We start from the raw sequence: 112,313 nt of genomic DNA, 5'->3' as shown, positions 1-112,313 counted from the left end.
CCCGTCGCCCAACGGGATGTTCAACTCGATCCTCGGCGCTGTCGGACTCGGACCGTTCCTCTGGCTGGACAGCCCGGGCTCGGCGATGCCGTCGATCGTGCTGGAAGCGACTTGGGCCGGTGCCGGTAACGCGGTGATCATCTACCTGGCAGCACTGACCTCTGTGCGCACGGACCTGTACGAGGCGGCCGAGCTGGACGGTGCCGGAGTGGTACGCCGGGTGTGGCACGTCATGCTGCCGCACCTGCGCAGCGTCCTGTTGCTGATGCTGCTCCTGCAGGTGATCGGAACGATGCAACTGTTCACCGAGCCACTGCTCTTCACCGGTGGTGGACCACAGGGGTCGACGATGACGATTCTGCTGCTCATCTACAACTACGCCTTCGTCAACGGTGACTACGGTGCAGCGACTGCGCTGAGCGTCCTGCTGGCGCTGGCTCTCGCCGTCCTGTCGGCGGTCTTCCAGCTGGCCACGCGTGGCTGGAGTACTGCATGAGTGTGCTGTCGGACTCGGACCGCAAGCTGACTCGGATCCGTGTGCCGTTCGTCATCGGCCAGGTGGTCGTCCTGCTCGGACTACTGGTGGCAGGACTCGGACCGCTGCTGTGGTTGCTGAAGGCAGCGATCTCGCCGACGCAGGACAGCATCCGGTCGCCGCTCGCGTGGTTCCCGTCCGGTCAGGTGCAGTGGGGGAATCTCGCCACCGCCTGGCAACAGGGCCACATCGGGTACTACCTCGGCAACACCGCCATGATCGCGGCGGGTACGGCGCTGGCGTCGCTGATCGTCTGTACGACGGCCGGCTACGTGCTGAGCGTGCTGCGGCCGCGCTGGGGCGCACTGCTCTCGGCGGCGATCCTGGCCACGCTCTTCGTACCCCACATCGTCTCGCTTGTACCGCTGTACCTGACCGTGCTGAAAGTACCTGTGGTGCACACCAACCTGACCAACACGTTCTGGGCGGTCTGGCTGCCGCCCGCGGCCAGTGCGTTCAACGTCCTGATCGTGAAGCGGTTCTTCGACGGCATCCCCCGGGAGTACTTCGAAGCCGCCCGGATCGACGGCGCCGGTTCGGTGCGCGTGTTCACCTCGCTGGTGCTCCCGCTGTCCCGGCCGATCCTCGGTGTGGTCGTGCTGCTCAGCATCATCTCTTCCTGGAAGGACTACCTGTGGCCCCTGCTGGTGCTGACCAATCCGGATCTGCAGCCGGTCTCGGTGGCGTTGCCGAAGATCGCCAAGGTGACGGAGCTCAACATCCAGTTGGCAGGCCTGTTCCTGGCGCTGCTGATCCCCGTCCTGCTGTTCCTGGTCTTCCAGCGAGCATTTCTGCGTGGCGTGGGCCTGTCTGGGGGGATCAAGGCGTGAAACGCGTTCTCGTCACCGGGGCGGACGGCTCGATCGGCCGTGCCGCGGTGGACGGCCTGCACGCGGCCGGGTACGACGTCACCGGCCTGTCGCTGCGCTACGACCACAGCAGCACGGCGGACCGCGCATTGGTCGGCGACGCGCGGTCGGCGAGTGATGTGGCCGCGGCGCTCGACGGTGTGGACGCCGTACTGCATCTGGCCGCGATCCCGCATCCCAGCCTGGGTACGCCGGAGGAGGTGTTCGAGAACAACGTCGCCGCGACCTTCAACGTCCTGGCGCAGGCGGGGCAGGCCGGTGTCGGCCGGGTGGTGATCGCGAGCAGCATCAACGCGTTCGGCGTACCGATGAACGTGAACGACGTGGAGCCGGCGTACTACCCGCTCGACGAGGAGGTGGAGGCCGACATCGCCGACGCGTACTCGCTGTCCAAGAGCGTCGACGAGCAGAGCGCCCGGATGGCGTGGCGACGCTGGGGGACCAACGTGATCGCGTTGCGCTTCCCGCTCGTGAAGAGCCGCGAGGAGCTGTTCAGGTTTCGCACGATGGTCGAGCGCGATCCGTCCGGAATGGCCCGGGAGGGCTGGGCGTACCTGGACCTGCGGGACGGCATCCGGGCGGTCGTCGCCGCGCTGGAGTCATCGGCGGCCGGTGCCCATGTGGTCGGCCTGGCGGCGGACGACATCCTCATCGACCGGCCGACCGGCGAGCTGCTGCGCGAGTACGCCCCGAACGTGCCGCTGCGACGGCCGGTGCGGGGGCGTGCGGGCCTGGTCGACACCACGCGAGCCCGGGAGCTGCTCGGGTTCGTGCCGCAGTACTCGATCCACGACGAGGATCAGGTGGTCTTCGCGGTCACGACCTGAGGGGTGACGTAGCGGACGCCGGGCTGCGGATCCGGGTCGAGGAGATGGGCCGCCACCTGCCGGCCGATCTCCTCGAGGCCGACGTCGATCGTGGTGAGGTGCCGGGAGACCCGCTGGTCGTGCATCAGCTGCTCCCAGTTGTCGACGCCGATCAGCGCGACGTCGCCCGGCACGTCCCGGCCGGACGCCCGGACGGCACGCTCGGCCCCGCGGCCGATCGCGTCGCTGCCGCAGAAGATCGCGTCCACGTCCGGCGCCTCGGCCAGCAGCTCGGCGACGGCCTCCTCGCCCCAGTCCTCGCGCCAGCGCCCGAAGCGCACCGGGCTCGCCCACTGCAGTCCGGCCTCCGCCAGGACCTCCTCGGCGCCGGCCGCGCGGCGCTGGGCGGCGTTGTCGTGCGGCTCCGCGGTGATGTGGGCGATCCGCCGGCGGCCCTTCGACAACAGGTGCCGGACGGCGAGCCGGCCGATCTCCTCGTCGTCGGCGGTGATCGTGACGTCGTCCGGGTCCTCGGTGAAGGTGAACGCGTAGATCACCGGGACGTCGAAGCGGCTGGTCAGCGACGGGCTCGGGAACGACGTGCCGGTGCCGATCACGATCACGCCGTCGATCCGGCGGGCCCGCAGCTGCAGGATCGACTCGGTGACGTCGCGGTCGCCGATCCGCGCGTCGTACAGCAGGATGGCCTGCTCCTTGGCGCCGAGCTCGGTCGCGGCGGTGGCCAGCACCACGCGGGTGAACGGGTTCGAGGCGCGATGGGTGAGCACGCCGATCGTCTGGCTGCGGCCGCGGGCGAACGAGCGGGCCAGGGCGTTGTGCCGGAAGCCGAGCCGGTCCGCGGTCGTGCGGACGTGCTCCCGGGTGGCTTCCGAGATCCGGTCGGTGCCGTTCAGCGCCTTGGAGGCCGTCGACAGCGACACCCCGGCCGCGGCGGCGACGTCGGACAGCGTGATCACCTGATCGGCCATGTGCTCATCGTAGTCAGCTCCGAGCCGTTGACACCGGCTGGCCGGAGTATCAGGGTGTGATTTGCGAAACCGCTTTCGCTCCCTTGGGAGGAGAAAACTCCATGACCCGTCGCCGCTCCGGCGCAGTCAGTCTTCTCACGGCCGGCCTGCTCCTCGCCGCCGTACTGCAGTCACCCGCCCGCGCGGCCACGACGGCCGCGCCGACTCTGACGATCACGCCGACCACGGTGGGCAACACGTTCACCATCGGGCAGCAGGTGCAGCTGGGCTTCAGTACCGACGCCACCACCGTCAGCTGGACGGTCCGCGACGCGGGTGGCACCGAAGTGGCCAAGGGCTCCGCGCCGGCCGCCACGCTCAACGGACAGCTCACCCTGCCGATCAGTACGCCCGGCTGGTACCAGACCGACCTGACAGCGGTCGGGGCCGACGGTACGACGACGCTCGGCGGCACGGACTTCGCCGTACTGACGCCGCACGACTTCTCGACCTCCACCGATACCCGGATCGGTGTCGCCGGCGCGCTGGCGTTCGGAGGCGCGGCCAATCCAGGGCTGGACGCCGTACCGCTGATGGCCAACGGCGGGATCTCCACCGACCGCGACGAGGCTTTCTGGTCGGCCGCGGAGACCACCAAGGGAGTCATCCAGTTCCCGCAGCGGTACAAGGACTACAAGGCGGCGCTGGACGCCAACAACATCGACTTCCTGAACATCCTCGACTACGGGAACACGCTGTACTACCCGGACGAGGCACCCGCCACGGACGAGCAGCGCGAAGCCTTCACCCGGTACGCCGTCGCGGCCGTCGACCAGTGGGGGACCGAGCACACGACGTACGAGCTGTGGAACGAGTGGAACCTGCGGGACCCGAACGGCGCTGCCAAGGCCAGCCCGGAGAACTACGTCGCAGTGCTGAAGATGGTGAGCGCGGCGGTGCGGGCGAAGCACCCGGACGTGAAGCTGACCGGTCCGTCGCTGGCGGTCATCAACGACTGGCAGGGCTGGTTCACCAAGTTCGCGGACCTCGGCGGGCTGGACTACGTGGACGCCGTGACCATCCACCCGTACGTGCAGCCGCTCGACCCGGAAGCCTCGGTCACCTACGTCAACACGATCCGCTCCATCATGGCGGCGCACGGCTCGACCAAGCCGATCTACATCAGCGAACAGGGCTGGGCGACCGGCACCAACCCCAGTGCGGTCTCCGAGCCCGCCCAGGCGCGTGACCTGGTGCGCGGCAACCTGCTTGCGTACGGCAACGGTGTGGCGCGCTACAGCTCCTACAACTTCATGGACTCGGGCACCGACCCGTCCAACGTCGAGCACCGGTTCGGCCTGGTGCGCAACCGGCTCGACGCGCGTGGTGCGCTGGTACCCAAGCCGTCGTACGTCGCGACCGCCGTCCTCGCCCGTCAGATCGACGAGCTCCCGTTGATCGGCCAGACCCGTTTCGGCTCCAACGGGTACGACGTGGCGTTCAACGCGGGCGGCGGACAGAGCGTCCACGCCGTCTGGGCCACCACGCCAGGAGTCGTCGCTGCCACGGCACCTGCTGGCTCGACCGTCCAGGTGACCAATCTGTACGGCGTCGAGACGACACTGACAGCGGATGCGGGTGGACACGTGTGGGTGACCGCCGGACCGGACCCGGTCTACCTGAAGGGTGCGATCACCGGACCGATGCTGCCGTCCGGCCGCTTCGCGATGTCGGTCGGCCCGGAGATCGCAGGTGACCCGGCCAGCGGCACGCTGACGTTCACCAACCCGGACTCGGTCACCCACGCGTTCACGGTCTCCGCGGGCGGTACCGAAACCAGCGGCTCGGTCGCGCCGGGCGCCACGGCCACTGCACCGGTGACCTACCCGGCACAGGAGTCCACGGGGCCGCGGACGTACTCGGCCACGGTGACGGTCGACGGCCGTGCGGTCGCGGTCATCTCTGCCACGGGCACGGCCACTCCGCCACTGTCCGTCACGGGCTCACACGTGCTCAACGGCAGCGGGCAGGGCCTGCTCCGCTTCCGTGTCACCAACGCTTCGTCACACGACCTGCCGATCGCTGGGCTGGACTGGGTGTCCGGTACGGCGTCCGGAACGCTGCTGGCCGACACCACGGTGGCCGCTCACGCCACTGTGCAGGCCGACGTCTCGCTCCCCGACGCGTCGACCTGGTCTGCGAACCTCAGGCGCACCGGTCTGGCCGACATCAAGGCCTCCGGCAAGCTCGTACCGGTCGGTGCGCCGACGGTCGCGAAACGCCATACGGTCACGCTGGACGGGGCCATCGACCCAGCGGTGGCCAGGCAGCCCGCCATCGCGCTGGAAGGCACGGGCACGCCGCCGGTGACGGGATGGGGCGGGCCGAGCGACCTGTCCGGGTCGTTGTGGCTCACGCACGACGACCAGAACCTGTACCTGTCCGCCAAGGTCACCGACGACGTGTTCTCCCAGCCGAACCGCGCCGGCAACATCTGGGGCGGAGACGGGATCCAGCTCGGTATGACAGCCGGTGCGCCCGGCGAGGCCACAAGCACCCAGGAGATCGGTGTGGCGCTCACGGACGCCGGTCCGGTGGACACCTGGCGCTGGACGCCGACCTCCCGGACCGGTACGCCGCCCGGGGTCCAGGCCAAGGTCGTGCGGGACGAGGCCGCGCACACCACGACGTACGAGATCGCCGTGCCGTGGAGCACGCTCGGGTTCGCCGCCGAGGACCGGCTGCTGTCGGCCACCGTGGTCCTCAACGAGAACGACGGCACCGGGCGGCGCGGCTGGCTCACCTGGGGCAAGGGCGTCGCCGAGACCAAGAACCCGGCGCTGTTCAACGCCGTCCGGCTGGACCCGGCTGCCGCCCCGTGACCGGCGCCCTGGCCCGGTCCGCCTAGGATCGGGCCAGGGATTCCGGGACCGCGAGGAGTGCGAGTTGAGTCACACCGTGCTGGCCGAACTGGTGGCCAACGTGCTGAAGGTCACCGCCAAGGCCGGGGACACGGTGGGCCCGGACGACACACTGGTCATCCTGGAGTCGATGAAGATGGAGATCCCGGTGCTGGCCGAGGTGGCCGGCACGATCTCCGAGCTGAAGGTCGCCGAGGGCGAGGTCGTCCGCGACGGCGACCCGATCGCTGTGATCGAGGAGACATAGTTCAACCGAAATGACCTCTCAAGCGTCTTGGGTAGTGAGGGCACCGGCCGGGAACTTCCGGCCGGGGCGCCGCGTTGAGCCGACGTACAGCGAACCCACGGAACTCAGGGTCGAACCCGGGTTCTCCCGACGTGCGCAGAGGACGGTGACCGCGGCACCATGGCCTTCACGCTCATTGCCGAGAGGACCCAGGGAGGCGTCGCGGTGAAGCCGTTCGACACGTCGACCATGCCGTCTGGGCGGTCGGTCCCCGCACCCCAGCAGGTGCCGGAGGTACCGGATGCGCTGCCGTCGTGGGACGAGATCGTCCGCACCCACTCGGCGCGCGTCTACCGCCTGGCGTACCGGCTGACCGGTAACAAGCACGACGCCGAGGACCTGACCCAGGAAGTGTTCGTCCGGGTCTTCCGCTCGCTGTCGTCGTACACGCCGGGCACGTTCGAGGGCTGGCTCTACCGCATCACCACGAACCTGTTCCTGGACGGCGCCCGCCGCAAGCAGCGGATCCGGTTCGACGGCCTGCCCGAGGACGCCCACGACCGGCTGCCGGCCAAGGGCGAGGGCCCGGCCGAGAAGCTGGACTCCGACCTGTTCGACCACGACGTCCAGGACGCGCTCGACGCGCTGCCCGAGGACTTCCGCGCCGCCGTCGTGCTGTGCGACATCGAGGGCATGACGTACGACGAGATCGCGGACGTCCTGGACGTGAAGCTCGGCACCGTCCGCAGCCGCATCCACCGCGGCCGGTCGATGCTGCGCAAACACCTCGAGCACCGCGCCCCACGCTCCGGCCAGACCCGGGTCGGCGGCCCGCCCGTCGACGGCGGCCTGTTCGGCGACGGGGGTGACCTCGCATGACGCACCCGCTGGACAAGCTGAGCGCCGTGGTCGACGGCCAGCTCGACCACGACTCCCGTGACAAGGTCCTGAGCCACCTGGTCGGCTGCGACACCTGTCGTGCCGAGGTGGACGCTCAGCGCCGGGTCAAGGCACGGATGGCCGCGCTGGAGTCGCCGGATCCGTCCACCGACCTGATGCAGCGCCTGATGGGTGTCTCGTCGTTCTCGACCGAGCCGCGCGAAGAGGTTCGCCCGGTGCTTACGCCGGTCAGCCTGTTCCCGCAGCGGTCCGCGTTCCCGGCCGGGCGCAGCACCGGCGGCACCCGGCCCGGAACCGCCCGCGGCACCCGGTCCCGCCGCCGCGCCGGCGTCCTCGGTGCGGCCGGCTCGGCCGCCGCGGTCGCCTCCCTGCTCGGTACGGCGTTCGTCGTCGGCGACCCGGCCCGCTCGGAGCAGCCCCCGACGCTGCAGCCCCCGGTTGCGAGCTTCTCGTCCGACCACGCGAGCACCAGCAGCGGTGCGCCGTTCGCGGACCCGGTCGCGCTGCTGAACTCCTACAACGGCGCGGGGTACGCCGGGCTGAATCCGACGCTGCGGCCGGTGGCCCTGACAGGACGCTGACCGGTGAGCCTGTCCCGGCTCGCTGTGCTGGTCAGCACCGCCCTGATCGGCTTCGGCCTGCCCACCTCCGCGGCCGCCGTGCCGGCGCTGACCAAGGCGGACTCGCCGACGGCGGTCAGCTGGCTGCAGCGCGCGGCCGCAGCACCGAACCACGTCTCGTACCACGGCACGCAGATCATCACGTCCTGGGGACCGCAGGGCTCGAGCTCCGCGATGCTGGACGTCGTGCACGCCGCGTCGCAGGGCTCCGAGATCAGTGTGCTCGGCTCGTCCGCTCCGGGCGCCAAGGCGTTCGTGCAGCGCGCCACCACCACGGACGCGGCGGTCGACGGCGGACCGCTGGCGTTGCTGCAGGCGACGTACCAGCTGGTCGACAAGTGCTGCACCGACTTGATCGGTCGCAGCGCCGTGCTCGTCGAGGCGCTGCGGAGTGACCAGACGCTGGCGGCCAAGTTCTGGATCGACAAGGCCTCCGGGCTGCTCCTGCAGCGTCAGCTGTTCAGTGCGGACGGCAAGACGATGGTGCGAGCCACCGTCTTCACCGAGCTGGAGATCGAGAGCTCCGAGTTCCTCGGCCACCTGCCGCCGACGGTGCCCAGCGGCGTCGAGGCGGTCGGCATGGGCAAGGTCGGCCACCTGCGCTCCGAGGGCTGGGTCTGCGCGCCGGAGCTGCCTGCCGCGCTCAAGCTCTATGACGTCCACCAGGACACCACCAACGGCTCCCTGCAGTTCTCGTACTCGGACGGCCTGTTCAACGTCTCGCTGTTCGAGCAGCGCGGCGCACTGGACCCGGCCGCCGTGGAGGGCTTCGGAGCCACCGACAGCCCGGGGGTCTACGTGCGCTACGGCATGCCGTCGTACGTCGTCTGGTCTTCCGGGGGCATCGTCTACACGCTGATCGGCGACCTGCCGCCCGACCAGCTCGGACAGGTCGTCCGATCGTTCCCGCACGAGCGGCCGGTCAAGGTGAGCGCGATCCAGCGGCTGGGCACCGGGCTGGCCAAAATCGCGACCTGGCTGACTCCGATGGGTGCACTTTCGCCGAAGCTGGGATAATCGAAGACGGAACCTCCTCCGGTTACCGCCGGGGGGCTCCACCGACGACCACGACGATGTGAGGCGGGGCACCGTGACCAGCGACGACGCCGAGCCGACAGTTCCGAACCCGGCGACCGCGGATCCCACCGCGGAGCTGCCCGCCGCGCCTGCCGCGAACGGGCCCGCCGAGGCCGCGCCGAGCGCGAACGGGAACGGGCAGTCGGCTGGTCCGCCGCTGACCGCACTGGCCCCGCCGGCGCCCGGCGCGGGCGCGATGCCGCTGCGCACGCCGGGTTCGGACGCGGCCTACCGTCAGACCAACGGTGGCCGCTCAACCACGCAGCGCAGCTTCGGGCGTCCTGAGCCGCAGCAGAGCTTCCGTCCGGTCTACCCGGGGCAGGCCTGGCCGACCGAGCAGCCGCAGTACCGGCCGGCGTACGTGCCGCCGCCACCGGCCGACTGGCACCAGCAGCAGGCCCGTTCGTACGCGTCGGAGCCGCAGAAGGTGAACCGGGTCGTCACGATCGCTGCGCTCGTCGCTCTCGTCATCGGTGTCCTCGCCGGAGCCGGTGCGGCGACGGCCGTGGTCGCTCTGAGCGGCAACAGCACCCCGATCGCGCAGCAGCCCGATCCGCCCGTCGGCACCGGGGCCGACCCCAAGATCCGCACCGGCTCGGTGTCCGCGGTCGCCTCGACCCTGCTGCCGAGCGTCGTGCAGCTGAAGGTCCAGGGCTCGGACAACTCCGACGCCACCGGATCCGGGTTCGTGATCGACAACGTCGGCCACATCCTGACCAACAACCACGTCGTCGCGGCCGCGGCCACCGGCGGCTCGATCCAGGTCGTCACGAACGACAACAAGACCGCGACCGCGCGGCTCGTCGGCCGCTCCCCGGCGTACGACCTGGCGGTCGTCCAGGTAGCCGGCCTGACCGCGCCGTCGGTGAAGTTCGGCCGGTCGGACCAGGCGGTCGTCGGGCAGGACGTGGTCGCGATCGGCTCGCCGCTCGGGCTGGCCGGCACCGTCACGTCCGGCATCATCTCGGCGAAGAACCGCCCGGTGACCACCGGCGACGACACCGGACAGGCCTCGTCGTACATCAGTGCGCTGCAGACCGACGCCGCGATCAACCCGGGCAACTCCGGCGGCCCGCTGGTCGACATGAACGCGCGGGTGATCGGGGTGAACTCCGCGATCGCCACCGTGCGCGGCTCCGAGGAGGGGCAGAGCGGGAGCATCGGGCTCGGGTTCGCGATCCCGATCGACCAGGCCCGGCGGACGGCCCAGCAGCTGATCGCGACCGGCAAGGCGTCGTACCCGGTGATCGGGGCCAGTGTGGACATGACGTTCGAGGGCGGCGGCCGGGTCAGCGCGGTCAGCCCGAGTTCGCCGGCCGCGCGGGCCGGTCTGCGGGTCGGTGACGTGATCACCGCGGTCAACAACGACCCGGTGAACAGCGCCGAGGTGCTGATCGTCGCGATCCGTACCCACCAGCCGGGAGAGGCCGTGCGGCTCGCGTACGAACGCGGCGGACGGTCCCGGACGGTTACGCTCACTCTCGCCCAGCAGATCGGCTGAAGTCCCGTGACCGGAGTCGGGTTACCCTTGTCGGCGTCCGAAGCGATGTACAGAAGTGAGGTGCGGGCATGTTCGGCATCGGGCCACTCGAACTGGTCGTGATCGCGATCGTCGCCGTGCTCGTCTTCGGACCGGATCGGCTGCCGGAGTTCGCGCGGACGGCGGGACGGCTGCTGCGGCAGGTCCGTCAGATGGTCACCAACGCGCAGAACGACCTGCGCAGCGAGCTCGGCCCGGAGTACGCCGACCTCGAGCTGCAGGACCTGAACCCGAAGAACTTCGTCCGCAAGCACCTCCTCGACCCGATCGAGGACGAGGTGAAGTCCGTGAGCACCGACTTCACCGACACCACGCCGCCGCGCCTCCCGGCCGGGGCCAAGCCGCCGTTCGACCCCGAGTCGACCTGACCTACCTGCGCCGGAGCAACACAACGGCTCCGGCGAGCACGGGCAGGAGTGCCAGGACTCCCCACAGTGGCGGGAACGGGTGTACGCCGTACTCGGTGACGAACAGCAGGGTCAGCCCGGCGCCGAGCGTGAGCAGGACCGCGAGCACGGCGACCCCGATCACGACCGGTCGCGGCCTGCGCGCGACGGCGAGCACCGCCAGCCAGATCAGCGCGTTGACGACGGCTACGGCGTACACCACGCCGTAGACCGTCCCGGACGTGATCGTCTTGCCGTACGGCGCATAGACGGACGCGGCGTGGTCGAACAGGCTGCGACCGCCTGACTGATCCACGATCGCGACGACGGCGAGCACCAGCGAGAGCCCGACGGCGAGCAGCGCTGTGCGGCTTTCTGAAAGTGACTGTCTCATGCAAGTGACTGTACGAACGGCGGTTCGTGGTGGTCAAGAGCTTTAGACAGTGACTTGCTGAAGCGTGGGACTGTCTCTTAGGGTCGAGGCATGACCGGTCTACGGGCGCGCTGGCGCGAGAAGGCGCGGCGGACGATCCAGGAGCGTGCGCTCGACCTGTTCGACGAGCGCGGCTTCGGCGCGGTGACGATCGAGGAGATCGCCGCCGCGGCCGAGGTGTCGCCGTCGTCGGTCTACCGCTACTTCGGCACCAAGGAGGGCCTGCTCGTCGCCGACGAGTTCGACACGATGAGCGAGGAGGCACTGGCCGAGCTGTTCGACCCGGGGGACCCGGTCGGCACGATGACCCGGATCGTCCGCGACTACGAGGCGGTCCCGGCCGACGGCGAGCCGGCCCCGTGGCGGCGGATCCGCTACTTCTTCAAAGAGCCGTCGGTGCGGACGGCGTTCTGCGCGTCGCTGGACCGCGCGAGCCAGCGCATCGCCCCGCTGATGGCCGGCGGACGCTTCACCGAGACCCAGGCGCGGGTCGCCGCGAACGCCCTTGTTTTCGGGTACTTCTCGGCGTTGGAGCAGTGGTACCTCGACGGCGGCGTGCGCTCCGTCGCGGAGTACGTCGAGGAAGGTCTGGCGCCGTTGCGCCCGATCTGGTCAGTCGGTGATCAGTAGGTCGTAGGTGACCTTGTCGTCGACGCGGGTGGCGATCTGGAACGCGGCCCGCTCGGTGCCGACGTGCCGGAATCCGGCCTTCTCGGCGGTACGCCGGGCCGCCGCGTTCGTGGCCGCCGTACGGATGAACAGCCGCCGGCCGCCGAAGCCGCCGTCGTCCGCCGCGGCGAAGTACCACCGGGCGACGGCCTGGACCGCCTCGCTCATCACACCGCGGCCCTGCGCCTCGGGGTGCATCCAGAACCCCACCTCGGCATCGCGGACCTCGCCGCGGGTGTGGATGCCGAACAGCGTGAGGTTGCCGAGCCCCTGATCGGTGCCCGCGTCCGCCACGCACCAGTTGAACCGCGTCCCGGCGGACGCCTGCTCGGCCATGTCCTTCAGCCAGAAGCGCGCGTCCTCGACAGTGAAGGGCTGCGGGATGAACGGCAGGAACAGCGCGGTCGCCGCGTTGGTGCGAGCGGTGGCGATCCGTTCGAGTTCGTCGTCACGCCACCTGCGCAACCGCAGCCGTGCCGTCTCCAGCACCGGGTGGAACACCTTGCCGGCTGCTGTCAGCGGCCGGCGGGGGACAGGCCCAACTGGCGCCCGAGGAGACCGCGCGGCTTGCCGCCGAGCGTCTGCGCGATCTTGTCGAGCATCTGCGCGGCAGGGGTGTCCGGGTCCGCGGCCGTGAGCGGCTGACCGAGGTCGCCGCCGGAGCGGAGCCGCTCGTCCAGCGGGATCTCGCCGAGCAGCGGGATCTGGTAGCCGAGACGGGCGGACAGGGTCTCCGCGACCCGCGTACCGCCGCCGGTGCCGAAGATCTCGATGCGGTGCTCGGGACCGCAGTGCGGGCAGGGCAGGTACGACATGTTCTCGACCACGCCGGCCACCCGCTGGTGCACCATCTGCGCCATCGTGCCGGCCCGCTCGGCCACCTCCGCGGCGGCCTCCTGCGGGGTCGTCACGACGATCACCTCGGCGCTGGTGAGCCGCTGACCGACCGAGATCGCGATGTCGCCGGTGCCCGGCGGCAGGTCGAGGAGCAGGACGTCGAGGTCGCCCCAGTACACGTCCGCGAGCATCTGCACCAGCGCGCGGTCCAGGATCGGGCCGCGCCAGGCGACCACCTGGTCGCGCTTCGGCTTCAGCATGCCGATCGAGATCACCTTCACGCCGTGCGCGGGCACCGGCATGATCATGTCGTCGACAGCGGTCGGCCGCTCGTCGGCGACGCCGAACATGGCCGGCACCGAGTGGCCGTAGATGTCCGCGTCGAGCACACCGACCGACAGGCCCTGCCGTGCCATCGCGACCGCCAGGTTCACCGTCACCGACGACTTGCCCACGCCGCCCTTGCCGGACGCGATCGCGAACACCTTGGTCAGCGAGTCGGGCCGGGAGAACGGGATCTCCTTCTCGGCCACGCCGCCGCGCAACTGGGTCTGCAGGGCCGCACGCTGCTCGGCCGACATCACGCCGAGGTCGATCTCGACGCCGGTGACGCCGTCGAGTTTGCGCACCGCGGCGGTGACGTCGCGGCGCAGCGTGTCCTTCATCGGACAGCCGGCGACGGTCAGCAGGATGCGGACCGCGACCACGCCGTCCTCACGCACGACGACGGACTCGACCATGCCCAGATCCGTGATCGGTTTCTTGATCTCCGGGTCCAGCACACCACCGAGCGCCGTGGTCACCTGATCAGCAGTGGGAGCCATGCCCCAAGGCTACGTGCTCGCCCCACTCCACCCGACCGCGGTCCGTGTGATGCTCACTTCACAGCCCTGGCGCCCCGTAGATCGGGAACCAGCGGGAGAGGTCCTGCTCGAAGTTGAGATCCGCGCCCACGACCGACTTGATCTGGAGCTCCTGGGCGTTGTCGCGGCGGTCGGCGCCGACCGGGACGAATGGGTACCAGGAGCCGCGTTTGTAGAGGTAGACGAGGCCTAGCGACTGGCTGCCGTTGGTGAACGCGACGAGCGTGCACAGCAGAGCGTTGCCGAAGCCCGCGTCGACGAGGGAGCTGTTGACCGCGTGCAGGTCGGTGACCAGCGTCTCCAGGTCGTCGGGAGCCGTCTGCCGGACCAGCCAGGTGAAGCCGTACGAGTCCGTCGTACTGGAGAACTTGGCGTTGTCCAGCGCGAGCAGCTTGTCGACCTCCTCGCGCAGCGCGGTGAACCCGCCGCCCTCGGCCGCCTTGAAGCAGACCGACCCGCTGCCCGTCGGACGGTAGCCGGCCGCGGTCTCCAGGGTGATCGCGGCCGACGGAAGCGAGAACAGCTGGTCGAGATTCGGCGGGACGGCTTTGCTCCGCCCGAGCAGAATGTCGAGAAGGCCCATAGGTCGAGGGTAGGTCCCTAAGCTTGCTCGCCCAGCTCGCGGGAGAGGGCGCCGAGGCGGTCGAGGCGGGTCTCGAGCGGCGGGTGCGTCGAGAACAGCGACGAGACGCTCTTGCCGGACAGCGCCGGCGCGAAGAAGAAGGCGTTGAACGCCTGCGCCTGGCGCAGGTCGCGGGACGGGATCCGGGCGATGTCCCCGCTGATCTTCGTCAGCGCCGATGCCAGCGTCGACGGTCTGCCGGTGAGCATCGCCCCGGCCCGGTCCGCGGCCAGTTCGCGGTACCGCGACAGCGCCCGGGTGAGTAGGAACGAGATCGCGTAGACGACGACCGACACCGCGATGATCGTCAGGACGACGAGGGCCGCGTTCTGGTCCCGGTTCCGCCCGAGGCCGCCGTACAGGCCGAAGCGGGTGATGAGGCCCGCCAGGACGCCGAGGAACGACGCGATCGTCATCACCGCGACGTCACGGTGCGCGACGTGCGAGAGCTCGTGCGACAGCACGCCCTCGAGCTCGTCGTCGTCCAGCCGGCGCATGATGCCGGTGGTCACGCAGACCACCGCGTTCTTCGGGTTGCGGCCGGTGGCGAACGCGTTCGGCAGGTCGACGTCGGCGATCGCGACCCGCGGTTTCGGCATGTCGGCGAGCGCGCACAGCCGGTCGATCGCACCGTGCAGCTGCGGCGCCTCCTCGGGCGTCACGATCCGGCCGTGCATCGCGTACAGCGCGACCCGGTCGGAGAACCAGTACTGCGCGAACAGCGCGCCGCCCGCGATCACCACCGCCAGCACCGCGCTCTTGGTCAGCGCGATCAGCAGCCCCACGAAGCCGACGTACAGCAGTCCGAGCAGGAAGGCCGTGATCAGCATCCGGCTGGACAGCCCACGATCAGGAGCGAATCGAGTCTTCATCCCCATGTCCTTCTTCTTCTCACCTGATAGTGAGCGTAGCTCGGGGTCAAACCCGGTCGTCCTCGCGAGTGTCCAGGTCGGCGAGCAGCGAGCGCAGCTCGGAGCGCAGGAAGTCCCGGGTGGCGACCTCGCCGACCGCCATCCGCAGCGACGCCATCTCGCGGGCCAGGAACTCCATGTCTGCCCGGGTCCGGGCGTCCACGTCCCGGTCCCGCTCGTACTGCACCCGGTCGCGGGCCTCCTGCCGGTTCTGCGCGAGCAGGATCAGCGGGGCGGCGTACGACGCCTGCAGGCTGAGCGCCAGCGTGAGGAAGATGAACGGGTACTCGTCGAAGCGCAGGCTCGCCGGGGCGAAGATGTTCCAGCCGACCCAGAACAGGATCGTCGCGGTCATGTAGACCAGGAACTGCCCGGTGCCGAGGAACCGCGCGATCCGCTCGGACAGCCGCCCGAACGCGTCGGCGTCGTACGCCGGCCGCGGGACGAAGGTGCGCCGCCAGTCCCGGGGCACGTCGAGCCGGGTGCTGCCGCGGAACATCCGGCGCTCGTCCATGCTGCGGTCGTCACGGGGCATCGTGGTCCACCTCCTGCGGCTCGGCCCGGTCGGGCTCGTCGGGATGGTCGTGCTCACGCCAGTCCTCGGGCAGCAGGTGGTCGAGGACGTCGTCGACCGTGACCGCGCCGATCAGCCGGCCCTCGTCGTCGAGCACCGGCGCGGCGACCAGGTTGTACGTCGCGAGGTACTTGCTGACCGTGTTCAGGCTGTCGTCGGGCCGCAGCCCGTCCAGGTCGGTGTCCAGGACGGCCGACACCAGCTCCGACGGCGGCTCGCGCAGCAGCCGCTGGATGTGGCCGATCCCGATGAACCGTCCGGTCGGTGTCTCGAGCGGCGGCCGGCAGACGTAGATCATCGCGGCGAGCGCGGGGCTCAGCTCGGCGTTGCGGACCCGGGCGAGCGCATCGGCCACGGTGGCGTCCACGGGCAGGATGACCGGCTCCGACGTCATCAGACCGCCGGCGGTGTGCTCCTCGTAGGTCAGCAGCCGCCGGACGTCCTCGGCCTCGTCCGGCTCCATCAGCGTCAGCAGGCGCTCGGCCGTCTCGGTCGGCAGCTCGGCGATCAGGTCGGCCGCGTCGTCCGGGGACATCTCCTCCAGCACGTCGGCCGCCCGTTCGGTGTCCAGGCCGTCGAGGATCTCGACCTGGATGTCCTCGGGCAGCTCCTCGAGTACGTCGGCCAGCCGCTCGTCGTCCAGCGCGACTGCGATCTCCTTGCGCCGCTTGGGGGACAGGTCGTGCAGCACGCCCGCCAGGTCCGCGGGCCGCATCGACTCGAAGGCGGCCAGGATGTGCGTCGCGCCCTGCCCCTCCTCGATGCGCGTGAACCCGCTGACGTCGCCCCAGTCGAGCACATGGGTCTGCCCGCGGCGCCGGAACCGTTTGGAGCCCTCCCGGACCGCCACCTTGGTCAGCATCCAGTCCCGGGCCCGCCGCTGCTCCATGGCCATGTCGAACACCACCGCGGTGGCGCCGGTGTCGGCGATGGTGACGGTCCGGTCGAGCAGCTCGCCGAGCACGAGCACCTCGGTCGCGCGCTGCTCGAAGCGGCGCATGTTGAGCAGTCCGGTGGTGATCACGTGGCCGACGTCGACCGAGGTGACCCGGGTCATCGGCAGGAAGATCCGGCGCCGGGTGAACACCTCGACGACCAGGCCGAGCACGCGCGGCGGCTGGTCGCCCTGACGCATCATGGCCACCATGTCCCGGACCTTGCCGACCTGGTCCCCGTTGGGGTCGTACACCGGCAGCCCCGCCAGCCGAGCGACGTAGACCCGCGACGGTGATCCGCTCATGTCCGAAGGCTAACCCGCAGAGGCCGGGTCCCGGCTGAGGACGCTTCGTAGACTTTGTTTCTCGGGCAAACAATCGAAGTGGGGGCGGCATGCTGGGATCCACCGGGCTCGGCTCCGATGACGAGGCGACGTACCTGGATCTGATCCGGCGGGGGGCGGCGTCCTTGGTGGACCTGGCCGCACGTATCGGGCGGCCGCTGCAGGAGGTCCAGCGCGCGGTCGACGTACTGCTCAGCGAGGGTTTCGTGCACCGGACGCCGCCGCCGGCCGAGCTGATCGTGCCGGTGCCCCCGGAGCTCGCCGTGGAGCAGCTCATCCTGCGGCAGGAGGAGGAGTTCGACCGGATCCGCAAGGCGGCGTACCGGCTGGCGGCCGAGGCGACCAGGCAGAGCGGCGCGCGGCGGACCGAGGAGCTGATCGAGATCGTCAGCGGCGAGACGGCGGTCGGTCTGGCGTTCGACCGGGTGCAGCGGACCGCGCGGAACGAGATGCGTGAGCTGGTCGCCCCGCCGTACGTCGCCTCGGCGGAGGTGAACAGTACGCAGCTGGCCCGGCAGGGCGCCGGTGTGACCTACCGGGTGGTCTACGACAGCTCGGCGCTGGGCGACGCGGTGCTGGCGGCCAGTGCGGTCAGCCATGTGCGGGCGGGGGAGCAGGCCCGGATCGCGGACGAGCTGCCGACCAAGCTGGCGATCGCGGACCGGGAGCTGGCGTTGCTGCCGCTGGACTGGGCGACACCGGCTCAGGACGCGGCGCTGCTGGTGCATCCGTGCAGCCTCTTGGACGCTTTGGTCGCGCTCTTCGAGACCGTGTGGAATCGGGCCAGTCCGTTGTCGGTGACGGAGTCGGACAAGCTGGAGGCCGAGGAGGCGATGTCGGCCGAGGACCGGCACCTGCTGTCGCTGCTGGTCGCTGGCCTGACCGACGACGCGGCCGGTGCGCGCCTCGGCATCAGTCGCCGCACTGTTGCCCGACGGGTCCAGCAGCTGATGGAGCAGACCCACTCCCGCTCCCGGTTGCAGCTGGGCTGGCATGCACGCGATCGCGGGTGGCTCTAGGTCCCTGGCCGGATTGGTCGTGACCGCTTTGCGCCAGGCAGATCCGTAGCAGCAGGGCTGGGGCGCCGCATGTAATGCGGAGAATCCCCTGAGCTTGGAGTTTCTGTGTCCCTCCCAACGTCCTTCCGCCGTGGGTTGACCGCCCTCGGCGCGGCCGTGCTGGCGCTGACCGCCGTCACGACGCCGCAGGCCGGCGCAGCTCAGCCGGCAGCGCAGCCCGCAACCGGTTCGCACCCGGGCAGTACGCCGCCGCGCACCGTCACGCTGATCACCGGTGACAAGGTCAGTGTGACCACCGTCGCCGGCCGTCCGACCGCGACCGTGCGCAAGCCGAACGGCGGCCCGGCCGGCGCGCACATCATGGCCGTCGGCAACGACCTGTACGTCTACCCGGACGCCGCTCTGCCGTATCTCGCGTCCGGTGTCCTCGACGAGCGCCTCTTCAACGTCACCGAGCTTCTCGCCGACGGGTACGACGACGCGCACAGCGACGGCACGCCGCTGATCGTGTCCTACGCCCCGGGACGCAAGCAGGTCCCGCCGGCAGGTGCGCGCCAGACCCGTGCGCTGACCAGCATCAAGGGCGCCGCCATCACCGCCGACCACGACCAGGCCGCGTCGTTCTGGTCGTCGTTCACCGGCGGGAGCGCGACGGCGCGGACCGGGTTCGCGAAGGTCTGGCTGGACGGCAAGTCCAGGGCGACCCTGTCCGACACGACCGCGCAGATCGGTGCGCCGGAGGTTTGGCAGGACGGCAACACCGGGCAGGGCGTGGACGTCGCCGTCCTCGACACCGGGATCGATGCCGCGCACCCGGACTTCGGCGGGCGGATCGTCGCCTCGCAGAGCTTCGTGCCTGGCAAGGACGTCACCGACCGGAACGGTCACGGGACCCACGTCGCCTCGACGATCGCCGGAACCGGTGCGGCGTCCGGCGGCAAGGAGCAGGGGGTCGCGCCCGGCGCCGGGCTGCACATCGGCAAGGTCCTGGACGATGACGGTGGCGGCCAGGACTCCTGGATCCTCGCCGGCATGGAGTGGGCTGCGCGCGACCAGCACGCCAAGGTGATCAGCATGAGCCTCGGCTCCGGGCCGACCGACGGCACCGACCCGATGAGCCAGGCGGTCAACTCGTTGAGCGCCGAGACCGGTGCCTTGTTCGTGATTGCCGCGGGCAACTCGGGACCGGACCCGTTCAGCGTCTCGGCACCGGGTGCCGCGGACGCGGCTCTGACCGTTGGTGCGGTCGACGGCTCCGACCGGCTGGCCTCGTTCTCCAGCCGCGGTCCGCGCCTCGGCGACAGCGGCCTCAAGCCGGACCTGACCGCGCCGGGCGTCGACGTACTCGCTGCGCGTTCGCAGTACTCGCCGGAAGGTGAGGGGTCGTACGTCGCGATGAGCGGTACGTCGATGGCCACGCCGCACGTTGCCGGCGCGGCTGCGTTGCTGGCGCAGGCTCACCCTGACTGGACCGCGCAGCAGTTGAAGGACGCGCTGGTCAGTACGACCAAGACCACGGTGCAGTACAGCCCGTTCGCTGCAGGCACCGGCCGGCTGGACGTGGCCGCGGCTGTGCGCAGCACGTTGTTCGCGTCCGGCTCTGCCTTCGCCGCGGTGAAGTGGCCGTACCCGGCGAGCGGACTGGTGCAGCGAGACGTCACCTACACCAACAATGGCGCGGAGCCCGTCACGCTGAACCTGTCTCTCAAGAACCAGGGCATCCCCGCCGGTCTGTTCACGCTGACGACTCCGCAGATCACTGTCCCGGCCCACGGAACTGCGACTGCCGGAGTGGTGAGTCACCTCGACATCGCGGCCGATGACGCCGGTTACAGCTCAATGCTCACCGCAACGGATGCGGCCGGAGCAGTACGCGCCCACACCTCGATCGGCGTCAGCAAGCAGAGCCAGCGCGTGAAGTTGTCGCTCCGCGCGCAGGACCCGCACGGCGCGCCGCTGTCCGGCGTCGTCGTACTGAAGGACATCAAGCGGGACGTCGTACCCCAGGTGTTCATGGTGGACGGAAGCCTCGACGTCGACGTCCGCCCGAGCACGTACGCCGGATGGATGTACGCCGACGTCCGCGGCCTGGACGGGTCGCACTCGCTCGGCCGTGCCGTCATCAGCCAGCCCGAGGTCGATGTCGCCCAGGACACGACGGTCACGTTCGACGCGGCCGGCCTGCGCAAGGTCGCGGCGGTCACGCCGTTGCCTAGCGACAACTCCTACGTCCGGCTCGACCAGTACCGCAGCTACGGCGACTTGCATCGCTTTGTCGACACGTATCAGCTGGAGTGGTGGATCTACGACTCTTTGTGGGCCACGCCGAGCCGCAAGGTGACGCAGGGGTCCTACACGTTCGCTACGCGCTGGCGCCAGGTGCAACCCGCTCTGACAGTCGGCTCCTTCAGCAGCATGGTCCAGAGCTGGTCGCCGAAGCTGCCTGAGGGCGTCGGCAACGACCCGGTCGTGTACGTGGGCTCCGACCCGGCGAAGTACAACGTCCGCGGCAAGATCGTCGTTGCCCAACGCAACGATGCCGTACCGCCGACGGCGCAGGCAGCGGCTGCCGCGAAGGGTGGCGCCAAGCTCCTGCTGATCCTGAACGACGGATACGGCCCGCTGGACGCGTGGGCCGATCTCCCGCAGGAGGAAGCGCCGGCACTCCCGGTCGCTTCGCTCGACACCGACCAGGGCCGGCAGTTGCTGGCACACCAACCCAAGCTGCTGAAGCTCGTGTCACACCCGTACCCGGAGTACCTCTACGACCTCGTCCAGCACCATGACGGGGCGGTACCGAAGGACCCCGGCTACCGGCCGACCGCAGGTGATCTGGCGCGGATCGACGAGTCCTTCCGGGACACCAAGCCGGGCGAGGCACTCGACATCCGGTTCGACCTGTCCGCCGACCTGACGTGGGCAGTAGGCGCGGCGTCGACACCAGTGCCTGCGCAGGGTGATCACACTGCCTGGGTCACGGCGTCGCCGCAGGTGAAGTGGCTCAGCATGGCCGCGGTACCGGACCTGTCCCAGCAGGGCTCGTCGTTGTCCTACCGCGCCGGCAGCACGACGAAGGAGACCTGGTTCAGCGGCATCCAGCGCCCACGGCTGCTGAGCGACAGTGCCTTGTCGACGCCGCCGTCACGGGTCGGCGACCTGATGAGCGTCTTCACCCTGCCCGGCTACGCCGACTCAGGTCCGCACCAGGGCATCGTGTACGACGTGGGCGCGCCGGTCACGTCTGCGTTCTACCAGGGCGACACGCTGCTCGGTGAGGGCGCTGACATATTGACGGTCGAAGTCGCCCCGGAGCCGCTGCCGTACCGGCTTGTCGTGGACACCAAGCGCGACCTGCCGAACCGGCCGTACTCGCCGACTACACACACCGAGTGGGCTTTCACGTCCGACGAGGCCGACTACGCGAACCTGGAGACGCTCCCGCTGCTCCAGCTCGACTACTCGATCGCAACAGACCTGTCCGGCCGGGCGAAGCGGCACGCGGACCTGGCGGTGACCGCCTCGCACCTGCCCGGTGCTGTGGACATCGGCAAGGTCAGTGCGGCGACGCTGGAGGTGTCGTACGACGACGGCGCCACCTGGCGAGCTGTCCGGCTGCAGCGGTCGGGGTCGGGCTGGAGCGGGCGCCTGGATGCACCTGCGTCGGCCGAGTACGTGAGCGTGCGGGCGACCGCGCGCGACACGGCGGGCAACAGCGTGAGCCAGACGGTGCAGCGCGCCTTCGGGGTCCGCTAGCTCAGTTTGGGACGGCGCCGCACCGGACGGTGCAACGTCGTCGGTGGCTTGCCGCGGGTCGTGGCTCTGGTCGGTACCGGAGCCTCGGCCCGCGGCGTCGCGTCGTACCGTCCCGCCGACTCGCTGATCTCACCGGTCGGGTCGAGGACAAGAATGTCTGCCTGGCTGCGCCAGCGTTCCAGCTGGGTGTCCAGGTCGGCCGCGTTGAGGCGCTCCGTGCGCAGCACCTGCGCCGCCGCGGTCCACTCCTCGGTCCCGGGTTCGAGCCGTCGCACCGTGGCCTGCCAGCTGGCCAGGCGGTTGGTGGCGGGCTTCGCCGGTACGACGACCTCAACGGAGCCCGCTGTCGCCAGTCCGGGCAGGGGCTGCTCCGCGCCGTCGGCCGAGTCCGCCAGTACGACGTACTGCCCGTCGACCGCTGCGAACCACGCCGGCGCCGGTCGCCGCCCGTCCCACGCCAGCCAGACGAGCCCCGCCTTCTTCATGACGCCGGCGATCTCGCTGACCGCCTCCTCGATGCTCACAGGTCCGAGTGTCCCACGGTGAATCGGGACACACTCGGAAGGGAAGTGAGCCGGGTCACCGGGACAGCGTCGGCCGACGCCGTACGCTGCCGGTGACCGGTGGGTAACCGAGTGGAGGTCGAGCGATGACGGAGCAGGTCTTACGGAGCAGGCGGTCCTGCCTGGCCACGCCGGGGTCGAACCCGCGGTTCCTGACCAAGGCGAAGGGGCTGGACGCCGACCAGGTGTTCCTGGACCTCGAGGACTCGGTCGCTCCGCTCGCCAAGCCGGACGCCCGCAAGAACATCGTCGCCGCGCTGAACGAGGGCGGCTGGGGCACCAAGCTGCGCGTCGTCCGGGTGAACGACTGGACCACCGAGTGGACGTACGCCGACGTGATCGAGGTGGTCGGCGGCGCCGGCGCGAACCTGGACTGCATCATGCTGCCGAAGGTGCAGACCGCCGAGCAGGTGGTCGCGCTCGACCTGCTGCTCACCCAGCTGGAGAAGGTGCACGGGTACGAGCCGGGCCGGATCGGCATCGAGGCGCAGATCGAGAACGCGCTCGGCCTCACCAACGTGAACGCGATCGCGACCGCGTCGCCGCGGGTCGAGACGATCATCTTCGGCCCGGCGGACTTCATGGCGTCGATCAACATGAAGTCGCTGGTGGTCGGCGAGCAGCCGCCCGGGTACGACGTCGGCGACGCGTACCACTACATCCTGATGCAGATCCTGATGGCCGCCCGCGCGCACGGCAAGCAGGCGATCGACGGGCCGTACCTGCAGATCAAGGACGTCGACGGCTTCCGCCGGGTGGCCGGCCGGTCGGCCGCGCTCGGCTTCGACGGCAAGTGGGTCCTGCACCCCGACCAGATCGCCGCCGCGAACGAGGTCTACTCGCCGCGCCAGGACGACTACGACCACGCCGAGAACATCCTCGACGCCTACGACCACTACACCTCGGCCGCCGGCGGCGCCCGCGGCGCGGTGATGCTGGGCGACGAGATGATCGACGAGGCCAGCCGCAAGATGGCCCTCGTCATCTCCGCGAAGGGCCGTGCCGCCGGTCTCACCCGAACCGACATCTGGCACCCGCCGGCCGACTAGACCTGCGCCATGATCGCCAGCAATTGACCGTCGGGGTCGGGGAAGAACGCCATCCATTCCTCGACCCCGTTGTCGTGCTTGTGGATCAGGTGCGGGGCGTTCTCGAACACCACTCCGCGGTCGCGGAGTTCGTCGTACGCCGCGTTGATGTCGTCGACCCGGAAGTACAGGGTCGACGCCTCGCCCTCGCCGACGCTGAGGAACAGCCGCGTTCCGCCGCAGTCGAAGAATGCCAGGTCGCCGAAGGTGTACAGGTGCGGGAGTCGCAGTACGTCGCGGTAGAACTCGACCGCCTTGCCGATGTCGCTGCACGGGCGGGCGATCTGCCCGATCTCGCCAAGCTGCACCATGTCCGGGCCTCCCTGTCTTCGCAACGCGCTGTCGAAGGGCACTCCGCGCCAAGTTCGCAGCTCGGCCCGGCGAGCCAGGCCGAGCTTCTGCAGGGCGTTCGCGACGTGGAACTTGACCGCGTCCACGCTGATCCCGCGGCGCTGCGCGATCTGGCGGTTCGACAGGCCGTGGCGCACCATGTCGACCACCCGCCACTCGGCGGGAGTCAGCACGTCCGGGTGTCTCGGCCGACCGCGGTTGCCCACAACGACAAGCTAGCGCCGCGGGCGCGGAATTACCCTCCCCCTCAGCGGGCCCAGACCTTGTAGATCCGGATCGGCTTGGCCGGCGGGCCGTCCTGGTCGGGGTCGGCGATCCCGGCGGCCACCATCCGGTCGAACGTGGACATGCCGGCGATCACGTGCCCGAGCACCGTGTAGTTGGGCGCGATGTGCGCGAAGGAGTGCACGACGAAGAACTCCGAGCCGTTCGTGCCCGGTCCCTGGTTGCCATAGGCAACGGTGCCGCGCTCGTACGTCTCCTGGCCGGTCACCTCGTCGGGGAACTTGTACCCCGGCCCGCCTTCCTCCTGGCGGTAGATGTCACCGCACTGCAGGACCCCCAGCCGGGCGGAGTTCGTCAGCCGGAAGCACTGGGTCGCGTCGTAGAACCGGCTCTTCACCAGGTGCACGAAGTTGTGGACGCCGCACGGCGCGTTGGCGCGGTCCATCCGGACCACGAACGGTCCGTAGTTCGTCACGAAGTACACGTCGACCGTGCCCTTCGCACGGGCGACCGGGGACGGCACCCGGACCGGCTTGGCGGCCGGGTTCTCCGGGGTCGGGGTGAACTCGCATTTCGCCACCGGACGCGCGCTGGGCGCGGCGGCGGCAGTTGTGGTCGTCAGCGTCGTCGCGACCAGCACGGCCGCGATCAGGGCGGGAATCGATCGCTTCATGCGACACACCGTAATACCTCGATCGCGCTCCGCAGAGCTTTCTGGGGGCTTTCTGAAGCTTTCCGGCCCGGACTCGTACATTGCGGCACTTCCCGCCTAAGGTGATCCGGTCCGCTGCGGAAGGTGTATGTATTGAACGGCAAGGTACTGGCAGGTCGGTACCGGTTGCTGACCCTGCTGGGCAGGGGCGGTGCGGGTGAGGTGTGGCAGGCGGAGGACACGGTCCTCGCCCGCCAGGTGGCGGTGAAACTGCTGCGCAGCCTCGACGGCGATCCGATGGACGCGGTCGAGCGGTTCCGGGCCGAGGCTCAATCAGCCGCTCGATTGACGCATCCGAACGTGGTCGCGACGTACGACGTCGGCACCGAGGGCGACCACGTCTTCCTGGTGATGGAGCTCGTCCAGGGCCCCGACCTCGCCAAGCTGATGCGGACTTCAGGACTCCCGACCGCCGGCCTGGTCGCGAACATCGCCACCCAGGGCGCCCGCGCGCTGGACGCGGCGCACGCGGCCGGGATCGTGCACCGCGACGTGAAGCCCGCCAACCTGCTGCTGGCCCCTGACGGCACGCTCAAGATGACCGACTTCGGCATCGCCAAGCGGGCCGGCAACGAGACGACCGCGCTGGGCGTCCTGCTCGGTACGGCGTCGTACGTGTCGCCGGAGCAGATCCGCGGCGAGCAGGCCACCCCGGCGAGCGACTGGTATGCGTTCGGCTGCGTGCTGCACGAGCTGCTGACCGGCCGGCCGCCGTTCACCGGCCCGACCGCGGACGCGGTCATGCGGCAGCATCTCGACGCACCGCCGCCGCAGATCACCCGCACCGACGTGCCCGCCGAGCTGGCCGGCCTCGTGACGCACCTGCTGGCCAAGAACCCGGCCGACCGCCCGTCTTCCGCGGACGAGGTGGCTGCGCTGCTCAGCGAACCGGCCAACACGCAGGTGCTCGCCTTCACGCCGGGGACTCCGGCTGAGGAGCCGCTCGACATCGGGCACTGGGAAGACGAGCCCACCACGCACCGTGCACCCAAGCGCGCCTTCCCGCTCGCCAAGGTCGGCATCGGCGCCGCGGTGGTGCTCGCAGCCATCAGCGGCCTGCTCCTGCTGCGTGAGGGCGTGACTGACGACACCCCGAAGGCACAGGCCGTCGGTACGCCGTCCGCGCCGGTGCAGAAGGCCACGGCCGCTCCGAAGACCACGCCCCAGCCCACGGCGACGACTCCCACTCCTACCAAGACGACGCCGACGAAGAAGCCGACGCCCAAGCAGACGCAGAATCCGCAGGCGATCCTGATCCAGCAGCTGCGCACGCTGGCCGCGCAGGTGCGCGCGACCCAGCAGAACAGCCGCAGCAAGGCGCCGCGCGAGGCAGCGCACGACCTGGACCAGGCAGCCCAGGCGCTCGACCAGGGCGACACCGGGTCCGCCGCGCAGCACTTCTACGCCGCGCGGCGCACGCTGTACGAGGCCCAGCAACGCCACCGCTGGCAGGCGACCCAGCAGATTGCCACGCTGTTCGAAACCATCAGCCGCTCCCTCCCGCGCCCCGACCGCGGCGGCGAGTGAGGCACGCGACCTTTCCCGGGTGGCCGGTGTCACAGCGGGTGTCACCCTCGTGCCGGGATGCTGGTAACCGCGATACTCGCGGGTAAGCCGGCCGAAGGAGACGCACGATGAGCAGGTTGCAGCAGACCGACGGGCTGACCGACGTCCAGGAGGAGATCCTGAAGACGGTCCGGGCCTTCGTCGAGGCCGAGATCCTCCCGGTCGCCACCGAGCTCGAGCACCGCGACGAGTACCCGACCGAGATCGTCGAGGGCCTCAAGGAGCTCGGCCTGTTCGGGCTGATGATCCCCGAGGAGTACGGCGGCCTTGGCGAGTCCCTGCTGACGTACGCGCTGTGCGTCGAGGAGATCGCCCGCGGCTGGATGAGCGTGTCCGGCATCATCAACACGCACTTCATCGTCGCGTACATGCTGCTCCAGCACGGGACCGACGAGCAGAAGCAGAAGTACCTGCCGCGGATGGCCACCGGCGAGGTCCGCGGCGCGTTCTCGATGTCCGAGCCGGGCTGCGGCTCGGACGTGTCCGCGATCAAGACCAAGGCCACCCGCGCGGGCGACGGCTACGTGATCAACGGCCAGAAGATGTGGCTGACCAACGGCGGCTCGTCGAACCTGGTCGCGGTGCTGGTGAAGACCGACGAGGGCGCGGACTCGGTCTACAAGAACATGACCACGTTCCTGGTCGAGAAGGAGCCCGGCTTCGGCGAGGTCGACAAGGGCCTGACGGTGCCCGGCAAGATCGAGAAGATGGGCTACAAGGGCGTCGACACCACCGAGCTGGTGTTCGACGGGTACGCGATCGACGGCGCCCAGATCCTCGGCGGCGTACCCGGCCAGGGCTTCTACCAGATGATGGACGGCGTCGAGGTCGGCCGGGTGAACGTGGCCGCGCGCGGCTGCGGTGTGGCCCGGCGGGCGTTCGAGCTCGGGATCGCGTACGCGCAGCAGCGCGAGACGTTCGGCAAGAAGATCGCCGACCACCAGGCCGTGCTGTTCCGGCTCGCCGACATGGCCGTCAAGGTGGAGGCTGCGCACGAGCTGATGGTGAAGGCCGCGCGCAAGAAGGACAGCGGGTCCCGCAACGATTTCGAGGCCGGCGTCGCGAAGTACCTGGCCAGCGAGTACTGCGCGCAGGTCGTCGAGGACTCGTTCCGCATCCACGGCGGCTACGGCTTCTCCAAGGAGTACGAGATCGAACGCCTCTACCGCGAAGCCCCGATGCTGCTGATCGGCGAGGGCACCGCCGACATCCAGCGGATGATCATCGGCCGCCGTCTGCTGGAGGACTACAAACTCTGACCCGGCGCGCTGGGTCGACAGGCGGGGCGGTGCCGGTCGGCCCAGCGCGCGATGGGGCAGGGTGCGGGGGCTAGGCGGGGGTGCGGGACCGCGGACGCGGCCGGCCGGAGCCGTAACCGGACAGCAGCCAGATGCCCAGCTGGGTGATCTCGTGGCGGACGGACGCGCCGTCGCGGCGGGTGGTGATCAGGCCGGCCTCCCGCAGGACCGTCGCCTGGTGGCTGGCGGCCGCGGGGGAGATGCGGCAGCGCTTCGCCAGCTCGGTCGTCGTACAGCCGCTCACGGCCGCCTCCAGCGCGGCGGCCCGGGTCGAGCCCAGCAACGCGGCCAGCGGGTCACTCGACGGCAGCTGCTCCATCGACGTCTGCCGCAGGATCCCGGGCGCATGCTGAATGGGGTAGACCAGGATCGGTTTGAGATCCGGGTCCCGCAGCTTGGTCGGTACCTGCCAGCAGAACGCCGAAGGCTGCAACTCGATTCCCCTGCCATCGAGATACAGATCTCGGTCGTTCATGTCCAGCACCTGCAGCACCGGTGGTACCCACCGGACCCGCGGATGCAAGGACGACAACAATCGGTCCACACCGTGCCGGGCCAGCGCCTCCCCGCGATGGGCGTGGTCGGCGGACACGTGCGTCCCGATCGACTTCCAGTACGGCTTGATCGCCGCGTCGTGGTACGTCCGGATGGCCCGGCCGAGCTTCTGCAGCGACGCCCGGCCGCCTTGCGCCAGCTCACGCGTCCAGGGCGACGGCGCCCGGTACTGCGCGAGCAGGTCGAGCTGGCTGCGGAGCTGCTGCTGCGGCGTCGCCAGCGTCTGCTCCAGCGCGGCGTCGAAGTCCGGTGCGGGCTCCGCCGGGGTCAGGAAATCGGGGGAGTACCCCTTCGACGGGGTCAGCTCCAGCAGCAGCCGCATCTGGTCCGGAGCGACCGTGGCCCGGACGTGCCGCCGCCAGTCCTCGAAGATCAGCCGGCCCTCCGAGTGCTGCAGCATGTGCAGGCTCAGCAGCACCTCCCACAGCGGCGCCGGCGTGGTCGCGACCGTGACCCGGGTCAGGTCGCGTGGGGTGAAGTGAATCCGGAGCACCGCGATCCCCTCCCGTCCCAACGTCAAATGGTCGCGGAAAGTAATCAATTCCTGACCGAATGCGATTCGGGAATTGAATCAAGGCAGCAGATCCCGGGACAACAGTTTGAACATTCCAATCCGGGAGGACTTTCGGCCATGGCAAAAGGTTGCCAACTCACCCGACCGGGGTGGAGCGAACTCCGGGGTCAGAGCCAGTGGTTCCGCTTGAACAACCGGTAAAGCACGAAACACGCGCCGAGCATCACGCCGAGCACCACGAAGTACGCGTACTTGAGCCGCAACTCCGGCATGTAGTCGAAGTTCATCCCGTAGATCCCGGCGATCATCGTCGGCACCGCCAGGATCGCGACCCACGCCGAGATCCGCCGCATGTCCTCGTTCTCGGCGACCTGGACCTGGGCGAGCCCCGCCTGCAGGATCGAGCTGAGCAGCTCGTCGAACGAGATCACCTGCTCCTTCACGCGCTGCAGATGGTCGTCGACGTCGCGGAAGTAGTTCCGGGTCTCCTCGGCGATCAGCGGGTGCCGCAGGGTGGCGAGCGCGCGCATCGGGCCGGTCAGCGGCGCCACCGCCCGTTTGAGCTCCAGCACCTCGCGCTTCAGCTGGTACACCCGGTCGATGCTGCGCCAGCCTCGCGGTGTGAACATCGACGTCTCGATCAGGTCGATATCGGCCTGGACGGCGTCCGCGACCTCCAGGTACCGGTCCACGACGTGGTCCGCGATGGCGTGCAGGACGGCGCCTGGGCCGGTGGCCAGCCGGTGCGGCTCCTGCTCCAGATCCTGACGCAGCCCGGTCAGCTCGCTGTGCTCACCGTGGCGGACCGTGACCACGAAGCCTGGTCCGCAGAACACCATGACCTCACCGGTCGCGACCACCTCGCTGGTCGCGGTCAGGTCGCCGTGCGGGACGTACGTGACCGTCTTGAACACCGCGAACAGCGTCTCGCCGTACCGCTCCAGCTTGGGACGCTGATGCGCCTCGGACGCGTCCTCCAGGGCCAGCGGGTGCAGGCCGAACTCCGCGCCGATGATGGCGAGCTGATGGGCGGTCGGCTGGAACAGGCCGATCCACACGAAACCCTGTCCGCGCTGTGCCCGGTCCAGGGCCTCGGTGTAGGAATTGACCCGCCGGTCGCGGACACCGTCGCGGTACAGTCCCCAGTCGACCAGCGCACCCTCGAGCTTGCCGGTCATCACGTCGTCCGGGGGACGCCCGGCGCCGCCGCCACGCCGGGCGAAGACTCGTCCGACACGGCGTGTCGCGCCCATGTCCCATCGTCGCCCGGTCATCACCGGCGAGGCTATCAAGACGTGGTAACCAGCCGTCGGCAATGATGGGGGGTGCAAGCACGTGGAGAGGAACGACGATGACCACGCAGGGCATGCCCTCGATGGACCCCAGGCCGACCGGCCTCACGATCGGGACGTACGACACCTACCGGGAGGCACAGCGAGCCGTCGACTACCTCTCGGACGAGAAGTTCCCGGTCGAGCACACGACCATCGTCGGTAACAACCTCCGTCAGGTCGAGAAGATCACCGGCCGGCTCACCTGGGGCCGGGCGCTGACCGCGGGCCTGGCCAGCGGCGCCTGGTTCGGTCTGTTCGTCGGTCTGCTGCTGGGGTTGTTCACGACCGGCAACTGGCTCGCGGCGCTGCTCACCGGTGTGGTGCTGGGCGCCTTCTTCGGGTTGGTGTTCGGCGGCCTGAGCTACGCGCAGTCGGCCGGCCGCCGCGACTTCACCTCGCGGACCGCGGTGGTGGCGACGACGTACGACGTGCTGTGCGACTTCAAGTTCGCCGAGGAGGCCCGCAACCACCTGGCCAAGCTGGCGCTGAAGGGCGAGGTGCACCCGCTGCTGCCGAACCACGCGGACCAGCCGGTCCAGGAGACGACGCAGCGGCCCACCGACTGAGGTGACCTAAATCTCCCGCCGGTGAGAGCCAGACCACGGTCCGGATGCGCCCGGACCGGCAGCATGGGGATTCCAGCAGCCGAGGAGGAACCGCGATGCAGTTCGGGCGCAGTTACGAGGAGTTCGAGGTCGGTGCGGTCTACAAGCACTGGCCGGGCAAGACGGTGACCGAGTACGACGATCACCTGTTCTGCCTGCTCACGATGAACCACCATCCGCTGCATCTGGACACGAACTACGCGGAAGAGACCACGCAGTTCGGCAAGAACGTTGTGGTCGGCAACTATATCTACTCGATCCTGCTCGGGATGTCGGTCCCGGACGTGAGCGGCAAGGCGATCGCGAACCTGGAGATCGAGTCGCTGCGGCACGTCGCCCCGACCTTCCACGGCGACACGATCTACGGCGAGACCGTCGTCCTCGACAAGTGGGAGTCCAAGTCCAAGGACGACCGCGGCGTCGTCTACGTCGAGACCAAGGGCTACAAGCAGGACGGCACCGTGGTCTGCCTGTTCCGCCGCAAGGTCATGGTCCCGAAGAACAACTACCTCGACGCCCGCGGCGGCGAGCAGCCGGGCCGCCCGGTCCCCGCCGAATAGCAAGGACATGACGAGCGGCCCGTCCGGCGAGGGGAAACCGGACGGACCGCGCGTCGACCGCGGACCGATCGTCTAGAGGAACAGCTCGATCACCGGGACGAGCACGTTCGGCTTCTGGATGGGGAGCTTCAGCGTCAGGGTCTCGGTCGAGACCCCGCCCATCGTGGTGTTCTGGGCCTGCTGGTGCGGGTCGTTGACGATCCGCTTGATCTCGGACGCGTCGTTCAGCAGTTGCGCGTACTTGACCTTGCCGGCCAGACCGTTCAGGTGGATGTGCCCCATCGGCCACGAGAACAGGTGCAGGTAGAGCCGGTCGCCCTTCTGCGTGAAGCGGCAGTCGACGGGAGCGGAGTACTCCGCCGCCGGCCGCGCGCCGCGGATCGACCGCTCGTGCAGCCGCATCCACTCACCGATCGAGGCCAGCGTCGCCAGCGCCCGCGGGTCGAACTCGCCGCGACCGGTCGGCCCCACGTTCAGCAGCAGGTTGCCGTCCTTGGAGACCGAGTCGACGAGCATCTTCACCAGCGTCTCCGGCGACTTCCAGTCCAGGTTGTCCCGGTCGTAGCCCCAGCTGCCGTTCAGCGTCTGACAGGCCTCCCACACCACCGGTACGCCGTCGCGCTGCATCGGCCCGTCCGGCTGGTACTGCTCGGGCGTCACGAAGTCGCCCGGGATGTCCAGCCGGTCGTTGATCAGGATGTCCGGCTGCAACTCCCGGACCATCGCCATCAGTTCCTCGGAGCGCCAGTCGTCGCGGCCCTTGCCGTGGCCGTCCCGCCCGTCCGGGTAGGTGCGGCCCGGGTAGGAGAAGTCGAACCACATGATGTCGATCGGCCCGTAATTGGTCAGCAGCTCACGGGTCTGGGCGTGCAGGTAGTCCGCGTACACCTGGACGTCCCGCCCGGCCGCCTTCGCGATCGCTTCCTCGTCGTCGCGCTGCGGGTGCACCAGGTCGATCGGGAACTCCGGGTGGTGCCAGTCGATCAGCGAGTGGTAGAAGCCGACCCCGAGACCTTCGGCCCGGCACGCCTCGACGAACCGCTTGACCAGGTCGTTGTCCTCGGCGTCCTTGCCCCAGGCGGTGTGCGCGACCGTGTAGTCCGACACCTCGGAGTCCCACAGACAGAAGCCTTCGTGGTGCTTGGTCGTGAGGACGGCGTACCGCATACCGGCCTCGCGGGCGGCCCGGGCCCACTTGCTGGGGTCGTACAGGTCCGGCTCGAAGTGGTCGAAGTACGGCTGGTAGTCCTCGTCGGTCAGCCGCTCGTAGTTCTTCACCCACTCGTGCCGGGCCGGCAGCGAGTACAGGCCCCAGTGGACGAACAGGCCGAACCGCCAGTCGCGGAACTTCTCCACCGAAGCCGCGGGAGGCGTGTCAGTCATCTCTTTGTCTCCTTAGTGATCAACGTCCGCCGAGGCCGGTCACGAGCAGGCCGCGGACGAGGTGCTTCTGCAACAGGACGACGAGCAGGACGGTCGGGATCATCGCCATCACCGACGCGGCCATCATCAGGTTCCACTGGGTACCCTGCTGGCCGATGAACTGGGCCAGGCCGAGCGGGACGGTGCCCTTGTCGGCGACGCTGTTGACGATGATCAGCGGCCACAGGAAGCTGCCCCAGAAGCTGATGAACGTGAAGACGGTCAGGACGGCGATGGCCGGCCGCGCGAGCGGCAGCATGATCCGCAGGAACGAGCCGAACGGCCCGCACCCGTCCACCCGGGCCGCCTCCTCCAGCTCGGCCGGGACGGTCAGGAAGAACTGCCGCAGCAGGAAGGTGCCGAACGCGGTGAACGCCCACGGCAGGATCAGCGCCCAGTAGCTGTCCACCCAGCCGAGCGACTGCATCAGCCAGTACATCGGCACGATCAGCACCTCCTGCGGCACCATCAAGGTCCCGAGGAACAGCACGAACAGTTGCTCCCGGCCCTTGAATTTCAGCCGCGCGAAGGCGTACGCCGACATGCTCGACGCGATCACCACGACGAGCGTGCCGGCGATCGCGACGAACAGGCTGTTCAGGAAGTACCGGCCGAACGGCGCGAACTCGAACGCGTCGGCGTAGTTCTGCCAGCGGATCTCGGACCCGAACAGGTGCGGCGTCGGCGTGAACACCTCGTCCGCGGGCTTCAGCGACGTCGAGACGGCGTACACCAGCGGCCCGAGGAAGACGATCGCGACGATGATCAGCAAGACATGTGAGATGCCGCTGCGGACGCGGCGGGCGGCGACAGAAGTCTCAGACATCGTAGTTCACCCACTTCCGCTGGCCGACGAACTGGATCGCGGTGATGCCCATGATGATCACGAACAGCACCCAGCCGGCCGCCGACGCCAGACCCATGGTGAGGAACTGCCAGCCCTGGTTGTAGACGTACATGACGATCGTCTGGGTGGACACGCCCGGCCCGCCCTGGGTGAGGATGAACGGCTGCGCGAACACCTGGAACGAGGTGATCAGCGTCATCGTGGTGGCGAAGAAGATCGACGGCGTGATCATCGGCCAGGTCACGTACCGGAACCGCTGCAGCGGCCCGGCGCCGTCGATCTGCGCCGACTCCAGCTGCGACTGCGGCACCTGGTCGAGGGCGGCCGAGAAGACCAGGAAGTTGTACCCGAACCCCTGCCAGATCGACATCGCCACGATCGCCGGCATCGCCCAGCTCGACGAGCCGAGGAAGTTCGGCGCGTCGATGCCGAACCAGCTGTTCAGACCGGCGTCGAGCAGGCCGCCGGGCTGGAACAGCAGCCGCCAGACCATCACGTTGGCGACCATCGGCGTCATCACCGGGATGAAGAACAGCACCCGGAACGCCTGCCGGCCCTTGATCTTCGGCCCGAGCCAGGTCGCCAGCCCGAGCGAGAGGACCACGTTCAGCGGCACGTACAGCGCCACGAACAGCGCCGTGTTGAACACCACCCGGCGGAACACCGGGTCGCCGAACAGGTGCGTGTAGTTCCCGAACCCGAGGAACTTGCGCTCGCCGAACACCGGCCAGTCGAACAGGCTGATCGCCAGCGCCATCGCGGTCGGGAACAACGTGAACAGGGCCAGTCCGGCCAGGCTCGGGGCCAGGAAGACCGACGCGTAACGCCCGTCCCGCCGCAACGCCGGCCGCCGCCCCGACCGAACAGTCTCGGTCGGGGCCACGGTGTCGTTGAGGGTCACCATCAGGAACCAGCGCCCGCCTGGTCCTGGATGGTCTTCAGCGCCTGGTCCGGCGGGATCTCACCGTTCAGCGCCTGGGTGCCGAACCGGGTGAGCAGGTCGTTGACCTGGACCCAGTTCTTGGAGGTGACCAGCGGGACCGAGTTCTCCGACGCGTACTCGATGACCTCCTTGGCCTCCGGGATCTTCGCGGCGGTGAACCAGGCCGGGTGCGCCGCGGTCCGGGCCGGGTACGCGCGGCCGGCGGCGGCCAGCGTGGTCAGCGGCTTGTCGCTGGTCATCGACATGATCGCCTGGAACGCGGCGTCCGGCGTCTTGCAGGACCGGGAGATGCCGAAGCCGGAGCCCGCGGTGTAGGTCTTGGAACCGTCCGCACCGGCCGGGATCGGCGCGATCCCGAGGTTGAACTTGACCTTACCGAGCGTGTCGATCAGCGACCACGGACCGTTCAGCTGCATCGCCGACTTGCCGGAGACGAATTGCGTGGTCTCGAAGTCGCTGTTGCCGGACGGCACCTGCGGCGCGATCTTGTCGGTCCGGACGAAGTTCGCCCAGGTCGTGAACCCGTCGGCGAACTTCGCGTCGGTGAGGTTCAGCTTGCCGTCCGCCAGCGGTTCGGCGCCGCTGATCGTGCGTACCCAGGAAGCCGTCCCGAGGTCGGACGGCGTCGTCACCAGGCCGGTCCGTCCAGCACTCGTCAGCTTCTTCGCGGCCGCCTTGAACTCGTCGATCGTCCAGCCCGGCTTCGGGTCCGGTACGCCGGCCGCCTTGAACAGGTCCTTGTTGTAGAAGATCACCATCGGGCCGGAGTCGTACGGGATCGCGATCTGCTTCCCGTCCACCTTCAGGCCGTCCATGATCGGCTTGTCGAAGTCCTCGGGCTTCAGGTTGTACTTCTTGATCAGATCGTCGAGCGGCAGCATCGCGTTCGCGTACGACGCCAGGCGCAGCGACTGCATGCCGATGATGCAGGGGGCCTTGCCGCTGGCCAGCAGGGTGCCGATCTTCGACCAGTAGTTGTTCCAGTCGGTGCCCTGCAGCTTGACGGTGATGCCGGAGTGGTCGGTGTGCGCCTGGTCGGCGACCTTCTGCCAGGCGGCCTGGTCCTCGGTCCCGCCGACCCAGAACTGCCAGGTCAGGTCGGCCTTGTCGGCCGACCCGGACCCGCTGCCGCCGCTGCCGTCGTTGCCGCCGCCACAGGCGGCAACGGCCGTCAGCGCCAGCACCGCACAGGTTGCGGTGATCCAGCGGCGCGCCCGAGTTGGTGTTCCTCTCATCCTGACCTCCAAGGAGAGCTGTAAGTCATCCGATCAATATGTCGAGATCTTGACGAGAGTCAACAGTTGAGGGTCTTATTTCAGGAAGAAAATCAACTCGCCACGCTCTAGCGCAGCACCTAGACCTCCGATGTATGGTCCAAAGACATCGGAGGTTTCAGGGCGAAGGGAGGGGTGCGCATGGCGGTGACCGATGCGGCGATCGACCGGATCAAGCAGATGATCGTGGCCGGTGAGCTGCAACCCGGCGACCGGCTGCCGCGCGAGGCCGACCTGGCCTCCCGGCTCGGGCTGTCCCGCAACTCGCTGCGCGAGGCGGTCAAGGCACTGGCTCTGATCCGGGTGCTCGAGGTCCGGCAGGGCGACGGCACCTACGTGACCAGCCTCGACCCGCCGCTGCTGATGGAGACACTCGGCTTCGTCCTGGACCTGCACCAGGACGCCTCGGTGCTGGAGTTCTTCGAGGTACGGCGGATCCTGGAGCCGGCCGCCGCGGCGCGGGCCGCGCTCCGGATGCCCGACGACGAGATCGCCGGGATGCGCGCACTGCTGGACGACCTCGGCGACGACCCGTCCGCCGACGACCAGCTCGCCTGTGACGTCGAGTTCCACCGGCTGCTCGCGATCGGCAGCGGGAACCGGACGCTGGCCTCGATCATCGAGAGCCTGCGGCAGCCGACCTACCGGGCCCGGATCTGGCGCGGCCTCACCCAGACCGGCGCGGTGAACCGCTCGGTCGCCGAGCACCGCTCGATCCTGGACGCGATCGCCGCCCGCGAGCCCGAGGTCGCCCAGGCCTGGGCGACCGTGCACATCGCGGGCGTCGAACGCTGGCTCAACGAGGCGGTCAAACTCGAGGTGGACGGAGCTCCAGCAGCACAGCGGCCGGCATCGGCAGCGTCACCTCGACCGCTGAACCACTCCACTCGAGTGGGGTACTGACCAACCGTGTGCGTTCGGCCAACTCGGCCAGTTCGTCGTCGGTCGGCCAATCCGGCAGGCCCACGGCGGCTGTCGCCAGGTCTGCAGTGCCGATCGCGAGAGTCGTCGCGGTTGCTTCCCAGCACGAGTCCACACCCGGCAGTTGGACGCGGATGTTCCGCGTCAGCTCGGCGGCGCCGTCCGCCTTCGACTGATCCAGGGTGAGGTTCCACAGCAGTACGGCGATCCGGTCGCGGTCTCTCGAGGCCCACGCTTCCACCAGGCTGCCGCCGCCGTCACCGTCGTACGTGACGGGCAGTTCGACCGGGCCGAGGCGACTGAGCATCGTCATCGCGTGGTAGCGCGGTTTCGCCAGCCCGCCGACGGTCTGCAGGCCGAAACCGCCGTGCAGGAACCGGGGCGGCCGGCCGAGTTCCTCGAAGTGATCGGACGCGACCCAGTACGAGAGCGCGTCGATCCGGCCGGCCGCGGACCGCATACCGCGGAGCAGGAACACCCCGGAGAACACCGAGTCGTTGATCGGGTTGAAGTGCCTCGGCGTGACACCCCACTCGGTCCACAGGATCCGTGCATCGCCGTACCCGTGCCGCTCCAGCGACGCCCGCACGTCGAGCGGCGGAGACCCGTAGGTGTGCGTGGACACGAAGTCGATCGGCGTGCCGTACCGCTTGGTGTGGTCGAGCAGGTCGTCGACCCATCCGGCCGCGGCGGACGACGGCCCGCCGACCGCGAGGCGCGGGTCGACCGACTTCACGGCCGCCGCGGACACGTCGTACAGCTGGAGCCACTCGGCCTTGGTGCCGGACCAGAAGACCTTGAGGTTCGCCTCGTTCCACACCTCGAAGTCCCAGGTCAGCACCTCGTCGAGGCCGTACCGGTCGACCAGGTGCTGGACGAGCGCGCGGACCAGGTCGTGCCAGCGCTGGTACGACGCGGGCGGCGAGATGATCGCCGCGTACTCGAAGACCGTCTTGGTGGGATCGCTCGCCAGCTCCCGGGGCATGAACCCGAGCTCGACCACCGGCCGCAGCCCGATCGCGAGCAGCTTGTCGTAGATCGCGTCCACCACGGAGAAGTCGTACGACGGGCCGTCGACGACGTGGGTGTCGTCGTGGAAGATCGCGTGCGCGCGCACCGTCCGGACCCCGAGCTCGTCGTGCATCCGGCGCAGCGCGTCCTCGAGCTCGCGGCCGATCTCGTGCCCGCCGGTGAGGTCCTTGCAGAGCAGCTGGCTCAGCCGCTCGCTGCCGACCATCGGCTCCCACGGCCGCTCCAACTCGATGCCCTCGGCAACCACGTCGACAGTTACTGTGACGGTCGGAGCCACGGTACCGGCGACCAGCGGCACGGCGCCGACAGTGGAGCTCGGCCGCCCGTGGGCCGTCACTTCGGGCACGCTCGCCACGGCGTAGCGGTACGGCGTGCCCGGGGTGCACGTCGTGTCGACGTACGGCGGCGACGGGACCGGCAGCACGTCGCCGCTGTGGTGATCGACCGGCTCCAGCGGGCCGTGCGCGCCGGCGCCGCGGAGGATCAGGTAGCCGGCCGCGCCGTCCACCGGCGACCAGCCGATCGTCACCTGGCCGACGCCGCCGGCCGCTGTGACCTCCTTCGGCGGATCGAGGTCGGGGAAGGTGAACTCACGCTCCTCGTCGCTGCGCAGCGCGATCCGCTCGTCCCAGTCGGCCTTGGCGTTCTCCAGCATTCAGGCGACTCCGGATTCGAACTGTTCCATCCCGATCAACGGCCGGATCCGCTGCTCGACCGTCCGGCTCGCGAAGCTCCGCCGGATCAGGTCGTTGCCGAACACGTTGCCGATGGCACCCATCACCATGGCCTGGTCGAGCGACAGGTACCGCCGCGCGATCAGTCCCGACTTCACCGCGACCGAGTCGTAGAACCCGCCGCCGCCGTACGCGTGCAGGGTGTTCTCGATCTTGCTCAGGTTGTCGATCGCCTGCCGCGGCGCGTACGCCATCGCGAGGAACGCGGCGTGCGGCGTGACCACACCGTCGCCGTAGGCCGGGTTCGGATTGGTGCCTTCGCGGCAGCCTTCGAACCCGCCGTCGTAGTTGGTGCCCTCGAGGTCGGACGGGTAGCCGGACGGGTCCATCCCGATCGCCTCGACACCGTAGACGGAGTACCCGCCCTTCGGGTTCGACGCGGGAGAGAAGCCCCAATAGCCGTAGCGAGCGTCGTCCAGGCCGTGCTCGATGTGCGCGCGGACGGTCAGCGGGTGGTTGAGGCCCCAGCTGCGCGGCGCCCAGGTCGCCTCGGGCACGAACAGGTCGGGCATCAGCGACTCGAACATGTCGCCGCCCCAGGACGGGACCAGCCGCATCCCGCGGTACTCGTAGGTCCCTTCGAAGACGTCGAGACCGAGGTACGTCCGGTGCACGCCCTTCGGCTTCTGCTCCACCCAGGACCAGTCGCAACTGTCCGGGAAGGTGCGGTACGTCGCGAAGTACTGCGTGTGCGGGACCTGGTTGAGGGCGAACCCGACGTATCCGGCGATCCGCGCCTCGGTGTTGCAGGTGTCGTAATGGAACTTGCGGTAGTACACGTCCGGGCCGACGCCGGCGTGGTTGCCCTGGTCGGTCTCCTCGTCCGGCGGCGGGGTCTCGAAGAAGCCGCCGCGCATCAGGCCGCCCGGGCGGGCCGCGGGGTTGTAGTAGAACGCGAAGTTCATCTTGTTCAGCAGGGAATCCGCGAGCGCCTGGGCACGCGGCTCGGCGTTCCGGACCACCATCAGCGCACAGGCGAACCAGGCGTTGTCGACGCTCGACACGAACGGCGTGATCGCCCTGGTGCCGTCCGGGTCGGTGTGCAGGACCTCGCCGGTCGCCTCGTCGTACCAGTTGAAGAACATGCCGCTCGGCTCATGATGGACGACGTTCTTCATCGTCGTCAGCGTCTGCGTGATGCGGCGCAGCGACTCCTGCGGCGAGATGATGCCGAAATGCTTGGCGACGACCGTGCTCCACAGGTAGCCGCCGATGTTGGTGGGGGAGGTGTACTTGCTGCGCACCGGATTCGTCACGAACTCACCGATGTTGTCGGCCGGCAGCCCGGTGCGCTCGTCCGTCATGGCGACCAGGCTGCGCCAGGTGTCGCGGGCCCACCGCCCGGCCAGAGCGCGATCGCCCGGGCTCGGCACCCACCCGCCTTTCAGCAGTTGGGCGGGTGCGGGCGTCCCGCCGTACGCGGATGATCCGGCGGCCCCGGCCACGGCGAGCGCTCCGGTGGAGGCGAGCAAGGTGCGGCGACTGATGAAGGCGGTCATCTGAAGTCTCCTATTTCAGTCCGGTGATGGCGATGCCCTTGGTCACGTGCCGCTGGAACGCCAGGAAGATGACGAGCACGGGGACGACGACCACGACCGCGCCGGCCATCAGCAGGCCGAAGTTCTGCGCGTTCTGCCCGGTCGAGTACAGGGCGAGGGCAACGGGAAGCGTGTACTTGTCCTCGGTCTGGGCGACCACCAGCGGCCAGAGGAAGTTGTTCCAGGATCCGAGGAAGGTGAGGATGCCGAGCGTCGCCAGCGCGGGCCGGGTCAGCGGCAGCATGATCCGGGCGAAGATGCCGAGTTCGCCGGTGCCGTCGACGCGGCCGGCGTCGATCAGGTCGTCGGGCAGCCCCTGGAAGAACTGCCGCATCAGGAACACGCCGAACGGCGAGACCAGGAACGGCAGGATCAGGCCGGGGTACGAGTTCGCGAGCCCGGCGTTGGTGACGAGGACGAACAGCGGGACGAACGTGACCATGCCGGGGATCATCAGCGTGGCCATCACCACCACGAACAGCGCGTTGCGGCCCTTGAACCGCAGCTTGGCCAGCGCGTAGCCGATCATCGAGCAGAAGGTCAGGTTGCCGGCCGTGACGGCCAGCGCGACCACAGTGGAGTTCAGGAAGTAGCGCGGGAAGTTCGCCTTGCTGAACAGGTCCGCGTAGTTCTGGTTCGTCGGCCGGTCCGGCCACCAGGTCGGCGGCACCCGGAGCAGCTCGCCCTGGGTCTTGAAGCTGCCGAGCACCATCCACAGGAACGGCGCCGCGACCGCGACCAGCCCCAGGACCCCGATCAGGTAGATCCACCAGGTACGGCGCATCACTTCTCCCTCAGCAGCCGGAACTGGATGAACGTGACGACCGCGATGACGACGAACAGGATGTACGCCATCGCCGTCGCCAGCCCGTAGTTCCCGAACCCGAACTGGTTGTAGGTGTACATCGACACCGACAGCGTGCTGTTCAACGGTCCGCCGTCGGTCATCACCAGCGGCTCTTCGAAGAACTGCAGGTAGCCGATGACGGTGGTGACCGTGGTGAACAGAACCGTCGGCCGTAGCAGCGGCAGGATCAGGTACCGGAAGCGCTGCCACGACCCGGCGCCGTCCAGCTGGCCGGCCTCCTCGACGGTCTGCGGTATGCCCTGCAGACCGGCCAGGAAGATCAGCATCGCGGTCCCGAAGTTGCGCCAGACCGCCATCGCGATCAGCGACGGCATCGCCCAGGTCCTCGAGGCCAGCCAGTTGGGTCCGTCGATCCCGAACCAGCCGAGCACGCTGTTGACCAGCCCGGAGTCGGGGGCCAGGACGAACCGCCAGATCACCGCGATCGCCACGATCGAGGTCACCACCGGCAAGTAGTACCCGACCCGGAAGACGCTGCGGAACCGCTGCACGCCGCGGTCCAGCAGCACCGCCGCCGCCAGCGCGACGACCAGCGTCAGCGGTACGCCGACGACCACGAAGTACGCGGTGTTGAACGCCGCCTTGCGAAACGTCTCGTCCGACAGAGCCTTGGCGTAGTTGCCGAACCCGACACCGTCCACCGCGAACGGTGTCCGCAGGTCCCGCTGCCTGATGTCGGTGAACGACATCCCCAACGACCCGAGCACCGGGCCTGCGGTGAACGCCAGGAACAACAGCACGAAGGGTAGGACGAGAACCCACGCGGCCACGGTCTGCCGGTCCCGGGCCCCGCGCCGCCGCCGGCCCAGAACTGCGGCAGGCGCGGCGGCGGCAACCCCGCCCGTGGTCTCCCGGGAGCTCATCAGCTGCCGCCGGTACCGATCTGGGAGGCCTTGGCCTGGATGGCCTTGGCGGTGTCGGCAGGGGACTGACCGGCCTTGACCATCTTCTCCACCTCGGCGTCGAACGCGGTCGCGACCTGCTCCCAGTTGGGGACGCTCGGCGGCGCCTTCGCGGTCTCCAGCTGCTTCCCGAAGACCGGGAGCAGCGGGTCACCGGCAATGCTCGGGTCCTGCCAGGCGCTCTTCACCGCGGGCAGGTCGGACGACATCTTGTACCACGCCGCCTGCGTCTTCGGGTCGGACAGGAACTTGACCAGCTTCCAGGCACTGTCCTTGTTCTTCGACGACTTGAACACAACGAAGTCCGACCCGCCGACGAACGACGTCGACGTCTTGTTGGCAGGCAGCTCGAACACCCCGATGTTCGGCTTCATCGCGGCGCCGCCGAGCTTGGCGACCGATCCGGCCATCCACGGTCCGGAGATGAAGATCGGCGCCTTGCCGGTGACGAAGTACGCCTCGGTGTTGTCCGGCGGGATGTCGGTCCCGGCGAGCTTGCCGGTGAAGAAGCTCTGGTAGTACGTCAGGGCTTCCTGCAGCTGCGGCGTGTCGAAGGTGAACTCCTTCTGGTCGTCGCCGGTGATGCTCGCACCCGCGGACCACGCGAACGGCATCACCGTCTGCCAGGAGCCGGTCCCGCCGGGCGTCAGGTTGATCCCGTACTTCGCGCCGGCCTTGTCCTGCATCGCCTTGGCCATCGCCTTCAGCCCGTCCCAGTCCGTCGGGGGCGTGCTGAACCCGGCCTTCGCGGCGAGATCCTTGCGGTAGTAGACCGAACGCGTCTCGACGTACCACGGCACGCCGTACTGCGTCCCGCCGACCTTCGTGGTGTCGAGCGCGCCGGGGAAGAAGACGGAGCTGTCGATGCCCTGCGGCGTCGGGTCGAGCGCGCCGAGGTCGGCGAACTCACCCATCCAGGTGGTGCCGACCATGGCGGCGTCGGGCAGCGTGTTCGCGGTGATCGCGGTGGTGAACTTGTTGTGCGCGGCGTCCCATGGAATCGGGGTGACGGTCACGTTGACGCCGGGATTGGCCTGCTTGAACTGCTCCATCAGTTTCGGCAGGTTCTCGCCCTCGGTGCCCATCGCCCAGACGGTCAGGTTGCCGGTGGCGGGCCCGTCGCTGATGGTGGCGGCCGGTTGGGATCCGCCGCTCGGCGTGTCCTCCGACCGCCCACAACCGGCCAGCGCGAGCGCTGTGGCGGTGAGTGCAGCGCTGCCGATCACCAGCCGGCGGCGGATGCTGTGGGTGAACATGTGTGTCTCCTCACTGGATTACTCCTGCATCCCCCGGTTGGTGCCGCAGCTGTCCCGCAGCACCAGTTGTGTTGCCAGTACGTCGTTGCGGGCCCGGGTCCGGACCCCGGTCACCCGCTCGTGCAACCGCTCCGCGGCCACCCGGCCCAGCTCGGCCATCGGCTGCCGCACCGTGGTCAGCCCCGGCGACACGTACCGCGCCGCCATCACGTCGTCCCACCCGGTCACCACGATGTCGCCGGGCACGTGCACCCCGTGCGCGGCGAACGTCACCAGCGCAGCCAGGGCAAGTTCGTCGTTGGCACACACCAGCCCGTCCGGCCGGGTGGTTGCCTGCAGCATCTTCTCGGCGACGGTCCGGCCGGCTTCCTCCGTGAGCGGGACCCGCAGCGGCTTCGGCACCGGCAGCCCGCGGAGTTGGTGCGCTTTCGCGAAGCCGGCGTACCGCTCGGACACGTCGTACGAGCTGGCGGGATCACCGACGAACTGCAGCTGCTCCCGGCCGTGCTCGAGCAGCCGGGTCGTCAGTTGCTCCGCGCTGGCGGCGCTCTCGCTCCGCACCGAGTCGCAGCCGGTGACGGGTGGATGCGCGATCAGCACCACCGGTACGCCGGCCTTGCGCAGGCCCTGCACCGTCGGCAGCTCGAGAGCGTTGCCGTGGACAACTATTCCGTCGACGCGCCCGGCGAGGTCCATCACACTGCGTCGTGGGTCCGGGTTGCCGTGCGTGACGGTGATGACGACGCTCTGGCCGTGCTCGCCGGCCCAGCGCTCGTACCCCATCAGGAGGTCGCCGTAGAACGGGCCGGCCAGATCCGGCAGCACCAGCCCGTGCGCCTCGTGCCGCTGGACGGCGAGGCTCCGCGCCGCCCGCAGCGGTACGTAGTTCAGCTCCTGCGCCGCCTGGTCGACCCGCGCCCGCGCCTTGGCCGAAACCGGGCCGGTCCCTTGCAGGACACGGGAAACCGTCGCGATCGACAGCTTCGCGCGGGCCGCGACGTCATAGATCGTCGCCGGCCGGCCGGTGGGACCGGAAGGCATCGGGGTTCGCTCCTCAGGGGGGCAGTGGAAGCGCTTACAGTTTCGATACCCTGCCGTGGATCGTTCAAACGGTCAAGACCTCGGGGCCGGTTTGAGAGGATGCGGGGGTGACCTCAGACGAGCGGAAGGACCGGGTCTTCCTGGTCCGGCACGGAGAGACCGAGTGGAGCAAGTCGGGCCGGCACACGTCCGTCACCGACCTGCCGCTGACGGCTGACGGTGAGCGCGTCGCCGCGAGTCTGCGCGAGCGGCTGGCGGCGGAGTCCTTCGACCTGGTGCTGACGTCACCGCGGCAGCGCGCCCGGCGTACGGCGGAGCTCGCGGGCTTCCCCGGCGCGGAGGTCGACGACGACCTGGTCGAGTGGAACTACGGGGACTACGAAGGGATCACCACCGCGGAGATCCGCGAGACCGTCCCCGGCTGGACCGTCTGGGACGATCCGGTGCCGAACGGCGAGACCCCCGCCGAGGTCGCCGCGCGCCTCGACCGCGTCAACGCCCGCCTGGCCGCCGTGCCCGGTGACGTGCTGGTCTTCGGCCACTCCCACGCCCTCCGCGGCCTCACCGCCCGCTGGCTGGAACTCGACGTCACCGAGGGCCGCCACTTCGTCCTGAACACCGCCACCGTCTCGACCCTCGGCTGGGAGCGAGGTTCACCCGCGATCCTGCACTGGAACGCCTGACCGCTAGGCGGTCAGGCGGGTGATGAGGAGGTCCACGCGGGCCTGGGTGTGGCTCGGGCGCAGCCGGTGGGTGTGGTTGAGGGTGGCTTGACCGTGCAGGGCGCTCCAGAAGACCTCGGTGAGGGTCTCGGGGTCGGTCTCCGCGAACGGCTCAACGCCGGCGCGGATCTCCTCGAAGGCGTCCTTCAGCGGGGAGGGGCTGTCCGGCGTGCCGAACGACAGGTCGGTGGGGCGGACGAAGATCGCCTCGTAGACCGCCGGATGGTCGGCGGCGTAGCCGAGATACGCCTGGGCCAGCGCCCGCAGACCGCCGGCAGCGCGCGCCGTACGCATCGCTGCGGTCAGTTCCTCGACGCCCTGCAGGGCGACCGCGTCGGCGATCGCGTCCATGTTCTTGAAGTGGCCGTAGAGGACCGGCTGGCTGTAGTCGACGGCCTCGGCCAGGCGGCGGGTGGTGACCGCGCCCCAGCCGACGGACTCGGCGAGCTCGCGGGCGGTGCGCAGGATCAGGTCGTGGCGTTCCGCGCGGGCCCGCTCGCGGCGTGACTGGGTCGGCATACCCGAATGCTAGCACCGCTAGACAATCTAGCGGCGACAGGTCTAGCATTGCTAGAAAGATTAGCAACGCTAGATCAGAGGAGTTCCACCATGCGCCGCTTCACCACCGTCCTGACCGTTCTGCTCGGGATCTTCCCGCTCACCTTCGGTTCCCGGTTCCTGTTCGACGGGGCCGGCGCCGCGGCCGGGTTCGGCATCGACCCGTGGCCGACCGGCACGGCCGCCGGGTACTTCCCGGTGAAGGGCATCCGCGACATCGCCCTCGGTCTCGTCCTGCTCACCCTGTTCGTCGTGCTGCGGCAGCGCCGGACCACCGGCGTGATCATGGCGGTCCTCGTGATCATCCCGATCACGGACATGATCGTCGTCTTCAGCCACGGCGGCCCGGCGGCGACGGCCCTGGGCGTGCACGGCCTCACGGCCGCCGTCATGCTCGTCGACGCGCTGCTCCTGCTGCGCGAACGCGCCGTCACCGCGGCTCCGGCGCCTCAGCCGGTCCACTCGTAGAGCTCGATGGAGCAGTGCTCGCGGAACCCGAGCGCCTCGTACACAGGCCGCCCGGCCGACGACGAGCCCAGGACGGCGTACTCGGCGTCCACGTCACGCAGGGCGCCGTACGTGATCGCCGCCCCGATCCCACGCCGCCGGGCCTGCGGCACCGTCATCACGAAGTACAGCCCGGCCACGCCCGCGCCGAGGAACACCGTCGCGGTCGCGACCGGCGTACCGTCCGACCACCCGATGTAGTGCCGCCACGGGTCGTCGTACCCGAGCTTGCGGTAGACCGACGCGACCCACCGGGCCTCCCGCTCGCCCTCGCCGAAGCCCTGTCCGAGCGTTGCTTCCCACACAGCCAGCGCCTCGTCGTCGCCGACCCGGGTCAACGACAACCCGGGAACGGCGCGGGGCTCGACCAGCTCCGGGATCCGCACCGCCATCCCCGGCTCCGCGCCGGCGGGAACGAACCCCGCCGCGACCAGATCCGCGGCCGCGATCCGCATCGACGGCCCGACGTGCCAGGTCCCCGGGACGCCGTGGTTCGTCAACTCCGCCACGGATTCGGCGATCACCCCCGCGTCGGAGGCCCGCACCACCGCGTTGTGGTAATCGATGGGCGACCCGCCGATCGTCCACTCCGCCCGCTCGTCCGACCGCTGCGATCCGCCGCCCGCGGCACCCATCGCCATCAGCAATTCGGCCGCGTTCTCCTCGATCGCCCGCACCACGTCCACCTGCCCAGTCTGTACTGTCGCGCGACAAGCGCGGGTGTCTGGGGACAGGTTATTGCTTGTTCCCAGACCCCAACGGATGTCGTCACTACCCCGGCAGGGCGTTCCACTGCTCGAGCGTGGAGATCAGGAGCGTGGCGGTGGGCAGCGAGGCGATCTCGGAGCGCGTCACGAAGCGTGCGTCCGTCGCGTCGTCACCCGGTGTGAGCTCGCCGCCGACGGCTGTCGCCTCGTAGTCGCGGATCACGTAGAGCTGTCCCCGCGGGCCGGGGCGCTCGACCTCGCCGACCAAGGTGCCGACCTCGACGGTCAGGCCGGTCTCCTCGGCGACCTCCCGCGCGACCGCCGCCGGATCGTCCTCGCCCGGCTCGACCCGTCCGCCCGGGATCGACCACAGACCGCGCCCCGGCTCGTTGGCACGGCGGACCACGAGCAGCCGGTGCTGCTCGTCGTACACCAGGGCACCCACACAGTCGACGCGCTCCATGCCCCCGAAGAATAGAGCGTCTGTGCACAAGTGCCAGGTCTCGTCGGTGAACGCGGATAGCATCAGCGGTGACAGCCACCCGGCGAAGGGACCCAGGACCGCTCGTGCTCATCGACCTGCACACCCACTCGAACCGTTCGGACGGCACCGATCCGGTGGACGTCCTGATGAGGCATGCGCAGCAGGCCGGGCTCGATGTGATCGCGCTCACCGACCATGACACCGCCGACGGGTGGGTGGACGGCCGCCGGGCCGCCGAGGAGCTCGGCATCGGCTTCGTGCCGGGGCTGGAGATCTCCTGCAAGCTCAACGGGATCAGCGTCCACCTGCTCGGCTACCTGCTCGACCCGGCCTATGCCCCGCTCGCGAAGGACCTGCAGGTGGTCCGCGAGGGCCGCACCGACCGGATCCCGACGATCGTGGCCCGGCTGAACAGCATCGGCGTGCCGCTCACCGTCGAGGAGGTGCTGGCCCAGGCGACGGGGACGCCGTCGGTCGGCCGCCCGCACGTTGCCGACGCCCTCGTCGCGAACGGCACGGTCGCGAACCGCAGCGAGGCGTTCGACCGCTTCCTCGCCGACGGCCGCGCCGGCCACGTGCCGCACTATGCGCTCGAGCCGGGCCACGCGATCGACCTGGTCCGCCAGGCCGGCGGGGTGCCGGTCATCGCGCACCCGTGGGGCCGGTCGAGCTACAAGGTGATGACCGAGGAGAACCTGGCCACTCTGGTCGCCGACCACGGCCTGGCCGGCATCGAGGTCGACCACCAGGACCACTCGCCGGAGTCGCGGGAGGCGCTGCGCGCCATCGCCCGCAATCTCGGCATCGTGTACACCGGCTCCAGCGACCACCACGGCGCCGGCAAGATCGACCACGACCTGGGTGTGAACTCGACCGAGCCCGAGCAGTTCGAGCGCCTGCTGGAGATCGCCAAGAGCAACGCCGCCGCCTCCGACGCACAGGTCCCCGAGGCCTACCTTCCGTGAACAGTGTCATCAACCTGGGTTTGCTCAGTGAGGTGGTGGTCACGCTGTTCGTGATCATGGACCCGCCGGGCACCGTGCCGGTCTTCATCTCGCTGACCGCCGGCCAGTCCCGCGCGGTGCGGAAGAAGGCGGCCTGGCAGGCGGTGCTGGTCGCGTTCGGCGTGATCGTCGTGTTCGCGGCGTTCGGCCAGCAGATCCTGCACCACCTCGGCATCACGCTGCCCGCCCTGCAGTGCGCGGGCGGTCTGCTGCTCCTGCTGATTGCGCTGCAACTGCTGACCGACACCGCCGAGGACCCGGTGCAGACGAAGAACGTGAACATCGCGTTCGTCCCGCTCGGTACGCCGCTGCTCGCCGGGCCGGGCGCGATCGTCGCCACGATGGTGTTCGTGCAGCGGGCGAACGGGTCGCTGCCGGACGTGGTCGCGATCTCGGTCGGCATCATCGCGATCCACCTGGTGATGTGGCTGACGCTGCGGTTCTCCGGCGTCATCATGCGGATCCTGGGGGAGAACGGCGTCCTGCTCGTCACCCGGATCGCCGGTCTGCTGCTGAGCGCGATCGCCGTCCAGCTGGTCGCCGACGCGGTCACCGACTTCATCAAGGCCGGCTGAGATGAACGACATGCTTCCCGGGATGCCGACGCGGTTGTTCGTGGCGACGCCGACGAAGCTGCTGACGTTCGCGGACTGCAAGCGGAAGTACCGCTACACCTACCTCGAGACGCCGCGGCCGCCGAAGGGCCCGCCGTGGGCGCACAACACGGTCGGCGCGATCGTGCACGAGGTGCTCGCCGACTTCTTCGGGCGTTGGCCCGCGTCCCGCCGGACGCCGGACGAGGTCGTCGCGAAGATGCGGTCGAGCTGGCGCAGCGAAGGGTTCCGCGACGAGCAGCAGTCGCTGGACTGGCGGGACCGGTCGACCGAGATGGTGCTCGGCTACCTGCGGGACTCCGATCCGTACTACGAACCGCGCGGCGTCGAGCGGACGGTCGCCTTCACCACCGCCCGGGCCTCACTGCGCGGGCGGGTCGACCGGATCGACGAGCGCCCGGCCCGCGACGGGAGCGGCGGGACCGAGCTGGCGATCGTCGACTACAAGACCGGACGCCGGCCGCTGACGCCGATCGACGCCCGGTCGTCGCTGGCGATGGCGCTCTACGTGCTCGGTGCGCGGCGCGTGCTGCACAAGCCGTGTACGCGGGTGGAGCTCCACCACCTCCCGACGAACACGGTCGCCGCCGCCGATCACGACGACGCGTCGCTCGCCCGGCACCAGCAGCGCGCCGAGGCGATGGCCGACGACGCGGCCGCCGCCGAGGCCCGCTGGGCCGAAGGCCTGACGCCGGCGGAGGCGGACGCCGTGTTCCCGCCGGAGCCGTCGCCGCTGTGCGGCTGGTGCGACTTCGCCAAGATCTGCCCCCAGGGCCGCCGCGAGTCCCCGCCGCGCGACCCGTGGGCCGGCCTGGACGAACCGTCGCCGATCCCGCTCGAGGATGTTGGCTGAGCTCTGCAGCTCGACAGTACGTATACGTCCACTGCCCGCTCGTCGGGCGGGTGCGCACGCCTGAGGGATGGGTCGATCGGCGGACACGTCCTGTCGAACTGCCGCCGTGCCAGCGGCGTGTGCGTGGGATGCCAGCGGAGCGGAGCACTCTGAGGGTGAACGCCATACCGAATGAGAAACGGGGGCTCGCCTGATGGGTGCGAAGACTGTGAACAAGCTGGCGGTGCCGGGGGCAACGCTGCACTACGAGGTCACCGGATCGGGACCGGTGCTGTTGCTGATCGCGGGCGGCGGGACCGACGCCGGCGTGTTCTCCGGGATGGTCGGCCAACTCGCCGCCGAGTACACGGTGGTGACCTACGACCCGCGCGGCAACTCCCGCAGCCGGTCCGACGGTGACGCCACGGACGAGTCCGTCGAGCAGTCGGCCGCCGACGCGCTGGCCCTGCTCGACGCGGTCGCCGGCCACGAGCCGGCGTACGTCTTCGGCACCAGCTCGGGCGCGATCACCGGCCTCGAGCTGATCACCCGGCACCCCGAGCGGGTCCGGATGCTCGTCGCGCACGAGCCGCCGTGCACCGAGGTGCTGCCGGACGCGGCCGACGCGCGCGCGTTCTTCGAGGACGTGTACGAGACGTACCGCGAGGACGGGCTGACCGCGGCCGACGTGGTGTTCATGATGGGCACCGGCATGGACGACGACGCGATGCCACCGATGGAGGACCTGCTACCGGAGTACCGCGAGCTCGCGGAACGGATGCAGGCGAACGCGGCCACCTTCTACGAGCACAAGCTCCTGCCGTTCACCCGGTATCTGCCCGATCTCGACGCGTTGAAGCGGGTTGCCGATCGCGTCGTCCCGGCCGCCGGGCTGGAGTCGTTCGCGCACCTTCCCGGGCGGCCGATCGAGGTCGTCGCGGAACACCTCGGCTGGCCGGTGGTCATGTTCCCGGGCGGGCACGGCGGGTACGCGAGCCACCCGGCGCCGTTCGCCACCCACCTCGCCCATCTGCTGAAGACCGACACCCTGTAGGTTCCTGTTCTTCCCCCGGGCACCGGTCCGGGCGTGGGTCTGAGGGGTCCCGCGCCCGGACCGGTTATTTTTGTTGACGCCTCGGCGCGCACCGGCGTACCGTCCCTCTTCTGCCCTTGACAATTCGGCGTGGTCCAACCATGCCGCCACAGTGGTGTCCGAACCCCCGGGTCCTGATGGATCCGGGGCAGTTCCGCGTGCCGCTGTGCTTCTCGGACACCGCTAGGAGTGCGAGAGGAGGTAGTAGTGGGTGTCTACTGGGCGATCGCCGTCCGGTCCTTCCGGCGGTTCTCGACGTACCGGATCGCCAGCGTGTCCGGCATCTTCACCAACACGATCTTCGGGTTCATCCTGTGCGGCGTCTATCTGACCCTGTGGCGCGAACGCCCCGGGCTCGGCGGGTACGACGTCCCTGACGCGCTCACGTTCGTGTGGTTGCAGCAGGGGTTGCTGATGCCGATCGGGATCTTCGGCGCGACCACCACGAACGAACTGGGGGAGCGGGTCCGCAGCGGCGAGATCGCCGTCGACCTGTACCGGCCGACGCAGCTGTTGCTGTGGTGGATGTCCGTCGATCTCGGGCGGGCGATGTTCCAGCTGCTGGTCCGCGGCGGCGCACCGTTGCTGGTCGGCGCGCTGGTGTTCGACCTCAAGTTCCCGACGAGCGTGAGCCTGTGGCCGGTGATCGCGCTCGGGCTGGTGCTCGGGATCCTGGTCAGTTTCTCGATCCGGTATCTGGTCGCGTTGTCCGGGTTCTGGATCACGGACTCGCGCGGGATGGAGCACCTCGCGCTGGTGCTGTCGCTGTTCTTCGCCGGGACGATCCTGCCGCTGGTCGCGTTCCCCGGCTGGATCGGTACGGTCGCGCGTGCGACGCCGTGGGCCGCGACCATGCAGGTGCCGATCGACATCTGGCTCGGCCGGAACCCCGGTGGGACCGCGGCGGCGCTGGTGTTCCAGGTGGGCTGGCTCCTGGTGCTGCTGCTGATCGGGCAGTTCGCCACCACGCTGGCGACCCGGAAGGTGGTGATCCAGGGTGGTTGAGCGTGTCCTCCGCGCGCCCGCGCAGTACTGGATGCTGATCGTGTTGTGGATCCGGTCCGCGCTGGCGTACCCGGCGTCGTTCGTACTGATGCTGGTGAGCTCGATGCTGGTCACGGTGACGGACTTCATCGCGGTGCTGTTCATGTTCAGTCACATCAGGTCGTTCGGCGGGTTCTCGCTGCCGGAGATGGCGTTGCTCTACGCAACGGCCTCGATGGCGCTCGGGGTGGCCGATCTGGTCACCGGATCGATCGAGCGGGTCGGCGAGCGGATCCGGACCGGCTCGTTCGACGCGTACCTGATCCGGCCGGTGCCCGCGTTCCTGCAGACCGCGGCGGATGGGTTCGCGCTGCGCCGGCTCGGCCGCCCGCTGCAGGCTGCGACCGTGCTGGTGCTCGCGCTGATCCACCTCGAGGTCGACTGGACAGTTGCCCGCGGCCTCATGCTGGGCGTCTCGCTGGTCGCCGGGTCGGTGATCTTCGGGGCCCTGTTCGTGCTCGGCGGCGCGTTCCAGTTCGTGTCGGTCGACTCCGCCGAGTTGGCCAACTCGGTCACGTACGGCGGGCAGGCGCTGACGCAGTTCCCGTTGACGATCTTCGGCAAGGAGATCGTGCGGGCCGTGACGTTCGTCGTACCGCTTGCCTTCGTCAACTACTACCCGGTGCTGTTCGTGCTGGGGAAACCGGCCCCGCTGGGCCTGCCGTCCTGGATCGGGCTGCTGTCGCCGCTGGTCGCGGTGCTGATGGTCGCGCTGGCATCGCTGGCGTGGCGGGCCGGTCTTCGTCGCTATCGCAGTACAGGGAGCTGAAGTGGCTGTCATCGAGTTGGACAATGTGTCGCGGGCGTTCACGGTCACCTCGCGGTCCGGGATGCGCCGGACCAGGCGGGAGGTCCGGGCGGTGGACGGGATGACCTTCGCCGTCGAGCCGGGCGAGGTGGTGGGCTACATCGGGCCGAACGGGGCCGGGAAGTCCACCACGATCAAGATGCTGACCGGGATCCTGGTGCCGTCCGGCGGATCGATCCGGGTGGCCGGCGTCGACCCGTCGCGGCACCGGCTGAAACTCGCCCGGCGCATCGGCGTCGTCTTCGGTCAGCGCACCACGTTGTGGTGGGACCTGCCGTTGAAGGATTCGTTCGCCGTCCTGCAGAAGATGTACGACGTCCCGCTCGCCCGGCACCGGGAGAACCTGGCGACGTTCGTCGAACTGCTCGACCTCGGCGACCTGCTCGACGTTCCCGTCCGCCAGCTGTCGCTCGGGCAGCGGATGCGCGGCGACATCGCGGCGGCCCTGCTGCACGACCCCGAGATCGTCTACCTGGACGAGCCGACGATCGGGCTGGACGTGATCAGCAAGGCGCGGCTGCGCGAGTTCCTGGCGCAGGTCAACGCGGAGCGCCGGACGACGATCATCCTCACCACCCACGACCTCGACGACATCGAGGCGCTGTGCACCCGGGTGATGGTCATCGACCACGGGCACCAGATCTTCGACGGCACCCTCGACCGCCTCAAGTCCAGCCAGTCCGCGCCCCGCACTCTGGTCGTGGACCTCGCCACGTCCCTGCCACCCATCGAGGTCACCGGAGCGACCGTGGTCAAGGTCGACGGCCCGCGCCAGCACCTCACCTTCCCGACCAGCACGAGCGCGGCGCCCCTCCTGGCCGAGATCGCCGCCAACTACCCGCTGATGGACCTCTCGGTCTCCGAACCCACCATCGAATCCGTCATCACCCAGCTCTACACCCCCGCAGCCCGGTGACTAGCGGGTGAGACCGTTCGGCCTGTGGGCGGTCCTGGGCTGAGGTGCCCGCTCGGTGGTCGTGGTGGCGGCTTGCTCGGCCGGCGCCGGGGCGAGTCGCAGCTGTTCGTTCATCACCCGGTGGAAACCGTCCTGGCCGCGGACCATCCCGTCCAGGTCGATTGCCTGCGGCAACACCGGTGCCGCGTCGAACACCCGGGCATGCGCCGCGACCAGGAACGTCCGCATGATCGCGTCGCTGCCCCGCTTGAACTCGGGGCCCTGCACGAGGAAGTACGCCGCGTCGGTGAACGTCTTTCGTTGCTCGGGGTCGCGCGGGTCCGCCGCACCCGCGGCCCGTGCCTCCTCCAACTCGGCCAGCGCGTCGAACGACGCACGCCGCAGGACCTCGCAGTCCGCCTGGTCCGCGGTCTCCGTGACCACCTGGTCCGGGGACCCCAGATACGGACCGCCGGTCGCCGGATCCCGCGGCGCAGCCAGGAAGACCAGCCGGTTCCCGTTCACCGTCTCGCCGCCGCGCAACGTCACGACGTTCTGCATCCTGTGGTCGCGACCCATCCGCTCCAGAGCAACCGCCTCCAACTCGGACAGCAACTTCCACGCCGGCGTCCCTGGCTCCCGATTCCCCGCCGACGGCGACAGGCGGTACCGCATGTGCCCCTCACCGATCGTGGCCCGGACGTCGTCCGCACTCGCGTGAGGCCGCGTCCACTGCCCCTGCAGAGCAACCTGGTACCGCCACTCGGCCACATGCCGATACGCCGCCTCGAACCCCGCAACCCGCTCGTCCCGTGAACCCGCCGACGCCAGCCGCTCCTCCAACACCCCCAGAGCCGCAGCAGCCTCAGCAGCCTGCACCTCCGCAAACCCACCCAACTGATCCCAAGCAGCCGGATTGTTCACCGTCTTCACCAAATCAGGCGTAGGAAAACTCCGCCCAGTGATCCGCACACCCATACCCCGAAACCTACAAGCCCCAGGGTCCCCCGACCGCTGCCGTCAACCCTGCAACGATCCTCACCGAAGATCCGCGACCACACTCGCAAACACCTGCTCAGGCTCCAAGGCCCGCGCATCCGCCCGCCACTCCGCGAGGTGATCCGCCATCACCTCGGGATCCAACGCCGGAAGCCCACCCTCGATCAACCGCCGAGCCCCGCCCACGGTCACCGCCTCGTACACCAACTCCTGCTCCATGAAGAAGTCGTCCCGCACCCCGTCGTTCCGATGAAACCGCCCGGTGTCCGGCACGAAGCAATACACATCCTCGCCCAACACCGCCGCGACCCACACGAGCCGTTCCCCGTCCCGCACGACGTACAAGCTCACAGCTCTCGTCCTCTCTCGATAGGCCGGTCCCGACCGGTATCGGCCCGACGATCCAGTCCGGTTGTCCGCCGACCGCGTGCCTTCGGCTGCCCGCGATCAAGACCATAGCCTTGAACCGACACCGGAAAGTCGATGAGGCTGCTCAGCTGGTCCAAACCCACCGGATTCGGTAGGCAAGCCGTCAGACGGATGCATTCGAGTCTGGCCTGCTCGCGCACTACTCTCGGGAGTTCGTCGTCCCTGGCGAGTTCGTAGGGTCTGGTCGTCGCGTCCTTGACCGCGATCGCAGCCCTCGACTGCACCTGAATCTCGATCCGCTGCCCCCGTGGGTCCAAGGTGTTCAGATGGATGCCTTTGTACCGGCTGCCGTCGACGTAGGAGTTTCGGACGGCGGTGAGCTGCCATCCGAGATCCCGCAGGTTGTCGGCGCTCCGGCGGGTGACCTCCGGCAGCCGGCCGTGAACGGATGTCAGCACCGTATAGCGCTGAACGTCCTCGATCACCGGAACCTGCTGGCGCTTGCCGGTGTACTTCTTGATCTTGCGGGCCAGTGACTGCGGCGACTTGACGCGTCTGTCCGGTTGGTACAGCTCCAAGTCGGGAGCGACGACAGCCTGCAGGTCCGAGATCGCTGCGGCATCGCGCCACCCGATCGCCGCCAGGCTCTCCAGCGCGCGTCGAGAAGCCAGCTCACCAAAATCCGCGAGCAGTCCGGCCTTCGTGGGGGTCCGGTCTCCCCAGTCCAGGGGATGATTTCCGGCGAACGCGCGATGCAGTTCAACCGGCTCGGGCAGATCCTCCAACCTCTTCACGACCTGGTCCCCTCGTTCAACCGTCGGTCCTTCGACCGTATGGACTCTCGAGGGGGCTGTGGGGCGGGAAATCGGATCTGTGGATAACTCGGGTGGGTTACGGAATGGGGTGGGGTGGTGACGTTGGGGTGGTGGGGTCGTTGAGATTCGGGTAGGAGCCAACCGGGTGGGCTGATCGGGGGTAGAGAAGGTATGCCGACGATGACGGGTGAGCCGGTGGTGGGCGTGCAAGAGCCGCCGGGAGACGGGCCTGGGTTTGTGGCGTGGGTGCGGCCGCATCTGGTGGCGATGGCCCGGCTGGCGGGGCGGCTTGCGGTGGGGGCGGACCGGGACGACATCGTGCAGGAGGCGCTCGCGCGGGCCTGGGCCAAGCGGGGGCAGTACGACGCCAGTCGCGGTACGCCGTCCGCCTGGCTGCTCGCGATCACGGCGGATCAGGCCCGGAAAGCGGTACGCCGGATGCGCACCGGAGCCTCGCTGACCGTGATCGAGGACGCGGGGCCGGTGGCTTCACGGCCGGATCTCGATGCGCGGATGGACGTCGACCACGCGATCATGTCGCTGTCGGAGCGGCAACGGCTCGCGGTCGACTGCTATTACTTCGCCGACCTGTCCGTTGCCGAGACCGCGGCCGTCATGGGCTGCTCCGAAGGCACCGTGAAGTCCACGCTGTCCGACGCGCGCAACCGGCTCCGCACCCTACTGGAGGTGACCGAATGAACCAGACCGATGAAGTCGACGACCTGCTGACCCGGGCCGGCGCTCGCTGGCGGGCTGACCAGGAGGCGCCGCCGGAGCCCGACCTGGAGTACATGCTGAGCGGCGGCCGGAAGAACCGGCGCTGGGTGCCCGCGCTCGCGGCGGCCAGTGTCGCGGTCGTGGCGGCCGGCGTCCTCTCCGTACTGCCGGACCCGAAGACCCCGGCACCTCCCGCCGCGACGGCAACCGGCGCCCCGCAAGCGTTTGCTCAGGGCAACGACAAGTGGCTGGTGAAGCCGGGTGACAAGGTGCAGGTGAGCGGCGAGATCATCGCCGTACCGGGCAAGGCCCCGGTCTTCTGTGCGCCGCTGCCGAAGACCGCGATCGGCTACCTGCCGGGGAAGGAGCCGGCGCCGAGCTGCCCGGCCGACTTCGCGGTCGAGCTCAACGGTCTGCAGGTCGACCGGATCCCGGGCGTGACCACGATCAAGGGCGTCCGGACCGGCCAGGCGTCCGTCACCGGTATCTGGCGCGACGGCTCGATCGACGTCCAGCAGCAGGCCGAGCCGATCCGCACAGCCGACGCCGGTCTGCCGAAGCTGCCGTGCGCGGCCCCGGCCGGCGGCTGGCCGTCGAAGCCCAGCAACATCTGGTCGACCGCGGTGAAGACGTTCCTCGCCGCGCATGCCGCCCAGGCCTACGGCCCGGTCACCTACTACCCGAACGGCACGTCCCGCAACGCCCCCGTGGTGATGATGGTCGGTGTCGCGCACGGTGATCTCGCCGCGTTCCGTACGGCGTTCGAGAAGGTGTACAGCGGCAACCTGTGCGTGGCCCCGGTCCTGATGAGCAACGCCGACAGCGACCGGGTCCGGGAGACGCTGAACGGCATCCTCAGCAAGCAGAACCTCGGCGTGTACATGAGCGGAGGCGCCGACGGGATGACCGGCGGAGCCGCGCCGGTTCAGCTGCTGGTCTACACCGAGCAGGTGAAAGCCGCTCTGACCCCTGTCGGCCTCGACCTGCTCGACGTCCAGCCGGCGGTCCGGCCGGTCAGGTAGTGGTAGCGGTCAGGTCCGGGTAGTCGTGGAAGAAGTCCACCAGGAGGCGGGCGGTCGCGGCCGGCTGGTCGATGGCCGGTGAGTGGCCGGCACCGGGGATGACCTCAGCCTGCACACCGAGGCGCTCGGCCATCGCCTCCTGGACCGGGATCGGCCAGCCGTCGTCGGTCTCGCCGTGCAGCACCTGCGTGCGGACGCCGGACTTGGCGAGCTGATCGGTCTTGTCCTCGGCGTCGGTCAGCCGGCGGGTGATCTCCGCCAGGCTGGTCGGTACGTTGCCGGTGAACCGCTTCCGCAGGAACGCGACGATGTCGTCGGCCGGTACGACGTACCCAGGGGCCTTGCGGTCGTGCTCGAGCTTGAAGTCGTACACCTGCTCGATCGGCAGGTTCGCGAGCCCGAACGCGAGCATCTGCAGGCTCTGCAGCGTCGCCTCGTCGGTGAACGCGGCCGGTCCCGAGCAGAGCAGGCTGAGCGTTGAGAACACCGACGGGTCGGTCAGCACGGCCTCACGCGCGACCAGCCCGCCGAACGAGTGCCCGACCAGCTGGCTGTACCCGCCGAGCGCCTTGCTCATAGCCACCACGTCCGCGCCCAGCTCGGCCAGCGAGTACGCCGACGCGTCGGCCGGACCCGGCGTCTCGTACTGACCACGCTGGTCGACGGCCACCGCCCGCCACCCGTACCGGCACAGGTGGTCGACGAGCGGTGTGAAGTCCTCTTTGCTGCCGGTCCAGCCCGGCACCAGCAGGACCGTGCCGAGCGGCGTACCGATGTCGGGTACGGCGGTCAGCGTGGCGAACGAGCCACGGTCGGTCTCGAGTGTCTCGGGGCGCACCCCGTCGGGCAGCGTCAGCGTACGCGGCGTACTCACAAGTAAAGAGACTAACCGCTCACCTGGTCCGAACCAGCTTGGCCGTGGTCGCGGCAAGGATCAGAACCATCACGACACTCATCACAGCCGCCAGCTGTACGCCGTTGGTGTACGCGTCCCGCGCCGTCGTGAGCAGCTGCTGGGCGAGCGGTGCGGGCAGCTGCTCAGCCTCGACCACGGCACTGCCCAGAGTGTCGCGTACGGAGTCCGGTGCGCCGGCCGGCACCGAGACCCCGGCGCGGTAGACCGCTGTGACGATGCTGCCGGCGATGGCGATGCCGAGCGCGATCCCGAGCTCAGTGCCAGTCTCGCCCATCCCGGACGCCACACCGGCTCGCTCCGGCGGTGCGCTGCTGATGACGACGTCGTACGTGAGCGCCAGCACCAGCTGGATACCCAGACCGGCGAGACTCAGCCCGATGACGACCGGCCAGCGCCCGGTCGCGGCAGCCATCAGTGCGAGCCCGGGCGCCGCGACGAGGAAGCCGACGGTCATGGCGGTGCCGGGCCGGAATAGACGGATCACATACGGACCTGCGAGCGTGCCTGCGATGCCCGCGACCGTCGTGGGCAGCATCCAGAGACCGGCCTCGAACGGGCTCATCCCGAGCACGAGTTGGAAGTACTGCACGGCGAGGAACTGCATCGCGGCCAGCACGTACAGCCCGAAGGTCTGCGCACCGAGCGAGGCGCTGAACGCGGACCGGCGGAACAAGTGCAGATCGAGGAGCGGCTCGGACAGTCCGAGCTGGCGGCGGACGAACCACCAGCCGAGTCCCACACCGACCACCGCGACAGCCAGAGTGCCCGGGTGCAGGCCGCCCTTCGCGGTCTCCTTGACGGCGTAGACCACCGAGAGGATCGCCGCGACCGACAGAACGACGCTGAGCAGGTCGATCCGGCCCGCGCGCTCGTTGCGGTACTCGGGGAGCAGCAGCGGCCCGACGACGAGCAGCAGCACCAGCGGCGGGATGCCGATCAGGAACACCGATCCCCACCAGAAATGGTCGAGGAGGACGCCGCCGATGAGCGGACCGGCCATGCCGCCGATCATGAAGTTCGTCATCCAGATCGCGATCGCCAGCCGGCGCTGGCCGGGATCGCGGAACATGTTGCTGAGCAGCGACAACGTCGACGGCATCAGGGTCGCCCCGGCCAGGCCGAGCAGGGCCCGCGCGGTGATCAGCAGCTCCGCGCTGGTCGCGAACGCCGCCAGCAGCGAGGCGACGAGGAAGCCCGCCGCACCGATCATCAGCAGGCGGCGGCGCCCGATCCGGTCGCCGACCGTCCCCATGGTCACGAGCAGCCCGGCCACCACGAAGCCGTACACGTCGACGATCCACAGCAGCTGCGACGAGCTGGGGGCGAGGTTGGCACTCAGCGCCGGAGCCGCGAGGTGCAGCGCGGTCCCGTCGAGGCCGATCAGGACGGTCGGCAGCGCCAGAACGGCCAGTCCCAGCCACTCCCGCCGCCCGGCCCGGGCCGGTACCGCCGGCTGGTCGTCGCAGTCGGGGGTCGGGGGATCGGGGCAGATGCTCGTTCCGGTCATGTCCAGCATGCTCGGAGCTCAAGTGGCCTTGAAGTCAACAGGTCGGTCGGTGTGGGCCCGCGGTCCGCCGTACGGCACAATGGCCGGGTGCCTCGCACTCTCGCGGTCGCCAATCAGAAGGGCGGCGTGGCCAAGACGACCACGGTGGCCACCCTCGGCGCAGCCCTGGCCGAGCTCGGCCAACGGGTGCTGCTGGTCGATCTCGACCCCCAGGCCTGCCTGACGTTCTCGGTTGGTATCGATCCCGAGGACCTGGACCAGTCGATCCACCACGTGCTGCTCGGCGGCGTGCGCGCACGCGACGTACTGATCGAGTCCGACGACGCCCCGGACCTGCTGCCCGCCACGATCGCGCTCGCCACCGCGGACGTCCAACTGGCCCGGGAGAGCGGTCCGGAGCAGGTCCTGCGGACCGCGCTGCGCCCGCTGCGTACGTCGTACGACTGGATCATCGTCGACTGCCCGCCGACCCTCGGGCTGCTCACCGTGAACGGCCTGTCCGCGGCGTCCGACGTGCTGATCCCCTTGCAGTGCGAGACGTTGGCGCATCGTGGCGTTGGGCAACTACTCGACACCGTGAACGACGTCCAGCGGCTGACGAACCCGGGTCTGCGGGTGCTCGGCGTGCTGCCGACGCTGTACGACGGCCGTACGAGGCATGCCCGGACGGTCCTCGAGACGATCGCGGACACGTACTCGCTGGACGTGCTGCAGCCGGCGATCCCGAAGTCGATCCGGTTCGCGGAGGCGCCGGCGATCGGCGACACCGTGCTCAGTACGGCGCCGGCCTCGCCCGGCGCGAAGGCCTACCGGGCGTTGGCCGGCGCACTACTTCACTGACCGTTGTTCGGCGCCGGCGGGGGTAGCGGGGCCGGCTGGCGGCGCAGCTTGTTCCGGAAGAGCCACAGCGGTACGAGGACGATCGCGAGCAGCACCAGGAACGGCAGCAGCGCGCCGACGGCGGTCGCGATCGCGGAGAACACCGCGGTGAACGCGTGCCAGCCGCCCTTCAGGCCCGCCACGAAACCTTTGTCCGGCTCCTCGACGGTCTGCACCGGCGGCTTGCCCTTCTCGGTCAGCGTCAGTGTGAGCGTCGCGAGGTCGGTCTGCAGGGCCAGGTTCTTCTGCTTGGCCAGCAGCGACTCCAGGTCCGACTCGCGGCGGGTCAGCTCACTCTCGACCGAGACGATCTCGCCGATCGTGTTCGCCTTCGTCATCAGCGCGCGGGTCCGGTCCAGGCTGGCGCGCTGCGACTCGATCCGGCTGGCGACGTCGACGACCTGCTCGGTGACGTCGGTCGACTCCTGGTGGATCTGCAGGCGCTTCCCGAGGTCGGACAGCCGCTGGATCGCGGTCTCGAACGACTTGGTCGGCACCTTCAGGACCAGGTTCGACCGGTTGATGCGGCCGTCGGGGTCGCTCATGGTGTCCTCGGCGGCCACCTGACCGCCGAGGCCGGTGATCGCGGCGACCGCCTTCTGCCGCAGGGCGGAGACGTCCTCACCCTCGACGGCCAGCGAGCCGCTCTTGATGATCGCCCGCGTGATCGTCGGCTCGTCCTTGCCGCCGCCACCGGACGAGTCCGACTTGCCGGCGGCCGGCGCCTGCGGTTTCGCGTTGCCCGCCGCCTCGCCGGAGCTCTGCCTCGGCGCGGCCGCGGAGTCGCCGGCCGAGTTGCTGTCGTTGCCACTGGCACTACAACCGGCCAGCACCACGACCCCCACGACAGCCATCACGGCCGTCACCGCCCTGATCCGCCTCATCACCCAGCCCCTCTCTCGTGATTACCGTCCTAGGACGGCCCACGCGGGGCTGGGTGTTGCAGCGTCAGATCACCATTCGGAAACGGTCACTCCGGCGCACTGAAGATCGGCGTCGTCGCCGCCTTCCGCGCCCGCTTCACCGGCTTCTCGTCCGCAGCCGGCTCCTCCGCCGCGCTAGCAGCGGCCTTCCGGGTCCGCGTGCGCTTCACAGGCTTCTCGCCGTCGCCGGCCGGCTGCTCGGCCTTCGCCTCGGCCGCCGGCGCCTGCGCGGTCTTGCGGGTGCGAGTGCGCTTGACCGGCTTGTCCTCCGCAGCCGCAGCCACCTCGGCAGCGGCCTCCGGCGCGTCAGCCGTCTTACGCGTTCGCGCCCGCTTCACCGGCTTCGCGTCCGCCGCCGCTTCCGCAGCAGCCGGTTCAGCCGCAGCCGCCTTCCGGGTCCGCGTGCGCTTCACCGGCTGCTCGTCCGCGACCACCTCGGCCTGCGCCTCGGGTGCCTGCGCTGCCTTCCGGGTGCGCGTGCGTTTGGCGGGCTGCTCGTTCGCGACGACCTCGGCCTGTGCCTCGGCAGCCTCAGGCGCCTGCGCGGTCTTGCGGGTCCGCGTGCGTTTGGCGGGCTGCTCGTCCGCGACCACTTCGGCCTGTGCCTCGGCTGCCGGCTCTGGTGCCTGCGCCGCCTTCCGGGTCCGCGTGCGCTTCACCGGCTGCTCGTCCGCGACCACCTCGGCCTGTGCCTCGGCAGCCGCCTCGGGCGCCTGTGCCGTCTTGCGGGTGCGCGTGCGCTTGGCCGGCTTCTCGTCGGCTGCCGGCTCGTCCGCCTTCGCCTCGGCGACCTCGACCTCGGCTACGACCGCCTCGGCCGTGGGGGCCTCTGCGGTCTTCCGGGTGCGCGTGCGCTTGCGCGCCTTCCGGGCGGGTGCCTCCTCGGCGACCGTCTCGGTCGACACCGGTACGTCGGTCTTCGTGGTGACGTCGGCGCGCTCCTCGAGCGGCTGGCCGGCCCGCGTGCGCTTCCGGGTCCGGTTCCGCTTGCGGCCCGGCCGCTCGCCGTCGGAACGGCCTTCGTCGCGGCGACCGCGCGGCCGGTCCTCCCGCGCCTCGCGGGCCTCCTGCGGCGCGCGCACCGGACGGATCCGGCCCTTCGCCTCCGACGGGATCCCGAGGTCGTGGAACAGCTCCGGCGACGTGGAGTAGATCTCCTGCGGCTCGTCGTACGGCAGGTCGAGCGCCTTGTTGATCACCTTCCACCGGGTCACGTCCGGCCAGTCCACGAAGGTCACGGCGATGCCGCTGGCCCCCGCGCGCCCGGTCCGCCCGATCCGGTGGATGTAGGTCTTCTCGTCCTCCGGGCAGGTGTTGTTGATGACGTGCGTGACGCCCTCGACGTCGATACCGCGGGCGGCGACGTCGGTGCAGACCAGGACGTCGATCTTGTCGCCGCGGAACCGGGTCAGCGCCCGCTCGCGGGCCTGCTGGTTCAGGTCGCCGTGGATCGCGGCCGCCTTGAACCCGCGGTCCTGCAGGTCGTCGGTCAGCCGGGACGCCTCGCGCTTGGTCCGGCAGAAGATCATCACGCGGCCGCGGTCCTCGGCCTGCAGGATCCGGGCCACCACCTCGGGCTTGTCCAGATCGTGCGCCCGGTAGACGAACTGTGCCGTGGTCGGCACCATCTGGGTGTCCTCGTGCGACTCGGCCCGGATGTTCAGCGGGTGCCGCATGTGGGTGCGGGCGAGGCCGATCACGGCCGACGGCATGGTTGCCGAGAACAACATGGTCTGGCGCAGCTCGGGCGTCTTGCGCAGGATCCGCTCGACGTCGGGCAGGAAGCCGAGGTCGAGCATCTCGTCGGCCTCGTCCAGGACCAGGACCTTGATGTGGCCGAGGTCGAGAACGCCCCGGTTCGCCAGGTCCAGCAGGCGTCCCGGCGTACCGACGACGACGTCGACGCCGGTCTTCAGCGCGTCGAGCTGCGGTTCGTACGCGACGCCGCCGTAGATGGTCAGGATCCGCACGGTGCGGACGGTGGAGGCGGTCTGGAGGTCCTTGGCGACCTGGATGGTCAGTTCCCGGGTCGGGGTGACGACGAGCGCCTGCGGCTTGCCGGGCGCGACCAGTTCGGCGTAGTCGGCCTCGTGCGGCGCGATCGTGCGCTGCAGCAACGGGATGCCGAAGCCGAGCGTCTTGCCGGTGCCGGTACGGGCCTGCCCGATCAGATCGGTGCCCATCAGGGCCACCGGGAGGGTCATCTCCTGGATCGGGAAGGGTTCGACGATGTCGACGCGGTCGAGCGCGTCACAGATCTCGGGCAGCACCCCGAGCTCTCGGAAGGTGGTCAGGCTGATCGCCTCTCACATGCTTGGTGCGGACAGATGCTCAGTGGCCGGGCGCCTGGGGCCTTCTAGCCCCGATCGTGAGGCGCGGGGACACTGTGCAAGCACCTCGCACCAGCTTGCCCATCTGGGCGCGTCACCGGCGAATCGCCCACCAGTGTAACCGCAGCGGCTGTCAACGCCGCTTCGTGTGGCATGCGCCACTCCCGTGCGCGGCCCGATAGGGTGCCGGGCATGGAGCAGACGGCCTTTGACGACCCCGCCTACCGGGCCGCGGCGGTGGACCTGCTGGGAGTGCTCGCGTACGGCGAGCTGACCGCGTTCGAGCGGATGGCCGAGGACGCCAAACTGGCCCCGACCCTGGACGACAAGGCGGAGCTGGCGGCGCTGGCGACCACCGAGTTCGGGCATTTCCAGCGGCTCCGGGACCGGCTCGTCCAGCTCGGCGTGGACCCGATGGACGCGATGCGGCCGTTCGTCACGCCGCTGGACGCGTTCCACGACCACACCGCGCCGTCCGACTGGCTCGAGGGCCTGGTCAAGGCGTACGTCGGGGACGGGCTGGCCAACGACTTCTACCGGGAGATCGCGTCGTTCGTGGACGCGGAGACGCGGGCGCTGGTGCTGGAGGTGTTCGCCGACTCCGGTCAGGCCGGGTTCGTGGTGGATCGGGTGCGGGCCGCGATCGACGAGGACCCGAAGCTCGGCGGGCGGCTGGCGCTGTGGGGCCGCCGCCTGGTGGGCGAGGCGCTCAGTCAGGCGCAGCGCATCGCCGCCGACCGGGATTCGCTGGCCGCCCTGCTGGCCGGCAGCGTGGACCGTCCGGGCCTGGACCTGGCCGCGATCGGCCGGATGTTCACCCGGCTCACCGAGGCCCACACCGCCCGCATGACCGCCCTGGGCCTGCAGGCCTGATCTCTCCGGACAAGGGCAACGGCCGCCTTCCCCCGCGGGGGTGGCGGCCGTTTGGTTGTGCCTGCGTCAGGCGGCTTTGGTCTTGCTGTTCCTTGCGGAGATGATCGCGACCACGATCGCGGCGCAGATGATCTGGATCAGGTACTGGGTCCAGTCCGGGCCGGGGGTGTCCTTGACACCGAGGAGCTTCGCGATCAGACCGCCGATGAAGGCGCCGATGCCGCCGCCGAGGATGGTCCAGCCGAGGCTGATGTTCTGCTTGCCGGGGAGCACCAGCCGGGCCAGCGGCCCGAAGATGATGCCCGCGATGAGACTGACGATGATCATCCAGACCCAGTACACGGTGTCCTCCTAGTGAGGGATGGTGAACCTGCGCCGGTCCGGTGCCCCGTGACAAACCAGACCACCTGAGCGCAGGTCTCACCGTCATCGTGCCCTCTCGGTGGCTTTCCGCAACCGGGACACGCGCGACTGTGTCCGGAACGCGATCAGATCGCGCCGAATCCGACCTTGCGGGTCGACACCTCGCCGATCTCGACGTAGGCGAGCCGGTCGGCCGGGATCAGCACCCGGCGGCCCTTCTCGTCGGTCAGCTCGAGCAGACCGGACTTGCCGGTGAGCGCCGCGGCGACCAGTGCCTGGACCTCTTCCGGAGTCTGCTCGCTCTCCAGAACCAATTCCCGATTGGCGTGCTGCACGCCGATCTTGACCTCCACGAAACCCTCCGGGCACGTTCGACCGGCGACTCTCGCCGATGACACTTCGAGCCTATCCGGTCGTTCTGCCGGGCCCGCACCCGTCCGCCGAGAGCAGAACCGTCAGCCGTCGGTGCGCGGGAAGCCCCGGATACCCCGCCACGCGAGGGAGGCGACCAGGTCGGCGGCCTGCTGCTGCGGGAACGACGGGTCGCCGGCGCCGAGCCAGTACCGGGCGCTGACCTGGGCCATGCCGACCAGGCTGACGGCCAGCACCATCGACTGCTCACGGCTGAGGCCGGCATCGGCGCTGATCACCTCGGAGACCGCCTCGGCGCACGCGTGCGTGACCCGGTCGACGCGCTCGCGGACGGCCGGCTCGTTGGTCAGGTCCGACTCGAACACCAGCCGGAAGGCGCCCTGCGCGTTCGCCACGTAGTCGTAGAACGCGTGCATCGTGGCCGCGACCCGGAGCTTGTTGTCCTCGGTCGACTTCAGCGCGTCCTGCACCGACGCCACGATCGCGTCGCAGGAGCTGTCCAGCAGCGCCAGGTACAGCTCCAGCTTCCCGGGGAAGTGCTGGTACAGGACCGGCTTGGACACGCCCGCGCGGTCGGCGATGTCGTCCATCGCGGCGGCGTGGTACCCGTTCGCGACGAAGACCTCCTGGGCCGCCTCGAGCAGTTGGGCGCGGCGAGCCAGCCGGGGCAGGCGGCTGCCACGCTTGGGTGCGGTCTCCGGTGTCGTCGACACGGTCGGCTCCTTCGGTGGTGCTCTCCGGCGGCCGGCTTCGTCCGGCACCGGGTCGTTCCACGAATCCTACCCAGCAGTCCTTCCCGTCAGTAGCTTCCCCGCCGACCAACCCGCCACGGACCGTTCCATCGTGGTACTGCGGTCCGCGGCAGGGTACGGCGGTCAGCGGTAGTCGTCCTCGTCGGCGTCGCCCACCTCGCGGCGCTGCTCCTCCACATCCGCCGGGTCCGCCTCGCTCGGGAGTCCGGACTCCTCGGACCGGTCGTCCACCACGGTCGAGGCCAGGCGCTGCTCGAGCACGTCCGCCTCGGAGGCCTCGGTCGGCAGGTTGTCGTCGCCCGGGCCCTCGTAATCGGGTCCACTGGTCATCTGGCTCGCGCTCCTCTCATCTAGGCCGGTAGCGGCTTGGGGTCGTCGTACAGCCCTTCGAGTACGTCGCCGTACTCCTCGATCCGGGCGAGTACGTCGTGCGGCAGGAACCGGAGGTCCTCGGGGGAGGTCGCGGACGCCACCTCGTCCCAGTCGATCGGTGTCGACACCCGCGGCTCGTCGGAGCCGCGCAGCGAGTACGGCGCCAGCGTGGTCTTGGCGCTGGCGTTCTGACTCCAGTCGATGAACACCTTGTTCGGCCGTAGCGCCTTGGTCATGTTGGCGGTGACGTTCTCCGGCAGCGCCTCCGCCAGCTGCTCGGCGAGCTGCTTGGCGAACGCACTGGTCTGCTTGGACGGCGCGGGCTCGATCGGTACGTACAGGTGCATGCCCTTGTTCCCGGATGTCTTCGGCCAGCCTTCCAGACCGAAGTGGCCGAGCAGTTCCCGCAGCCCCAGCGCCACGTCGCAGCACTCGACGATCGTCGCTCCCGGCCCGGGGTCGAGGTCGAACACGATCAGGTCCGCCCGCGGGTCCTTGCCCTGGTCGGACAGCCCGATCCGCCACTGCGGCACGTGCAGCTCCAGTGCGGCCAGATTGGCCAGCCACACCACGGTCTGTACGTCGTCGCACACCACGAAGCTCATCTCGTCGCGTCCGGTGGAGCTGCCGGGCGTCGGCAGCGTCTCGGTCCGCACCCAGGCCGGCGTACCGCGGGGAGCGTTCTTCTCGAAGAAGTACGCCGCCTCGGTGCCGTCCGGCCAGCGCTTGCGGGTCAGCGGCCGGTCGGACAGGTGGGGGAGGAGCAGCGTCGCCACCTGGTGGTAGTAGTCGATCACCTCGGCCTTGGTGAACCCGGTCCGTGGATACAGGACCTTGCCGAGGTTGGTGAGCTTCATCGTCTGCCCGTCCACCTCGGTCGTCAGCTGCTGCTGCGCACCCGCCATACGTCCCAGTCTCCATCAGCGGAGCGGCCTAACATGGGTGCTGTGGATAGTTACGGACCAGTAACCGGAGACGGGTCGCCGCTGGCGGTCCGGGACTGGCCGGTGCGGCGGGTCCCGGTCTCCGGCGTGGATGTGGCGGTCAGGGACCTGCCCGGTGCGGCGACGGACCTGCCGCCGGCCCTGTTCGTGCACGGCCTCGGCGGGTCGTCGCTGAACTGGACAGCCCTCGGGCTGCTCCTGAACGACTCGGTCCGCGGCATTGCGCCCGATCTCCCCGGTCACGGGCGTACGCCGCTGTCCGGCGTGACCGGGATCTCCGAGCAGGCCGACCTGCTCGCCCAGCTCCTGGAGCGGGAGTACGCGGGCCCGGCGCATGTCTTCGGGAACTCGATGGGCGGGGCCGCCTCGGTGGCTCTGGCGGCGCAGCGGCCGGACCTGGTCGCATCGCTGACGCTCGTGTCGCCGGCCCTGCCGCATCCGCGGGTGTCGGCCAGTGCCCTGTGGTTCACGGCGCTGGCAACTCCCCGGCTCGGTCCGGCCGTCCTGGAGCGGACGAGGCGGATGCCGTTCGACCGGCGCTTCCAGGCGTCGCTCGCGATGGTGTTCGGTGATCCACGAGGGCTGGATCCAGAGGTGCGGGCGGCGTACGAGGAGGAGCTGCACCGTCGCGACACCGACCCTTGGGCCCAGCAGGCCACAGTCGATGGTGCGCGCAGCATCCTGCGGTCCTCGCTGGCCCCACCGCGGCGGTCGCTCTGGGCGGACGCAGCGACGGTGCAGTGCCCGGTGCTGCTGATCTACGGCGGCAAGGACCGCCTGGTCGACGCGCGGATCCGGACCAAGGCCCAGCGCACGTTCCCGGACGCGCGCACGCTGTACCTGCCGCGGTCCGGACATGTCGCGCAGATGGAACATCCGGATCAGGTGGCGCGGGCGTTCCGTCAGTTGATCGGCTGATCGAGTCGAATCCGACGCCCGGCTGAGACACGACTGAGCGGAGGGTCAGGTCAACTTGGGCGCGTGAATGGCAGAACCGCCCGAAATCTGTCGTTGGGAATCGCCGTACTGCTCGGTGTGGGGCCGCTGACCGCGACCGCCGCACCGCCAGTAGTTGCTCAAAGCAACCACTGGGACGTGCGGCCGCTCGCCAACGGATTCCAGCTGACCCTTCGTCTCGACGAGCCCGCGCCGATGCGTGCGTCCCTTCCGCGGCTGGAGGTCGACGGCAAACCGCTCGGTGTCGCCAAGCAGTCGCCGGACCGCAGAACGCTGACCCTGATCAGCACGGACCCGGCCGTACTGAAGGCGCGCGACGTACGCCTGGTCTGGTCCGGGGACCTGGGGAAGGAGTCCGGCAAGAGCCGGGCTGTCAACCCGGCCGGACCGACTGATGCCGACTGGCTGAAGGCGCGGCGCGGCCCGCTGCTGCCGTCGGACCCCGGTGCACCCGGCAAGTACAAGGTCGACACCGCGGAGTATGACCTGGGTGAGGAGGCCGTCTACCTGCCGGGCCTCAAGCACCGAGCGGAGCTGCGCGGGAAGGTGTACTCACCACGTGGTGCGGTAGGACCGCGGCCGCTGGTGGTCTTCCTGCACGGCCGGCACGAGGTCTGTTATGGCGAGCCCACCCACCCGTCCGACGACGAGAAGCCGTGGCCGTGCCCGCCGGGGATGAAGCCCATCCCCAGCTTCCGGGGGTACGACGGCCCGGCGACCGCGCTGGCCAGCAATGGGTACCAAGTGGTGTCGATCAGCGCCAACGCGATCAACGGCTGGGACAGCGACGCGTACGACGCGGGCGCGCAGGCGCGGGCCGAGCTGATCCTGGACCACCTCGCACTGTGGCGGAAGTGGTCGACGATCGGCGGTGGCCCGTTCGGCACCCGCTTCGTCGGGAAGATCGACCTCCAGAACGTGGGCCTGATGGGGCACTCGCGGGGCGGCGAGGGCGTGGCGCGGGCGGCCGTGCTGAACGCTGACCGCGGCGGGCCGTACGGGATCCGCGCGGTACTGCCGCTGGCTCCCACGGATTTCGCGCGCGCCACGGTGCCGGGTGTCGCGATGAGCGTCGTACTGCCGTACTGCGACGGCGACGTGTCCGACCTGCAGGGCCAGAAGTTCTACGACGACACCCGATACTCGGTCGGCGGCGACACCGCACCGCGCTCCACCGTGACGGTGCTGGGCGCCAACCACAACTTCTTCAACACCGAGTGGACCCCTGGCCAGTCGGTCGCTCCGTCGAACGACGACTGGTTCGGTGACGAGAAGGCGTCGCCGTGCGGAGCCAAGTACGCCGGCCGGTTGACCGCGAAGGAGCAGCAGGCCGTCGGCACGGCGTACGTCGCGGGGTTCTTCCGCCTGCAGTTGGGGCGCGAGACGCAGTTCCTGCCGCAGTTCGACGGCTCGGACTCGCGGGCGGCGTCTGCCGGGAAGGCCGTCGTACGAGTGGTGTCGCAGGCGCCGCTGAGGTCACGGCGGGACCTGAACCACTTCGACAAGCCACTGCCGGCGGGAGCGGTCAGCGGCAAGCTGTCGGCGACCGTGTGCGCCGGTGTGACCGCTACGAACCTGCGGGCGAGTACTCCGACGTGCATGGACACCGAGGACTGGGGCAACGCGCCGCACTGGGACACAGCGTGGTTCGCCGCGAAGACACCGACCACCGCGGTCACCAAGCTGAAGTGGACAAGTACGAACGGCGTGCTGCGCGTCGACGTACCGGCTGGGCACCGCGACGTACGGCGGTTTGCGGCCCTGACGTTCCGTGCCGCGCCTGACCCGTCCGGTGCGCCCAAGACCGACCTGAGCGTCCGTGTGGTCGACGGACACGGACGGGCGGCCGTGGTACCGGTGTCCGCGGTCAGTGACGCGCTGGTGCGGATGCCGGGGAACAACGAGGTCGGCCTGCCGAAGAACCTGCTGCGGACGGTCCGCATCCCCGTGTCGTCGCTGAAGGGCGTGGACCTGCGCGACGTACGTGCTGTGGAGCTGCGGACGGACAGGGTCGCCAGCGGGTCGGCGTACGTGAGTGACCTGGGCTTCTCGTCGCCCGGACTCGGCTTCTCGGCGCCGGCAGTGCTGCTGCCGAAGCTGTCCGCCTCCAGCGTCACGGTGAAGGAGGGGGACAAGGGCACGCACACGGTGGACTTCTGGGTCCGCCTGTCGCGGCCGAGCATCCGGCCGGTCAGCGTGTACGTCGAGACCAACGGCGAGCTCGGCGAATCGGTCGGGGACGTGGCGCAGCACCTGGTGTTCAAGCCCGGCCAGATGCGCCAAAAGGTGACTGCGCCGATCAAGGCGAACACCCGAGACAGCTACGACCTGCCGTTCAATCTGGTGCTGTCGGCGCCGCACGACGCGCTGCTGGACGAGTCTTTCGGTCATGGTCTGGTCATGGACGACGACCCGACGCCGACACTGACCCTGACGAACCTGAAGACGCCCGAGAAGGCCGGCGTGGTGAGCTTCGGAGTGAAGCTGTCCGCGCCGAGCGACAAGTACGTCAGCTTCTCCGGCGTCCTGAAGGACGGCACGGCGGTCATCCGCAAGGACTACACCGGCGTCAACGACGACGGCACCGGCCCCGCGGACCGGACGATCGACGGGTACATCGAGCCCGGCAAGACCACCGGCGACCTCCAGGTCAAGATCCTCGACGACAAGCTCAAGGAACCGCAGGAAACCTTCACCGCGGTGATCCAGCAGGTCGACGGCGCCGTCCTCAAGATCCCGGCATCCCTGACCGCCACGATCACCGACAACGACTGAGACGCGCGTACCGGGATGTGGACCCGGACGGGGGTGCTTGGGAGAGTGCGGGAACATGGAGGTGGGAGAGATGGTTGAAAACCGGAGATCCCGTCCGACGTCTTCCTGAGGAGCCGACAACGTGTCACTGCCACCGCTGGTCGAACCGGCCGACGAGCTGACGATTGACGAGGTGCGGCGGTATTCGCGGCACCTGATCATCCCCGAGGTCGGGATGGCCGGGCAGAAGCGGCTGAAGAACGCCAAGGTGCTGGTGATCGGCGCCGGCGGTCTCGGCAGCCCGGCGCTGCTGTACCTGGCCGCCGCCGGTGTCGGCACGCTCGGCATCGTCGAGTTCGACACCGTCGACGAGTCCAACCTGCAGCGTCAGGTCATCCACGGCCAGTCCGACGTGGGCAAGTCCAAGGCGCAGTCCGCCAAGGAGTCCATCCTCGAGGTCAACCCGTACACGAACGTCGTCCTGCACGAGACCCGGCTGGACAACGACAACGTGTTCGAGATCTTCGAGCCGTACGACCTGATCGTCGACGGCACCGACAACTTCGCCACCCGGTACCTGGTGAACGACGCCGCGGTGCTGCTGCACAAGCCGTACGTGTGGGGCTCGATCTTCCGCTTCGACGGCCAGGTCAGCGTCTTCTGGGCCGACAACGGCCCGTGCTACCGGTGCCTGTACCCGGAGCCCCCGCCGCCCGGCATGGTCCCGTCCTGCGCCGAGGGCGGCGTGCTCGGCGTGCTCTGCGCGTCGGTCGGCGCCGCGCAGGTCACCGAGGCGATCAAGCTGCTCACCGGGATCGGCGACCCGTCGCTCGGCCGGCTGAACATCTACGAGGCGCTCGACCTGAACTGGCGCACCCTGAAGGTCCGCAAGGACCCGAACTGCGCCATCTGCGGCGAGAACCCGACCGTCACCGAGCTGATCGACTACGAGAGCTTCTGCGGTGCGATCACCGAGGAGGCGGCCGACGCGGCCGCCGGCTCGACGATCTCGGTCAAGCAGCTCAGCGAGTGGATCAAGCTCAAGGACAACGGCGAGAAGGACTTCGTCCTGATCGACGTCCGGGAGCCGAACGAGTACGAGATCAACAAGATCCCGGGCTCGGTGCTGATCCCGAAGGCGGACTTCCAGACCGGCGTGGCGCTGGAGAAGCTGCCGCAGGACAAGCAGCTGGTCTTCCACTGCAAGTCCGGCGTCCGCTCCGCGGAGGTGCTCGCGATCGCCAAGGGCGCGGGCTTCTCCGACGCCGTCCACGTCGGCGGCGGGGTCGTCGCCTGGGTCGACCAGATCGACCCGAGCCAGCCGTCGTACTAGACGTCGCACTAGAAGGGCATCCGGCAGGACGCGACCGCCTCGGCGGCCACGGGATCACCCGTGACCGCCGGGGCGTCGTCGCGTCCGGACACGGTCCGCATGTACCCGACCGCGTCCACCGTGGCACGCCCCACCGGCTCACCTCTCCCGAGCCGGTAGGTCCCGCCGCCCTGCCCGGTCAGCTCGACCTCGACGGCCGGCCGGTCCTCCCACCACGGTCCGTCCATCAGGTCGTACATCACCTGCGCGACCAGCTCCCCGGCGTACGGCCCGGCGTCGAACGGGCGGCCCAGCGCCTGGCAGACGTCGTCGCGGTGCATCCACAGGTCGCGTGCCAGCAGGATGTCCTGGATGTACCCGAGGCTGAACTTCACGACGTGGAACCCGTCGATCGTCATCGATACCCGGCGGATCAGCTCGGGGTTCTTGGAGATCTTCCGGGTCGCCTTCGCCCACACCTGGTCGAACTCGGTGCGCAGCCCGGCGGGCGGCGTACCGCGGTGCTCGTCGGCCTGCACCATCATGTGCGCGTCGATCCGCAGCACGTCGGGATAGACCCGCTTCGCCTTCCGGTACCGGCGCGGGAACGAGAACGACTTGTTCACGTCCTCGGCCTGGCCGATCAGGTGACCCGCGATGTCGGCGACGTCCCACTCGTCGCAGACCGTTCGGCGCTGCCACTCGTCCCCCTCGATCGACGCGAGCAGCTCGTGCCACGCGTGGAGCTCGGCGTCCCGGTGGACCCGGCACCGCGCGCGGTCGGCCCGCCCGATCTGTTCCGCGAGTACTGCGCTCATTTCTTCCCCCTGTTTGGTGCGTAGCGTTGATGGAACATCTCGAGCACGGTCGGCAGCATCCGGATGAACCGACCGTCCTCGAACGAGGCGTCCGGCTCGTTCGCCATCTGCTGGGACAGCAGCCCGGCGGTGAGTGACGTGAACAGCGCGACGCCTTCGTCGCCGGCGGCGTCCGGGTGCAGGTAGCCCGCGTCGGCCGTCGCCTGCAGGTGGTCGCGGAGATCTCGCAGCGTCTCCTGCGCCGGCGCGTACGCCTCCGCGCTCGGCTCGAAGCCGGGCACCGTCCGCCAGAACATGAGCTGGGTGTAGACGGGGTTCTCCAGGCACCACCGGCTGAACGCGGTCGCCGCGATCAGGTTGAGCTCCAGCGGATCCCCGGTCGCGGCCGTCGTGAGCGCCGCCCGGTACGCGTCCCGCTGCAGCTCGCTGCCCCGCTGGAAGAGCGCGTCGTAGATCGCCATCTTCGACGGGAAGTACTGGTACAGCGACGGCGGCTGCATGCCGAGCCGCCGGGCCACCGCGGACAGGCTGAGCGCCGCGACGCCCTCGGACGCCATCAGTTCGATCGCGACGTCGAGGATCTCCTCGATCGTCTGCTGACGACGGCGGGTCCGGCGGTCCGGCGCGGTAGTGCTCATGCCATGAGGAAAACCTAATGCCATTAGGGTTGTCAATACCTCGTAGTTGTCCCCGGCGGCACGTACTGTCGGGACCATGTGCAGAAACATCACCGTGCTCCGGGGACTGGAGCCGTCGGCGACCTCCGAAGAGATCTACGCGGCCGCGCTGCAATATGTGCGCAAGGTGACGGGCGTCGGCTCGCTGAGCGCGACCACTCGCGGTCCGATCGAGCGCGCGGCCACCGAGGTCGCCCGCATCACCGAGCAGCTCCTCGAGGAGATGCCGGCCCGCCGCACCCCGCCGCAGACCGTCCCGCCGCTGCGCCGCCCCGAGGTCCGCGCCAGACTCGGTCTCGACTGAGGCGAAAGCAGAGTAGTCTCGCCCGGGAAACGGCTACCCCTGAGGGAGGCGCGGGATGCGGTTCGCGATCAAGACCAGGCCGGAGCACACCACCTGGCAGCAGATGCGGGACGTGTGGGTCGCGGCGGACCAGTTCGAGATCTTCGAGTCCGCCTGGCACTGGGACCATTTCTACCCGCTGACCGGTGACATGCAGGGGCCGAACCTGGAGGCCTGGACGACGCTGGCCGCGCTCGCGCAGGCGACGTCGCGGATCCGGCTCGGCTGCCAGGTGACCGGGATGATCTACCGGCACCCGGCCGTGCTCGCGAACATGGCCGCGACCACCGACATCATCAGCAACGGACGGCTCGAGCTCGGCATCGGCGCGGGGTGGAACGAGATGGAGACCGCGGCGTACGGCATCGACCTGTACCCGCTGAAGGAACGCTTCGACCGGTTCGACGAGGGCACCCAGGCGATCATCGCGCTGCTCACCGAAGAGGTCGCGAACTTCGACGGCCAGTACGTCAAGCTCACCGACGCGTACTGCAACCCGAAGGCCGTGCAGACGCCGCACCCGCCGATCACCATCGGCGGCAAGGGCCCGAACCGCACGCTCCGCGCGGTCGCCAAGTGGGCGCAGCAGTGGAACGTCATCGTCCCGAACCCGCAGGAGTGGAAGGCGCTCAAGGACGTCCTGGTGCAGCGTTGCGAGGAGGCCGGCCGCGACGTCGGCGAGATCACCTGCTCGGTGAACGTCCGGATCGACCCCGACAGCCCGCTCGACAAGGCGGTCGCCGAGGCCGCGGCGTACGGCGAGGCCGGTGTCGACCTGGTCGTCATGAACCTTCCGCTGGACGCGCCGCCGTCGGTCCTGGAGCCGCTCGCGAAGGCGCTCGCCCCGCTCGCCTAGATTGGGGCGCGTGGACAGGGAGGAGTACGTCGAGGCCGTGCTGCAGGCCGTGGAGTCGATCCCGGAGGGCAGCGTCGCGACGTACGGCGACATCGCGGAGTACGTGGGGCAGGGCGGCCCGCGGCAGGTCGGCGCGATCATGCGCGAGTACGGCGCGAGCGTGCCGTGGTGGCGGGTGATCCGCGCGTCCGGCGTACCGGCCGATGAGGTCGGCGACGAGCAGCTCCACCGGCTGCGCTCCGACGGCGTGCGGATCACCAACGGCCGGGTGAACCTGCGCCAGGCCCGTTGGGATCCGCACGACTAGAGCGTCTACTCGCCGTACAGCGACGAACCCTCCTGCGACGTGCGCAGGAAGTAGATCGGGTCGTTGAACGTGCCGGGCACCTTGCCCAGGGCCTGGATGACCGTGGCGGTTCCGTTGGCGTGCCCGACCGCATACAGGTACGCCGATCCGCTGTCCCGGTCGACCGCGGCGAGCAGCGTGCTCTGCGTGCCGCACTTCTCCGCGACGATCGCCTCGAAGCCCTGCCAGGTCGACGTCCGCACGGCCGTCACCACCGGCGTCATCGGCGACGTGACCGGGATCCGGATCGTGTACAGCGCGCCGCCTCGCGTGGTCGCGAGGAGCGTGTCGTACGTCGCGGTCTGGCTGATCAGCGTCATGGTCTTGACCGCGGAGAACCCGGCGGACGAACCGAGCCCGTGGAAGCCGGTGCTGTCCTTCTTCCAGCGGAACAGCACGCCGTCGTTGCGCAGCCCGTACAGGTACTCGCGGGTCGGGTCGGCGCCCTTCGGATAGCCGGACCGGGCGAGCTGGGTGAAGTCGCCCATCCCGTCCTGGATGTTCGCCTGACCCCACCACGGTCCGTCCGGCGGCCGGGCGATCAGCGTGCTGTAGAGCCAGGTGCCGTAGATCGCGTAGCCGCGGTCGACGATGCCGTCGTGGCTGTCGTAGGAGAACTCCCAGGTCGCACTGGCCTTCGTCTCGCCCGGGTCGGCGACCTGCGGGCCCACCCGGCGTTCGCTCGCGGCCGGCGGGCTCGCGGCGGACAGGACCTGATCGACGTAGTTGCCTCCTGCGGTGATCGAGCCGAGGTCCAGTGAGCAGATCGACGCGATCTTCGGGTTCGCCGCCGAGGCGGTGGTGGTCGTCGGTCCTGCGAGGAGAACAGCCGTCCCCAGGAGGGCGGCGGTGTGCCGCAGCGTCCTCATTCGGTGCTCCTTGTCGTCGTGTTGCCGTCGACGAACTCGATGCGCGGGAACTGCGGAAAGTTATCGGCCGGCTACGCGGTTCTGTCCGGTTTCCGGCTATCCGGCCGGCGGCCGGGGAGCCTCGTCGCGGACTGTCGGTGCCGTCTGTTGAGATGTGTCGGTGGTCAGCAGACAGGGATCCCGGTACCGGTTGGTCCGGGAGGAGCGCCGGAGCGCGGAAGCGCCTGTTCTCGACGCCGACCAGCAAGCCGTCGTGCAGCACCCGGGCGGGCCGCTGCTGGTGCTCGCCGGGCCCGGCACCGGCAAGACCACGACGTTGGTGGAGGCCGTCGTCGACCGGGTCCGCAACCGCGGCCTGAGTCCCGACGAGGTGCTCGTGCTGACGTTCGGCCGGAAGGCCGCGACCGAGCTTCGCGATCGCATCACCGGGCGTCTCGGGCGGACGACGCGGGTGATGCCGTCGATGACGTTCCACTCCTTCTGCTACGCGTTGCTGCGCCGGTTCACACCGGCCGACGCGTTCGACGTACCACTGCGGTTGCCGTCCGGTCCGGAGCAGGCGCTGCGGTTGAGCGAGGCGTTGTCCGGCAGTCGTGAGGTTGGCGCGGTGCACTGGCCGGGCAGTCTGCATCCGGCGTTGAAGACTCGCGGGTTCACCGACGAAGTGCAGGCCGTGATCGGCAAGGCGCGCCAGTTGGGGCTCGACCCGGAGGACCTGTCCGCGATCGGGCGATCGGCGGAGCGGGCCGAGTGGGTCGCGGTCGGCGACTTCTTCCAGGAGTACCTGCAGATCCTCGACGCCGAGCAGGTGCTGGACTACTCCGAGCTGATCCATCGCGCGGTGATCCTCGCGCAGCAGCCGCAGGTGCAGGCGAAGCTGCGGGCCGAGTTCAAGGCGGTGTTCGTGGACGAGTACCAGGACACCGATCCCGGTCAGACGAAGCTGTTGCAGGCGATCGCGGGTGACGGTCGCGACCTGGTCGTCGTGGGCGACCCGGACCAGTCGATCTACACCTTCCGCGGCGCGGACGTGCGTGGGCTGCTGCGGTTCACCGACGAGTTCCGCACCCGCGACGGCGCGGAGGCCGCGCAGATCGCGCTAGGGACGACGCGGCGCTTCGGCACCACCTTGCAGCGCGTGTCGCGCAACGTCGTCAACCGGCTCGGTGTGCCGGGGTCGCTGGACCGCGACACGTTCGAGCGCTTCCGCAACCCCGACGCGTCCGCGTGTGTGTACGGCCCGGGCAAGGTCGAGGCGAACCTGTACTCGACCAGCGGCGCCGAGCTGGAACACATCGCCGATCTGCTCCGCCGGGCGCACGTCCAGGACGGCATCGGGTGGAACGAGATGGCCGTGCTCGTGCGCTCCGGCAGCCGGTCGATCCCGCCGTTGCGGCGGGCGTTGTCCGCGGCCGGCATCCCGGTGGACGTCGCGGGCGACGAGCTGCCGTTGTCGCGCGAGCCCGCCGTCCGGCCGATGCTGCTGGCGCTGCGGGCGGTGGCCGACCCGGAGACCCTGACCGTCGACGTCGTCCGGGCGTTGGCGCTGTCGCCGTTGGGTGCGATGGACGCGGGGCAGCTGCGGCGGCTGGCGCGGGTGCTGCGCCGGCGGGACCGCGACGCGGCGGGCGGGCAGCGGTTGCCGCGGTCGTCGGACGAGCTGTTGCGCGAGGCGATGCTGAACCCGCTGCTGCTCGACCAGGAGGCGTCACCGGCCGAGGCGCGGTTCGCGGCGCTCGGCGAGCGGTTGCTCAAGGCAAGGAACATCGTGACTGCGGGCGCGGCGCCGGACGAGGTGATGTGGTCGCTGTGGTCGGAGTCGCCGTGGCTGCGGCGGCTGCGCGGCCAGGCCTCGTCGGGCGGCGAGGTCGCGCGCACCGCGAACCGGGACCTCGACTCGCTGTGCGCGCTGTTCGACGCGGCCGGCCGGGCCGAGGAGCAGGTCGGGTTCAAGGGCGTATCGGCGTTCCTGTCCGAGCTGGAGTCGCTGGACATCGCGGCGGACAACCGGTTCGACGGGACATACCGTGAGGCCGGCGTCCAGCTGATGACGGCGCACCGGTCGAAGGGGCTGCAATGGCGGCTCGTCGTGGTCGCCTCCGTCCAGGAGGGGCAGTGGCCGGACCTGCGGCGCCGCGGCTCGTTGCTGGAACCGGACCGGTTGGGGCCCGACGGGTTGATCGACCCGTTGTCGGCGGGCGCGTTGCTCGCCGAGGAGAGACGGTTGTTCTACGTCGCGATCACCCGGGCCCGCGAGCGGTTGATCGTGACCGCCGTACAGGCACCCGAGGCCGACGGCGACCAGCCCTCCCGATTCATTGCCGAGCTGGACATTCCTTGGAAGCTGGTCGCGGGGCGCCCGCGGCGGCCGCTGTCGTTGCCGGGGCTGGTGGCGGATCTGCGCTGCGTGCTGGCGGATCCGGCGTCGTCGCCGGCGTTGAAGCGGTCGGCGGCGGACCGGCTGGCGTTGCTGGCCTCGGCTGTCGACGACCGGGATCAGGCCTTGGTACCGACGGCCGATCCGTCGCGCTGGTGGGGCGTGCGGGAGCGCACCGAGTCGGCGCGGCCGATCGCGGATCCCGCGGAGCCCGTTCCGCTGTCGGGAAGTGCGCTGACGACGATCGTGGACTGTCCGCTGCGCTGGTTCCTGACCCGGCGGGCCGGTGGGGAGACACCGAGTACGTCGGCGCTCGGTTTCGGCTCGGTGCTGCACGCGCTGGCCGACGCGGTCGCGACGGGGACGCTGCCGCCGTCGGTCGACGAGCTCAACGGCTGGCTCGACAAGGTCTGGACCCAGCTCGAGTTCGAGTCCGCCTGGATCTCGGACCGGGAGCGCGGTGAGGCGGAGCAGGCGTTGCGGCGGTTCGTCGCGTGGCACCAGGGCCGTCCGGACCGGACGCTGGTCGGGACCGAAGTGGAATTCGACGTCCTGCTGCCCGACGCGGAGCACCCGGCGGTGCGGGTGAAGGGCCGGATGGACCGGGTCGAGAAGGACCCCGAAGGCATGGTCCGGGTGGTCGACCTGAAGACCGGGCGGAACATCCCGACCAAGCCGGCGCTCGAGCGGCACGTGCAGCTGGCCATCTACCAGCGGGCGATCAACGCGCGGCAGCTCAAGAAGCTCGGCGAGGACGCGGTCGCCGGCGGCGCCGAGCTCGTGCAGCTGCGGCACGACGACAACGGCGGCTTCCCGAAGGTCCAGCACCAGGGCCCGCTGGAGACCGACGAGGACGGCCGGACCTGGCTCGACGAGGCCGTCGACGACGCCGAGACGATGATCCGCTCGGAGGATTTCGTGGCCAAACGCAACGACGGCTGCACCCGCTGCGAAGCCCGCGCCCTGTGCCCCATCCAACCCGAAGGCCGGGAGATCCTCTGATGCCGAGCTCCCAGTCCCACCCCCGCCCGTACCTGCGGGTGGCTGGGACCTCTTGCTGTGACCTGGGATCTGTTATTCCAGATCTCAGGTCACAACAAGGGGTCTCCGGTCACGACGGGCGTCCTCTGCGGGGGGTCTGCTGATGCCTGCTCAGCTCACGTCGACGGCTGACTTGTGTGACCTTCTGGGGATTCCGTTCTCGGATCAGCAGTTGGCGGCTATCACCGCGCCCTTGGCGCCGGGGGTGATCGTCGCGGGTGCCGGGTCGGGGAAGACGACCGCGATGGCGGCGCGGGTGGTGTGGCTGATCTGCACGGGGCAGGTGAAGCCGGAGGAAGTGCTCGGGCTGACGTTCACCAAGAAGGCGGCCAACGAGCTCGACGTCCGGATCCGCGAGGACCTGACGAAGGCCGGTGTCCTCGGATCGACGCTGCCGAGAGACCAGCACCCGATCCTCGCGGCGCACCTGCGCAGCAACATCCCCAACTGGGAGCCGGAGGAGCCGGGCGAGCCCGTCGTCTCGACGTACCACGCGTTCGCCGGCACGTTGATCGCGGAGCACGGGCTCCGGCTCGGCCTCGAGCCGGACTCGCGGGTGCTCGCCGACGCCACCAGGTTCCAGCTGGCCGGCCGGGTCGTACGGCGGTCCGCCGGGCCGATCCGGTTCGCGTCGCACCACGTACCCACGCTGGTCAACAGCCTGCTCGCGCTGGACGGCGAGCTCGCCGACCACCTGCTCCGCCCGGACGACATCCGCGACCACGACGACGCCGTACGGCAGGAGGTCGCCGCGGCGCGCAAGCAGACCGTGGAGGTCCGCAAGCTCGCCGAGACTGCCCTGAAGCGCGGGGAGATCCTGCAGCTCGTCGAGGAGTACCAGGCGTACAAGGGGGAGCGCGGCGTCGTCGACTTCGCCGACCAGATGGCGCTCGGCGCCCGGCTCGCGGAGGAGTGTCCCGAGGTCGCCGCGGTCGAGCGCGCGCGGTACAAGGTCGTCCTGCTCGATGAGTACCAGGACACGTCGGTGTCGCAGCGCCGGATGCTCACGGCCCTCTTCGCCGGGCCGGACGCCGGGCACGGCCGGGGCCACCCGGTCACCGCGGTCGGCGACCCGTGCCAGGCGATCTATGGCTGGCGCGGCGCCTCCGTGGCGAACCTGGACGAATTCCCCGAGCATTTCCCGCAGGCGGACGGCTCACCGGCGCAGCGGTACGTCCTGAGCGTGAACCGGCGCTGTGGCAGCCGGATCCTCGCCGCCGCGAACCAGCACGCCGCCGAGCTGTACGAACAGCACCCCGGCGTCATCCCGCTCGAGGCGCCGCCGGACGCTCCCGAAGGCGCGATCACCGTCGGGCTGTTCGAGACGCGCTCGCAGGAGATCGAGTGGGTCGCCGACGCGATCGTCGCCGCGCACCGCACCCGGAACCGCCGCTGGAAGGACATCGGCATCCTGATGCGGACCAACGTCGACCTGAGCGCGGTCCACGAGGCGCTGATCGCGCGCAAGGTCCCGGTCGAGGTCGTCGGCCTCGGCGGTCTGCTCGCGCTTCCCGAGGTCGTCGACGTCGTCGCGACGCTGCAGGCCGTCAACGACCTGACGGCGAACGCGGCGATGCTCCGCATCCTCACCGGCCCGCGGTACCGGATCGGTCACCGCGACCTCGCGCTGCTCGCCAACCGCGCCCGCGGACTCGCGGACGCGGGGGAGCGGCCGGCCGCCGACGACCTCGTCGCCGCGCTCGACGCGGCCGTGGCCGGGATGGACTCGACCGAGGTCATCGCGCTCGCCGAGGCGGTCGACGATCCGGGGCCGCTGCCGTACGCGCCGGAGGCCCTGACCCGCTTCAAGGAGCTGTCGGTCGAGCTCCGCGAGCTGCGCGCCCACGCCGGTGAACCGCTGCTCGACCTGGTTCGGCGGGTGATCAGCACGATCGGCCTGGATGTCGAGCTGACCGCGACACCCGACCACGTCGACGCCGGACGCCGTGACCACCTCGCCGCGTTCCTGGATGCCGTGGGCAACTTCGTGTCGACCGAGTCGGACGGCTCGCTCGACGGTCTGCTGGCGTACCTGGCGGCCGAGGAGGAGTACGCGGCCGGCCTCGACCTCGCCGTACCGAGCGAGGCGGACTCGGTGAAGCTGCTCACCACGCACCGCTCGAAGGGCCTGGAGTGGCCGGTCGTGTTCGTGCCGACCCTGGTGTCGAAGGTGTTCCCCTCGGACCGCGGCCGGGACAAGTGGACGACGAACGCGAAGGTCCTGCCGTGGCCGCTGCGTGGCGACGCCGACACGCTTCCGGACATCCACGACCTGACGAACGCCGGGCTGAAGGCGTTCGCCGACGAGTGCAAGGACGTCAACGCGCTCGAAGAGCGGCGGCTCGGGTATGTCGCGTTCACCCGCGCGAAGGAGCTGCTGGTGGCGACCGGTCACTGGTGGGGTCCGACGCAGAAACGCCCGCGCGGCCCGTCGGCGTACCTCGACACCCTGAAGAAGCACGCCGGGGAGCGGGTGATCGCCTGGGCGGACCAGCCCGAGCTCACCGAGGAGAACCCGGAGCTCGCCGAGCAGACGCGGGCCCCCTGGCCGACGGCGTACGACCTGGAGTCGTACCAGCGGCGGCTCGACGCGGCGGCGCTCGTGCAGCAGGCACGCGCTGAAGGACCGTCCGCCGCGGCGGAGGAGTCGCTGCTGCTCGACGAGCAGGCGACGGTCGCGCGCTGGGACTCCGAGCTCGAGCGATTGTTGTCCGAGGCAAGGGAAAGCCGGAGCCGGAAGGCGTACGACGTGACGCTGCCGGCCGCGCTGTCCGCGACCCAGGTGATGCGGCTGGCGAAGGACCCGGACGGCCTGGCCGCCGACCTGGCCCGGCCGATGCCGCGCAAACCCAACCGGGCCGCGCGCTTCGGCACCCGGTTCCACGCCTGGGTGGAGAGCTACTTCGGGCAGCAGCTACTGCTCGACCCCGACGACCTCCCCGGCGCCGCGGACGAGGACATCGTCGACGACACCGACCTCACCGACCTGATGGACGCCTTCCGCGACGGCCCGTTCGGCGACACCACGCCGTACGAGATCGAGGCCCCGTTCGCCCTGGCCCTCGACGGCCGGGTGATCCGCGGCCGCATCGACGCCGTCTACCAGATCGTCCGCCCCGACGGCTCCCGCGGCTACGACGTCATCGACTGGAAAACCACCCGCGGCGAAACCGCCGACCCCCTGCAGCTGGCCATCTACCGAGTCGCCTGGTCCGAACTCATGAACATCCCCCTCGACCACGTCACCGCAGCCTTCTACTACGTCCGTACCGGCGACATCATCCGCCCCGAAAACCTCCCCACCAAACCCCAACTCACCCAACTCCTCGACGGCTGACCTCAAGCCGTACCGGAAAGGGAACCGCCGCCTCGAACACCTCGCCGCCCCTGACAACAGCCCGTTCGACGTACCGACCGTCTTCCAGCTCGAGCACGGTCAGCACGCCCTCCTCAGCATCAAGCATCCAGTAGACGGGAACGCCCGCCCGCTCGTACAGCACAGGCTTGAGCACCCGGTCAACCGTGCGCGTCGTCGTGACGACAACCTCAACAGCAAGCACCAGTTCGTCGACCCATCGAGTCGTGTAGTCCTTGCGCGGCAGCACCAGGAGATCGGGTACCACAGCCAGCCGACTGTTCGGGCGAAACTCCAGCGGGCCTGGCAAGACCTCAAGGTCCGCAGGACATGCAGCCGCCATCCGGAGCATCAGGTCCCCGAGAGCCTGTTGATGGATCAGCGATGACATGTGAGTCACCAGCAGGACTCCGTCGACAAGCTCGTACCGCGCGCCTTCGTCGGGTGCCGCATCCAGATCGGCGGTCGTGAATTCACCTGGTTCGATTGGCCACATGCTCCGACCATGCTCCCGACAGGCATTACCGCGGGAGGGCAGATGAGTATCTGCCCCAGGTTGCCCCGAGTCAGGCCGAGCCGTTGACCCGCCGTGCCAACTCGTCCGGAACGATCCGCACCGGGAACGGTTGTTCGGCCTCGAACATTTCGTCGCCTTTGAACGTCCGCTCGGTGTACTGTCCGTCCGCGAGCTCGAGCACGGTCAGTACGGACAAGTAAGGGTCGAATATCCAGTATGACGCAACGCAGGCCTTCTCGTACGCGTGGCGCTTCTTGATCAAGTCGGTCGATCGGTTGGACGGCGACAGGATCTCGACAGCCAGAACCAACGTCCGCCGCTGCTGGTCGCGTTCGACGTCCTCGTACCGGAAGACCATCAAGTCGGGCTGCAGGCTCGTCCTGTCGTTCGGCCGGAAGTCGAACGGGGCGAAGAAGACCTCCATGTCGTCTGGACAGGCCATCACCAGACGCAAGTTGCAGACGCCGGCGGCTCGCTGATGTTCCTCCTTCGGGCCCGGTGTCACCAGTAGCCGCCCGTCGAGCAGCTCGTGTCGCATTCCGTCGTCGGGCAGCGCGTCGAACTGTGCGATTGTGAGCGTCCTCGGCGTGGTGTCCACGAATCCCATAGTGCCTCCTTCTCGGTCACTCGACCAGCATGGCGGCAGTTGACAGGTGGTTGGTGCAGTTTTGCTGATCTGCCCCTGGATGCCCCTGGATGCCCCAGTTTTGGCGGATCGTGGGTCATCTGGTGAGGGCGGACGGGCAGAGGGTGATCGGGAACGGAGTTGTGGTGTGGAAGGTTTCGTCGGACTGGATGACGGCCTGGCAGGTGTAGCCGGTGGGGGTCAGGTCAAGGATGGTTAGTTCTTGGGTGGTGGGGTCCAGGAGCCAGTAGGACTGGATGCCGTGTTGTTCGTAGAGGGTTCGTTTGAGGACTACGTCGGTGGTTCGGGTGGTGGGGGAGAGGACCTCGACGGCCAGGACGGGTGGGGCTGTGAGGAGGTGGGGGCCGGCGTCGGTGCGGTGGCAGATGAGGAGGTCGGGGCGGAGAGTCGTGTTGAGGTCGGGGCGGTAGTCGAGGGAGTTGACCGCGACGAGCAGGTCAGCCGGGCAGGCGTGTTTCAGGCGGATCATCAGAGCGATGACAGCGGCGTGGTGGGACGGTGGTTGGGCGCCGGTGATCAGCAGGCGGCCGTCCAGCACTTCGTACCGGCGGCCGTCGTGCGGAGCGGAGACTGTGGTCACTCCATCAGCTTGACCGATCTCGCCGTACCGCCGCGGAAGTTATCCACAAGCACCCTGGTCAGTCAGCTGCTTCCGTGACCAGCGGGTTGTCCAAGGTCCCGGCGAACTGCAAGGACCCGGCGACGTCGGTCAGGTCGACCATCTGCTGGTTGTTGCGCAGCTGCAATCGGTTCAAGCAGGACAGCGCGAACGACGGCGCGAAGATGTCGTACTTCGCGAACGCGTCGGCGAGCTCCGGCGTCGCCGCCTGGTAGTCGCGGATCGACGACGCCACCACCGACCAGAACTCGGCCGGCGTCAGCAGACCTTCGCGGTCGAGCAGCGGTGACAGGAACCGGAAGATGCAGTCGAACACGTCGGTGAAGATCGACAGCAGCTTCTCGTCGTCCGGTACGTCGGCCCGCACCCGCTCGGCCTCGGCCGGTACCGGTGTCGACGGACTCAGGACGGCGATCTCCTCGGCGATGTCCTTCATGATCACCCGGATCGGGATCGCGTCCCGCAGCACCAGGATCAGGTTCTCGCCGTGCGGCATGAACACGAGCTCGTACGCGTAGAAGCTGTGCAGCACGGGGATCAGATACGCGTCGACGTACGCGCGCAACCAGTCTGCCGGCGCCAGCCCGGACGCCCGGACCAGGGCCGCGGCCAGCGATGCCCCGTGCCGGTCGACGTGCAGCAGCGACGCCATCGTCGCGAGCCGTTCGCCGGGCTCCAGCGACGGCACCGGGCTCTCCCGCCACAGCGCCGACAGCATCTTCCGGTACGGCGAGGTCTTGTCCGTCGCGTTCTCGTAGTACCGGTTGTGGTACCCGACCGCGGCGATCTCCCGCAGCACGGTGAACCCGTACCGCTTGAAGACAAGGTCGTTCGAGACGACCGAATGCACCCAGTCGTTGATCGCCGGCGTCGCGGCCATGTACGACGGCGACAGCCCGCGCATGAACCCCATGTTGAGCACCGACAAGGCCGTCTTCACATAACAGCGCGACGGCACCGACCGGTTGAAGAACGTCCGGATCGACTGCTGCGGCTGATAAACATCGTCCGTCGAGCCGAGGTGGACGATGTGCCGCAAAGCAATGTCGGCGGCGAAGGTGATCGAGGTCTTGTTGTCCCACTGCCACGGATGCACCGGCAGGTAAACGTACTCCGCCGGATCGGCGACCTCGGCGAACCGCGCCAGCGTCTCCTCGCCCAACTCGGACCGCATGAACGCGTCGAAGGCCAACGAGGAACTGCAGGAAACGGTGGTCCGGTCCCGCCGGGCCGCGATCCAGGTCAGCTGTACGCCCGCGCCGGTCTCGGGCGCGTACGCCAGGTAGTCCGTGAAGCCGAACCCGAGCCGCCCGTTGTTCGCCACGAAGCACGGATGACCCTCGGTCATCGCGGCCTCGATCGTCTGGAAGTCCGCGGTGACCAGGTCCGTCGCCGTCAGATCGGGCCTCGACAGCTTGTACGCCGCCGAGGCCAGCGTGCTGCTGATCTCCTCCAGGTAGACCGGCAGCATGTCGCGTCCGATCCCGAGCTGCTCGTGGAACTCCGTGACGAACTCCAGCGCGTCGACCGGCAAACCGTCGTCACGCACCACGGCCGAGATGTCCCAGTGATTCAAGGGATAGCGCCGTGCCGTGAACCGGTACCGGCCGACCACATACTCATTGCCGTCGGCAACAGGCTGGAGAATGCGCTCGTGGGTGAATTCCGACAACGCTTTCCGGACCAGCGCCTGGTTGACGATCTCCCAGTGGTTCATCAGCCCGCCTCGTTCATCCGGTGCGCGTCGGCGTACTGGTCGCGGGTGCAGAAGCTCAGCCAGGCCTGCTTGCCGGGCAGTGCCACCACGCTGTGCTTGCGGAACCCCATCCGCGCGTTCAGCGCCTGGATCTTCACGTTCCGCACGTCGGGCTCGACCACCACCCGGTCGACCAGCGGATCGCTGAACAGGCTGTCCATGATCGTCTCGAACACCGCCCCGGTGAATCCCGGGATGGGCGCGACCGGCGGCCCGACCAGGACGTGCATGCCGGCGTCGCCCGGCGCCACGTCGTACACCCGGCCGACGGCGTCGTACGCCGGTGCGTAGCGCTCCATCAGGAAGGCCGGCCGGCCGTCGTGCTCGCCGATGAAGGCGTCGTGGTGCGCGCTGTCCGCGATCCGGAGGTATTCCGCGTGCACGTCGGCGACGGACGCGTTCAGGAGTCCCCAGTAGCGCGCGTACGGCCGGGTCACCCAGCTGTGCAGCGTGGGGACGTCCTCGCCGAGGTCGAACGGCCGGAGGCTGAGGGTGCCGAGACCGGCGACGAAACGCCGGTACGTCGGCTCGGGCAGTGCTCTGGTCATGGCGGAGCTGCTTTCAGGCTGGGCGGGCATGTTAGCTAAGGCTTACCTTAGTAGACCTTACCTGGGCCTCACGGCGGACCCCCTGGGTAGTCCGCGCGGCGGATGCGCCGAGCCGCTCGTCGTGCCTACCGTGGTTGGCATGTTGATCGCCGAGGACCTGCTGCTGCTCCTGTACGACGACCAGACCGGTAAGCCGGTCACAGGGTCGCCCGGCCTGGACTACGCGCTGGCCGGTGCGGTGCTGATCGAGCTCACGCTGAACCGGAAGCTCGACATCACCACCAACGGCAAGACCGGCCGCCTGCAGGTGCTGGACGGTGCGCCGACCGGTGACCCGATCCTGGACGAGCGCCTGGCCTACGTCGTCAACAAGCCTGGAAAGAAGCCGAAGGACCAGATCGGTGCGCTCTCGAAGCGGCTGCGCGACCAGTTGCTGGCACGGCTCGCGGAGCGGGGTGTGCTGGAGGCGGACCAGGGCAGGGTGCTCGGACTGTTCCCGGTGACGCGCTGGCCGGCCAAGGACGCGCGGCATGAGCAGGAGGTGCGCACCAAGCTGGAGAGCGCGCTGAAGGTCGGTACGACGCCGGACGAGCGCACTGCCGCGCTGATTGCGCTGCTCAGCGCGCTGAACGTCGTACCGAAGGTTGTCACGGACGCGGTGGACAAGAAGGCGCTGAAGCAGCGCGCGAAAGAGATCGCCGACTCGGACTGGGCCGCGGACGCGGTGAAGAAGGCAGTGACCGAGATGCAGGCCGCAGTGACCGCGGCCATTGTGGTGGCGTCATCCGCAGGAGCCTCGGGCAGCAGTTAGGCGAGGTCTGACGTGGCCTGCGCTTCGAGCAGGCGGAAGCCGTGGGATCGGGCGATCGCCGCTGCCTGGGTCGCGGCGTGGACCGCGGTTGTCTGGTGGCCGGTGCTGCGTCGTGCGGCGGACAGGGTGAGCAGCGCCTCGGCTTCGACGTACGGGTACGTCCCACGGGCGATCGTCAGGCTTTCTTCGATCCAATCGATGGCGGCGGCGGGGTCGCCGATCGTCAGGTACGTGCCTGCGACGGTCGACGCGGTTTGGGCCTGGGGTTTGGGGTCCCGGATGGCGACCGCGAGTTGATGCGCCCGGAGTGCCGTACGGAGGGCGGCGGTCCCGTCTCCGCGCTGGCTGTACAGGCGTGCCCACTCGTCGAGCGTGGACAGCTCACCGCGGAGGTGTGAGCGGCGCTGGTAGGACTCCAGTACGTCGGTGAGCAGGTCGGCTGCGCGGTCGGCCTGGCCCAGTTGCCGCAGCGCGCTCGCCAGGTTGCCGCGGATGGCGAGCACCGACGTCTCCCGACCGGTCTCGTCGCTCTGCAGCGCAGTCTCGAACAGATCGGCTGCCTCGGTCAGTTGGCCTTGATGGAGGCGGATCATCCCGAGACCGTTCAGCACGATCGCACGGACGTGGCCGCGCTGGTCGTCTTCGGTCAGTTCCAGGGCGCGACGCATCCAGAGTTCGGAGTCGCCGAGCTTCCCGCGCTCGAGTTGCAGCCAGCCGACCTGATGGGCCATGTAGGCGGCGGCCGGGGTCCAGCCCACTTCGATCGCCAGCGTATGGCCGGCCAGACAGTCGGACAGTGCGTCCTCGTCGCGTCCGACCGCACCGAGAGCTTGCCCGCGGTTCATCAGCATAGCGACCTGTGCGGTGTGGTCGCGGGCGGCGACGGCGGCGGCCAGCCCGGTCTGTGCGGCCGGGAGCGCGCCTTCGGCACCCCGGCGAATCAGGAAGTACCCCCGGAGCTGGTCCACGATCCGCCAGGCCAGCGACCGTTCGCCGTCCTGCGCTGTGTCCTGCACGACTGCCAACAGGGTGGGGAGCTCGTGGTCGAGCCAGGTGAGTGCCTCGGTTTCGGAGCTGAAGAATGCGGGGCCGGTCAGGCCGCCGAGGCGGACGACGTGCGGATTCGCCCAGCCGATCGCCGCTGTGACGGCCTCGGCGTACCAGGTGTACAAACGGGTCCTGGTGGTTTCGCGTTCAGGGTCGTCGGCCAGCAGCCGCCGGGAGTACAGGCCGAGCAGGTCGTGGAATCGGTAGCGGTCCGTCGAGTGCTGCAGGAGCATGTTCGCCTCGAGCAGGGATTCCAGCACGCGGTCGGCTTCGGCCGTCGACGTACCGAGCAGAATCGCCGTACTGCCGGCGCTGAAGTCGTCGCCGGGGTGCAGACTGCACATCCGGAACGCGTGCTGCGCAGCCGGGCTCAGATCCGCGTAGCTGAGCTGGAAGCTGTTCAGCACACTGGACTCGCCGAGGCTGAGTTCGGTGAGCCGCCGGTTGCCGTCGTGCAGGCGACCGGCCAGATCGGCGACCGTCCACTCCCGCCTGGTGGCAAGCCGTGCGCCGGCGATGCGCAACGCGAGCGGAAGGCGCGCGCAGGCCTCCACGAGTGCGCTCACACCGTCGGGGTCGGCATCGAGCCTCGCGGTGGACGTGATCAACCGTACGGCGTCCTGATGCGGTAGCGGCTCGAGGGTCACGGTACCGGCCGTCACCAGGTCCGGCATCCGCCGGCGGCTGGTCACGATCGCGTCGCTGCGCCCGGCACCCGGCAGCAGCGGTTGTACCTGCGCCGCGTCCTGGGCGTTGTCGAGCACGACCAGCATCCGCCGGTCAGCGAGTTCGCTGCGCAGCAAGGCGGCCGCTTCGGCTTCGTCGGTACCGATCCGCCGGCCGGGTACGCCGAGTGCGCGCAGGAATCGGCCGAGGACCCGCAGCGGCGCCGGCGTGATCGTGTCGCTCCCGCGCAGGTCCGCGTACAGCTGTCCGTCCGGGTACTGCTCGCGGAGCTGATGCGCGGCGGTCAGCGCCAAGGTGGTCTTGCCGACCCCGGCGATCCCGTTGATCAGCACGACCCGCGACGACAACGCACCGGAACCGCCGAGCGTCGTACGGATCGTCGCCAGTTCCTCGGTGCGACCGACGAAGTCCGGCGGCGCAGACGGCGTCTGCTGGACGACCACGCGCGTGATCGGCTCCGGCGCGGACCCGCTCTGCTGCCGGAGCACCTCCAGATGGATCGCGCGCAGGCGCTCGCCCGGGTCGATGCCGAGCTCCTCGGCGAGGGCGGACCGGATCCGGTCGTACGCTGCGAGGGCCTCGGCCTGCCGGCCGCTCGCGGCCAGGGTCTGGATCAGCTCGACGTGCAGCGGCTCGTCCAGTTCGTGCCGCGCGATCAGGCCGCGCAGCGGTCGCAGTGCCTGCTCCGGCTCGTCGAGCTCGCGCGCCAGCCTGGCGAAGGTCCGTACGGCGGCCGCGTATTCGTTGGAGATCGCGATGTAGAGCGGGCTGGCGGCCACCGGCTCCACATCGGTGTCGCCGCGCCACAGCGTGACAGCGTCGGAGAGCGTGGCCAATGCAGCCCGCGGTTCTTCGTGGGCCGCCTGAGCGGTCAGCTCGCGGAACGTCAGCAGGTCGAGCGTGCCGGTGGTCACCGCCAACCGGTAGCCGATGGGGTCTCCGACGATCACCTCGTTGGCGGGCCGGCCGGACTCCAGCAGCCGTCGCAGCCTGGCGATTCGGGTCTGCAGCAGGTTCACCGGGTTTCTCGGTGTGCTGCGCGGCCAGAGCAGGTCGATGAGCTCGTCCTGGCTGACCGTTGTGCCGGCGGCGAGGGCGAGTTGGGCCAGCAAGGCGCGTTGCGGACCGGAGTTGATCGGCACCCGGAGGGCGCCGTGCCAGACAGCTATCGGGCCGAGGACACCGATGCGCAGCGACCCGGTGCTACTGGAGTGCGAGCCGGTGCCGGAGCGGTGTGCCTTGGCGGCGGCATGGAGTTTCCCTGCCTCCTGGCTGCTCAGCGCGAGGGCGGCGGTGATGGCCTCGATCGAATCCGGTTTCGGGCTCCTGGTCCGGCCCTGTTCCAGATCGCGGATCGCCCCCGCACTGAGTCCGGCCTGGTCCGCGAGTTCCCGTTGTGTCAGTCCGCCGTTCCGGCGGAGCGCGCGCAGAAGTTCACCGAAGCGGCCGTCGGGCTCCAGGGCATGCCTCGGGCCGGGCAGATCCTGCTGCGGCCGTCCGGGCACGAAGAGGAGCTTACCGGTGGGACCAGCTCGGTCCGGCCGAGTAGGGGCCGAGTACGGGCGGAGTACGGGCGGAGTACGGGCAGTGGCGTGTCGGAGGTGCTCCCTAGGGTCCATCGCGGCGTCCGGGTGCACTCCGGCATGGCCGAACCGACTCACCTGGAGGACTTTCCCTGATGCGTACATCTCTCGTGGCCGCCGCGACGGCGCTGACCGTCGTTGCGGCCGGTGTCATTACCGGAGTCGCCGTGACCGCCCGGCCGGCGACCGCGGCGCTCGGCGACGTTCCCGCGGACTGCAAAGCCTTCACGGCCGCGTACCGAACCGATGGGCAGCGGCTCACGTACGAGTACGCCGCAGGAGGGACCAACACCAAGGCGTACCGCAACGACAGTCTTCCCTGGGTGCCGTCGGCGTTCCAGCAGATGGGCGGTGCCGGTGACGACACCCATTTCCGCACCACCGAGTTCGCGGCCCATCCGACCAGTGGCTGGCTCTTCAAGGTGATCCGCCAGGGCGAGCTGGTCGACGGCACGTGGAGCGTGACGGAGATGAGCGCCAGCCATCTCATGGACGGATTCGGCGGCACCAGGATTCTCGCGTACGGGTACCCCTACTTGTACCGCGCCGCGGGCAACTACCTCTACCGCTACACGGTGGGCGCCACTGACGGCGTACCGAAGGCAAAGGTGCGGCTGGCGGGTACGGCCTGGGACACCGTCACGACGCTCACCTACGAGCGCACCGAGGGCACGGGGGACGCGGCCGTCGACGTGCTGATCGGCACCAAGACCAACGGCGAGCTCAAGGAGTGGCGGATCAAGCGAGCCACGCCGGCCGGCACCATCTCGTCGACGGTGCTGAAGTCCGCCTACTGGGACAAGTTCACCAGCCTCAGCACCGGCTACTGCCAGGACCATCCCAACGGCCGGCCGCTGCTCGGCATCACCTCGACCGGTGCCGCCTCCGTGCACTTCGACGCCAACAAGACGGACCTCAGCGGCACCGACATCAAGGGCGGCTCTCTCGGCTCTCTCGGCTGGACTGCGAAGGCCTACGGCCAGTAGCCGGAATCGGCTGTCATGACCATCCGAATCGACCTCCCTGGAGGAGTTCTCGTGAAGCGCAGATCCGTCGTGGCCGTCGGGACGGCACTGACCGTTCTCGCGACCGGCCTGATCGCCGGGGTCGCTGTGACCGCCCGGTCCGCGACCGCGGCACTCAGTGACGTACCGACCGACTGCGGTGCGATCACGGAGGCGTACCGATCCGATGGACAGCGTCTCTCCTACCGCTACATCGGCGGGAAGACCAGCACCAAGGCGATCTCCGGCGACAAGCTCGGTTGGGTGCCATCGGCACTCACGTCGTTCGGCGGTGCCGGCAGCCCGGACTCGTACTCGGAGGACGGCCTGGCCGTGCATCCCACCGACGGATACGTCTACCACGTGTACCGCGTTGTCAAGCAGGTCGACGGCGTCCTGAAGGTCACGCAGCTCACCGTCACCCGCGTCGTATCAGGGTTCGCCGGTACCCGGGGTCTCACGACGGCGTGGCCGTACGTCTATCGCCTCGCCGACACCTCGCTCTATCGGTACAAGTTCGCCTACGTCGACGGCAAGCCCAGTCTCTCGGCCCCGGTCAAGCTGTCCGGCCGCGGGTGGGACACGGTCAGGACCCTGAAGCACCTGCGCACCGACGGAACCGCCAGTGCTCCGGTGGACGTCTTGGTCGGCACCAAGTCCAACGGTGAGCTCAAGCACTGGCGAATCACCTACGCCAGCCCGGCGACGATCAGCTCGACCGTACAGAAGACGAGCGGCTGGGCACCCTTCACCAGTCTGAGCCCGGGTTGGTGCAACGACCACCCCAAGGGCCTCGTACTTCTCGGCATCAAGGCGGATGGCAGCGCATCCGCGCACTTCGACGCCGACCAGTTCGACGGCGACGGCTCCGATATCAAGGGCGGCTCGCTGGGCCTGCTCGGCTGGACGGCCAAGGCCTACTAGAGTCGCGCCTTGATCTCTGGCTTGAGCACTTTGCCGACCTTCGATCGCGGCAGCTCCGGCCAGAGCAACACCTCCTTCGGCGCCTTCACGCTGCCGATGCGCGCCTTCGCGAACGCGATCAGCTCGGCAGCGTCCACCGAAGCGCCCGGCTGGAGCTGGACGACGGCCACGACCCGCTCGCCCCACTTCTCGTCGGGCTGACCGATCACCGCGCAGTCCTGGACGGCGGCGTGCGCCATCAGCGCCTGCTCCACCTCGGTGGAGTACACGTTGAAGCCGCCGGTGATGATCATGTCCTTGGCCCGGTCGACGATGTAGAGGTAGTTCTCCGCGTCCAGGTAGCCGATGTCGCCGGTGTGGTGCCAGCCGTACGCCGAAGCTGCTGCGGTCGCCTCGGCGTTGCGGTAGTACCCCTTCATCACCAGCGATCCGCGCACCACGATCTCGCCGCGCTCGCCGTGCGGGAGCAGTTCGCCGTCGGCTCCCATGATCGCCACGGTAACCAGCGGGGACGGCCGTCCCGCGGATGACAGCCGTCCCCGGGCGACGTTGCCGGCGGCATCGAAGTGCGCGGCCGGCGGCAACATCGAGATCATCATCGGCGCCTCGGTCTGCCCGAACAGCTGCGCCATCACCGGACCGATCCGCTGCAGTGCCTCCTCGAGCCGGGCGACCGACATCGGCGCCGCGCCGTACCAGAAGCACCGCAACGACGACAGGTCCGTGGAGTCGAGCTCCGGCGCCGCCAGCACCATGTAGATCAGCGTCGGCGGCAAGAACGTGTGCGTCACCCCGTGCCGCGGTATCAGCTCCAGGAACGCGTGCACGTCGGGAGCTCGCATGATCAGGATCTCGCCGCCGCACGCGAGCACCGGGAAACACAGCACGCCGGCCGCGTGCGTCAGCGGTGCCAGTGCCAGGTAGACCGGTCGCTCGCCGAACGGGTAGCCCATCAGCGTCAGCGCGGTCATCGTCTCCAGGCTGGCGTTGCCGAGCATCACCCCTTTCGGCCGGCCCGTCGTACCGCCGGTCCCGACGATCATCGCCAGGTCGTCCGGATCGGTCAGATCAGGTGCCGGCTGGGACGCGCCCCCGCAGAACGCGTCCCAGCCGACGGTCCTCCGGCCGGCGGGGTGGGGGGTGAGGCCGGAGGAGGGCTCCCCGTCGAGACACACGAACGTGTGCACCTTCGGCAAAGAGTCCCGAATGCGGTCCACCAGCGGCGCGAACGCCGACTGGTAGATCAGTACTTCACAGTCGAACTGGTCGAGCAGTTCCCGGTTCTCGGCCGCCTCGTTGCGTGGATTGATCGGGCACCAGACGGCACCCGCCCGGCTGATCCCGAACACGCAGCTGAACGCCACCGGGTCGTTCGCGGACAGGATCGCGACCTTGCCGCCGGGCTGTACGCCGGTCGCCGCCAGGGCACCCGCGATCCGGTCCGAGAGGTGCTGAACCTCGGCGTACGTCAGCGACTCGCCGTCCGTCGTCAGGCAGGCGGCGTCCGGTGCGAGCGATGCGCCCTTGTCCAGGTAGTCGACCAGCCGCACAGCAACTCCTCTAGTGCTGCACCGTCAGCTGCGGCTCGGACACCAGCCCGAAGCTCCGCAGTACGCCGAGCAGCTCGCGGTGACCGAAGGCCTGACAACCACTGGCGAAACCGACCCGCTTCGGTGGCGTCTGCAGCAGCGAGTACGCCGCGTACGCCTGGAGCAGACCGGTCTGCTGGTAGTTGCTGTTGCCGTGGATGACACAGTGCGCCCGGCCGAGCGGCCCGGACGCGTGCACCGAGTCCAGCGTCTTGTTGACGCGCGGGTTCTCCCGCGGCGGCATCTCGTTCATCACCTGGCGAGCGGTCTCCGTCAGTGCGGCGTTCCGCTCGTCCGGCGCCATGTCCTTGGTGGCCTCCAGCGCCGCGGCGACGATCTGCGGGACCCCGTTCATCAGCGCCGCGTTGAATACACCGCCCTGCGCCTTGCAGTTCGCCACCCGTGGATCGCGCTTGAACCACACCGGATGTGACATGCCGCCCCACGGTAGCGACAGGGCGAGCTCGTGCTGGCCCGGAACCACCAGGGGCACCAGACCCTGCTCCGGGAACTCGACGTAATGGTTGCCCTCCAAGTAGTGCGCCTTCGACGTCGCGGCGTTCACCAGGATCGTGCGGGTCGAAGCGATGGTCGGGCTGCCGCCCCAGAACACCGCGATGTCCAGAGAGTCCAGCCCGGGCTGCTCGAGACAGAGCTGCGCGGCGATCTCGCTGGTCGTGTACATCTGCGCGATGCCCGGAGCCAGCACCAGACCGGCCTTGGCGAACTGCGGACCGTACTTCTCGTCGCAGGTGATCAGCCAGTCCTGCTCGCCGGTCGTGTCGGTGTAGTGCGCACCCGCAGCGAGTGCGGCTTCCACCGCTACCGGACCGAGCTCACTGAAGGGTCCTACCGTGTTGAGGACGACGGACGCACCCGTGAACAGCTCGGTGAGCGCATCAACGTCATGGTCGACCGCGGCGATCTCGTAGTCGGCTGTCTCGATACCGGGAACATGTGAGTCCATCGAAGCCTTGAGCTTCGTCTCGTCACGGCCGGCGGCCACGAAGGGCACGTGATACTGCCGCAGGTACTCGCAGACGAGCCGCCCGGTGTAGCCGGACGCGCCGTACACGACAACGGGTTTCGTGGTCATCACATCCCCATTCCGCCGTCGACCGGCAGGCCGATACCGGTGATGAAGCGGGACTCCTCGGACGCGAGGAAGACGACCGCGTCGGCCATGTCCGAGACCTCGCCGAGCCGGCCGGCCGGGGTCAGCCCGACCACCGCGGCGACCGCGGCCTCGGGCGACTCGAACAGTCCGAGCTGCGCGACGTCGTTCGCCAGGCCGGCGCCCATCGCGGTCGGGACCAGGCCCGGGTAGATGCAGTTGACGCGGACGCCGTACCCGAGCTTGCCGGACTCCATCGCGGCGACCCGGGTCAGCCGGTCGACGGCGGACTTGGTCGCGGAGTAGACCGCGATGCCGGGGAAGGCGATGGTGGCGGCGACCGATGCGACGTTGATGATCGCGCCGCCCTGACCGGCCAGGCCGTCCGGGCGCATCGTCCGCAGGCCCCACTTGATGCCGAGCGTGGTGCCGAGCACGTTGACCTCGAGCATCTTGCGGATCTGGTCGGCGGTCACCTCGGTGAGCAGGCTGGTGATCTCGATGCCTGCGTTGTTCACCAGGATGTCGAGGCCGCCGAGGATGTCGTTGGCGGCGACCACCGCGTTCTCCCAGTCGCCGTCGTCGGTGATGTCGTGGGCGACGAACCCGAAGCCCCCGCCGTACTGCTGGTCGAGCGCGTCGGCGACGGCCTCGCCGGCGTCCTTCTGGATATCGCTGATCACGACCTTGGCGCCGGCCGCGGCGAGGGCTTTCGCCATCCCCTCGCCGAGTCCCTGCGCGCCGCCGGTGACCAGGGCCTTGCGGCCGGAGAGATCGAGTGAACCCATCTGAAGCTCCTTCTGCTCGCACGGGCTGTTTCACACTCTGGCCAGTCCTTTGACACTCGTCAAGACTTTGTTTGACACTTGTCAAGAAATCTCCCCGCCGCGGGACGCGCCTGGCCCGGGGCGGGGTACTCTGACGCATCGGCCCCGATTCGAGAGTGGGTGAGTGCTGTGGCGTCCGCGGCTGAGGAGCGGCCTGCCCGCGTCTCCGGGATCGACAAGATCGAGCGCCGCCGGATCGCGCTGGCCGAGTCCGCGCTGAAGACCCTCGGCGAGCTCGGGTACGCGCGCACCAGCCTGCGGGAGATCGCGAACAACTCCGAGTTCACGCACGGCGTCGTGCACTACTACTTCCGCGACAAGATCGATCTGATCAGCTACTGCGTGCGCTACTACAAGACGAAGTGCTCCCGGCGGTACGACGAGGTGGTCGAGACCGCGACGTCGGGGGAGGACCTCGTCACCGGGTTCCTGGGCAAGATGACCCAGACGCTGGTCGAGGAGACCCCGATGCACAAGCTCTGGTACGACCTGCGGGCGCAGAGCATGTTCGAGGAGCAGCTCCGGCCGGACGTCGAGGCGATCGACCAGCTGCTGGAAGAGATGATCTGGCGGATCCTCAGTCGGTACGCCGATCTCACCGGAACCGCAGCGGCCGTGGACGCGCCGACGGCGTACGCCTTGATCGACGGCCTGTTCGAGCAGGCCGTCGTCGGCTACGCCGCCAATCCGGAGAAGGTCCCGGACCTGCTGACCGGCCGGCTGCTGCAGGTCCTGCCCAAGCTGGTCGCGGCGTAGCCCGACGGGTTACTCGGCTCCGCAGTTCGCCTTGCAGAGCTTGTCGGTGAGGGTGAGGATCGCACCGGGCGCCTCGGACTCGGCCTCGGTGGAGAACTCGACGTTCCAGTTGCCGGCCGTCGTCGCGGCGGTCGTCTTGCCCTGCTGCTGTTTCAGCCAGTCGACGATCTGACCGCGCGGGTTCACGTGCGCCAGCTCGAGCGCCTGCGGTGCGAATTCGGCCAGCTTCGTCGTCGCCTCCGCGGGCGACCCGGACGCTTGCAGTGACACAACGGGCGGACGCGGGTGGTTGCCGATGAGCACCTGCACCGAGGTGATGCCCTGGCTGCACGTCTCGTACGCCTCGTCGGTGCTGCACTGGTAGCTCTTCGCGCTGAGTGCAGCCACGACCTGTGCGGCGGTCAGGTCGGGCAACGTCTCCTCAGGTCCCGAGGGCGTGGTGCTGCTGGTCGCTGTTGTGCCTGAAGCGCTCGGGCTGCCGGCCTGCTCCGGCTTGTCGCCAGAGCATGCCGTCGTCCCGGCGAGGAGCGCTGCGCAGAGCAGTGCGGCAGCGCCGGACCGCGGGTTCAGACCGGCACCTCGATCGCCGCGTCGAGCGCGATCGTGATCATCTCGGAGAACGTCGTCTGGCGCTCCTCCGCGGACGTCACCTCGTGCGTGATCAGGTGGTCCGACACCGTCATGATGCCGAGCGCGCGGCGGCCGAACTTGGCGGCCAGCGTGTACAGCGCCGCGGCCTCCATCTCGATGCCGAGCACGCCGTACTCCGCGGTCCGCGAGACCAGGTCCGGACGGTCGTTGTAGAACAGGTCGCCGGAGAACACCTGGCCGACGTGCACGTTCAGCCCGGCCGCCTCGGCCGCGTCCACCGCCGCGCGGAGCAGCTGGTAGTCGGCCGTCGGGGCGTAGTCGATGCCGTGGAAGCGCAGCCGGTTCATCTGCGAGTCGGTGCTCGCAGACATCGCCACGATCACGTCGCGGACCCGGACCGCCTCGGTGAGCGCGCCGCAGGTGCCGACCCGGATCAGCGTCTGGACGTCGTACTCGTCGAACAGCTCGTTGGCGTAGATCGAGGCGGACGCCTGGCCCATGCCGGAGCCCTGCACGGAGATGCGCTCACCCTTGTAGGTGCCGGTGAACCCGAACATGTTGCGGATCTCGGTGTAGCAGATCACGTCGGACAGGTAGGTCTCCGCGATCCACTTGGCCCGCAGCGGGTCCCCCGGGAACAGCACCCGCGGTGCGATCTGCCCCTTCTCGGCGGCGATGTGAATACTCATGCCGGGATGCTCTCATGCGGGCGGGATATGTTGAGGTACGTGGCCTACTCCATCGCACCTGGTTCGCTAGCCCTGTCCCGGCCCGTGCTCGACCGCGCCGCCGACCGTCGCCGTGACGACGACTGGCTGGAGAAGGCGTGGGCCTCGCCGGAGACGCAGGTGGTCGTGGTGGCCGGCGACCAGATCCAGGTGGTCGACGACCGCTCCGCGCTGCGCTTCGTGCCGCCGTCCGAAGCGCCCGAAGGCACCGGCATCTTCCTCGGGATCGACCGCGAGTCGGGCGCCGGGATGACCGCCGAGGGCCGCGCGGTCTTCGGTGTCCTGGTCGACGGTGAGGCCGACGAGTCGTACGGCGGTCTGCGCGAGCTGGGCGCCGTCCTGGACGACCGCGAGGCGGGAATCGCCGTCCACTTGATCGGCCTGTCCAACTGGCACGGCGTCCACACGCACTGTGCGAACTGCGGTGAGCACACCGAGGTGGTGGAGGCCGGCCACGTCCGGCACTGCCCGGTCTGCGGCCGCAGCCACTTCCCGCGCAGCGACCCGGCGATCATCGTGCTCGTCACCGACGACCAGGACCGCGCGCTGCTCGGCCGCAACGAGGCCTGGCCCGCCGGCCGGTACTCGACGCTGGCCGGTTTCGTGGAGCCCGGCGAGTCCCTGGAGGCCGCCGTCCGCCGGGAGGTGCTCGAGGAGTCCGGCGTGATCGTCGGGCCGGAGATCGAGTACGCCGGCAGCCAGCCGTGGCCGCTGCCCGCCAGCCTGATGCTCGGGTTCTACGCCAAGGCGACCGGTTTCGACATCGAGGTGGACGCCGACGAGATCGCCGAGGCGAAGTGGTTCACCCGGGAGGACCTCCGCGCGCTGGTCGAAGCCGGCACGATGGCCCTCCCGGGAGCGATCTCGATCTCCCGCCGCCTGATCGAAGGCTGGTACGGCGACAGCCTCACCGGGAGCTGGTGATCACCGGCCCACGTCGGAGCGGGCGGCAGCGGTCACGATGAGCGTGCCTTCCCAGCGCTCGATGGAACCGTTGGCCTGGAGCTCTCGCACCTTCTGACCGACCGCGCTGACGTAGGCGCTGTGGCTCGGCCAGTCGGCCTCGGCGTCCGGCAGCACGTCGGTCAGCGTGCAGCCGTACGTCAGGAAGCGGTTTTGGACGTGGCTGTCGATGTTGCCGGTCCAGACCGTCGGCCGGACGTCGGACTGCGGACAGGGGTCGACAGGCGGCGTGTACGAGGCCAGGTTGGTCGGGTTGATGTAGCCGTCCGGCCGCAGCAGCGTGTAGTAGGTGCCGTCCGGCGTCTGGGTGAGCCGGTTGAGGCCGCGGTTGCGCAGGACGGTCGTGTCGCCGCTCAGGATGTCCAGCACGAACAGCCGGCCGCCGGTCACGCCGTACAGGTAGCCGTCGCGCCAGGACAGCGCACCGTCCTGTGAGCCGGTGAATCCGCTGAACACAGGCAGCAGGCGCTTCACCTCGCCGGTCGCCGGGTCGATGGCGAACACGATCCCGTCGGCCAGACCCCAGATGTTGCCGTCCGGTCCGGTCACCAGCTCGTTGATGCTGGCCGCGCCTGACACCGGGACGATGTCGGTGAGCACCTGTCCTGTCGACGGGTTCACCTTCACCAGGTGTGCCTCGGTGGCCCGCGGCTCGGTGCCCTGACCGCCCTCGATGCTGGAGCCGACCCAGACGTCAGCGCCTGCCGGTACGACGGAGGAGATCGTCTGGTCGGTCACCAGGTTGCGGTAGACCGTGTGGCTGCCGGTCGGTACGTCGTACACGGTCAGCGCGCCGCCGTACTCGCCGTACGCCGGGGTGGTTCCGACGTACACGCGGTTGCCCGCCGGGACCACCGCGACCGGCCTGTTCTGGTGGTCGCTGTCGACCAGGCTGAACAGCTCCTTCGGGTTGGTCGGGCTGTCCGGCTGCCTCGGGTCCCAGAGCGAGAGCCGGCCGTACGGGTAGATGCCGACGTACATCTTGCCGTTGCCGTCCCAGGCCCAGCCCTCCACTTGGCCCTGCCGGGTCGTGACCGTCGACTTGCCGGTCGCCGGGTCGTACACGGCGGTGGAGCCGTTCAGGTAGACGTTGACGAACACCTTGCCCGTGCTGGGATCGGCCAGCTCGTGCATCAGCGGCGACGGTACGTACTGGAACGGCGAGCTCCATTGCGCGAGCGTCCCGTCCGCCGGGTTGTAGCGGAACGTGCCGCCGGAGTAGTTGCCGGCCAGGCCGTACAGCACCGGTACGCCGTTCTCGGTCACCCAGCCGTAGCCGATGGACGCGCCACGGGTCAGCGTGCGCGGCGGCGAGACCGGACCGACCGTGTTGGTGTTCAGGTCGTAGTGCGTGAGCGACAGGGTGTTGTTGGTGAAGTAGACGCCACCCGGCCCGGCGGCGGAGACGCCGCGGGCGGCGATCGGGTAGTCCATCACGAGCTGACCGGTGGTGGCGTCGGTGTACTTGACCTGCTCACCGGTGACCGCGTCCACCACGACCAGCCGGCTGCTGGCGTTCGCGAACACCTTGCCGCCGGCGTAGTCCAGGTCGATGAAGTCCTTCGCGGTCGTGCCCGGGGGAGTGATGTCCTCGACCACCTTGGTGTCCGGGTCGATGCGGAGCAGCCGGGCGTTCGGAGTCGAGACGCCGACGAACAACTTGTTGTGGTCGGGGTCGTAGACCGTGGACCGGGCGTACTGCTGCACCGGGTCGAGCGAGCCGTAGTCCGTGACCTGTCCCGTCGTCGTGTCGTACTTGAACGCGTGGGCGTTCGGGTACGTCCCGGCGTACACGTTGCCGGCCGGGTCGGACGTCAGGCCGTAGATCTGAGACTGACCGGGGATGGGCTGACCCAGGTCGGTCACCTCACCGGTGGCGGGGCTGTAGCGGTACAGGTGCGCGTTGGCGTACGTACCGAGGTAGACGTCGCCGTTCGGCGTCACGACGATCGCCCAGCCGCCCGCCGCGCCCTGCAACGGCACGGTCCGGATCAACTCGCGGGTGTGCAGGTCGACCACGTTCAAACGAGCGTTTTCACCTGCCGGCACGGCGTACACGACGTCGCGTCCGTCAGGGGTGCGGCCGATCGCGCCTTCCATGATCGTCAGCGAACTGACCGGTGAGCCGAGGTCCTTGACGACATCGGCACTGGGCGCGAACGGCTTCGTCGGCGTGCCGAGCGGCCAGTTCTCCGACGGGAACGGGTGCGGCAGGTCCGGGGGCGCGTCGCCCGGCGGGGCCGCCGCCGCGTGCAGGCCGCTCGTGGCGAGCAGACCGAGCATGGCGGCGAGCGTGATCAGGGCATGGCGGAATGAACGGCGCGAGAACATGGGCGGACTCCCTGCGACGGCGTTCATCGCAAGGTATAACGGCCATGACCGTAAAGTCCATAACTCAGGCGATATGACCTGAGTCGGGTGTCAGGCGACGAGCTTGTCCGCGACCTGGGCGAGCGACGGGTTGGTCATCGCGGTGCCGTCCGGGAAGACCACCGTCGGCACCGTCTGGTTCCCGTTGTTGATCTTCTCGACGATCTCGGCCGCGCCCGGGACCTGCTCGATGTCGATCTCGGTGAACTCGATGCCGGCTCGCTTGAGCTGGCCCTTGAGCCGGTGGCAGTAGCCGCACCAAGGCGTGGAGTACATCGTGAATGCCGACATCGGCGGACTCCTTGTGGAGTGGGAGGGGATTATGTCGGGCGCGCCGTCTAGGGTTGCCCTCGACGTATCCGAACCATGTTGCAGGTGGTGCTGTTCCCGCATGACCCAGCCCGTGAGCGACTTCACACGCCGCCCCGGCTCCGCCGATGACCTCCTCGAGGCTCTCGATCCGGAGCAGCGGGCGGTCGCGACCTCGTTGCACGGAGCCGTCGCGGTGCTGGCCGGCGCGGGCACCGGGAAGACCCGGGCCATCACCCACCGGATCGCGTACGGCGTGCGCACCGGCACCTTCGACCCGGTCCGGGTGCTCGCGGTGACGTTCACCCAGCGGGCCGCCGGGGAGATGCGCGGCCGGCTCGCGCAGCTCGGCGTCCAGGGCGTGCAGGCCCGCACGTTCCACTCCGCCGCGCTCCGGCAGGCCCGCTTCTTCTGGCCGAAGGTGTACGGCGGGGAGCTGCCGCCGATCGCGGACCGCAAGTTCCCGCTGCTGACCGAGGCCGCGTCCCGCTGCCGGGTCCGGGTGGACACGCCCGCGCTGCGCGACCTGGCCGGTGAGGTGGAGTGGGCCAAGGTGAGCAACGTCCGCCCGGACGACTACGCCCGGCTGGCGCCCCGGTCGGCGCGGGCGCTGGCGGCCTTCGACCCGCCGACGATCGCCCGCATCTTCGCGGCGTACGAGGACGTCAAGCTGGAGCGCGGCCGGATCGACCTGGAGGACGTGCTGCTCTGCACGGTCGCGCTGCTGGCGGAGGACGAGCGAGTGGCCGCGGAGATCCGCCGGCAGTACCGGACCTTCGTCGTGGACGAGTACCAGGACGTCTCACCACTGCAGCAGAGCCTGCTCGACCTGTGGCTGGGCGGCCGTGAGGATGTCTGCGTGGTCGGGGACCCGGCGCAGACCATCTACTCGTGGGCCGGCGCCGACCCGGAGAACCTGGTGCGCTTCGCGGCCCGGCACCCGTCGGCGACCGTGATCAAGCTGGTCCGCGACTACCGCTCGACGCCGCAGATCGTCGACGTGGCGAACAAGATCCTGGATGCGGCCGGACCGACCGGGCTGCCCGGTCGGGTCACGCTGCGGTCGCAGAAGGAGGCCGGCCCGGTTCCGGTCTACCGGGAGTACTCCGACGAGGTCGCGGAGTCGGACGCTGTGGCGCGCGCCGTCGTCCGGCTGCGGGACGAGGGTGTGCCGCTGCGGGACATCGCCGTCCTGTTCCGGACCAACGCGCAGTCGGAGAACTTCGAGCAAGCGCTGGCCGAGCGGAAGATCCCGACCGTGCTGAAGGGCGCGGAGCGGTTCTTCGAGCGGGCGGAGATCCGCCAGGCCGCCGTACTGCTGCGGGGGCAGGTCAAGGCCGGCGAAGGCTCGGACGACCTGGTCACCACCGTGACCGGAGTGCTCGCCGGGGCGGGATGGACGCAGGAGCCGCCGACCGGGACCGGCGCCGTGCGGGACCGGTGGGAGTCGCTGAGCGCGCTGGTGACGATGACGAGCGACTTCGCGGCCGGGCATCCCGAGGCCCGGCTGCCGGAGCTGATGGCCGAGCTGGACCGGCGGGCGACGATCCAGCACGCGCCGCTGGCAGAGGGCGTCACGCTGGCGACGCTGCACGCCGCGAAGGGTCTGGAGTGGGAGTGCGTCTTCATCGTCGGGGCTCATGAGGGCACGCTGCCGATCAGCTACGCCCAGACGCCTGCCCAGGTGGAGGAGGAGCGGCGGCTGTTCTACGTCGGGGTGACCCGGGCCAAGCAGCAGCTGTTCATCAGCTGGTCCACCTCCCGCTCGCCGGGCGGCCGCGGCACGCGGGGGCCGACGCGCTTCCTGGACCCGATCGGCGTCCGTACGGCGCGGACCGAGTGGACCCCGTCGGCGTCCGTCGGCTACGAGCGCCCGTCGGGCGAGCCACGATCGGGCCGCCCGATCCCGAAGTGCCGGGTCTGCGGGCGCGGCCTGCTGGACCCGGGCGCCCGCAAGCTGGGCCGCTGCGAGGACTGCCCGTCCACGATCGACCAGAAGCTGTACGACGCGCTGGTCGAGTGGCGCACCGAGCAGGCGGAGACCGAGAAGATGCCCGCGTTCGTGATCCTCACCGACGCGACCCTGACCGCGATCGCCGAGACCCGGCCGGGTGACGCCCAGGCGCTCCGCCAGATCCCCGGCATCGGCCACACCAAGCTGTCCAAGTATGGCGAGAAGATCCTCAACCTCTGTACCCGGTAGTCAGTCCTTGGCCGGGACCGAGTCCGCCTTGACGGCCCCGCGCGCACCGAGCGGTCGCGGTTCGCCGGTGGTGCTGTCGCGGATCGTCTGCTGCTCCGACTCTGCGTTGATCTCCGCACCGAGCAAGATGGCGTACGCGGTGAGCCAGAGCCACATCAGCAGGACGACCACCGCCGCCAGACTGCCGTAGGTCTTCGCGTAGCTCCCGAACGTTTCGACGTACACCGAGAAACCGATCGAGGCGAGCAGCCAGATGACGGTGGCGACGCCGGCGCCGACCGAGACCCAGCGGACCTGCGGCGCTTCCCGGTTCGGGGCGATCCGGTAGATGACTGCCAGCGCGATGCTGATCAGGGCCAGGGCGAGCACCAGCCGGAGCACCACGAGCGCGTAGCGCACCGGCGCCGGTACGTCGTTCCCGATCGCGGCCCCGACAGAGAACAGCGTGGCGGCGAGCAGGACGAAGACGATCGCACCCAGCGTCAGACCGAGGGCCAGCACCTTCCGGCGGACGAAACCCCGCGACTCGTCCTCGTCGTACGCGAGGTTGACGGCGGTGATCAGGTAGCCGATGCCGCTCGACGCGCTCCACAGCGCGAGGAGGACGGCGATCGCGACACCGATGCCGAGGCTGCGCTGCGGGGCGGAGGTGAGCGAGTCGATCTGCTGCAGGAGCAGATCGCGGCCCGAGGCCGGCATCGCTTTCGCCAGGTCCTCGGCCTGGTTCCGGATCTGCGCCGGATCCGCGACCAACCCGTAGGCGAGGACGGCCGCGATGATCGCCGGGAACACGGACAGGAACCCGAAGAACGCGACACCGGCGGCCAGCAACGGCACCTGGTCGGCCTTGGCCTCGGCCCACGCCCGCCGCAGGATCTGCCACCACCCGCGGGTCGGGATCTCGCGTGGCCTGCCTGCCTCGCCGCCCGGAACTCCCACTGCTGTCTCGTTCGTCATCGCCGGCCTCCTCACCCCCAGGTCGCGTCCTTGCGGTACCCCGCCCGGCAGGGCTAAATGTGCTTGCCGGGAAGGCGATCGCGGCGCATGCTGGAGGACGTGCCGCATTCTGCTCCTGGCAGACGTGGCAGTTAGGTGACAGAGGCAACGATCTCGGAGCGTGCGGACGGCGCCCCGGAGCGTGCCGGAAGCAGGGTTCGGCAGCCAGATCCGGCCGCCGGAGCGGCAACTTCCGGCCAACTTCGCGAACTGGCGATAAATAGTTTGCAGGCTCCGGCGCGGACGGCGTACTGTTCTTTCTGCGGTCGAAGCCTGGCCGAAAACTTCAAACCACCATAGCGATCGAGCTAACCGCCCGCTTCGCCACAACGAGAGGAGGTGCCCTGGAATGAACATCAACACGGTCAAGAAGCCGTTCAGCGACGCTGCCGCGCTGCCGTGCGCCCCGATTCAGGGTGCCTCGCCGCGCCTGCACGTCGCGACCGTTGTGCTCATGGCTTCCGGCGCTGCCCAGTTCAAGGGCGGAGCTGTCGGCGATGTGAAGCACGGCGGTTCGGGTTCTCGAGCATGGAGTCCACCGGTCTGACAAGCGTCAGAGCCGGCACCTCCAAGGCCGCGGAACCCGTCAAGGGTCCCGCGGCCCTTTTGTTTGTCAACACAGTTTTGGTGGCTGTCAACCGGCAGCCGTCACGGACGACAAGAGATCAGCACCAAAGTCACTGGGAGGTGACCGGAATGAGCGTTAGCTTCCTCGATGTCTTCACCGAGGTCGCAACGTCGCAGGACCTGCCCTGTCGGTCCTACGCGCCAGAACTCTTCTTCGCCGAATCGCCGGCGGACGTCGAGTACGCAAAGTCGCTGTGCACCACCTGCCCGCTGAAGGCCGAGTGCCTGGCCGGAGCGCTCGAGCGTTCCGAGCCGTGGGGAGTGTGGGGCGGCGAGCTGTTCGTCCAGGGAGTGGTGGTTCCGCGCAAGCGGCCCCGTGGGCGTCCCCGCAAGAGTGACACCGTAACCGCAGCCTGACGACCTCAACCCATCCGAATCGAGTCCGAACGTGACCACTCAGACTTTTACCAGGAGCACCGAAATGCATTTACTTCATGAAGATCTCGCCCGTGCTCATTGTCGTACTTTGCTGAACGACGCCGAGCAGAACCGGCGCTTCCGCCTCGCTCACCAGATCGAGAAGGCGCAGAAGCAGGCCGAGCGGGCCGGCCGGCGAGCCGAGAGGGCCAGCGCACGCGCGCGCCTCGCACTCGCCCGCCTGGTCTGATCCACCACAAGCACAGCCTGACCAGCTGAATCACTGAGGGGCGGCACCCACCGGGGGTGCCGCCCCTCAGCCACGTTCGGACAGCAGCAGCTGCTGGAGCCCGACCAGCGTGATGCCGCTGACGATCTCGTGCCGGGCGATCATCGCCGGGACGTCGGCCAGCGGGATCCATTCGATCCGGTCGGACTCGTTCAGCTCGGTCGGCGGTCCGGCGTACCGCACACCCGTCGTCCGGAAGACGAAGTGCCGGGAGTCGGTGATCCCGGCGGCGGGCTCGGAGCGGATCAGCTCGGTCAGCCCGTCCGCCCGCCAGCCGGTCTCCTCCTCGAGCTCCCGCGCCGCGGCGGCCTCCGGAGTCTCACCAGGCTCGATGATCCCCATCGGGATCTCCCACGCCCAGGTGTCGGTCAGGAACCGGTGCCGCCACATCAGCAGCACACAGCCGTCCCGGGTGACGACCGCGGCGGCGATGTCCTTCAACCGGACCGCGTGGTAGTCGAACCGGCGCCCGTCGGGCTGCTCCACGTCCAGCCGCCGCACACTCAGCCACGGATTGGACCAAGCCTCTTCCTCACCGTGGATCACCCAGCGCATGCTGAGGAGCATAGGCGGGGGGAGGTGCCGGGCGATGAAGCTGGCTGACATCGACGGCAGGAGGCTGGCTTACCACCGGGCCGGGGAGGGGCCGGCGCTGGTGCTGCTGCACGGCGGGTGGAGCGACGGCCGCGCCTGGCAGCCGCAGCTGGCCGGGCTCGCCAACCGGTACGACGTGATCGCCTGGGACGCACCCGGCTGTGGCGCCTCCGACGACCCGCCCGGTGAGATGACGATGTCCGACTACGCCGACGCCTTGGTGGCGCTGCTCACCGGGCTGGGTGTCGACAGTGCCCATCTGGGCGGCCTGTCCTGGGGCGCCGGCCTGGCTCTGGCCGTTTGGGAACGCCACCCGCAGCTCGTCCGCTCGCTGGTCCTGGCGGGGGCGTACGCCGGCTGGAAGGGCTCTTTGCCGCCGGCAGAGGTCGAGGCCCGGATCTGCCGGGTCCGGGCGGAGGCAGACCGGCCGCCGGAGGAGTGGCTGGACGGCTACCTGCCCACTCTCTTCGACGGGCCGGTGCCGCCCGGGACGCTGGAGCTGGTCCGAACGATGATGCTCGAGAGTCGCCGGGCGGGGATGCTGCCGATGCTGAGCGCCTTCGCCGAAGCAGATCTGAACGCGGTCCTCCCGACGATCTCCGTCCCCACCCTGCTGTTGTGGGGCGAGTACGACCAGCGCGCGCCGGTCGGCACGGTCGCCGCTGCGCTGCGTTCGGCGATCCCCGCCGCGGAGCTCGCGGTGCTGCCCGGAGTCGGTCACGAGATCAACCTCGAGGCACCCGAGGCGTTCAACGCCGAGGTGCGGCGATTCCTGGGGACCGGTGGTGCAACACTATGGCCCGTGAGCAGAGCTACCTGTGCGTTGTGTGGTCAGCAGGCGGAGTCGGAGAACGCGCCGCTGACCTGGGTGACCTCCATCGAGGACGGCCGCAAGCTGCTGTACTGCGACCAGTGCGCCCGGGAGAACGTCCGCAACATCGAGGGCAAGCTGGACCCGGTCTACTGGTGAGTCACCCCTCGTACTGATCGGGGACGCGCATCGCGGGACCGCCGACCTGCAGCCCGAGCGGTTCGGCCCGGCCGGCGGGCTCCTCCCACGCCTCCTGGCGGCCGAGGACGGTGAGGTCGAGGTACCGGTAGCAGTTGTGGAAGTCCTCGATGCCGCGCCCGAAGGTCGAGTAGGTGTGGAAGACGTCGTCGTCGACCCGCAGGAACGTGCTGATCCCCGGCATCTCCTCGCCGTTCATGTCCGGCGTCCACGGCCCGTCCGTCCAGGGCGTGCCCTTCTCCGCGGCCAGCTCCTCCTGCGTGCGGAAGTGCAGCAGCACCGGCGCGACCCGGTCGTCCAGGGTTGCGTGGAAGTCGTAGTTGAAGTCGCTCCCGTACGACGAGTACCACGGAAACGTCCAGCCCAGCCGGGCCTTGAACGCCGCGAGCTTCTCGTACGGCGCTCGGGAGACCGCGACCAGCGACGTATTGCGGACGTGCAGCTGGCGCAGGTTGCCGATCTCGTCGGCCGCCGACGAGCAGCTCGGGCATCCCTCGTCCCAGTCCGGGCCGAACATGAAGTGATGCATCACCAGCTGCTGGCGCCCCGCGAACAGGTCGAGCAGGCTGACCGGCCCGTCCGGACCCTCGAACACGTACGCCTTGCTGATCCGGACCATCGGCAGCCGCCGTCGCTCGGCGTTCAGCCGGTCCCGCGCGCGGGTCATCTCCTTCTCCCGCGCCAGCAGCTCCCGGCGCGCCACGAGCCAGTCCTCGGGCGACACGACCTCCGGCAGATTCCCGATCCGGTGCATGGTCCAGCTCCCATCGTCGGCAGGAGCCGACCACGCTAGGGCACGGCTGGGACAAAATCCGGGCGATGTGTCGATCCACGGCCGATCCGCTCGACGCAGGGGGTGAAGACACCCTCTCGGAAGGACCGGATCGATGACCCTCGAGGTAGCCGCCGTGGTGACCAGCAGACGGCAGTGGATCGCGCTGGGTGTGCTGTGCCTGGCCACGCTCCTGGTGTCGCTCGACCTGTTCGTGATGCTGCTCGCCGTTCCGGCCGTCACCGAGGCGCTCGGCGCCACCAGCAGCCAGCAGCTGTGGATCCTGGACGTGTACGGGTTCATGGTCGCCGGCCTGATGGTCACCATGGGCACCCTGGGCGACCGGATCGGCCGCCGCCGGCTGCTGCTGATCGCCGCTGCCGTGTTCGGCGTCGCCTCGATCGTGGCGGCGTACTCCGTCAGCCCCGGCATGCTGATCGGCGCCCGCGCGGTGCTGGGGATCGCCGGCGCCGCGATCGCGCCGTGCACCTTGTCGCTGATCTCGACGATCTTCCCGGACGAGCGGCAGCGGGCCACCGCGCTGGGCGTCTGGGGCGGGTGCTTCACCGTCGGCGCGATCGTCGGTCCGATCGTCGGCGGTGTCCTGCTCAACCACTTCTGGTGGGGCTCGGCGTTCCTGATCGGCGTCCCCGCGATGGTGGCGCTGCTCGCGGCCGGGCCGTTCATCCTCCCGGAGTACCGCAACGAGCGGGCCGGGCGGATCGACGGGCCGAGCGTCGTCCTGTCGCTGGCCGCGATCCTGCCGGCGATCCACGGCCTGAAGCACCTCGCCGCGCACGGCGCCGACGCGGAGTCGGTCGTGGCGCTGGTGGCCGGTGCGACGTTCGGCTGGATCTTCGTACGGCGGCAGCTGCGCCTGGTGGACCCGCTCGTCGACGTACGGCTGTTCACCCGCCGGACCTTCAGCGTGACGCTCGGCAGCATGACGGCGTACTCGATGCTGTCCGGCGGCGTGATGGTGTTCGTCGCGCAGTACTTCCAGCTGGTCAAGGGGATGACCCCGCTGCAGGCCGGTCTCGCGCTGGTGCCGGGCATGATCACGTCCACGATCGGCTTCCAGCTCGCCCCGCGGCTGGCGCAGCGGATCCGCCCGGGGGTCCTGATCCCGGTGGGCGTCGCGTTCACCGTCGTCGGCATGGTCGTCGTCAGCCTGACCACGTCGACCACCGTGCTGGTGATCGCCTTCGCGTTCGAGTGCTTCGGGCCGGGCGCCCTGGTCATCCTGGGGACGAACCTGGTGATCGGGTCCGTCCCGCCGGAGAAGGCCGGCTCGGCGGGCGCGCTGACCCAGACCGGCAACGAGTTCGGCTACGCCCTCGGGATCGCCGTCCTCGGCAGCGTCGTCACCGCGGTGTACCGCGGCCGGACGGACGGTCGTGGCGGCAACTCCTTGGGCGAAGCAGTCAGCCAGGGGGCCGCGGCCGACGTACTCGACCAGGCCCGCGACGCCTTCACCTCAGGCCTCCACCTGGCGGCCGCACTGACCGCCGTGGCCCTGACCGCGATGGCGATCCTGCTCGCGGTCACCCTGCGGGAGCTGCCGGCCCTCAGTCGTCGGTGAAGCCCGGCAGCAGCTCCTCCAGGACCGCGCGGAACGGCGCCTCGGCCTCGAGCTGGGACAGGACGGCGATCCCGCCGATCCACACCCGGTGGATCAGCAGGTACGACGGCGGCAGGTTGAGGCGCAGGGCCAGCCCCGCGTTGGGCGACCGGAAGTCACCGGTCCGGTTCGCCTGCGCGCGCATCCAGGCCCGGCTGAACTGGAACGTCTCCGAGCGGGCCGGCTCCGCGAACGGCGCCAGGTAGTCCATCAGCTGCTCGGGATCGATGTCCATCCGCGGCTTGATGAAGCCCTCGGCCTTGAGCCCGTCCCGGACCGCGACGCCGTCGCCGTTCAGCGAGATCCGCAGCAGCCGCCCGATTGCCGGCGGCAGGCCGTCCGGGAGCCGCGCGCAGAGGCCGAAGTCGACCACGCCGAGCCGGCCGTCGGCCATCACCCGGAAGTTGCCCGGATGCGGGTCGGAGTGCAGCAGACCGGCGTACTTCGGTCCGCTGAACATGAACCGGACGTACTTCAGCCCGATCGCGTCCCGCTCCTGTTTGGTGCCCTCGGTGATGTACGACGACAGCGGGCGGCCCTCGATCCACTCCGACACGATCACCGTGGGCGAGTGCTTGACCACCCGCGGCACCACGAATTCCGGGTGGTCCTTGAACGCGTCGGCGTACTGCTGCTGGGCCTGCGCCTCGCGGTCGTAGTCGAGCTCCTCGCCGATCCGCTCCTGCAGCTCAGCGACCAGCGGCTTCACGTCCAGGCCCGGAATCATCGTGCCGATCGTCCGGCCGAACCGGCCGAGCTGGCGCAGGTCGGAGCGCAGGGCCTCGGCAGCGCCCGGGTACTGCAGCTTGACCGCGACCTCGCGGCCGTCCTTCAGCCGCCCGCGGTGCACCTGGCCGATCGACGCGGCCGCCGCCGGCCGGTCGTCGAACTCCTCGAAGCGGTCCCGCCAGCGCTTGCCGAGCTCCCGCGACAGGATCGTGTGCACGGTCGAGGCCGGCATCGGCGGGGCGGAGTCCTGCAGCTTGGTCAGGGTCGCCCGGTACGGCGCCGCGAACTCCTCCGGCATCGCCGACTCCATCAGGCTGAGCATCTGCCCGAACTTCATCGCGCCGCCCTTGAGCTCACCCAGGACGGCGAACAGCTGGTCCGCGGTACGGCGCTGGAACTCGGCGAGCACGGCCTCCGCGGGCGCACCGCCGATGCGCTTGCCCAGGCCGACCGTGGCCCGCCCGGCGGCGCCGAGCGGCAGGCTGGCAAGTTTCGCGGTCCGGCTCAGCGCCTTGCGAGGAAGGTCCGACACGCTCCCATTCTGTCCGGTCACCCAAGCCCAGCTCCGGCGGGGGCCGTGTGTCGCGGCGGTCCAGTTGAACGGCAGCGCCGATCCGGGCACTGAGTTCAGCGCCGAGCGGGCG

General features: G+C 69.5%; 109 protein-coding genes (1 of these 109 running past the window's edge). 51 read left to right on the top strand and 58 right to left on the bottom strand.

The window, feature by feature from the left end; translation table 11 throughout:
* The 3 genes in view from ACWEOO_RS31400 to ACWEOO_RS31390 are tightly spaced (each overlapping or abutting the next) and all read left to right on the top strand, a layout consistent with a single transcriptional unit that may run on beyond the window.
* Nucleotides 1-496, top strand: partial view of a carbohydrate ABC transporter permease gene (locus ACWEOO_RS31400; protein ID WP_452146105.1) — the 3' portion only. The gene continues 347 nt to the left of window position 1, outside the view; only the last 496 of its 843 coding nucleotides appear in the window; its start codon lies beyond the left edge, outside the window; its stop codon occupies nt 494-496.
* Complete coding sequence (locus ACWEOO_RS31395; protein WP_355700295.1) at nt 493-1,365, top strand: carbohydrate ABC transporter permease; 873 nt, start codon at nt 493-495, stop codon at nt 1,363-1,365. The genes ACWEOO_RS31400 and ACWEOO_RS31395 overlap by 4 nt, the downstream gene beginning before the upstream one ends.
* The gene (locus ACWEOO_RS31390) at nt 1,362-2,231 is read left to right on the top strand and encodes an NAD-dependent epimerase/dehydratase family protein (protein WP_452146104.1); all 870 of its coding nucleotides are present in this window, start codon (nt 1,362-1,364) and stop codon (nt 2,229-2,231) included. The genes ACWEOO_RS31395 and ACWEOO_RS31390 overlap by 4 nt, the downstream gene beginning before the upstream one ends.
* Here the strand turns inward: ACWEOO_RS31390 and ACWEOO_RS31385 are convergent.
* A complete protein-coding gene (locus tag ACWEOO_RS31385) occupies nt 2,204-3,199 on the bottom strand; it encodes a LacI family DNA-binding transcriptional regulator (RefSeq protein ID WP_363717271.1) in 996 nt (331 codons plus the stop codon). The two genes, ACWEOO_RS31390 and ACWEOO_RS31385, sit on opposite strands and share 28 nt — an antisense overlap.
* Nucleotides 3,200-3,300: 101 nt before the next feature.
* Between ACWEOO_RS31385 and ACWEOO_RS31380 the strand changes: the two genes are divergently transcribed.
* The 7 genes from ACWEOO_RS31380 (at nt 3,301) to ACWEOO_RS31350 (ending at nt 10,830) form a co-directional block, all read left to right on the top strand.
* Nucleotides 3,301-6,060 carry a sugar-binding protein gene (locus ACWEOO_RS31380; RefSeq protein WP_452146103.1) on the top strand — a complete coding sequence of 920 codons (2,760 nt, stop codon included), beginning with the start codon at nt 3,301-3,303 and terminating at the stop codon, nt 6,058-6,060.
* Nucleotides 6,061-6,124: 64 nt separating this feature from the next.
* Nucleotides 6,125-6,346, top strand: coding sequence for a biotin/lipoyl-binding carrier protein (locus ACWEOO_RS31375; protein ID WP_359926001.1), 222 nt, complete (start codon nt 6,125-6,127; stop codon nt 6,344-6,346).
* A 228-nt stretch (nt 6,347-6,574) separates the two neighbouring features.
* On the top strand, nt 6,575-7,204 hold the full coding sequence (gene sigE, locus ACWEOO_RS31370; RefSeq protein WP_452146153.1) for an RNA polymerase sigma factor SigE: 630 nt from the start codon (nt 6,575-6,577) through the stop codon (nt 7,202-7,204).
* Nucleotides 7,201-7,806 (top strand): anti-sigma factor family protein, encoded by a 606-nt coding sequence (locus tag ACWEOO_RS31365; RefSeq protein WP_452146102.1) that lies wholly within the window; start codon nt 7,201-7,203, stop codon nt 7,804-7,806. Before sigE ends, ACWEOO_RS31365 begins: the two co-directional genes overlap by 4 nt.
* Before the next feature lie 3 nt (nt 7,807-7,809).
* Nucleotides 7,810-8,862, top strand: a complete 1,053-nt coding sequence (locus tag ACWEOO_RS31360; protein ID WP_452146101.1) for a sigma-E factor regulatory protein RseB domain-containing protein — start codon at nt 7,810-7,812, stop codon at nt 8,860-8,862.
* Between the two features lie 73 nt (nt 8,863-8,935).
* Nucleotides 8,936-10,423 (top strand): S1C family serine protease, encoded by a 1,488-nt coding sequence (locus tag ACWEOO_RS31355; RefSeq protein WP_452146100.1) that lies wholly within the window; start codon nt 8,936-8,938, stop codon nt 10,421-10,423.
* A gap of 68 nt (nt 10,424-10,491) precedes the next feature.
* Entirely contained in the window at nt 10,492-10,830 is a 339-nt protein-coding gene (locus ACWEOO_RS31350) for a sec-independent translocase (protein ID WP_359925987.1), read from the top strand.
* 1 nt (nt 10,831) lies between these two features.
* Here ACWEOO_RS31350 and ACWEOO_RS31345 read toward each other — a convergent pair whose 3' ends face one another.
* Complete coding sequence (locus ACWEOO_RS31345; RefSeq protein WP_452146099.1) at nt 10,832-11,242, bottom strand: hypothetical protein; 411 nt, start codon at nt 11,240-11,242, stop codon at nt 10,832-10,834.
* A gap of 90 nt (nt 11,243-11,332) precedes the next feature.
* Between ACWEOO_RS31345 and ACWEOO_RS31340 the strand changes: the two genes are divergently transcribed.
* A complete protein-coding gene (locus ACWEOO_RS31340) occupies nt 11,333-11,911 on the top strand; it encodes a TetR/AcrR family transcriptional regulator (RefSeq protein ID WP_452146098.1) in 579 nt (192 codons plus the stop codon).
* On the opposite strand, the gene ACWEOO_RS31335 is transcribed toward ACWEOO_RS31340, so the two are convergent.
* The 6 genes from ACWEOO_RS31335 to ACWEOO_RS31310 are packed head-to-tail and all read right to left on the bottom strand — an operon-like array spanning nt 11,894 to nt 16,997.
* Complete coding sequence (locus tag ACWEOO_RS31335) at nt 11,894-12,439, bottom strand: GNAT family N-acetyltransferase (protein WP_452146097.1); 546 nt, start codon at nt 12,437-12,439, stop codon at nt 11,894-11,896. The two genes, ACWEOO_RS31340 and ACWEOO_RS31335, sit on opposite strands and share 18 nt — an antisense overlap.
* A 26-nt stretch (nt 12,440-12,465) precedes the next feature.
* Nucleotides 12,466-13,611, bottom strand: coding sequence for an Mrp/NBP35 family ATP-binding protein (locus tag ACWEOO_RS31330; protein ID WP_359925977.1), 1,146 nt, complete (start codon nt 13,609-13,611; stop codon nt 12,466-12,468).
* A 58-nt stretch (nt 13,612-13,669) separates the two neighbouring features.
* Nucleotides 13,670-14,233, bottom strand: coding sequence for a PspA-associated protein PspAB (gene pspAB, locus ACWEOO_RS31325; RefSeq protein WP_355700280.1), 564 nt, complete (start codon nt 14,231-14,233; stop codon nt 13,670-13,672).
* Between the two features lie 17 nt (nt 14,234-14,250).
* A complete protein-coding gene (gene htpX / locus ACWEOO_RS31320) occupies nt 14,251-15,144 on the bottom strand; it encodes a zinc metalloprotease HtpX (protein ID WP_359925973.1) in 894 nt (297 codons plus the stop codon).
* A 46-nt stretch (nt 15,145-15,190) separates the two neighbouring features.
* Nucleotides 15,191-15,718, bottom strand: a complete 528-nt coding sequence (locus tag ACWEOO_RS31315) for a DUF1003 domain-containing protein (protein WP_359925970.1) — start codon at nt 15,716-15,718, stop codon at nt 15,191-15,193.
* Nucleotides 15,708-16,997, bottom strand: a complete 1,290-nt coding sequence (locus ACWEOO_RS31310) for a magnesium transporter MgtE N-terminal domain-containing protein (RefSeq protein ID WP_452146096.1) — start codon at nt 16,995-16,997, stop codon at nt 15,708-15,710. Before ACWEOO_RS31310 ends, ACWEOO_RS31315 begins: the two co-directional genes overlap by 11 nt.
* A gap of 89 nt (nt 16,998-17,086) precedes the next feature.
* Between ACWEOO_RS31310 and ACWEOO_RS31305 the strand changes: the two genes are divergently transcribed.
* On the top strand, nt 17,087-18,055 hold the full coding sequence (locus tag ACWEOO_RS31305; RefSeq protein WP_359925964.1) for a helix-turn-helix domain-containing protein: 969 nt from the start codon (nt 17,087-17,089) through the stop codon (nt 18,053-18,055).
* Nucleotides 18,056-18,160: 105 nt separating this feature from the next.
* A complete protein-coding gene (locus ACWEOO_RS31300; RefSeq protein WP_452146095.1) occupies nt 18,161-21,808 on the top strand; it encodes a S8 family serine peptidase in 3,648 nt (1,215 codons plus the stop codon).
* Here ACWEOO_RS31300 and ACWEOO_RS31295 read toward each other — a convergent pair.
* Nucleotides 21,805-22,332: a hypothetical protein gene (locus tag ACWEOO_RS31295; RefSeq protein ID WP_363717239.1), complete on the bottom strand. Its 528-nt coding sequence runs from the start codon at nt 22,330-22,332 to the stop codon at nt 21,805-21,807. The genes ACWEOO_RS31300 and ACWEOO_RS31295 overlap by 4 nt on opposite strands.
* A gap of 125 nt (nt 22,333-22,457) precedes the next feature.
* Between ACWEOO_RS31295 and ACWEOO_RS31290 the strand changes: the two genes are divergently transcribed.
* Nucleotides 22,458-23,420, top strand: coding sequence for an HpcH/HpaI aldolase/citrate lyase family protein (locus ACWEOO_RS31290; protein WP_359925947.1), 963 nt, complete (start codon nt 22,458-22,460; stop codon nt 23,418-23,420).
* On the opposite strand, the gene ACWEOO_RS31285 is transcribed toward ACWEOO_RS31290, so the two are convergent.
* Together ACWEOO_RS31285 and ACWEOO_RS31280 are read right to left on the bottom strand one after the other, a co-directional pair.
* A complete protein-coding gene (locus ACWEOO_RS31285; protein ID WP_359925944.1) occupies nt 23,417-24,016 on the bottom strand; it encodes a LuxR C-terminal-related transcriptional regulator in 600 nt (199 codons plus the stop codon). The genes ACWEOO_RS31290 and ACWEOO_RS31285 overlap by 4 nt on opposite strands.
* Nucleotides 24,017-24,057: 41 nt before the next feature.
* A complete protein-coding gene (locus ACWEOO_RS31280; RefSeq protein ID WP_359925941.1) occupies nt 24,058-24,708 on the bottom strand; it encodes a peptidylprolyl isomerase in 651 nt (216 codons plus the stop codon).
* 132 nt (nt 24,709-24,840) lie between these two features.
* On the opposite strand from ACWEOO_RS31280, the gene ACWEOO_RS31275 reads away from it, so the two are divergent.
* Both ACWEOO_RS31275 and ACWEOO_RS31270 read left to right on the top strand, forming a co-directional pair.
* The gene (locus tag ACWEOO_RS31275; protein ID WP_452146094.1) at nt 24,841-26,274 is read left to right on the top strand and encodes a serine/threonine-protein kinase; all 1,434 of its coding nucleotides are present in this window, start codon (nt 24,841-24,843) and stop codon (nt 26,272-26,274) included.
* A gap of 107 nt (nt 26,275-26,381) precedes the next feature.
* Nucleotides 26,382-27,572, top strand: a complete 1,191-nt coding sequence (locus ACWEOO_RS31270) for an acyl-CoA dehydrogenase family protein (RefSeq protein ID WP_452146093.1) — start codon at nt 26,382-26,384, stop codon at nt 27,570-27,572.
* Between the two features lie 70 nt (nt 27,573-27,642).
* Here ACWEOO_RS31270 and ACWEOO_RS31265 read toward each other — a convergent pair whose 3' ends face one another.
* Nucleotides 27,643-28,680: an ArsR/SmtB family transcription factor gene (locus ACWEOO_RS31265; protein ID WP_359925933.1), complete on the bottom strand. Its 1,038-nt coding sequence runs from the start codon at nt 28,678-28,680 to the stop codon at nt 27,643-27,645.
* A gap of 167 nt (nt 28,681-28,847) precedes the next feature.
* On the bottom strand, nt 28,848-29,954 hold the full coding sequence (locus tag ACWEOO_RS31260) for a magnesium and cobalt transport protein CorA (protein ID WP_452146092.1): 1,107 nt from the start codon (nt 29,952-29,954) through the stop codon (nt 28,848-28,850).
* Between the two features lie 77 nt (nt 29,955-30,031).
* Here ACWEOO_RS31260 and ACWEOO_RS31255 point away from each other — a divergent pair, with 77 nt between their 5' ends.
* Both ACWEOO_RS31255 and ACWEOO_RS31250 read left to right on the top strand, forming a co-directional pair.
* Complete coding sequence (locus tag ACWEOO_RS31255) at nt 30,032-30,580, top strand: general stress protein (protein WP_359925927.1); 549 nt, start codon at nt 30,032-30,034, stop codon at nt 30,578-30,580.
* Between the two features lie 95 nt (nt 30,581-30,675).
* Nucleotides 30,676-31,179: a MaoC family dehydratase gene (locus tag ACWEOO_RS31250; RefSeq protein ID WP_452146091.1), complete on the top strand. Its 504-nt coding sequence runs from the start codon at nt 30,676-30,678 to the stop codon at nt 31,177-31,179.
* Between the two features lie 72 nt (nt 31,180-31,251).
* Here the strand turns inward: ACWEOO_RS31250 and ACWEOO_RS31245 are convergent, their stop codons facing one another.
* The 4 genes from ACWEOO_RS31245 to ACWEOO_RS31230 are packed head-to-tail and all read right to left on the bottom strand — an operon-like array spanning nt 31,252 to nt 35,626.
* Nucleotides 31,252-32,562, bottom strand: coding sequence for an alpha-L-fucosidase (locus tag ACWEOO_RS31245; RefSeq protein WP_452146090.1), 1,311 nt, complete (start codon nt 32,560-32,562; stop codon nt 31,252-31,254).
* A gap of 19 nt (nt 32,563-32,581) precedes the next feature.
* A complete protein-coding gene (locus ACWEOO_RS31240; protein WP_452146089.1) occupies nt 32,582-33,427 on the bottom strand; it encodes a carbohydrate ABC transporter permease in 846 nt (281 codons plus the stop codon).
* A complete protein-coding gene (locus ACWEOO_RS31235) occupies nt 33,420-34,352 on the bottom strand; it encodes a carbohydrate ABC transporter permease (RefSeq protein WP_452146088.1) in 933 nt (310 codons plus the stop codon). Before ACWEOO_RS31235 ends, ACWEOO_RS31240 begins: the two co-directional genes overlap by 8 nt.
* A complete protein-coding gene (locus ACWEOO_RS31230) occupies nt 34,352-35,626 on the bottom strand; it encodes an ABC transporter substrate-binding protein (protein WP_452146087.1) in 1,275 nt (424 codons plus the stop codon). The genes ACWEOO_RS31235 and ACWEOO_RS31230 overlap by 1 nt, the downstream gene beginning before the upstream one ends.
* 180 nt (nt 35,627-35,806) lie before the next feature.
* On the opposite strand from ACWEOO_RS31230, the gene ACWEOO_RS31225 reads away from it, so the two are divergent.
* Nucleotides 35,807-36,568, top strand: a complete 762-nt coding sequence (locus tag ACWEOO_RS31225) for a FadR/GntR family transcriptional regulator (protein WP_363717214.1) — start codon at nt 35,807-35,809, stop codon at nt 36,566-36,568.
* Here the strand turns inward: ACWEOO_RS31225 and ACWEOO_RS31220 are convergent.
* The 6 genes from ACWEOO_RS31220 to ACWEOO_RS31195 are packed head-to-tail and all read right to left on the bottom strand — an operon-like array spanning nt 36,474 to nt 43,957.
* Nucleotides 36,474-38,273, bottom strand: coding sequence for a GH39 family glycosyl hydrolase (locus tag ACWEOO_RS31220; RefSeq protein ID WP_452146086.1), 1,800 nt, complete (start codon nt 38,271-38,273; stop codon nt 36,474-36,476). The two genes, ACWEOO_RS31225 and ACWEOO_RS31220, sit on opposite strands and share 95 nt — an antisense overlap.
* Nucleotides 38,274-39,851, bottom strand: a complete 1,578-nt coding sequence (locus ACWEOO_RS31215; RefSeq protein WP_452146085.1) for a glucoamylase family protein — start codon at nt 39,849-39,851, stop codon at nt 38,274-38,276.
* A 10-nt stretch (nt 39,852-39,861) separates the two neighbouring features.
* Nucleotides 39,862-40,674: a carbohydrate ABC transporter permease gene (locus ACWEOO_RS31210; RefSeq protein WP_359925902.1), complete on the bottom strand. Its 813-nt coding sequence runs from the start codon at nt 40,672-40,674 to the stop codon at nt 39,862-39,864.
* Nucleotides 40,674-41,621 (bottom strand): carbohydrate ABC transporter permease, encoded by a 948-nt coding sequence (locus tag ACWEOO_RS31205; RefSeq protein ID WP_452146084.1) that lies wholly within the window; start codon nt 41,619-41,621, stop codon nt 40,674-40,676. The genes ACWEOO_RS31210 and ACWEOO_RS31205 overlap by 1 nt, the downstream gene beginning before the upstream one ends.
* Nucleotides 41,621-42,916 (bottom strand): sugar ABC transporter substrate-binding protein, encoded by a 1,296-nt coding sequence (locus tag ACWEOO_RS31200; RefSeq protein ID WP_359925897.1) that lies wholly within the window; start codon nt 42,914-42,916, stop codon nt 41,621-41,623. Before ACWEOO_RS31200 ends, ACWEOO_RS31205 begins: the two co-directional genes overlap by 1 nt.
* Nucleotides 42,917-42,934: 18 nt before the next feature.
* A complete protein-coding gene (locus ACWEOO_RS31195; protein ID WP_452146083.1) occupies nt 42,935-43,957 on the bottom strand; it encodes a LacI family DNA-binding transcriptional regulator in 1,023 nt (340 codons plus the stop codon).
* Between the two features lie 107 nt (nt 43,958-44,064).
* Between ACWEOO_RS31195 and ACWEOO_RS31190 the strand changes: the two genes are divergently transcribed.
* Complete coding sequence (locus ACWEOO_RS31190; protein ID WP_452146082.1) at nt 44,065-44,640, top strand: histidine phosphatase family protein; 576 nt, start codon at nt 44,065-44,067, stop codon at nt 44,638-44,640.
* Nucleotides 44,641-44,643: 3 nt separating this feature from the next.
* On the opposite strand, the gene ACWEOO_RS31185 is transcribed toward ACWEOO_RS31190, so the two are convergent.
* Nucleotides 44,644-45,198: a TetR/AcrR family transcriptional regulator gene (locus ACWEOO_RS31185; protein ID WP_363717199.1), complete on the bottom strand. Its 555-nt coding sequence runs from the start codon at nt 45,196-45,198 to the stop codon at nt 44,644-44,646.
* Nucleotides 45,199-45,288: 90 nt separating this feature from the next.
* Between ACWEOO_RS31185 and ACWEOO_RS31180 the strand changes: the two genes are divergently transcribed.
* On the top strand, nt 45,289-45,705 hold the full coding sequence (locus ACWEOO_RS31180; RefSeq protein WP_452146081.1) for a DUF4267 domain-containing protein: 417 nt from the start codon (nt 45,289-45,291) through the stop codon (nt 45,703-45,705).
* On the opposite strand, the gene ACWEOO_RS31175 is transcribed toward ACWEOO_RS31180, so the two are convergent.
* A complete protein-coding gene (locus ACWEOO_RS31175) occupies nt 45,687-46,430 on the bottom strand; it encodes a GNAT family N-acetyltransferase (protein ID WP_452146080.1) in 744 nt (247 codons plus the stop codon). The two genes, ACWEOO_RS31180 and ACWEOO_RS31175, sit on opposite strands and share 19 nt — an antisense overlap.
* An 85-nt stretch (nt 46,431-46,515) precedes the next feature.
* A complete protein-coding gene (locus ACWEOO_RS31170) occupies nt 46,516-46,914 on the bottom strand; it encodes an NUDIX hydrolase (protein WP_452146079.1) in 399 nt (132 codons plus the stop codon).
* A gap of 104 nt (nt 46,915-47,018) precedes the next feature.
* Between ACWEOO_RS31170 and ACWEOO_RS31165 the strand changes: the two genes are divergently transcribed.
* The 7 genes from ACWEOO_RS31165 (at nt 47,019) to ACWEOO_RS31135 (ending at nt 53,246) form a co-directional block, all read left to right on the top strand.
* The gene (locus ACWEOO_RS31165) at nt 47,019-47,900 is read left to right on the top strand and encodes a PHP domain-containing protein (protein ID WP_452146078.1); all 882 of its coding nucleotides are present in this window, start codon (nt 47,019-47,021) and stop codon (nt 47,898-47,900) included.
* Complete coding sequence (locus ACWEOO_RS31160; RefSeq protein WP_355476596.1) at nt 47,897-48,514, top strand: MarC family protein; 618 nt, start codon at nt 47,897-47,899, stop codon at nt 48,512-48,514. The genes ACWEOO_RS31165 and ACWEOO_RS31160 overlap by 4 nt, the downstream gene beginning before the upstream one ends.
* A 22-nt stretch (nt 48,515-48,536) precedes the next feature.
* Nucleotides 48,537-49,406, top strand: coding sequence for a RecB family exonuclease (locus ACWEOO_RS31155; RefSeq protein WP_452146077.1), 870 nt, complete (start codon nt 48,537-48,539; stop codon nt 49,404-49,406).
* A gap of 193 nt (nt 49,407-49,599) precedes the next feature.
* Complete coding sequence (locus ACWEOO_RS31150; protein WP_452146076.1) at nt 49,600-50,439, top strand: alpha/beta fold hydrolase; 840 nt, start codon at nt 49,600-49,602, stop codon at nt 50,437-50,439.
* Nucleotides 50,440-50,685: 246 nt separating this feature from the next.
* A complete protein-coding gene (locus tag ACWEOO_RS31145; RefSeq protein ID WP_452146075.1) occupies nt 50,686-51,483 on the top strand; it encodes an ABC transporter permease in 798 nt (265 codons plus the stop codon).
* Nucleotides 51,476-52,291 (top strand): ABC transporter permease, encoded by an 816-nt coding sequence (locus ACWEOO_RS31140; RefSeq protein ID WP_359925862.1) that lies wholly within the window; start codon nt 51,476-51,478, stop codon nt 52,289-52,291. Before ACWEOO_RS31145 ends, ACWEOO_RS31140 begins: the two co-directional genes overlap by 8 nt.
* Nucleotide 52,292: 1 nt before the next feature.
* A complete protein-coding gene (locus ACWEOO_RS31135; RefSeq protein WP_452146074.1) occupies nt 52,293-53,246 on the top strand; it encodes an ABC transporter ATP-binding protein in 954 nt (317 codons plus the stop codon).
* On the opposite strand, the gene ACWEOO_RS31130 is transcribed toward ACWEOO_RS31135, so the two are convergent.
* From ACWEOO_RS31130 to ACWEOO_RS31120, 3 genes are all read right to left on the bottom strand, one after another.
* Nucleotides 53,247-54,104: a hypothetical protein gene (locus ACWEOO_RS31130; RefSeq protein ID WP_452146073.1), complete on the bottom strand. Its 858-nt coding sequence runs from the start codon at nt 54,102-54,104 to the stop codon at nt 53,247-53,249. It abuts the gene before it with no gap.
* Nucleotides 54,105-54,263: 159 nt separating this feature from the next.
* Entirely contained in the window at nt 54,264-54,575 is a 312-nt protein-coding gene (locus ACWEOO_RS31125; RefSeq protein WP_452146072.1) for a hypothetical protein, read from the bottom strand.
* Nucleotides 54,572-55,387 carry a hypothetical protein gene (locus ACWEOO_RS31120; RefSeq protein WP_452146071.1) on the bottom strand — a complete coding sequence of 272 codons (816 nt, stop codon included), beginning with the start codon at nt 55,385-55,387 and terminating at the stop codon, nt 54,572-54,574. Before ACWEOO_RS31120 ends, ACWEOO_RS31125 begins: the two co-directional genes overlap by 4 nt.
* Before the next feature lie 192 nt (nt 55,388-55,579).
* Here ACWEOO_RS31120 and ACWEOO_RS31115 point away from each other — a divergent pair, with 192 nt between their 5' ends.
* Together ACWEOO_RS31115 and ACWEOO_RS31110 are read left to right on the top strand one after the other, a co-directional pair.
* Nucleotides 55,580-56,107, top strand: coding sequence for an RNA polymerase sigma factor (locus ACWEOO_RS31115; RefSeq protein ID WP_359925848.1), 528 nt, complete (start codon nt 55,580-55,582; stop codon nt 56,105-56,107).
* Complete coding sequence (locus ACWEOO_RS31110) at nt 56,104-57,147, top strand: hypothetical protein (protein WP_452146070.1); 1,044 nt, start codon at nt 56,104-56,106, stop codon at nt 57,145-57,147. The genes ACWEOO_RS31115 and ACWEOO_RS31110 overlap by 4 nt, the downstream gene beginning before the upstream one ends.
* On the opposite strand, the gene ACWEOO_RS31105 is transcribed toward ACWEOO_RS31110, so the two are convergent.
* Both ACWEOO_RS31105 and ACWEOO_RS31100 read right to left on the bottom strand, forming a co-directional pair.
* On the bottom strand, nt 57,140-58,021 hold the full coding sequence (locus tag ACWEOO_RS31105; protein WP_355700235.1) for an alpha/beta fold hydrolase: 882 nt from the start codon (nt 58,019-58,021) through the stop codon (nt 57,140-57,142). The genes ACWEOO_RS31110 and ACWEOO_RS31105 overlap by 8 nt on opposite strands.
* A gap of 19 nt (nt 58,022-58,040) precedes the next feature.
* Nucleotides 58,041-59,570 (bottom strand): MFS transporter, encoded by a 1,530-nt coding sequence (locus ACWEOO_RS31100; RefSeq protein WP_452146069.1) that lies wholly within the window; start codon nt 59,568-59,570, stop codon nt 58,041-58,043.
* Nucleotides 59,571-59,657: 87 nt separating this feature from the next.
* On the opposite strand from ACWEOO_RS31100, the gene ACWEOO_RS31095 reads away from it, so the two are divergent.
* Nucleotides 59,658-60,410: a ParA family protein gene (locus ACWEOO_RS31095; RefSeq protein ID WP_363717166.1), complete on the top strand. Its 753-nt coding sequence runs from the start codon at nt 59,658-59,660 to the stop codon at nt 60,408-60,410.
* On the opposite strand, the gene ACWEOO_RS31090 is transcribed toward ACWEOO_RS31095, so the two are convergent.
* Nucleotides 60,404-61,333, bottom strand: coding sequence for a DUF4349 domain-containing protein (locus ACWEOO_RS31090; RefSeq protein ID WP_452146068.1), 930 nt, complete (start codon nt 61,331-61,333; stop codon nt 60,404-60,406). The two genes, ACWEOO_RS31095 and ACWEOO_RS31090, sit on opposite strands and share 7 nt — an antisense overlap.
* An 86-nt stretch (nt 61,334-61,419) precedes the next feature.
* Nucleotides 61,420-63,642: a DEAD/DEAH box helicase gene (locus tag ACWEOO_RS31085; RefSeq protein ID WP_452146067.1), complete on the bottom strand. Its 2,223-nt coding sequence runs from the start codon at nt 63,640-63,642 to the stop codon at nt 61,420-61,422.
* A 252-nt stretch (nt 63,643-63,894) separates the two neighbouring features.
* Here ACWEOO_RS31085 and ACWEOO_RS31080 point away from each other — a divergent pair, with 252 nt between their 5' ends.
* Nucleotides 63,895-64,575 (top strand): ferritin-like fold-containing protein, encoded by a 681-nt coding sequence (locus ACWEOO_RS31080; protein ID WP_452146066.1) that lies wholly within the window; start codon nt 63,895-63,897, stop codon nt 64,573-64,575.
* Between the two features lie 66 nt (nt 64,576-64,641).
* Here the strand turns inward: ACWEOO_RS31080 and ACWEOO_RS31075 are convergent, their stop codons facing one another.
* The 5 genes from ACWEOO_RS31075 to ligD form a co-directional block, all read right to left on the bottom strand.
* Nucleotides 64,642-64,917 carry a GlsB/YeaQ/YmgE family stress response membrane protein gene (locus tag ACWEOO_RS31075; RefSeq protein ID WP_452146065.1) on the bottom strand — a complete coding sequence of 92 codons (276 nt, stop codon included), beginning with the start codon at nt 64,915-64,917 and terminating at the stop codon, nt 64,642-64,644.
* Between the two features lie 146 nt (nt 64,918-65,063).
* Nucleotides 65,064-65,291 carry a DUF3107 domain-containing protein gene (locus tag ACWEOO_RS31070; protein ID WP_359925825.1) on the bottom strand — a complete coding sequence of 76 codons (228 nt, stop codon included), beginning with the start codon at nt 65,289-65,291 and terminating at the stop codon, nt 65,064-65,066.
* 102 nt (nt 65,292-65,393) lie between these two features.
* Nucleotides 65,394-66,023 (bottom strand): TetR/AcrR family transcriptional regulator, encoded by a 630-nt coding sequence (locus ACWEOO_RS31065; protein WP_359925822.1) that lies wholly within the window; start codon nt 66,021-66,023, stop codon nt 65,394-65,396.
* Nucleotides 66,024-66,185: 162 nt separating this feature from the next.
* Nucleotides 66,186-66,392 (bottom strand): hypothetical protein, encoded by a 207-nt coding sequence (locus ACWEOO_RS31060; protein ID WP_359925819.1) that lies wholly within the window; start codon nt 66,390-66,392, stop codon nt 66,186-66,188.
* Between the two features lie 20 nt (nt 66,393-66,412).
* Nucleotides 66,413-67,339: a non-homologous end-joining DNA ligase gene (gene ligD, locus ACWEOO_RS31055; RefSeq protein ID WP_359925816.1), complete on the bottom strand. Its 927-nt coding sequence runs from the start codon at nt 67,337-67,339 to the stop codon at nt 66,413-66,415.
* Nucleotides 67,340-67,381: 42 nt separating this feature from the next.
* On the opposite strand from ligD, the gene ACWEOO_RS31050 reads away from it, so the two are divergent.
* The 3 genes from ACWEOO_RS31050 to moeZ all read left to right on the top strand — a co-directional run bounded on the left by ACWEOO_RS31050 (nt 67,382) and on the right by moeZ (nt 72,422).
* Nucleotides 67,382-68,296: an alpha/beta fold hydrolase gene (locus ACWEOO_RS31050; RefSeq protein WP_452146064.1), complete on the top strand. Its 915-nt coding sequence runs from the start codon at nt 67,382-67,384 to the stop codon at nt 68,294-68,296.
* Between the two features lie 63 nt (nt 68,297-68,359).
* Nucleotides 68,360-71,110, top strand: coding sequence for a Calx-beta domain-containing protein (locus ACWEOO_RS31045; RefSeq protein ID WP_452146063.1), 2,751 nt, complete (start codon nt 68,360-68,362; stop codon nt 71,108-71,110).
* Between the two features lie 121 nt (nt 71,111-71,231).
* On the top strand, nt 71,232-72,422 hold the full coding sequence (moeZ, locus tag ACWEOO_RS31040; protein WP_359925808.1) for an adenylyltransferase/sulfurtransferase MoeZ: 1,191 nt from the start codon (nt 71,232-71,234) through the stop codon (nt 72,420-72,422).
* Nucleotides 72,423-72,430: 8 nt separating this feature from the next.
* Here moeZ and ACWEOO_RS31035 read toward each other — a convergent pair whose 3' ends face one another.
* Complete coding sequence (locus tag ACWEOO_RS31035) at nt 72,431-73,219, bottom strand: maleylpyruvate isomerase family mycothiol-dependent enzyme (protein ID WP_452146062.1); 789 nt, start codon at nt 73,217-73,219, stop codon at nt 72,431-72,433.
* Complete coding sequence (locus ACWEOO_RS31030) at nt 73,216-73,857, bottom strand: TetR/AcrR family transcriptional regulator (RefSeq protein ID WP_452146061.1); 642 nt, start codon at nt 73,855-73,857, stop codon at nt 73,216-73,218. Before ACWEOO_RS31030 ends, ACWEOO_RS31035 begins: the two co-directional genes overlap by 4 nt.
* Before the next feature lie 76 nt (nt 73,858-73,933).
* Here ACWEOO_RS31030 and ACWEOO_RS31025 point away from each other — a divergent pair, with 76 nt between their 5' ends.
* From ACWEOO_RS31025 to ACWEOO_RS31015, 3 genes are read left to right on the top strand one after another with little or no spacing between them, the layout of a single operon-like run.
* Entirely contained in the window at nt 73,934-74,200 is a 267-nt protein-coding gene (locus ACWEOO_RS31025; protein ID WP_130439916.1) for a DUF2277 domain-containing protein, read from the top strand.
* A gap of 55 nt (nt 74,201-74,255) precedes the next feature.
* Entirely contained in the window at nt 74,256-75,095 is an 840-nt protein-coding gene (locus ACWEOO_RS31020) for a TIGR03560 family F420-dependent LLM class oxidoreductase (protein ID WP_452146060.1), read from the top strand.
* A gap of 10 nt (nt 75,096-75,105) precedes the next feature.
* Complete coding sequence (locus ACWEOO_RS31015) at nt 75,106-75,402, top strand: MGMT family protein (RefSeq protein WP_355700220.1); 297 nt, start codon at nt 75,106-75,108, stop codon at nt 75,400-75,402.
* Between the two features lie 5 nt (nt 75,403-75,407).
* Here the strand turns inward: ACWEOO_RS31015 and ACWEOO_RS31010 are convergent, their stop codons facing one another.
* On the bottom strand, nt 75,408-76,310 hold the full coding sequence (locus ACWEOO_RS31010) for a hypothetical protein (RefSeq protein WP_452146059.1): 903 nt from the start codon (nt 76,308-76,310) through the stop codon (nt 75,408-75,410).
* A gap of 160 nt (nt 76,311-76,470) precedes the next feature.
* Between ACWEOO_RS31010 and ACWEOO_RS31005 the strand changes: the two genes are divergently transcribed.
* On the top strand, nt 76,471-79,689 hold the full coding sequence (locus ACWEOO_RS31005) for an ATP-dependent helicase (RefSeq protein WP_452146058.1): 3,219 nt from the start codon (nt 76,471-76,473) through the stop codon (nt 79,687-79,689).
* 211 nt (nt 79,690-79,900) lie between these two features.
* Nucleotides 79,901-83,065 (top strand): UvrD-helicase domain-containing protein, encoded by a 3,165-nt coding sequence (locus tag ACWEOO_RS31000; RefSeq protein ID WP_452146057.1) that lies wholly within the window; start codon nt 79,901-79,903, stop codon nt 83,063-83,065.
* On the opposite strand, the gene ACWEOO_RS30995 is transcribed toward ACWEOO_RS31000, so the two are convergent.
* The 5 genes from ACWEOO_RS30995 to ACWEOO_RS30975 all read right to left on the bottom strand — a co-directional run bounded on the left by ACWEOO_RS30995 (nt 83,043) and on the right by ACWEOO_RS30975 (nt 87,169).
* Nucleotides 83,043-83,579 (bottom strand): Uma2 family endonuclease, encoded by a 537-nt coding sequence (locus tag ACWEOO_RS30995; RefSeq protein ID WP_452146056.1) that lies wholly within the window; start codon nt 83,577-83,579, stop codon nt 83,043-83,045. The genes ACWEOO_RS31000 and ACWEOO_RS30995 overlap by 23 nt on opposite strands.
* Nucleotides 83,580-83,649: 70 nt before the next feature.
* Nucleotides 83,650-84,207, bottom strand: a complete 558-nt coding sequence (locus ACWEOO_RS30990; protein ID WP_452146055.1) for a Uma2 family endonuclease — start codon at nt 84,205-84,207, stop codon at nt 83,650-83,652.
* Nucleotides 84,208-84,322: 115 nt separating this feature from the next.
* Entirely contained in the window at nt 84,323-84,826 is a 504-nt protein-coding gene (locus ACWEOO_RS30985) for a Uma2 family endonuclease (protein WP_452146054.1), read from the bottom strand.
* Nucleotides 84,827-84,884: 58 nt separating this feature from the next.
* Nucleotides 84,885-86,582 carry an IucA/IucC family protein gene (locus tag ACWEOO_RS30980; RefSeq protein WP_452146053.1) on the bottom strand — a complete coding sequence of 566 codons (1,698 nt, stop codon included), beginning with the start codon at nt 86,580-86,582 and terminating at the stop codon, nt 84,885-84,887.
* Nucleotides 86,582-87,169, bottom strand: coding sequence for a GNAT family N-acetyltransferase (locus ACWEOO_RS30975; RefSeq protein ID WP_452146052.1), 588 nt, complete (start codon nt 87,167-87,169; stop codon nt 86,582-86,584). Before ACWEOO_RS30975 ends, ACWEOO_RS30980 begins: the two co-directional genes overlap by 1 nt.
* Before the next feature lie 139 nt (nt 87,170-87,308).
* Here ACWEOO_RS30975 and ACWEOO_RS30970 point away from each other — a divergent pair, with 139 nt between their 5' ends.
* Nucleotides 87,309-87,980 (top strand): GOLPH3/VPS74 family protein, encoded by a 672-nt coding sequence (locus tag ACWEOO_RS30970; RefSeq protein ID WP_355476527.1) that lies wholly within the window; start codon nt 87,309-87,311, stop codon nt 87,978-87,980.
* Here the strand turns inward: ACWEOO_RS30970 and ACWEOO_RS30965 are convergent.
* Complete coding sequence (locus ACWEOO_RS30965) at nt 87,977-91,219, bottom strand: BTAD domain-containing putative transcriptional regulator (RefSeq protein WP_452146051.1); 3,243 nt, start codon at nt 91,217-91,219, stop codon at nt 87,977-87,979. The two genes, ACWEOO_RS30970 and ACWEOO_RS30965, sit on opposite strands and share 4 nt — an antisense overlap.
* A 173-nt stretch (nt 91,220-91,392) precedes the next feature.
* Here ACWEOO_RS30965 and ACWEOO_RS30960 point away from each other — a divergent pair, with 173 nt between their 5' ends.
* Together ACWEOO_RS30960 and ACWEOO_RS30955 are read left to right on the top strand one after the other, a co-directional pair.
* Nucleotides 91,393-92,283 (top strand): hypothetical protein, encoded by an 891-nt coding sequence (locus ACWEOO_RS30960; RefSeq protein ID WP_452146050.1) that lies wholly within the window; start codon nt 91,393-91,395, stop codon nt 92,281-92,283.
* Nucleotides 92,284-92,334: 51 nt separating this feature from the next.
* A complete protein-coding gene (locus ACWEOO_RS30955) occupies nt 92,335-93,225 on the top strand; it encodes a hypothetical protein (RefSeq protein WP_452146049.1) in 891 nt (296 codons plus the stop codon).
* Here ACWEOO_RS30955 and ACWEOO_RS30950 read toward each other — a convergent pair.
* Genes ACWEOO_RS30950 through ACWEOO_RS30940 form a run of 3 tightly spaced genes read right to left on the bottom strand, consistent with a single transcriptional unit; the run spans nt 93,222 to nt 96,716 of the window.
* Nucleotides 93,222-94,775, bottom strand: a complete 1,554-nt coding sequence (locus tag ACWEOO_RS30950; RefSeq protein WP_452146048.1) for an AMP-binding protein — start codon at nt 94,773-94,775, stop codon at nt 93,222-93,224. The two genes, ACWEOO_RS30955 and ACWEOO_RS30950, sit on opposite strands and share 4 nt — an antisense overlap.
* A gap of 10 nt (nt 94,776-94,785) precedes the next feature.
* Entirely contained in the window at nt 94,786-95,910 is a 1,125-nt protein-coding gene (locus tag ACWEOO_RS30945; protein WP_452146047.1) for a DUF5938 domain-containing protein, read from the bottom strand.
* Nucleotides 95,910-96,716 (bottom strand): SDR family NAD(P)-dependent oxidoreductase, encoded by an 807-nt coding sequence (locus ACWEOO_RS30940; protein WP_359925768.1) that lies wholly within the window; start codon nt 96,714-96,716, stop codon nt 95,910-95,912. Before ACWEOO_RS30940 ends, ACWEOO_RS30945 begins: the two co-directional genes overlap by 1 nt.
* A gap of 159 nt (nt 96,717-96,875) precedes the next feature.
* Here ACWEOO_RS30940 and ACWEOO_RS30935 point away from each other — a divergent pair, with 159 nt between their 5' ends.
* The gene (locus tag ACWEOO_RS30935) at nt 96,876-97,511 is read left to right on the top strand and encodes a TetR/AcrR family transcriptional regulator (RefSeq protein WP_355700208.1); all 636 of its coding nucleotides are present in this window, start codon (nt 96,876-96,878) and stop codon (nt 97,509-97,511) included.
* Nucleotides 97,512-97,520: 9 nt separating this feature from the next.
* Here ACWEOO_RS30935 and ACWEOO_RS30930 read toward each other — a convergent pair whose 3' ends face one another.
* Nucleotides 97,521-97,925, bottom strand: a complete 405-nt coding sequence (locus tag ACWEOO_RS30930; protein ID WP_452146046.1) for a hypothetical protein — start codon at nt 97,923-97,925, stop codon at nt 97,521-97,523.
* A 152-nt stretch (nt 97,926-98,077) separates the two neighbouring features.
* On the bottom strand, nt 98,078-98,791 hold the full coding sequence (deoD, locus tag ACWEOO_RS30925; RefSeq protein ID WP_359925762.1) for a purine-nucleoside phosphorylase: 714 nt from the start codon (nt 98,789-98,791) through the stop codon (nt 98,078-98,080).
* A 39-nt stretch (nt 98,792-98,830) separates the two neighbouring features.
* Here deoD and nudC point away from each other — a divergent pair, with 39 nt between their 5' ends.
* Nucleotides 98,831-99,754: an NAD(+) diphosphatase gene (gene nudC, locus ACWEOO_RS30920; protein WP_452146045.1), complete on the top strand. Its 924-nt coding sequence runs from the start codon at nt 98,831-98,833 to the stop codon at nt 99,752-99,754.
* Here nudC and ACWEOO_RS30915 read toward each other — a convergent pair whose 3' ends face one another.
* The gene (locus tag ACWEOO_RS30915) at nt 99,755-102,124 is read right to left on the bottom strand and encodes a hypothetical protein (protein ID WP_452146044.1); all 2,370 of its coding nucleotides are present in this window, start codon (nt 102,122-102,124) and stop codon (nt 99,755-99,757) included.
* 90 nt (nt 102,125-102,214) lie between these two features.
* Nucleotides 102,215-102,454, bottom strand: a complete 240-nt coding sequence (locus tag ACWEOO_RS30910) for a mycoredoxin (RefSeq protein WP_355700203.1) — start codon at nt 102,452-102,454, stop codon at nt 102,215-102,217.
* A 100-nt stretch (nt 102,455-102,554) separates the two neighbouring features.
* On the opposite strand from ACWEOO_RS30910, the gene ACWEOO_RS30905 reads away from it, so the two are divergent.
* Complete coding sequence (locus ACWEOO_RS30905) at nt 102,555-104,675, top strand: ATP-dependent DNA helicase UvrD2 (RefSeq protein ID WP_452146043.1); 2,121 nt, start codon at nt 102,555-102,557, stop codon at nt 104,673-104,675.
* On the opposite strand, the gene ACWEOO_RS30900 is transcribed toward ACWEOO_RS30905, so the two are convergent.
* Complete coding sequence (locus ACWEOO_RS30900; protein WP_452146042.1) at nt 104,676-105,632, bottom strand: YihY/virulence factor BrkB family protein; 957 nt, start codon at nt 105,630-105,632, stop codon at nt 104,676-104,678. It abuts the gene before it with no gap.
* Nucleotides 105,633-106,020: 388 nt separating this feature from the next.
* On the opposite strand from ACWEOO_RS30900, the gene ACWEOO_RS30895 reads away from it, so the two are divergent.
* The 3 genes from ACWEOO_RS30895 to ACWEOO_RS30885 all read left to right on the top strand — a co-directional run bounded on the left by ACWEOO_RS30895 (nt 106,021) and on the right by ACWEOO_RS30885 (nt 106,905).
* Nucleotides 106,021-106,218, top strand: coding sequence for a hypothetical protein (locus tag ACWEOO_RS30895; RefSeq protein ID WP_359925748.1), 198 nt, complete (start codon nt 106,021-106,023; stop codon nt 106,216-106,218).
* Nucleotides 106,219-106,367: 149 nt separating this feature from the next.
* Nucleotides 106,368-106,655 (top strand): WhiB family transcriptional regulator, encoded by a 288-nt coding sequence (locus ACWEOO_RS30890; protein WP_131285495.1) that lies wholly within the window; start codon nt 106,368-106,370, stop codon nt 106,653-106,655.
* Between the two features lie 31 nt (nt 106,656-106,686).
* Nucleotides 106,687-106,905, top strand: a complete 219-nt coding sequence (locus tag ACWEOO_RS30885; protein ID WP_359925745.1) for a hypothetical protein — start codon at nt 106,687-106,689, stop codon at nt 106,903-106,905.
* A 66-nt stretch (nt 106,906-106,971) separates the two neighbouring features.
* Here ACWEOO_RS30885 and ACWEOO_RS30880 read toward each other — a convergent pair whose 3' ends face one another.
* Nucleotides 106,972-107,499, bottom strand: a complete 528-nt coding sequence (locus ACWEOO_RS30880; RefSeq protein ID WP_359925742.1) for an NUDIX hydrolase — start codon at nt 107,497-107,499, stop codon at nt 106,972-106,974.
* Between the two features lie 34 nt (nt 107,500-107,533).
* Here ACWEOO_RS30880 and ACWEOO_RS30875 point away from each other — a divergent pair, with 34 nt between their 5' ends.
* Entirely contained in the window at nt 107,534-108,508 is a 975-nt protein-coding gene (locus ACWEOO_RS30875; RefSeq protein ID WP_452146041.1) for an alpha/beta fold hydrolase, read from the top strand.
* 1 nt (nt 108,509) lies between these two features.
* Here the strand turns inward: ACWEOO_RS30875 and ACWEOO_RS30870 are convergent, their stop codons facing one another.
* Complete coding sequence (locus ACWEOO_RS30870) at nt 108,510-109,301, bottom strand: DUF899 domain-containing protein (protein ID WP_452146040.1); 792 nt, start codon at nt 109,299-109,301, stop codon at nt 108,510-108,512.
* Nucleotides 109,302-109,434: 133 nt separating this feature from the next.
* On the opposite strand from ACWEOO_RS30870, the gene ACWEOO_RS30865 reads away from it, so the two are divergent.
* Nucleotides 109,435-110,901 carry an MFS transporter gene (locus ACWEOO_RS30865; protein ID WP_452146039.1) on the top strand — a complete coding sequence of 489 codons (1,467 nt, stop codon included), beginning with the start codon at nt 109,435-109,437 and terminating at the stop codon, nt 110,899-110,901.
* Here ACWEOO_RS30865 and ACWEOO_RS30860 read toward each other — a convergent pair.
* Entirely contained in the window at nt 110,888-112,201 is a 1,314-nt protein-coding gene (locus ACWEOO_RS30860) for an ABC1 kinase family protein (RefSeq protein WP_359925732.1), read from the bottom strand. The genes ACWEOO_RS30865 and ACWEOO_RS30860 overlap by 14 nt on opposite strands.
* Nucleotides 112,202-112,313 lie beyond the last annotated feature (112 nt).

It is taken from the genome of Kribbella sp. NPDC004138, assembly GCF_053603655.1.
This window is presented reverse-complemented; position numbering and strand designations above follow the sequence as displayed.

What these genes read in the sequence shown, in the direction of transcription:
- ACWEOO_RS31365 (WP_452146102.1), top strand. Translation starts at nt 7,201, where the DNA reads ATGACGCACCCGCTGGACAAGCTGAGCGCCGTGGTCGACGGCCAGCTC.
- ACWEOO_RS31090 (WP_452146068.1), bottom strand. Translation starts at nt 61,333, where the DNA reads ATGAGGCGGATCAGGGCGGTGACGGCCGTGATGGCTGTCGTGGGGGTC.
- ACWEOO_RS30870 (WP_452146040.1), bottom strand. Translation starts at nt 109,301, where the DNA reads ATGCACCGGATCGGGAATCTGCCGGAGGTCGTGTCGCCCGAGGACTGG.
- ACWEOO_RS31310 (WP_452146096.1), bottom strand. Translation starts at nt 16,997, where the DNA reads ATGAGCGGATCACCGTCGCGGGTCTACGTCGCTCGGCTGGCGGGGCTG.
- ACWEOO_RS31340 (WP_452146098.1), top strand. Translation starts at nt 11,333, where the DNA reads ATGACCGGTCTACGGGCGCGCTGGCGCGAGAAGGCGCGGCGGACGATC.
- ACWEOO_RS31385 (WP_363717271.1), bottom strand. Translation starts at nt 3,199, where the DNA reads ATGGCCGATCAGGTGATCACGCTGTCCGACGTCGCCGCCGCGGCCGGG.
- ACWEOO_RS31115 (WP_359925848.1), top strand. Translation starts at nt 55,580, where the DNA reads ATGCCGACGATGACGGGTGAGCCGGTGGTGGGCGTGCAAGAGCCGCCG.
- ACWEOO_RS30910 (WP_355700203.1), bottom strand. Translation starts at nt 102,454, where the DNA reads ATGTCGGCATTCACGATGTACTCCACGCCTTGGTGCGGCTACTGCCAC.
- ACWEOO_RS31305 (WP_359925964.1), top strand. Translation starts at nt 17,087, where the DNA reads ATGCTGGGATCCACCGGGCTCGGCTCCGATGACGAGGCGACGTACCTG.
- ACWEOO_RS30905 (WP_452146043.1), top strand. Translation starts at nt 102,555, where the DNA reads ATGACCCAGCCCGTGAGCGACTTCACACGCCGCCCCGGCTCCGCCGAT.
- ACWEOO_RS30970 (WP_355476527.1), top strand. Translation starts at nt 87,309, where the DNA reads ATGTTGATCGCCGAGGACCTGCTGCTGCTCCTGTACGACGACCAGACC.
- ACWEOO_RS31230 (WP_452146087.1), bottom strand. Translation starts at nt 35,626, where the DNA reads ATGAGAGGAACACCAACTCGGGCGCGCCGCTGGATCACCGCAACCTGT.
- ACWEOO_RS31180 (WP_452146081.1), top strand. Translation starts at nt 45,289, where the DNA reads ATGCGCCGCTTCACCACCGTCCTGACCGTTCTGCTCGGGATCTTCCCG.
- ACWEOO_RS31035 (WP_452146062.1), bottom strand. Translation starts at nt 73,219, where the DNA reads ATGAGCGCAGTACTCGCGGAACAGATCGGGCGGGCCGACCGCGCGCGG.
- sigE (WP_452146153.1), top strand. Translation starts at nt 6,575, where the DNA reads ATGCCGTCTGGGCGGTCGGTCCCCGCACCCCAGCAGGTGCCGGAGGTA.
- ACWEOO_RS30865 (WP_452146039.1), top strand. Translation starts at nt 109,435, where the DNA reads ATGACCCTCGAGGTAGCCGCCGTGGTGACCAGCAGACGGCAGTGGATC.
- ACWEOO_RS31245 (WP_452146090.1), bottom strand. Translation starts at nt 32,562, where the DNA reads ATGACTGACACGCCTCCCGCGGCTTCGGTGGAGAAGTTCCGCGACTGG.
- ACWEOO_RS31380 (WP_452146103.1), top strand. Translation starts at nt 3,301, where the DNA reads ATGACCCGTCGCCGCTCCGGCGCAGTCAGTCTTCTCACGGCCGGCCTG.
- ACWEOO_RS31060 (WP_359925819.1), bottom strand. Translation starts at nt 66,392, where the DNA reads ATGACCAGTGGACCCGATTACGAGGGCCCGGGCGACGACAACCTGCCG.
- ACWEOO_RS31250 (WP_452146091.1), top strand. Translation starts at nt 30,676, where the DNA reads ATGCAGTTCGGGCGCAGTTACGAGGAGTTCGAGGTCGGTGCGGTCTAC.
- ACWEOO_RS30875 (WP_452146041.1), top strand. Translation starts at nt 107,534, where the DNA reads ATGAAGCTGGCTGACATCGACGGCAGGAGGCTGGCTTACCACCGGGCC.
- ACWEOO_RS30915 (WP_452146044.1), bottom strand. Translation starts at nt 102,124, where the DNA reads ATGTTCTCGCGCCGTTCATTCCGCCATGCCCTGATCACGCTCGCCGCC.
- ACWEOO_RS31220 (WP_452146086.1), bottom strand. Translation starts at nt 38,273, where the DNA reads ATGCTGGAGAACGCCAAGGCCGACTGGGACGAGCGGATCGCGCTGCGC.
- ACWEOO_RS31025 (WP_130439916.1), top strand. Translation starts at nt 73,934, where the DNA reads ATGTGCAGAAACATCACCGTGCTCCGGGGACTGGAGCCGTCGGCGACC.
- ACWEOO_RS31155 (WP_452146077.1), top strand. Translation starts at nt 48,537, where the DNA reads ATGCCGACGCGGTTGTTCGTGGCGACGCCGACGAAGCTGCTGACGTTC.
- ACWEOO_RS30940 (WP_359925768.1), bottom strand. Translation starts at nt 96,716, where the DNA reads ATGGGTTCACTCGATCTCTCCGGCCGCAAGGCCCTGGTCACCGGCGGC.
- ACWEOO_RS31235 (WP_452146088.1), bottom strand. Translation starts at nt 34,352, where the DNA reads ATGGTGACCCTCAACGACACCGTGGCCCCGACCGAGACTGTTCGGTCG.
- ACWEOO_RS30980 (WP_452146053.1), bottom strand. Translation starts at nt 86,582, where the DNA reads ATGAACCACTGGGAGATCGTCAACCAGGCGCTGGTCCGGAAAGCGTTG.
- ACWEOO_RS30890 (WP_131285495.1), top strand. Translation starts at nt 106,368, where the DNA reads ATGAGCGTTAGCTTCCTCGATGTCTTCACCGAGGTCGCAACGTCGCAG.
- ACWEOO_RS31215 (WP_452146085.1), bottom strand. Translation starts at nt 39,851, where the DNA reads ATGACCGCCTTCATCAGTCGCCGCACCTTGCTCGCCTCCACCGGAGCG.
- ACWEOO_RS31350 (WP_359925987.1), top strand. Translation starts at nt 10,492, where the DNA reads ATGTTCGGCATCGGGCCACTCGAACTGGTCGTGATCGCGATCGTCGCC.
- ACWEOO_RS30900 (WP_452146042.1), bottom strand. Translation starts at nt 105,632, where the DNA reads ATGACGAACGAGACAGCAGTGGGAGTTCCGGGCGGCGAGGCAGGCAGG.
- ACWEOO_RS31270 (WP_452146093.1), top strand. Translation starts at nt 26,382, where the DNA reads ATGAGCAGGTTGCAGCAGACCGACGGGCTGACCGACGTCCAGGAGGAG.
- ACWEOO_RS31240 (WP_452146089.1), bottom strand. Translation starts at nt 33,427, where the DNA reads ATGTCTGAGACTTCTGTCGCCGCCCGCCGCGTCCGCAGCGGCATCTCA.
- ACWEOO_RS30960 (WP_452146050.1), top strand. Translation starts at nt 91,393, where the DNA reads ATGCGTACATCTCTCGTGGCCGCCGCGACGGCGCTGACCGTCGTTGCG.
- ACWEOO_RS31290 (WP_359925947.1), top strand. Translation starts at nt 22,458, where the DNA reads ATGACGGAGCAGGTCTTACGGAGCAGGCGGTCCTGCCTGGCCACGCCG.
- ACWEOO_RS31195 (WP_452146083.1), bottom strand. Translation starts at nt 43,957, where the DNA reads ATGCCTTCCGGTCCCACCGGCCGGCCGGCGACGATCTATGACGTCGCG.
- ACWEOO_RS31345 (WP_452146099.1), bottom strand. Translation starts at nt 11,242, where the DNA reads ATGAGACAGTCACTTTCAGAAAGCCGCACAGCGCTGCTCGCCGTCGGG.
- ACWEOO_RS30995 (WP_452146056.1), bottom strand. Translation starts at nt 83,579, where the DNA reads ATGTGGCCAATCGAACCAGGTGAATTCACGACCGCCGATCTGGATGCG.
- ACWEOO_RS31030 (WP_452146061.1), bottom strand. Translation starts at nt 73,857, where the DNA reads ATGAGCACTACCGCGCCGGACCGCCGGACCCGCCGTCGTCAGCAGACG.
- ACWEOO_RS31280 (WP_359925941.1), bottom strand. Translation starts at nt 24,708, where the DNA reads ATGAAGCGATCGATTCCCGCCCTGATCGCGGCCGTGCTGGTCGCGACG.
- ACWEOO_RS31260 (WP_452146092.1), bottom strand. Translation starts at nt 29,954, where the DNA reads ATGACCGGGCGACGATGGGACATGGGCGCGACACGCCGTGTCGGACGA.
- ACWEOO_RS31100 (WP_452146069.1), bottom strand. Translation starts at nt 59,570, where the DNA reads ATGACCGGAACGAGCATCTGCCCCGATCCCCCGACCCCCGACTGCGAC.
- ACWEOO_RS31205 (WP_452146084.1), bottom strand. Translation starts at nt 41,621, where the DNA reads ATGAGCTCCCGGGAGACCACGGGCGGGGTTGCCGCCGCCGCGCCTGCC.
- ACWEOO_RS30945 (WP_452146047.1), bottom strand. Translation starts at nt 95,910, where the DNA reads ATGACCACGAAACCCGTTGTCGTGTACGGCGCGTCCGGCTACACCGGG.
- ACWEOO_RS30990 (WP_452146055.1), bottom strand. Translation starts at nt 84,207, where the DNA reads ATGGGATTCGTGGACACCACGCCGAGGACGCTCACAATCGCACAGTTC.
- ACWEOO_RS30975 (WP_452146052.1), bottom strand. Translation starts at nt 87,169, where the DNA reads ATGACCAGAGCACTGCCCGAGCCGACGTACCGGCGTTTCGTCGCCGGT.
- ACWEOO_RS31020 (WP_452146060.1), top strand. Translation starts at nt 74,256, where the DNA reads ATGCGGTTCGCGATCAAGACCAGGCCGGAGCACACCACCTGGCAGCAG.
- ACWEOO_RS31330 (WP_359925977.1), bottom strand. Translation starts at nt 13,611, where the DNA reads ATGGCTCCCACTGCTGATCAGGTGACCACGGCGCTCGGTGGTGTGCTG.
- ACWEOO_RS31185 (WP_363717199.1), bottom strand. Translation starts at nt 45,198, where the DNA reads ATGCCGACCCAGTCACGCCGCGAGCGGGCCCGCGCGGAACGCCACGAC.
- ACWEOO_RS31110 (WP_452146070.1), top strand. Translation starts at nt 56,104, where the DNA reads ATGAACCAGACCGATGAAGTCGACGACCTGCTGACCCGGGCCGGCGCT.
- ACWEOO_RS30895 (WP_359925748.1), top strand. Translation starts at nt 106,021, where the DNA reads ATGAACATCAACACGGTCAAGAAGCCGTTCAGCGACGCTGCCGCGCTG.
- ACWEOO_RS31200 (WP_359925897.1), bottom strand. Translation starts at nt 42,916, where the DNA reads ATGTTCACCCACAGCATCCGCCGCCGGCTGGTGATCGGCAGCGCTGCA.
- htpX (WP_359925973.1), bottom strand. Translation starts at nt 15,144, where the DNA reads ATGAAGACTCGATTCGCTCCTGATCGTGGGCTGTCCAGCCGGATGCTG.
- ACWEOO_RS30880 (WP_359925742.1), bottom strand. Translation starts at nt 107,499, where the DNA reads ATGCGCTGGGTGATCCACGGTGAGGAAGAGGCTTGGTCCAATCCGTGG.
- ACWEOO_RS31210 (WP_359925902.1), bottom strand. Translation starts at nt 40,674, where the DNA reads ATGCGCCGTACCTGGTGGATCTACCTGATCGGGGTCCTGGGGCTGGTC.
- ACWEOO_RS31395 (WP_355700295.1), top strand. Translation starts at nt 493, where the DNA reads ATGAGTGTGCTGTCGGACTCGGACCGCAAGCTGACTCGGATCCGTGTG.
- ACWEOO_RS31170 (WP_452146079.1), bottom strand. Translation starts at nt 46,914, where the DNA reads ATGGAGCGCGTCGACTGTGTGGGTGCCCTGGTGTACGACGAGCAGCAC.
- deoD (WP_359925762.1), bottom strand. Translation starts at nt 98,791, where the DNA reads ATGAGTATTCACATCGCCGCCGAGAAGGGGCAGATCGCACCGCGGGTG.
- pspAB (WP_355700280.1), bottom strand. Translation starts at nt 14,233, where the DNA reads ATGGGCCTTCTCGACATTCTGCTCGGGCGGAGCAAAGCCGTCCCGCCG.
- ACWEOO_RS31150 (WP_452146076.1), top strand. Translation starts at nt 49,600, where the DNA reads ATGGGTGCGAAGACTGTGAACAAGCTGGCGGTGCCGGGGGCAACGCTG.
- ACWEOO_RS31225 (WP_363717214.1), top strand. Translation starts at nt 35,807, where the DNA reads ATGGCGGTGACCGATGCGGCGATCGACCGGATCAAGCAGATGATCGTG.
- ACWEOO_RS31080 (WP_452146066.1), top strand. Translation starts at nt 63,895, where the DNA reads ATGGAGCAGACGGCCTTTGACGACCCCGCCTACCGGGCCGCGGCGGTG.
- ligD (WP_359925816.1), bottom strand. Translation starts at nt 67,339, where the DNA reads ATGGCGGGTGCGCAGCAGCAGCTGACGACCGAGGTGGACGGGCAGACG.
- ACWEOO_RS31010 (WP_452146059.1), bottom strand. Translation starts at nt 76,310, where the DNA reads ATGAGGACGCTGCGGCACACCGCCGCCCTCCTGGGGACGGCTGTTCTC.
- ACWEOO_RS31315 (WP_359925970.1), bottom strand. Translation starts at nt 15,718, where the DNA reads ATGCCCCGTGACGACCGCAGCATGGACGAGCGCCGGATGTTCCGCGGC.
- ACWEOO_RS31255 (WP_359925927.1), top strand. Translation starts at nt 30,032, where the DNA reads ATGACCACGCAGGGCATGCCCTCGATGGACCCCAGGCCGACCGGCCTC.